The organism is Streptomyces sp. NPDC086549 (genome assembly GCF_044746205.1).
Classification (GTDB): domain Bacteria; phylum Actinomycetota; class Actinomycetes; order Streptomycetales; family Streptomycetaceae; genus Streptomyces.
Genome location: NZ_JBIVBS010000004.1, coordinates 570,601 through 673,297 on the forward strand (window position 1 = coordinate 570,601; position 102,697 = coordinate 673,297).

Below are 102,697 nucleotides of genomic sequence, written 5' to 3' on the forward strand. Positions count from 1 at the left end.
AACTGGAGCTGCTCCCCGCCTCCTACGACCTGCCGGGCGCCCGTCTCCTCGACCTCGTCCAGGTCATGGACCGCATCCGCGCCGAGTGCCCCTGGTCGTCCCGCCAGACCCACATGGGCCTGGCGAAGTACGGCATCGAGGAGGCGTACGAACTGGTCGAGGCGATCGAGGCCGGTGACCGCGACGAACTGCGCGAGGAACTCGGCGACGTACTGCTCCAGGTCGTCTTCCACTCCCGCATAGCCGAGGAGGACCCGGACGCCCCGTTCTCCATCGACGACGTGGCCGGTGGCATCGTCGCCAAGCTGATCCACCGCCACCCGCACGTCTTCGGCGACGAGACGGCCCACACTCCCGAGGAGGTCAAGGAGCACTGGCTGCGCACCAAGGCCGAGGAGAAGCGGCGCACCTCCGTGACCGAGGGCGTCCCGCTCGGCCAGCCCGGCCTCGCCCTCGCCGCGAAGCTCGCTTCCCGCGTGCGCACGGCGGGACTGGAGGTGCCGCTGCCGCACGGCGAGGGCATCGGCTACGAGCTGCTCGCGCTCGCCGTGCGGGCGGAGGCGGACGGGGTGGACCCGGAGGCGGCGCTGCGGGCGGCGGCACGGGCCTACCGGGACGCGGTGCGGACGGCAGAGGGCGTGCACGAGGGCTAGCCGCCTTCCGGGGCGGGTGCGGGGGCTTACAGGGGCTTGCGGGGAGCGGGAGGCGAGAGAGCCGGCGGGCACCGGCGGCCGCCGCCCGCACTGCCCTCCGCGCGGCACCCGCCGAGAAGCCGGATACCGTCGAGGAGTGACCAACCAGCCCCACCCACCCCACGCCGCCCCTCCCGCCCCCGACCTGTTCACCTGGGAGTTCGCCGCCGACCCCTACCCGGCCTACGCCTGGCTCCGCGAGCACGCCCCGGTGCGCCGGACGGAACTTCCGAGCGGTGTGGAGGCCTGGCTGGTCACCCGTTACGCCGATGCCAAGGAGGCCCTGGCCGACCAGCGGCTGTCGAAGAACCCGGCGCATCACGATGAGCCCGCGCACGCCAAGGGCAAGACCGGCATCCCCGGCGAGCGCAAGGCCGAGCTGATGACGCATCTGCTCAACATCGACCCGCCGGACCACACCCGGCTGCGCCGGCTGGTCAGCAAGGCGTTCACGCCCCGCCGGGTCGCCGAGTTCGGCTCGCGCGTGCAGGAACTGACCGACCAGCTCATCGACCGGTTCGCGGGTGAAGGGTCCGCGGACCTCATCCACGAGTTCGCCTTCCCCCTTCCCATCTACGCCATCTGCGACATGCTCGGCGTTCCGCGCGAGGACCAGGACGACTTCCGGGACTGGGCGGGGATGATGATCCGGCACGGGGGAGGACCGCGGGGCGGGGTCGCGCGCTCCGTCAAGAAGATGCGGGGCTATCTCGCCGAGCTCATCCACAAGAAGCGCGAGGCCCTGCCCGACAGCCCCGCCCCCGGCGAGGACCTCATCTCCGGGCTCATCCGCTCCTCCGACCACGGTGAGCACCTCACCGAGAACGAGGCCGCGGCCATGGCCTTCATCCTGCTGTTCGCCGGGTTCGAGACGACCGTCAACCTCATCGGCAACGGCACCTATGCCCTCCTCACCCATCCCGAGCAGCGACACCGCCTCCAGGCGTCCCTCGCCCGCCACGAACGGGACCTCCTGGAGACCGGCGTGGAGGAACTCCTGCGCTACGACGGCCCGGTCGAGCTGGCCACCTGGCGGTTCGCCACCGAGCCGCTCACCATCGGCGGGCAGGACATCGCACCTGGCGACCCCGTCCTCGTCGTCCTCGCGGCCGCCGACCGGGACCCGGAGAGATTCGCCGACCCGGACGTCCTCGACCTGGGACGGCGTGACAACCAACACCTCGGATACGGCCACGGCATCCACTACTGCCTCGGTGCTCCGCTCGCCCGCCTTGAGGGCCAGACCGCGCTCGCCACCCTCCTCACCCGCCTGCCCGACCTCCGACTCGCGGTGGATCCGGCCGATTTGCGGTGGCGCGGCGGGCTCATCATGCGTGGACTGCGCACCTTGCCCGTGGAGTTCACACCCGTCCGGTAATCGACCGGAGTGGGATATTCCGCGGACCGGCCGCATATCACCCGAGGTGCCCGCCCGGGGCAGGAAGATGACAGACGCTCAACACCGTGATCTTCACGTGATCTGCGCGGCATTAACTTGTGACAAGTGATCGTCTGCCGATACGTTCACTGATCAGCGCGGCACGTCGGCTTCATGTACCGCGCGGGTCACCGCTGTCGCACGAAAGGCTTCCGCATGATTTCCGGGAACGGTCGTCACCGTCGCCCCCGTCAGGCTCCGGCCCTCCTCGTCGCGGCCGGAGTGGCCGGCTCCGCCATCGCCATCCCGCTGCTCGGCGCGGCGAGCGCCAACGCGGCCGACGGCACCACATGGGACAAGGTGGCCGAGTGCGAGAGCGGCGGCTCCTGGAGTGCCGACACCGGAAACGGGTACTACGGCGGCCTGCAGATGTCCCAGGACGACTGGGACAAGTACGGCGGCCTCGACTACGCCTCCAGCCCCGACGAGGCCAGTCGCTCGCAGCAGATAGCCGTCGCCGAGAAGATCCTGGACGACCAGGGCACCACCCCCTGGGCCACCTGCGCACTGCTCTCCGGGCTCACCTCGGACTCCGGGTCGGTCGACGTCGACCCGGGTGTCGGGTCATCCGGATCGTCCGACTCCGGTGACTCGTCCGGCTCCTCCGATTCGTCGGATTCCTCCGGCTCGTCCGACTCGTCTCACTCGTCCTCGGGGTCGGACTCCTCGTCGAAGGGCTCCTCCTCGTCGAAGGCCGGTGCGGGCAAGGGTGCCGACGCGAAGCACGGGTCCAAGGGCTCTGCCGATTCCAGCAAGTCGGACAAGTCGGAATCTTCCGGTTCGAACGGCTCGCAGGGAAGCGGCAGCTCGCCCACAGAAACGGTCAAATCCGACGACTCGGACAACTCGTGGCAGGACGGGGGGTCTTGGAGCCTGGTCGACACCGGCGCGATCGGCGGTGGCCGCCACCGTGGTGTCAGTGCGGACGAAAGCGAAGCAAACGGACAGGGTGCCGAGTCGTCGGGCCGTCACGCCTCGCAGGGCTACACGGTTCGCGACGGCGACACCCTCGCGTCCATCGCCGACTCCCTTGGCCTCGACGGCGGATGGCGCGCGCTCTACGCCGCCAACAAGGCGGCCATCGGGGCCGACCCGAATGACATCACTCCCGGTCAGACCCTGGAACTCGGCGCCGAAAAGGGTGGAAAATAGCGGGAGTTGACGTCCCACTTCGCGCCGAATGTCTGATTTGGTGAAAGTGTGGGATGAGTCTCAGAAGCCCTGATCGTCTTTGAAATTCCCCGGATCGCGTGTCTACGGTCATGACGCTCGTCACCACGAGCCCCGGCTGTCGCAACGCCGAATCCTGCCAGCGGCTGCCCGGGAACAGTCGACGCGTAAAGCGCCGCAGGCAGGAGCGGGGGACCCAAGGTAAGTGCCGCGCCGGACAGTTGAGCCGGGGCGGCTAGGGGTGGAGCCACGCCTCCCAGCGGAGGTGTGGCCGGGCAACTCAACCGGCCCGAACCCGACAGCTCACCTCGCAGGCGTCGGTGAGGGGATCCATTCATGCTGTTTTCCGCCAAGGGCAAGCACCGTCGTCCCTCCAAGGCCAAGGCCACCCGCGCCATCGCGCTCGCCGGTGTCACCGGCGCCGCCATCGCCGCCCCGCTGATGGCCTCCGGTACCGCCTCCGCGGCCACCGCCTCCGAGTGGGACGCCGTCGCCCAGTGCGAGTCCGGCGGTAACTGGGCCATCAACACCGGAAACGGCTACTACGGCGGACTGCAGTTCTCCGCCTCGACGTGGGCCGCGTACGGCGGCGCGAAGTACGCCGGCACCGCCGACAAGGCCACCAAGGCGCAGCAGATCGAGATCGCCGAGAAGGTTCTCGCCGCGCAGGGCAAGGGTGCCTGGCCGGTCTGCGGCAAGGGCCTGTCCGGCGCTGCTTACACTGGCGGCAGCTCCTCGAACGCCTCCTCGAGCCCCTCCACGAGCAGCGGCTCCTCCGCGAGCACCGCCACCCGTTCGACCGAGCAGCAGGCCGCCACCCGCTCCGCGAAGCGCCCGGCCGCGAGCAAGACCGTCACCACCCCGACCGGCAAGAAGGTCAAGAAGGGCGACGGCGAGTACAAGGTCGTCAAGGGTGACACCCTGAGCACGATCGCCGCGAAGCACAAGGTCAAGGGCGGCTGGCAGAAGCTGTTCAAGCTGAACAAGGACATCGTCCAGGACGCGGACCTCATCTACCCGGGTCAGCAGCTGCATCTGAAGTAATACGCGGCGGGCAGCTGAACCACAGCCCCCTCACAACCGTGTCCCCCACAGTGGGGGACACGTGGGGGTCGCCCCCCGTCCCCACGGTCTCCCCGTTCCGGTGCGTTTTCCCCCGTACGCACCGGAGCGGGGTTTCTCTTTGCACCAGTGGTGCTCCACCCGTTTTCGTCCGCCCCTTTGTTCCGACCGGAAACAATGTGTACCGTCTCCCTGTCCGCGGGACGGTCGGTCGGTGGCCGATGGCCCGGGGACGGCTAGGCTCTAGTCGCAAGGCACACCAGCCCCGCACTTCCAGCGTCACATCCCAAGAAGGAGATGCTCGTGCCGTCCATCGACGTCGTCGTAGCCCGGGAAATCCTGGACTCCCGAGGCAACCCCACGGTCGAGGTCGAGGTAGGCCTCGACGACGGCAGCACGGGTCGTGCCGCCGTTCCGTCCGGCGCCTCCACCGGTGCCTTCGAGGCCATCGAGCTCCGCGACGGTGACCCGAACCGCTACCTGGGCAAGGGCGTCGAGAAGGCCGTCCTCGCCGTGATCGAGCAGATCGGCCCGGAGCTGGTCGGCTACGACGCCACCGAGCAGCGCCTGATCGACCAGGCGATGTTCGACCTGGACGCCACCGACAACAAGGGCTCGCTCGGCGCCAACGCCATCCTCGGCGTCTCCCTCGCCGTCGCCCACGCCGCCTCCGAGGCCAGCGACCTCCCCCTCTTCCGCTACCTGGGCGGCCCGAACGCGCACCTGCTGCCGGTGCCGATGATGAACATCCTGAACGGCGGCTCGCACGCCGACTCCAACGTGGACATCCAGGAGTTCATGATCGCCCCGATCGGCGCGGAGTCCTTCTCCGAGGCCCTGCGCTGGGGCGCCGAGGTCTACCACACCCTGAAGAAGGTCCTGAAGAGCAAGGGCCTGTCCACCGGTCTCGGCGACGAGGGCGGCTTCGCCCCGAACCTCGAGTCCAACCGCGCCGCCCTCGACCTCATCCTCGAGGCCATCAAGCAGGCCGGCTACATCCCCGGCGAGCAGATCGCGCTCGCCCTCGACGTCGCCGCGTCCGAGTTCTACAAGGACGGCAAGTACGAGTTCGAGGGCAAGTCCCGCTCGGCCGCCGAGATGACCGAGTACTACGAGGAGCTCGTGGCGGCCTACCCGCTCGTCTCCATCGAGGACCCGCTGTTCGAGGACGACTGGGCCGGCTGGAAGGTCATCACCGACAAGCTGGGCGACAAGGTCCAGATCGTCGGCGACGACCTGTTCGTCACCAACCCGGAGCGCCTGGCCCGTGGCATCGAGGAGGGCTCCGCCAACGCCCTGCTCGTCAAGGTGAACCAGATCGGCTCGCTGACCGAGACCCTGGACGCCGTCGAGATGGCCCAGCGCAACGGCTTCAAGTGCATGATGTCCCACCGCTCCGGCGAGACCGAGGACGTCACCATCGCCGACCTCGCCGTCGCCGTGAACTGCGGCCAGATCAAGACCGGCGCCCCGGCCCGCTCGGACCGCGTCGCCAAGTACAACCAGCTGCTGCGCATCGAGGAGATCCTCGACGACGCGGCGGTGTACGCCGGCCGCAGCGCCTTCCCGCGCTTCAAGGGCTGACCCTTCCTGGGGTAAGGCTTAGCCAGTCGTACGTACGTCCCCGTACCCGGTCCCGTACCGTGTGCGGGGACGTACGCGCGTGTGAAGGGGAGGCGGGAGACATGGCCGTGAAGGACCGTGACCGGTTCTCCACCGCGACCAGGCTGCGGCTGATCGGCGAGCAGACGGCGGCCCGGGTCTACCGCTCCCAGACCAAACGTCAGGCCCGCCGCTCCCGGCTCACCGGCCGGGCCGCGCTGCTTGTCCTCGTCCTGTGCACGATGGTGGTGGCCCTGGCCTACCCGATGCGGCAGTACGTCTCCCAGCGCGCCGAGATCGCCGATCTGGAGCGCCAGAAACAGCAGGCCCAGGAACGGGTCGAGCAGCTGCGCGACCTCAAGGCGCGATGGCAGGACGACTCCTACGCCGAGCAGCAGATCCGGCAGCGGCTGCACTACGTGATGCCGGGGGAGACCGGTTACATCGTGATCGACCCCGGTACGGCCAAGCAGGCGCACGCCTATCCGGGGGCGGCCGACCGCCCCTGGTACTCCAACGTCTGGGACGGGGTCGACAAGTCCGACGCCTCCGACCAGTGAGCCGGTGGCCGCGGGACCGCCCCGGCCAGTGAAACCACAGCCAGAGAAAGACAGCCTGAAGACAGTCATGGAAACGCCTCCGCCGCCCACTCCGCGCACCGAGCCCACCGACGCGGACGTCGAGGCCTTCAAGCAGCAGCTCGGGCGTCCGCCGCGCGGGCTGCGGGCCATCGCGCACCGGTGCCCCTGCGGTCAGCCGGACGTCGTGGAGACGGCACCGCGCCTGCCCGACGGCACACCTTTCCCGACGACGTACTACCTGACGTGCCCGCGCGCCGCTTCCGCGATCGGCACGCTGGAAGCCAACGGCGTGATGAAGGAGATGACGGAGCGGCTCGCGACCGACCCCGAGCTGGCCGCCGCCTACCGCGCCGCCCACGAGGACTACATCGCGCGCCGTGACGCCATCGAGGTCCTGGAGGGCTTCCCGAGCGCGGGCGGCATGCCGGACCGGGTGAAGTGCCTGCACGTGCTGGTGGGCCACTCGCTGGCGGCGGGACCGGGCGTGAACCCCCTCGGCGACGAGGCGATCGCGATGCTGCCGGAGTGGTGGCTCAAGGGGCCGTGCGTACAGCCGCTGGAGGCACCCGACCCGGCCGACGAGCACCCCGGTGAGGAGGGTGCCGTCGTCGACGACCCCACCGCGGTCCGCAGTGGTTTCTTCGCGTACCGGCCGATGGTCCCGCCCGGCTTCTCCCGGGTCGCCGCCGTCGACTGCGGTACGAACTCCATCCGGCTGCTCGTCGCCGACGTCAACCCGGCCACCGGTGAGCTCCTGGAGCTCGACCGGCGCATGACGATCGTGCGGCTCGGACAGGACGTGGACCGCACCGGCCGGCTGGCCCCCGAGGCGCTGGAGCGGACCTTCGCGGCCTGCCGGGAGTACGCGGACGTGATCCGTGAACTGGGCGCCACGAAGGTGCGGTTCGTGGCGACATCCGCCTCCCGGGACGCCGAGAACCGGGACGACTTCGTGCGGGGCGTCCTCGACATCCTCGGGGTCGAGCCGGAGGTCATCTCCGGCGACCGGGAGGCCGAGTTCTCCTTCACGGGCGCCACGAAGGAGCTGACGGGCCGGGACGACCTCACCAAGCCCTACCTCGTCGTGGACATCGGCGGCGGTTCGACGGAGTTCGTGGTGGGGGACGAGCGCGTGCGGGCCGCCCGGTCCGTGGACGTGGGCTGCGTGCGGATGACCGAGCGGCACCTGGTGCGCGAGGGCGTCGTGAGCGATCCGCCCACCGAGGAGCAGATCGCGGCCATGCGGGCCGACATCGAGGCCGCCCTCGACCTCGCCGAGGAGACGGTCCCGCTGCGCGAGGCGCACACGCTCGTCGGGCTCGCCGGGTCGGTCACGACCGTGTCCGCGATCGGCCAGGAGCTGCCCGAGTACGACTCCGCCCGCATCCACCACTCGCGCGTCTCCCGCGACCGCGTCCGTGAGATCACAAGTGAGCTGCTCCGCTCCACCCACGCCGAGCGGGCGGCGATCCCCTCCATGCACCCGGGGCGCGTCGACGTGATCGGCGCCGGTGCCCTCGTGCTGCTCGCGATCATGGAGCGGATCGGGGCGGAGGAGGTCGTGGTGAGCGAGCACGACATCCTCGACGGCATCGCGTGGTCGGTGGCGTAGGAAACGCCGGCCGCCGGTCCACGCAACGTGCCCGCAGGCCCGGCTCCCCTTGTGCGGGGCCGGGCCTGCGGTTGCTTCCGGCACGCAGGGCGCGGTGGTCCGAGCCACCCGGCGCGGGTGGTCTGAGTCTCCTTTGCTACTGGGCAGTAGCCGCCGGGTGAGCAGGATGGATAACGTATGAGCGCGTTCCGGGGGTGGCAACGCGCCCCTGGGTGACGCGCTCCCGGAAAACTTCGTGAAGTTCTTCACAAGGAATTCGGCCCTATTCGGGGGCCGAAGGTCCCTTGTTGGTCCGTTCGGGGGCTCAACGGCCCCGAGGGCGCGCTCGGGAGGGCGTGACCGGGGTGTTGCGCGAGGGCGTCGGGCGAGGGTTTTCCGGGGGTCTCACAGACCCTCCGAGCGGCCGGAGAGGCAGCTCACGCGCCGTTGACAACGGGTCGCGGTACACCACGGTTCCCGTCCGCCGCCATGACCTGCGTCACGCGGGCCGCGGAGTGTAGCACGGGCCCTCAAGAAGCTTGTGAAGGGGCGCACGAGCGACCCTCAGGGGGCGGGTGGATACTCGATGCCATGAGCACCACGGAGCGTCCCAGGATCCTCGTAGTAGGCGGTGGGTACGTAGGCCTGTACGCAGCTCGGCGCATCCTCAAGACGATGCGCTACGGCGAGGCGACCGTCACGGTCGTCGACCCCCGGTCGTACATGACCTACCAGCCCTTCCTCCCCGAAGCCGCCGCCGGCAGCATCTCCCCTCGCCACGTCGTCGTTCCGCTGCGACGCGTGCTGCCGAAGGCGGAGGTCCTCACTGGCCGGGTCACCACCATCGACCAGGACCGCAAGGTCGCCACGGTCGCCCCGCTGGTCGGCGAGGCGTACGAGCTGCCCTTCGACTACCTGGTGATCGCGCTCGGCGCGGTCTCCCGCACCTTCCCGATCCCCGGCCTCGCCGAGCAGGGCATCGGCATGAAGGGCATCGAGGAGTCCATCGGCCTGCGCAACCACGTCCTCGAGCAGCTCGACAAGGCCGACTCCACGACCGACGAGGAGATCCGCCGCAAGGCGCTCACCTTCGTCTTCATCGGCGGCGGCTTCGCCGGTGCGGAGACCATCGGTGAGGTCGAGGACATGGCCCGGGACGCGGCCAAGTACTACAAGAACGTGTCCCGCGAGGACATGCGCTTCGTCCTCGTCGACGCCGCCGACAAGATCCTTCCCGAGGTCGGCCCCAAGCTCGGCCAGTACGGCAAGGAGCACCTGGAGAGCCGGGGCGTGGAGATCTACCTCTCCACCTCCATGGACTCCTGCGTCGACGGTCACGTGGTGCTGAAGAACGGCCTGGAGGTCGACTCCAACACCATCGTGTGGACCGCGGGCGTCAAGCCGAACCCGGCACTGTCCCGCTTCGGCCTGCCCCTCGGCCCCCGCGGCCACGTCGACTGCGAGCCCACGCTCCAGGTCGCCGGCACCGACTACATCTGGGCCGCGGGCGACAACGCCCAGGTGCCGGACATGGCCGCCCGCAAGGCCGGCGTGGAGAACGCCTGGTGCCCGCCGAACGCCCAGCACGCGCTGCGCCAGGCCAAGGTGCTCGGCGACAACGTGGTCTCCGGCATGCGGGGCTTCCCGCAGAAGGAGTACAGCCACGCCAACAAGGGCGCCGTCGCCGGTCTGGGCCTGCACAAGGGCGTCGCGATGATCGTCCTGGGCAAGACCAAGATCAAGCTCAAGGGCCGTCTCGCCTGGTACATGCACCGTGGCTACCACGGTCTGGCCATGCCGACCTGGAACCGCAAGATCCGCATCTTCGCCGACTGGACCCTCGGCATGTTCCTCAAGCGCGAGGTCGTGTCGCTCGGCGCCATGGAGAACCCGCGCGAGGAGTTCTACGAGGCCGCCAAGCCGGCGCCGGTGGCTGCCGCCGCGAAGACCGAGGAGAAGGCCAAGGCCTCCTGACCTCCCCGGTCGCCGAACCATCCGAAGGACCTCCCGCCATCCGTGGTGCGGGAGGTCCTTCGGCGTTCCGGCGGGGCTGAGAGACGGTGTTTCCCTGGGTTTCCCCAGGTTTCCCGAAGTTTCCCCGGCTGTAACTCCTTTGCGGGACTGCGCCGGGCGCCGTCCGGTGTTTACGTGGTGTACCTACGTCCGGGATCCGTCGTCACGGAGGTGTGCGCCATGACCGAGGCCGCGTCGCGGCTGACGAGTGCTGCCGAGCAACTGCTGGGAGCGCCGCTCTCCCTGCGGGTTCGTGCCTGGGACGGTTCGCGGTCCGGTCCGCCGGGCGCGCCGACCCTGGTCGTCCGCAACCGCCGAGCCCTGCGCCGTCTGCTCTGGAGGCCCGGCGAACTGGGCCTGGCCCGGGCCTGGGTGGCCGGCGACCTGGAGATCGAGGGCGACCTCTACGCCGCCCTCGACGTGTTGTCCGGACTGGTGTGGGAGCGCGGGGACGGCGCCAGGAGCCTCGTACAGGCCCTGCGCGACCCGGGCGTACGGGCGGCCGTCCGTGAGCTGCTGAAGCTCGCCCGGCACCCGCTGCCGCCCGCCCCGCCCCCCGAGGAGGTCCGCCGGACCGGCCATCTGCACACCCGGCACAGCGACAAGCGGGCCATCAGCCACCACTACGACGTCGGCAATGACTTCTACGAGATCGTCCTCGGCCCGTCCATGGTGTACTCGTGCGCCTACTGGGAGGAGTCCGGGACCCTGGAGTCGGCCCAGCGCGACAAGCTCGGACTCGTCGCCCGCAAGCTCGGCCTGACGCCCGGTCAACGGCTCCTCGACGTCGGCTGCGGCTGGGGCTCGATGGCGATCCACGCGGCCCGCGAGCACGGCGTGAGCGTCGTCGGCGTCACTCTGTCGCACGAGCAGGCCGCGTACGCCCGCAAGCGCGTCGCCGAAGAGGGACTCGCCGACCGGGTCGAGATCCGCGTGCGGGACTACCGGGACGTCACCGACGGCCCGTACGACGCGATCTCCTCCATCGGCATGGCCGAACACGTCGGCGCGGAGCGGTACCTCGAGTACGCCACCGCGCTGTACAGCCTGCTGAAACCGGGCGGGCGGCTCCTCAACCACCAGATCGCCCGCCGCCCGCAGCACGACGAGTCGACGTACCGGGTCGACGAGTTCATCGACGCCTATGTCTTCCCCGACGGCGAGCTCGCCCCCCTCGGTACCACCGTCACCCAATTGGAGCGCGCCGGATTCGAGGTGCGCGACGTGGAGTCGATCCGCGAGCACTACGCCCTCACCCTGCGCCGCTGGGTCGACCGTCTGGAGGCCGACTGGCCCCGCGCGGTACGGCTCACCGGTCCCGGCCGCGCCCGCGTCTGGCGGCTCTACATGGCCGCCTGCGCCCTCGCCTTCGAGCGCAACCGCATCGGCGTCAACCAGGTGCTGGCGGTGCGCGCACCGGAGTCCGGGGAGTCCGGGATGCCGTTGCGTTCCCGTACCTGGAACTGAACGCGCGAGGCCCCGTTCCCCGGCGTGTCCGGAGGGGAACGGGGCCTCGACGTCCGTACGGCTACTCCGACTTGATGGCGGCCAGCATGTTCAGCCGGGCCGCCCGCCGGGCCGGCCACAGCGCGGCCAGGACGCCGACCGTGCCGGCCAGCAGCAGGAAGACGGCTATCCGGGCCCAGGGCAGGACCAGTTCGTAGGTCGCCATCTTCGTGCCGAGCAGCTCACCGGCCGCCCAGCCGAAGAACACGCCCAGGCCGATGCCCAGCACGCCGCCGAACAGGGAGATCACCAGGGACTCCAGGCGGACCATCCGCTTGACGGACCTGCGGTCCAGGCCGATCGCGCGGAGCATGCCGATCTCCTGGGAGCGCTCGAAGACCGACATCGCCAGGGTGTTGATGACCCCGAGGACCGCGACGATCACCGCCATGCCGAGCAGGCCGTAGACCATGTTCAGCATCAGCGTGAACATCTTCGCGATGTCGTTGGAGATGTCCTGCTTGTCCTGGACCTTGATCGCCGGGTTGACGCCGAGGACCTTCTCCAGCCTGTCCTTGGCCGTGTCGGAAGCGCCGTCCGCCGTCTTGACCCAGACCTGCATGTCGGCCGGGTCGCTCAGGTGGGGGGTGAGGACCTTGTTGTCGAGGATGATCCCGTTGAGCATGTCGTTGCCCTCGTAGATCCCGGCGACGGTCAGCTTCTGCGCCTTGCCGTCCTCGTAGTGCACGGTGAAGCCGGAACCCGCCTTCCAGCCGTGTTCCTTGGCCTTGTCCTTGTCCACTACGACCTGGGTGCCGCCCACCTCGAAGGTGCCGTCGTCCACCTTCAGGTCCATCAGCCGGGCGATGGCGGAGCCGTTCACGCCGGTCAGGAACTCGGTCCCGCCGTCGACGCGGGATTCGCCGTTGCGCAGCGGGCTGCTGGCGGTGACGCCGTCCGCGGTGGCGATCTTCTTCGCCACGTCCGGGGAGAGCGGGCCGCGATTGGCCATCGAGACGACGTAGTCCGCGCGGATGGCCGAGCTGGCCATCTTGTCGATCGACGTCTGCAGGCTGCCCGCCATCACCGTCATGCCGGTGATCAGCGTCAGGCCGATCATCAGCGCGGACGCCGTGGCCGCCGTACGGCGCGGGTTGCGCACCGAGTTCTGGCGGGCCAGCTTGCCCGAGACACCGAACACGCGCAGCACCGGGGCCGCGGCCGCGATCAGCGGGCGGGACAGCAGCGGGGTCAGGATGAACACGCCGATGATGAGCAGGACCGCGCCGATACCCATCGGGCCCTGGGCGGCGTCGGCGTCCATCGACGTGGCCGCGAGCACCACCGCGACGCCGGCCGCCGAGAACAGCGCACCGAGCGTGTTGCGCAGCACCAGCGACTTGGTGGTCGCCTTGGCGTGCAGGCTGCTCATCGCCGCCACCGGCGGGATCTTCGCCGCCCGGCGGCCCGGCAGCCAGGCGGCCAGCACGGTGATCACGATGCCGACCGTGAGCGCAGCCACCACGGTGCCCGGCGTGATCACCAGCGGCCCGTCCGGCATGCTCGCGCCGAGGGAGCTCAGCAGGCTCCGCAGCCCCGCGCCGATGCCGATGCCGGCGACCAGACCGGTCGCACCGGCGACCGCGCCCACCACGAGCGCCTCGATCAGCACTGAGCGGGTGACCTGTCGGCGGGAGGCGCCGACCGCCCGCAGCAGGGCCAGTTCCCTGGTGCGCTGGGCGACCAGCATGGTGAAGGTGTTGGCGATGATGAACGTGCCGACGAACAGCGCGATGCCGGCGAACACCAGCAGACCCTGCTTCAGACCGCTCATCGAGGAGGAGATCATCTCGGCCTGGTCGTCGGCCAGCTTCTTGCCGGTGGTGGTCTCCACCAGGCGCGAGGGCAGCGCCTTGTCCAGCCCGGCCTTGAGCGCGCTCTGACTGGTTCCCGTCGCCGCCTTCACGTCGATCTCGTCGTACGTGCCCTTCTTGCCGAACAGGCTCTGCGCGGTCGGCGTGTCGAACAGGGCGAGGCTGCCGCCCGCGGCCACGTTGCCGTCGTCGGTGGTGAAGATGCCGCTGATACGCGGGGTGAGGACCGGGCCGTCGACGGAGATGCGCACGGTGTCGCCGACCTTGTAGCCGGCGCGCCCGGCGGTCTTGGAGTCGATCAGCACCTCGCCCTTGCCGCGCGGGGCGTGACCGCTGACCAGCGGGTAGCGGGCGTCCTTGGTGCCCCAGTAGTTCCCGCCCGCGGACTGCCAGCCGTTGCCGAGCAGCTTGCCGTCCTTGCCGGCGATCGCGGTGAAGCCGCTGACGACCCCGGTCGCCGAGGCGGCGCCCGGGGTCTTCGCCGCCCGGTCGAGCAGTGCCTGGGTCAGCTCGGGGGTCTTGCCGACCTTGTTGCCCCTGGAGTCCTGGTACTTGGGCTGTACGGCGACGTCGACCTGGTCGAAGCCCTTGGCGGAGCTCTTCTGGTAGGCGTCCGAGACGGTGTTGGTGAAGACCAGCGTCCCCGACACGAACGCGACGCCGAGCATTACGGCGAGCACGGTCATGAGGAGCCGGGCCTTGTGCGCGAGTACGTTGCGCAAGGCGGTTCGGAACATGGGTTCTCTTCGGTCCGTGGTGTGGTCGGCGGTCAGCTGGTGCGGCCCTTGGCGTCGAACCGCTTCATGCGGTCCAGCACCGATTCCGCCGTGGGCGCGTGCATCTCGTCGACGATCCGGCCGTCCGCGAGGAACACCACCCGGTCCGCGTAGGCCGCGGCCACCGGGTCGTGTGTCACCATCACCACCGTCTGGCCCATCTCCCGAACGGAGTTGCGCAGGAAGCCGAGCACTTCGGCGCCGGAGCGCGAGTCGAGGTTTCCGGTCGGTTCGTCGCCGAAGATGATGTCGGGCCGGGAGGCGAGGGCACGGGCGACGGCGACGCGCTGCTGCTGGCCGCCGGACAGCTGGGACGGGCGGTGGCCGAGCCGGTCCGCCAGACCGACCATCCGGATCACCTGGTCGAGCCACTGCTGGTCGGGTTTACGGCCCGCGATGTCCATCGGCAGGGTGATGTTCTCCAGGGCCGTCAACGTGGGCAGCAGGTTGAACGCCTGGAAGATGAACCCGATCTTGTCCCGGCGCAGCTTGGTCAGCTGCTTGTCCTTCAGGGAGCCCAGCTCGGTGTCGCCGATGCGCACGGACCCGGAGGAGAACGTGTCCAGACCGGCCACACAGTGCATCAGCGTGGACTTGCCGGATCCGGACGGCCCCATGATGGCGGTGAACTCGGCCTGCCGGAACTCGACGGAGACCCGGTCGAGGGCGACCACCTGGGTCTCGCCCTGTCCGTAGATCTTCGACAGATCCGTGGCGCGCGCGGCCACTGTGGTGGTCCGGTCGGCGATGGGTGTGGTGGTCACGGAAGGGCGCTCCTGTCGGGACGACGGCGTTCGGCGGTACTGATCCATCGTCCCGGCCGCCCACCGCCGTGTAGTCACCCGCTGTTCCGGTTCCCGGGGCAGACTCCGGTCGGACCGGAGCCCGTCGTGTCATACCTGGGGATGACGGCGAACCCCGAGGAGGAGCGGGGAAGACGTCGAGAACAGGTGGAGCCCCCTTGTTCGGACGGTGAAATTCCGTCATTCCGCGTACGCGCGTACCCACCGCGCGTAACGCTATTGGCAAGTGCGGATGGCGCGTACCGGGGGCTGATGCTCCCTCAGACGTCAATAAAATAAGACAACATCGGTCCGCCCGTCCGCTGTTCGGGGGACGTATCCCGATAGGCTCGGAACCTCGAAGCGGAGCCCATGGCCTGCCCGGATGGTGGAATGCAGACACGGCGAGCTTAAACCTCGCTGCCCCTCGCGGGCGTACCGGTTCAAGTCCGGTTCCGGGCACTTCCCGCGCCTGTCCACGGCGCCACGGGATCGCTGTTCCCCAGCTGTAGCCACCAGATGGCGAGCGCCGCTCCTGACTCGGGTGTCAGTAGTACCCCTTGATCTTCATGGTCCCGACCGTTGACACGGGGCGGAGGCGGTCGGAGACTCATGCGCGGAGATTCGTGAAGGAAACTTCACTATGCGAACAGGTGTGAACAGTCTGAAGGGAGCGGCCGGTGCGCACCACTGTCGGCATCATCGGAGCCGGCCCCGCCGGTCTTCTCCTCGCGCGGCTGCTGCACACCGCGGGGATCGACTCGGTCGTCCTGGAGAGCCGCGACCGCGCCTATGTCGAGCAGCGGCAGCGGGCCGGGATCCTGGAGCAGGGGACCGTGGACGTGCTGCGGGCTGCCGGCGCCGGGGAGCGGATGGACCGGGAGGGGCTGCGGCACGACGGGATCGAGCTGAGGTTCGCGAAGAGGCGTCATCGCGTCGACTTCCCCGCCCTCACCGGCGGCCGGTCGGTGATGGTCTACGCCCAGACCGAGGTCTGCAAGGACCTCATCGCCCTCCAGTCGAAGGAGGGCGGCCCACTGCTGTTCGAGGCGGAGGCGCTGGCCGTGGAGGGGGCCGACGGCGACCGTCCGCGGGTGCGGTTCCGGCACGAGGGCCGCGAGGACGTCCTGGAGTGCGACTACGTCGTCGGCTGCGACGGGTTCTGGGGAGTGGGCCGGAAGGCCGTACCCGTGTCCCTCTCCCGGGTGTTCGAGCGGACGTACCCCTACGCCTGGCTCGGCATACTCGCCGACGTCGCCCCCTCCCACGACGAGCTCGTCTACGCCCGCCACGACCGCGGTTTCGCCCTGCTGTCCATGCGCCCGCCCGTCACCCGCCACCACCCTTCCGAGGAAGTCGCTTCGCTCCCTGTTGAATCCTTCGTCTCCCGCCTCTACCTCCAAGTGCCCGCGGACACGCGGGCCGAGGAGTGGAGCGACGAGGACATCTGGGACGAGCTGGAGCGGCGCTTCGAGACCGCCGACGGGTGGCGGCTGGAGCGCGGGCCGATCACCCAGAAGTCGGTCACTCCGATGCGCTCGTACGTCCACGAGCCCATGCGGTACGGCCGCCTCTTCCTCGCCGGGGACGCCGCCCACATCGTGCCGCCGACCGGCGCCAAGGGGCTCAACCTGGCCGTCGGGGACGTCGTCACCCTCGCACGGGCGCTGGCGCACGAGAAGGAGACCGGGTCGCCGGAGCTCCTGGACGCCTACTCCGCGACCTGCCTGCGCCGTGTCTGGCAGGCCGAGCGGTTCTCGTACGACATGACGGCCCTGCTGCACCGCGCCCCCGACGCCACCCCCTTCGACGACCGGCTCCGGCTGGCCCGTCTTGAGCGGATCGCCGCCTCCCGCGCGGCCGAGACCGACCTGGCGGAGGCGTACACCGGCTTCCCGTTCGAGTGACTGGTTTCCGGCCGGTTCCGGGCAGGTAGCAGGTTGGTCATGGAATGGAGCCCTCCATGGCCGGGAATCAGGCCTCCGCGTAGCGTGTTGGGCAGCACGGCAGGGGAAAGATCCTCCCCAAGAACGAGGGTCGATCCTTTGCCAATCTATTACTCTTGAGGCCAAGGCCGCGCAGAGTGGTCATGGAGGAGTGAAATGAGGAGCAGTAACCCGGTCTTCTCGCGACGGGGGTTCAGCCGTGACAACGGCTACGCGGGCTTCAACACCGCGCCGCAGGCCGGGTACGCACAGGGCAACCCGTACGCCCAGAGCGGCAACCCCTACGCGCAGAACCCGTACGCGCAGAACCCTTACGCCCAGCAGGACCAGCAGTACGGCGCCCCGCCGCAGGCCCCGGTCACCACCGGCCGGATGACGATGGACGACGTCGTCATGCGCTCGGCCATGACGCTCGGCACTGTCGCCGTCGGCGCCGTCCTCGCGTGGGCGCTGCTGCCGGTGTCGACCACCAGCTACGGCCTGGCGTTCGGTTCCGCCATCATCGCGATGGTCCTGGCGCTCGTGCAGAGCTTCAAGCGCACCCCCTCGCCCGCGCTGATCCTGGGATACGCCGCCTTCGAGGGCGTCTTCCTCGGCGTCATCAGCGAGATGTACAACAGCCGGTGGAGCGGTGCCCCGTTCCAGGCGGTGCTCGGCACCATGGCGGTCTCGGGCGCGACCCTGCTGGTCTACAAGGCCGGCTGGATCCGCGTCACCGCCCGCTACGCCCGGATCGGCATGGCCATCGCCATCGCCTTCGTGGTGGTCATGGCGGTCAACCTGCTGCTGGTCGCGTTCGGCGTCGCCGAGGACGGCGGTCTGCGCAGCTTCGGTCCGCTGGGTGTGCTCGTGGGCATCATCGCGATCCTGCTCGGCGCGTTCTTCCTGACCCTCGACTTCAAGCAGATCGAGGACGGCATCGCGTACGGCGCCCCGCGCGAGGAGGCCTGGCTGGCCGCGTTCGGCCTGACCATGACCCTCGTGTGGATCTACGTGGAGATGCTGCGACTGGTGGCGATCTTCAGCAGTAACGACTAGCTCACGACCGGCTCGCCTGTCGGCGGGTCCATCTGTCGGAGCTGACGCGAAGGGCCCCGGGTTCCCCCGGGGCCCTTCGTCGTGTGCGCGGTGCGCGTCCAGGGCTGTCCTAGAGCAGCTTGCGCGCGGCCCTCCTCAGGTCATATTCATGAACGATCGCCTTGGCGTGGCCGTACGCGAGATTGTGCTCGTGGCGGAGCCAGCTGACCTTCTCCTCGAAGCGGAAGAGAGCGGGGCCTTCTTCGACGGCGCGAAGCCAGTCGGAGACTTCACGGCCTGTGCAATGGGGGATGCGGGCGAGCAGATTGCGATGGGTCTCCTCGGAGAAGACTTGGGACATCGGCGCCTCCGGACGCATTCGATGAAGCCGGTCCTTCACGTCACCGTGCCTGAGCGTTGGCGTATTGGCAACAGTCCAGGTGCGACGCGTAGTCTCGCGGCGTGGTTGACACGACACCTCTGACCCGAGCTGTGGATCACTTCGCCGACCGGCTGAGGGCCGCGCCCCAGAGCCGCCTCCAGCGCAGCGCCGCCGCGGAGGCGCTCGCGCTGGCCAGGGAGTTGGCGCTGCGCGCCCAGCGGATCGAGGATCCCTCGGGGGAGCCTCGGGAGATGCCGGACGCGGGCATGTTCGCGGTCGCCGACCAGATCACCGTGGCCGTACACGACTTGGCGGTTGTGCTGAAAACCGACGCCGAGGTCGAAGAGGCGGTGAGGCTGGTGGAGGAGGCACAGAAACGCGCCGGGGTCTGAGGGACCGCCGACGCGTGAGTGGCTGGTGTGCTGCTGGGTGTTGGGCTACAGGGACGCGATGACCCGGTCCGCCAGGATGTACACGTTCTCCGCGCCGCACGCGAACGTCAGCGTGTACGCGCCCGAGATTCCCGAGCCGCCGAGGAGATACGGGGCCTCGCCCGCGCGCAGCGCGGCCGCGAGGCGTTCCGCGGTCTCACGGTGGCCCGGGGTCATGCACAGGGTCGTGCCGTCGGCGAAGACGTAGACGTCGAGGGTGCCCAGCGGGCCCGGGCGGACGTCGGTGAGTTCGACACGGGACTCGGCCAGCTCCTCCAGGGTGCCGGCCGTGCGCTCGTGGTCGTTCACGACGGGCGACTGCGCCGGTACGAAGTCGGGGTGCGAGGGGTGGCGCCGGCGGGCCGCGGCCAGCTCGGGGGACTCCGTGGGGGTACCTCCCTGGACGAAGTCCTTGGGGGAGAACTCGTCGGCGTCCGCGCTCGGCTCGGTCACCGGCTCCAGCGACTCCATGCCCACGAAGTCGGTCTGGCGGGGCAGGAACATCTCGCCCTCGGCCAGGCCGAGCAGCGAGGGCGTGTCGGAGGCGTCACGGGACTCCTGGGCGGCCCAGAACGCGCGCGCCTCGGCGAGTTCCCGCTCGCGCTCCTCGGCGAGCGCCGCGGCGACGGCTGCGCGTATGTCCTCGGCGTCGGCGGTGGTGCGGGCCGCGGGCAGCAGGGCGCGCATCGCGGCCGCCTGGTTCTCGGCGAGCTGGGCGTGCAGGGCCGCGACCTGGCGGCGCAGTACCAGCACGCTGCGCAGGACGGCGACGCCCACGGCGCCGGTGGCTGCCGTGGTGAGCAGCAGGGCGATGGGCATGGCGCTCACTGACGTACTCCCTGGTTCAAAGTCGACCCCCGACTTCCTACATCAGCTTGAAGGGCGGACTAACCAGCTGTCAGTGCGTAACATCACGAAACGGACAGGAGCTCGGTCCTGAGGTCCACCTGTGCAACCACTCTGACCTGCGTGTATACCTCCCCGGAGGGAGATAGGTCACATCCTGGGGGAGATTGGATCACAAATCGACCCGGTGTTCGAGATTCGTCGAACGCCGGGTCGAAAGGGTCACGTTGGGTCCCGCCCCGGTCACGGTGCGGGACCCTTGCGGGGATCAGCTCAGGCGCTCGATGACCATCGCCATGCCCTGGCCGCCGCCGACGCACATCGTCTCCAGACCGAACTGCTTGTCGTGGAACTGGAGGGAGTTGATGAGTGTGCCGGTGATCCGGGCGCCGGTCATGCCGAAGGGGTGGCCGACGGCGATGGCGCCGCCGTTGACGTTCAGCTTGTCGATGTCGATGCCGAGGTCCCGGTAGGAGGGGATCACCTGGGCGGCGAAGGCCTCGTTGATCTCGACCAGGTCGATGTCGTCGATGGTCAGCCCGGCGCGGCGCAGAGCCTGCTGGGAGGCCTCGACCGGGCCGAGGCCCATGATCTCGGGGGACAGGCCGGAGACACCGGTCGACACGATGCGGGCGAGCGGGGTCAGGCCGAGCTCGCGCGCCTTGGTGTCCGACATGATGACGAGCGCGGCCGCGCCGTCGTTCAGCGGGCAGCAGTTGCCCGCGGTGACCAGGCCGTCCGGACGGAAGGCCGGCTTGAGGCCTGCCACGCCCTCCAGGGTGACGCCGGCGCGCGGGCCGTCGTCCTTGCTGACGACCGTGCCGTCGGGGAGGGTCACCGGGGTGATCTCGCGCTCCCAGAAGCCGTTCTTGATGGCCTCTTCGGCGAGGTTCTGCGAGCGGACGGCGAACTCGTCCATGTCCTGGCGGGTGACGCCCTTCAGACGGGCGAGGTTCTCCGCGGTCTGGCCCATGGCGATGTAGGCGTCGGGGGCGAGGCCGTCCTCGCGTGGGTCGTGCCAGGTCGTGCCCTCCTGCTCGGCGACCGCGGCGGTACGGGCCTCGGCCTCGGCGAAGAACGGGTTGCGCGTGTCCGGCAGGCTGTCGGAGTTGCCCTTCACGAACCGCGAGACCGTCTCGACACCGGCCGAGATGAAGACGTCGCCCTCGCCGGCCTTGATGGCGTGCAGGGCCATGCGGGAGGTCTGCAGGGACGAGGAACAGTACCGGGTGATCGTGCAGCCCGGCAGGTGGTCCATGCCCATCTGTACGGCGACTACGCGGCCGAGGTTGTTGCCCTGCTCGCCGCCGGGAAGGCCGCAACCGAGCATCAGGTCCTCGATGTCCCGCGGGTCCAGCTCGGGGACCTTCGCGAGGGCGGCCTGGATGATCGTGGCGGTGAGGTCGTCCGGGCGCAGGTCCTTGAGGGAGCCCTTGAAAGCGCGGCCGATCGGCGAGCGGGCGGTCGAGACGATGACGGCTTCGGGCATCACGGCTCCAGTCAAAAGGGGGCGGCGCGCAGCGCCTCATACGGGGGTTGGCGGGGCTGGTTGGGAAGTTACCCGTACGTATGGCCCGGGTCACGCGTGTGGCGGTGTGACCCTGACCGCAATTGTCTAAGCGCTTGCTTGGCGCTCACCTCGGAGCGCTCACAGAGCTCACAGCGCTCACACTCCGCCTATACCCACCCGCCCCCCGACTCGGTCGGCTGGGAGGCCGGTTCCGACGCGGAGGGTTCCGCCGGGGCGGGCGTCGCCTCGGGCACCTGGCGGCGCCTGCGGCGCTTGAGCAGTGCCCACGGCCCGCGCGACCCGGTCGGCATCGCCGCCGTGACCTCCGTGCCCGCCTCGGACGCGGCCTCCGCGGCGGCCCTCGCCACCGGCAGGAAGCCCTCCCGCCGCGACACGTCCGGCCGCTCCTCCTCCGCCGGCCACAGGCCCAGGGCCGCACAGACGGTCGGCAGGACCGCCATCGCCGCCGTGGCGTAGCCCTCCGCGGAGGGGTGGTAGTTGTCCGGGCCGAAGAGCTCGCGCGGGTTCGCCGCGAACTCGGGGCCCAGCAGGTCGCCGAGGGACACCGTGCGGCCCCCCTGCTCCACCGCGCCGATCGTCTGGGCCGCCGCGAGCTGCCGCGAGGCCCGGCGGGCCAGCCAGCGCAACGGCTGCTGGACCGGCTCGATCGTGCCCAGGTCGGGACAGGTGCCGACGACGACCTCGGCACCGGCCGTGCGCAGCCGACGTACCGCCGCCGACAGATGGCGGACGGAGCGCGTCGGCGGCATCCGGTGCGTCACGTCGTTCGCGCCGATCATGATCACGCAGATGTCCGGGACGGGAAAAGGAGCGGACAGGACCAGGGCCACCTGCCGGTCCAGGTCGTCCGACTGGGCTCCAGGCAGGGCGACGTTGTGGAGCTGCACGGGGCGCTCCGCCACCGCCGCCAGTCCCGACGCCAGCAGCGCGCCCGGCGTCTGGCCGGCCCGGTGCACGCCCTGGCCCGCCGCCGTGGAGTCGCCCAGAATGGTCAGACGGAGGGGCGGTTCGCCCGGGGCGTCATAGGCATTGCCGTACAGGCCGTCCGCCACGGGGACGTGCCGGTCCGTGCCGTTGCCCACCCGGCTCCTGGCCATCCGCACCTCGGCCAGCACCAGACCGACGGCCGCCGCGCCGACCAGCCCGGCCCCGCCGCCGCCGTACGCCGCACCGGCCGCGATCCGCCGGGCCACCCTCGCCCTCGACATGCTCGTCATGCGTCGCCGCCACCTCCTCGTTGCCGTACATCCACTCATTGCCCCGTACCGACCGTCGGCCAATCTCAACAGGGAGTGAACGCACATCTCGGGCCGTAGGCTGGCGGAACAATCACGACCATTTTTTGCAGCGACCGGAGACAACGGTGCGATTCCACGACTCGATGATCAGCCTCGTCGGCAACACCCCGCTGGTGAAGCTCAACAGCGTGACCCAGGGCATCCAGGCGACCGTCCTGGCCAAGGTGGAGTACTTCAACCCGGGCGGTTCCGTGAAGGACCGCATCGCCCTGCGCATGATCGAGGCCGCCGAGCAGAGCGGGGAGCTCAAGCCGGGTGGCACGATCGTGGAGCCCACCAGCGGAAACACCGGTGTCGGCCTTGCCATCGTGGCCCAGCAGAAGGGCTACAAGTGCATCTTCGTGTGCCCCGACAAGGTGAGCACCGACAAGATCAACGTGCTGCGGGCCTACGGGGCCGAGGTCGTCGTCTGCCCGACCGCCGTCGACCCCGAGCACCCGGACTCGTACTACAACGTGTCGGACCGGCTGGTGCGCGAGACGCCCGGCGCCTGGAAGCCCGACCAGTACTCCAACCCCAACAACCCCCTTTCGCACTATCACTCGACCGGCCCCGAGCTCTGGGAGCAGACGGAGGGGAAGATCACCCACTTCGTGGCGGGCGTCGGCACCGGCGGCACCATCTCCGGCACCGGCCGGTACCTGAAGGACGCCAGCGACGGCAAGGTCCAGGTCGTCGGCGCCGACCCGGAGGGGTCCGTCTACTCCGGCGGCTCGGGGCGGCCGTACCTGGTCGAGGGCGTCGGTGAGGACTTCTGGCCCACCGCGTACGACCGGACCGTCGCGGACGAGATCGTCGCCGTGTCCGACAAGGACTCCTTCCAGATGACGCGCCGGCTCGCCAAGGAGGAGGGCCTCCTGGTCGGCGGCTCCTGCGGCATGGCCGTCGTCGCCGCGCTGCGTGTCGCCGAGCGGCTGGGCCCGGACGACGTGGTGGTCGTCCTCCTCCCGGACAGCGGGCGCGGCTACCTCAGCAAGATCTTCAACGACGAGTGGATGGCCGACTACGGCTTCCTGGAGGACGAGGGCCCCAGCGCCCGCGTCGCCGACGTGCTGAGCGACAAGGCGGGCGGCTCCATCCCGTCCCTCGTCCACATGCACCCGGAGGAGACGGTCGGCCAGGCCATCGAGGTGCTGCGCGAGTACGGCGTCTCGCAGATGCCGGTCGTGAAGCCGGGCGCCGGTCACCCGGACGTGATGGCCGCCGAGGTCGTCGGGTCGGTCGTGGAGCGGGAACTGCTCGACGCCCTGTTCAACAAGCGGGCCTCGCTCGACGACCCGCTGGAGAAGCACATGGGCGCCCCGCTGCCGCAGGTCGGCTCCGGCGAGCCGGTCGGCGACCTGATGTCCGTGCTCGGTACGGCGGACGCGGCGATCGTCCTCGTCGAGGGCAAGCCGACCGGTGTGGTCAGCCGGCAGGACCTGCTGGCCTTCCTCGCCAAGGGCGGAAAGCAGTAGCGAACGTCCGGTGAACCGCCCGTGTCGGCACCGGACTTGCCGTGCCCCGTCCACGTCGTGGACTTCGCGGAAGTGGTACGAGCGTGTCACGTGCGCGCAGCACCCGCTTAACACGGGTCCGGCACATTAGTGGGTGTCGGCAGGGCGGGAGCGGCTCCCCGCCCAGGCCGGCGCCGAACGGCGCCAAGGACCTCCGGAGCGGCTCCCGGACCTCCATGGACGCCACGGACGCGCAAGCCCGGCCCTGACCCGGCACGCGTCCCTCGCGGGGACCGCCGTCGTCCCGCCCCCCGGCAACGGGGGTGCGGCGGTCCCCGCGCATTACCTTTCCCCGTTACGGCTCGACTTCTCCTCGTTACAACTCGGTGGACCGGTCCGGCCGGTGCCGCCGCGCGGCGAAGAGCTCGGGGTTGAGGCGAACGGCCTGGACCGCGTTGACGCCGACGATCCCGACCCAGGCGGCCACGAGACCGGGCAGGTGCGCGATCCCGCCACCGATCGCGGACAGCGGGATCGCCAGCACCAGCGAGACGATGGCGAAGCCGAACCGCTCACCCCAGGAGTCGGTTCCCCTCGGGGACCGGGCACCGCGGGCGACCTGCATCTGCTGCTCGGCGAACTGCCTGCGCAGCCGGCGCTCGACCGCGGCGTCGATCCGCTGGTCGACCTTCTCCAGGAAGGAGTCGACCAGCGCCGGCTCGTACTCCTCGCCCAGTTCCCTGCGGGCCTGCAGAGTGGCGTCGAGTTCCTTCTTCAGGTCGGCGTCCTGCGCTTCCATTCCCGTCATACGGGCCACGTTAGGGAGCCGGGGACCTCGCCGCACTGGGGATAGCCCCCCAGTCGGCCTGGGGCTGTCAGGGCAGCAGGGAGACGAGTCCGGTGTCGAGGTCGAAGCGTGCCGCGGTGATGTGCGCCGATGTGAACGCGGGGTCCGCGCGGATCGCGTCCCGGACCCAGGCTGTGTGGGCACGCATGGTGAGTTCGGCCCAGTCGCCGGGGACCGCCCGGGTCCGCAGCGCGGCGGGTGCGATCTCGCTCACCAGCAGTTCCAGGTGGCCCGGCACGGGCTCCCCGGAGCGCAGATGGTCCAGGGTGGCGGTGACCGCCCCGCACCGCTCGTGCCCGAGCACCAGCACCAGCGGAATGCCCAGTTCCTCGACGCCGTACTGGATGGACCCGAGCACCGCCTCGTCCAGGACCTCGCCGGCCGTCCTGGTGCACAGCAGGTCCCCCAGCCCCTGGTCGAAGACCAGCTCCGGCGGTACGCGCGAGTCGATGCAGCCGACGATCACGGCGAAGGGGTGCTGCCCGGCCGCCAGCGCCTCGCGCAGCCCGCGTGCCTGGTGCGGGTGCAGGGGGCGGCCGGAGGCATAGCGCCGGTTGCCGGTGAGCAGCTGGTCGAGCGCGGCGCGGGCGGTGACGGGGCGTGGTCGGGGGGCGGTGGCCGGGCGGGGTCGGGGGGCGGTGGCCGTCGGTGACGGGGCGGCGGCCAGCGCGCCGGCGGCGGCCGTCAGGAAGGTCCTGCGGTCGGTAGAGGCCATGACGCCTCCTCAGGTGTCGTGCCAATAGCGCACGATCACCGTAAGCACCCGGCAGGTCACGTTGCGTGGCTGTTTAACGACTCTTGGTGTCCCTTGCTCCGCTGCATAACATCATGCAGAGTTCTTGGAGGGTGAATAGAGAGGGGCATGGGGAGGGCATGGAGAGGGGCATGGTGGACGCATCCGCATCCGCATCCGCGCACTCCGGACTCGTGGTCCTCGACGGGATCGGTCTCGGCGTCGATGACGTCGTGCGTCTCGCCGACGGGGTCGTGCGGCCGGTTCCCGGGACCGACGCGATGAAGCGGGTGACGGAGTCCTGGGACGCGGCCCGGCAGATCGCCGCCACCGGACGCGTCTACGGCCGCTCCACCGGTGTCGGCGCCAACCGGAACGTGGACGTGCCCTCCGAAGCGGCCGCCGAGCACGGGCTGCGTCTGCTGCGCAGCCACGCCGGCGCCATAGGGGACGAGCTGCCGGCCCGGCAGGTGCGGGCGATGCTCGCCGTCCGCGCCAACCAGCTGCTGGCCGGGGGTGCCGGGCTGCGGCCCACCGTCGTCACGGCGCTGTGCGAGGCGCTGGAGAGCGGGGCGCATCCGGTCGTCAACGAGTTCGGTTCGGTCGGCACCGGCGACATCGCGGCGCTGGCGCAGGCGGGCCTGGCGCTGGCGGGGGAGCATCCGTGGCGGGGAGCCGGCGCCCCCGATCCGCAGCCGCTCGACAACAACGACGCCCTGGCCTTCATCAGCAGCAACGCCCTCACCCTCGGCCAGTCCGCGCTCGCGCTGCACGAACTGCGCGGGCTCATCGAGGCCACCCAGGTCGTGGCCGCCCTCTCCTTCCTGGCCGTCGACGGGTCGCACGAGGCGTACGCCGCTCCCGTGCACGCCGCCCGCCCGCACCGGGGCAGCACCGAAGTCGCCCGCCGGATGCGGCGGCTGATCGGGGCCGCCGACCGGCCCACCCCGCCGCTCGGCCGGATCCAGGACCCGTACGGCTTCCGCTGCCTGCCCCAGATACACGGCCCCGCCCACGACGCGGCGGACGCGCTGGAGCAGGTGCTCACCGTCGAGATCAACGCGGCCGCCGAGAACCCGCTCATCTCCCCCGAGGACCTGGCCGCCTATCACCACGGCGGCTTCTACCAGGCGCAACTCGCCCTCGCCCTGGACCACTTCAGGCTCGCCCTGATGCAGGTCGCACGCCTGTCGACGTCCCGCCTGTCCACCCTCAACGAGCCCGCCTACACCCGGCTGCGCCCCTTCCTCGCCGACCACGAGCCCGCGTCCTCCGGCGTGATGATCCTGGAGTACGCCGCCGGGGCCGCCCTCGGCGACCTGCGGGCCTTCGCGGCCCCCGCGTCGCTCGGCCACGCTGTACTCTCCCGGGGCGTCGAGGAACAGGCCAGTTTCGCCTCGCTGGCCGCCCGTCAAACGCTGCGTGCCTGCGATGCGTACCGTCTGGTGGTCGGCTGCGAACTCGTCGCCGCCGTACGGGCGCTGCGCCAGCGCGATCTGAGGCCCGGCCCGAAGCTCCCGGCCGGGCGGGCGCTGGCGCTCGCCGAGTCGGTGCTCGACGAGGACCTGGCCGACCGGCCGCTCACGGACGACGTGACGTCGGCGGCCGCACTGCTCGACCGGTTCACGGACATCTGGAGGGGGAGCACGTCATGAGCGTGACCGACAGCCCGGCCACACGGTTGCAGGCGCTCTTCGAGGGGCACCGGCTCACGCCGACCCAGCGGCGCATCGCGCACAGCATGGTGCGGCGGGCCGCCGACGTGCCGTTCCTGTCCAGCGTGGAGCTGGCCGAACTGGCCGGGGTCAGCCAGCCGTCCGTGACCCGCTTCGCGGTCGCCCTCGGCTTCGACGGCTACCCGGCCCTGCGCAGACACCTGCGCGAGGTCGTGCCCGCCGAACCCGCCGCGGGCCCGGGCTCGTACAACGAGTACCAGCAGGCCGTCGAGGCCGAGATCGAGAATCTGCGGCACCTGGCCGAGGTGCTGGCCGACCCGCGGCCGGTGCAGAAGGCGGGCCGGATCCTGGCGGCCTCTCGACCCCTGCCCGTGCTCGGGCTGCGGGCCGCGGCCTCCCAGGCGTACGGCTTCGCGTACTTCGCCGCCAAGGTCCACCCGGACGTCCGGCTGCTCGACCAGGGCGGCACGATGGTCCACGACCGCATCGACGCGGCCGTCCGCGCGGGCGCCTCGGCCCTGCTGTGCTTCGCGCTGCCGCGGCATCCGCGCGAGGTCGTCGACACCCTGGCGTACGCCAAGGAGTCCGGCCTGACGGTCGTCTCGGTCGCCGACTCGGCGTTCGCGCCGGTCGCAAGGCACTCCGACCTGCTGCTGCCCGCCGCCGTTGGCACCGGGCTCGCCTTCGACACCGCGTGCGCGCCCATGTTGCTGGGACGGGTTCTGCTGGAAGCCATGGTCGACGACCTGCCGGACGCGCAGGCCCGGCTGGAGGAGTTCGACGCACGGGCGGCGGCACGGGGGCTGTTCGTGGAGTGACCCGGCCGCTCCTCCCGTGCCGCTCTCAGACTCGTCTCACCTTGGCTCGTTAGCGTGCCCGGCCGACGGGACTTTCGCAGCAGGCCCCAGGAGGCGGAGCATGGCGCGCGGAGAACGCGGAGTACGCGGAGGACACAGCCTGGCCCGGGTGGCCGTCGTCGTACGGGCCGGGGCGGCGCCGCTGTGGTGGTGCGGGGTGTTCGCGGCGGGCATCGGCGTCCTGCCGCCTGGGGTGACCGGGCGCCGGATCGGCGTCCTGGCCGGGGCCGCACTGTTCATCGTCGGCGCCGCCGTCGTGGCGTACTCGGGCCGCGGGCGGTACGCCGCCCTGGCCCGGAGCACCGCCCGCGCGGGCAGGCACGACGTGCTCCAGGACCGCGCGGCGACCGTGCACAACTGGCGCCGGGGCCACCGCTGGTGGCTGCTGCTCGCCTTCGCCGTCGCGCTGGGCAGCTCGTTCACCGTGCCCGCGGCCGGCGGCATGCTGCTGGCCGGGACCGGCGCGGGGCTGCGGCTGAAGGCCGCCTGGCTCGGCCGCCGCGAGCGGGCCGAGGACACGCTGCTGTGGCTGCGCGTCGACTGGCTCGACAAGCGCGGCGGGCGCCCCGCGGGCAAGGCGGTCAGGGCCTACCGCGGTACGGGCGTCGCCGCGGGCGACGCGGCCCCGGGCGGGGCCCGCCGCCGCACCGCGGCGCTCGTCTGAGCTCAGACCTCGAGCTCCTCCTCGATCCGCTTCAGCTGGTGCCTGGCCATCGCCAGGTTGGCCCGGGACTGGTCGAGGACCAGGTAGAGGAACAGACCGTTGCCGCCGCGGCCCTTGAGCAGCCGGATCAGGTGGTACTGGCTGGACAGTGTGATCAGGACGTCCTCGATCTCACCCTTCAGGCCGAGGTGCTCCATGGTGCGCATTTTGGCGCGGATCACGTCCGTATTGCCGGCGGCGGCCACGTTCAGGTCGAAGCTCTTACTGCCTCCCATCGTGCCCAGCGCCATACCGCTGGTGTAGTCGACGAGCGCGACTCCGGTCGCGCCCTCGATCGAGGTGAGTGCTTCCTTCAGCGCGGTCTCGGCGTTGGCCATCGTGCTGCCTCTTTTCCTTTGATGCTTCTCAACTGTCGGTCGCGGTGCGCGCGTCGGTTGCCGTGCGCCCGTCGGTGGCGGTGGTTCGTGGGGTGCGGGTGGGTCTGGTGCGTTGGCCGGCGGACCTGGCCGCCGGTCCCGGCTTCACCTGCTTCTTGGCCGCGGCGGCCTCGGCTGCGTCGACCAGCTCCCCGATGCGGGCGCCGGCCCGGCGCCCCTCCAGGTGCAGCCGGCCGACGTTGACCCGGTCCTGGGCGAGCAGCGTCAGGACGGCGTGACGGCCCGCCGCGTACGTGGCGATGTAGCCGTCCGCGCCGCGCACCAGCAGCTCCCGGAAGTCGCCCTGCCCGGTGGTGTCGGCCATCCGGACGGCGACGCCGAGCGCGGCCGCGGTCAGCGCCGCCAGGCTCTCGGGGTCGACGCCCGGGGCGTCGTGTGCGACGACGAGTCCGTCGACGCCCGCCGCGAGGGCGCCGGTGAGCTGGGGTACGCGGCTGCGTAGTCGGCGTAGTTCGTCCACGATGTCGGGCTCGGCCGCCATCAGATCTCCCCTCTCGGCGGGTCGGTTCCGTTCAAAGGGACTCCAGCGCATTCCTGAGCCTCTTCAGCAGCGCGATGTCGGGGTCGGTGACCTGGGGAAAGAGCGGGGGCGCCGGTCCGGGCGCCGTCGTGCCCGGCGACACGAGTCCCGCCGCGGCCAGCCGGCGTACGTCCACCAGCGTGTGGAACGCCTTCCTGCCCAGCTCCCGCGCTATGTCCGACGCGGTGCGGACGCCGTCCAGCCGCTCCAGGACCGCCCGCTGTCGGGGTGTGACCGGTGGGGCCGCGACCGGGTCGGCCCGGATCAGCGGCGCGCTGTCGGTGACCGGGTCCGGCCAGATGCGGTGCAGAAGGGCACGGCGGCGGAGGGTCTCCCGCTCCAGGGCGGTGACCGGCACCGGCCGCAGGGGAGAGGGGGGGACCGCGGCGCCGTACCGGAAACGGCCCGGGGTGCTGCTGGGAGCCAGGGCGAAGTACCCGGCGTCGTACAGCGCCTCCAGGTGGCACAGCTCCAGCGCCCCCGTGGCCAGGCGGCCGACGGTGAGCAGCAGACGGACGGCGCCGAGTGGGCTGCCGGCCTGGTCCGTGGCCTGTCTCCAGTCGGCCGGGGCGAGCGCGCCGCGGGCCGTGAGGAGCACGTCGAGGCCGGGGGAGAGGGGGCTCTCGGCGTGCACCACGCGGCCCGCGGTGAGGTGCAGGGTGCCGTGCTCCCGGACGAGGACACCGGTGGCCCGCTCGTCGGCGAGCCTGGTCAGCATCGGCGAGAGGCCGCTCTGGCCCTGGCCCTGGCTCCGCTCCCGTGCGCCCGCCTTGCCCCGTACGGGCAGGGGCGGAGGAGTCCCGACCACGGTCATGCCAGCACCAGCCGATCGGCCATGTCGCCGAGCCGGATGCGGGCGAGCGCGAGATTGCCCTCCTCGCGGGCCAGCCACAGATGCAGGAACACGGTGCTGTCGAAGGACGTGACCACGAACCGCAGCAGGTGGTAGCTGTCCCGGTTGCTGACGATCAGGTCCTCGACCGGAGGCCGCTCGTCGTCCGGGTCCCTGGCCGCGAACGCGCCGTGCTCGGCGGCCAGCCGTGCCAGTTCGGCGGCCTCGGCCGCGGTCGTCTCGTGGTCACCGCCGGGGGCTTCCCCGACGGTGCCCAGGGCCAGCCCGCTTGTCCAGTCCACCAGCGCCGCACCCCGGGCACCGGGCAGACGCATCGCTTCGAGCAGGCACTCGTCGATTCCGGGCACCGCGGTTTCCCTCCCACGTGGGACTCCGGCTGAGTGACGGAGACACTACGCAACGTGTGCGGGGGGAGTGACTCTTATGGCATTTTCCGGTGGAACATGCGTCCGTAGGACTAGGGTGGGTCAACTTGCCTGCTTTTCACTCCAGTTGATCGTCGTAGCAGCCGGTGCGTGTCAACGGCCTCCAGTCGTCCGAAGGGTGGTGAGGGCGGACACGTGCGCCCCTCCCGAGTCGGCCACGATCTCGTCGAGCGTCTGCGGCTCGCGCACCGTCGCGAAGGCCACGCCGCCCGACCCGTCCGGCGCGAAGCCGTAAATCCCCGGCCGCACAAGGGAGTTGTAGGCGTAGTGGTGGGCGAAGTAGTACGCGCCCGTGTCCAGCGCCGCGGCGTGGTCGCCGGGCTCCAGGAGCGGGAGCGCGCGCCCCTGGGCGAGCAGGTCGCCCGAGAAACAGGCCGGACCCGCGACGTCCTGCACCACCTCGGGACCCGGCTTGGGCCGCCCTTTCGCGTCGTACGCGGCGATCCTGAGCGGCCACGCCCCCGGCACGTACACCGTCCGTGTCGCCACCTGCACGCCCGCGTGCGTTACGGCGATCCGGCGCCCGCCGGCGCTCTTGGTGTACTCCACCCGTGCCACCACGGTCCCGTGCTTGGCCAGCAGCGACCGCCCGAACTCGGTCACCAGCCCGTACCGCCCGTCGAACAGCCCCGGCACCGCCTCGCTCAGCAGTCGCGCGTACTGCGCGTACGTCGGTGTCGTCACGTCCGAGGCGAAGTTCACCGGCAGCCCGCCGCCGATGTCGAGCGTGTCGATCTGCCGCCGCCCCAAGCGCGTGTTGATCTCCTCGGCGAGCGCGTACGTCTCCGCCACGCCCTGCGCCATCAGCGGCAGCGGAATGCCCTGCGAGCCGGTGTGTGCGTGCAGCCGGGTCAGCCACGGCCGGTCGGCGTACGCCTGTACGACCCACTCCCGGGCCCCCTCGTCGCGCAGCGCCACACCGAACTTCGAGGTCGGCGTCGCCGTGGAGGTCGCCTCGATGGAGCCGCCGCCGACCTGCGGATTCACCCGGATCCCGAGTGGGGAGCGGCTGGGGGCCGACCCCATCAGGGCGTCGAGGCGATCCAGCTCCTGCGGGCTGTCCGCGTTGACGGCGATCCCCAGCGCCAGCGCCTCGCGCAGCTCGGCCGGGGTCTTGGCGGGCGAGTCGAGGACGGTGCGGGCCGGTGGAATCCCGGCCGTGCGCGCCAGCGCCAGCTCGCCCGGACTGGCCACCTCCGCGCCCACGCCCTCCTGGTGCAGCAGCCGCAGCACCGGCACCAGCGGGGTCGCCTTCACCGCGAAGGCGTGCAGCACGGGCGTCCCCGGCGCCACCACCGCGTCGAACGCCGCCCGCAGCGCCGCCGCCGATTTCCGGATGCCGGTGACGTCCAGCAGTCCGATGACTGGCGCGCCGGGCGCCCCGGGCCCGACCAGCCCCCGCTCCACCGCGGCCCGCACCGCCTGGTCGCGCCGGGCGACCCGCTCGCCGTCGTCCCCGTAGTCGCCGCTGCTGTCCACCGAGGCCCCCGTCCTGTCGTTGTCCGCGCCCATGCGTCCAGCCAAACACCGACGACACGCCGACGCCGCCGCGCCGATGTATTGACTAGTTCTATTCAGAGAGTCAGGATGTGAATAACAAGAGCAACACTCCACTGGGAGCAATCCGCTAGGAGGCAGACCATGTCAGGACCCCGCCCCGTACGAGCACCGCGCGGTACGGAACTGAGCGCCCTGGGATGGCAGCAGGAAGCCGCCCTGCGGATGCTGCAGAACAACCTCGACCCCGAGGTCGCCGAGCACCCCGACAAGCTCGTCGTCTACGGCGGCACCGGCAAGGCCGCCCGCGACTGGCGCTCCTTCGACGCGATGGTGCGGACCCTTCGCACCCTCAAGCAGGACGAGACCATGCTGGTCCAGTCCGGCCGGCCGGTCGGCGTCATGCAGACCCATGAGTGGGCCCCGCGCGTCCTGATCGCCAACTCCAATCTCGTCGGCGACTGGGCCAACTGGGAGGAGTTCCGCCGTCTGGAGGCCCTCGGCCTGACCATGTACGGCCAGATGACGGCCGGCTCCTGGATCTACATCGGCACCCAGGGCATCCTCCAGGGCACCTACGAGACCTTCGCCGCCGTCGCCGCGAAGAAGTTCAACGGCACCCTCGCCGGCACCATCACCCTGACCGCCGGCCTCGGCGGCATGGGCGGCGCCCAGCCGCTCGCGGTCACGATGAACGACGGCGTCGCGATCTGCATCGACTGCGACCCGCGCGCCATCGAGCGCCGCATCGAGCACCGCTACCTGGACGTGAAGGCCGACTCCGTGGAGCACGCCCTCCAGCTCGCCGTCGAGGCCCGCGACGCCCGCCGTCCGCTCTCCATCGGCCTGCTCGGCAACGCCGCCGAGCTGCTGCCGCGCATGCTCGCCGAGGGCGCCCCGATCGACATCGTCACCGACCAGACCTCCGCCCACGACCCGCTCGCCTACCTGCCGGTGGGCGTGGAGTTCGAGGACATGGCCTCCGCCGCCGCCAAGGACCCGGCCGGCTTCACCACCCGCGCCCGTGAGTCGATGGCCAAGCACGTCGAGGCGATGGTCGGCTTCATGGACGCCGGCGCCGAGGTCTTCGACTACGGCAACTCCATCCGCGGCGAGGCCCAGCTCGCCGGGTACGACCGTGCGTTCGCCTTCCCCGGCTTCGTCCCCGCCTACATCCGCCCGCTGTTCTGCGAGGGCAAGGGCCCCTTCCGCTGGGCCGCCCTGTCCGGCGAGGCCTCGGACATCGCCAAGACCGACAAGGCGATCCTGGAGCTCTTCCCGGAGAACGAGTCCCTGCACCGCTGGATCAAGATGGCCGGCGAACGCGTCCACTTCCAGGGCCTGCCCGCCCGTATCTGCTGGCTCGGCTACGGCGAGCGCGACAAGGCCGGCGAGCGCTTCAACGACATGGTGGCCTCGGGCGAGCTGGCGGCCCCGCTGGCCATCGGCCGCGACCACCTCGACTGCGGCTCCGTCGCCTCCCCGTACCGCGAGACCGAGGCGATGCTCGACGGTTCCGACGCGATCGCCGACTGGCCGCTGCTCAACGCCATGGTCAACGTGGCCTCCGGCGCCTCCTGGGTCTCCATCCACCACGGCGGCGGCGTCGGCATGGGCCGCTCCATCCACGCCGGCCAGGTGACGGTGGCCGACGGCACGAAGCTCGGCGGTGAGAAGATCCGCCGGGTCCTCACCAACGACCCCGGTATGGGTGTCATCCGGCACGTGGACGCGGGGTACGACATCGCGGAGTCGGTCGCGGCCGAGCGGGGCGTGCGGGTGCCCATGCGCGAGGGTGACGAGGCGTGAGCCAGCGTTCTGCTGAGCCGAGCGGCAGCGGTCCGGTGGGGGCTGAGCTCTCGTCGCCGTCTGCCGCTTCGGCTGTGCCCACCCGTTCCGCCCTGCGGAACGACTGCCCACAGCCTGTGATGACTGCGGGCTCGTTCCATGACATGTGGCGTGAGCTGTTGCCCATCGGACGGCACCCCGATTCCGGCGGCTACCGGCGCTACGCCTGGACCGGTGCCGACGGTGACTGCCGGGCCTGGTTCAAGGAGCAGGCCGAGGTGCGCGGGCTCGCGTACGAGGTCGACCGGAACGGCAACCAGTGGGCCTGGCTCGGCGACCCGACCGCGGGCGACGCCGTCGTCACCGGGTCGCATCTGGACTCCGTGCCGGACGGCGGGGCCTTCGACGGGCCCCTCGGGGTCGTGTCCTCCTTCGCCGCTCTCGATGAACTGCGGTCGAGGGGAGCACAGTTCACCAGGCCCCTCGCCATCGTGAACTTCGGCGACGAAGAAGGCGCCCGGTTCGGGCTCGCCTGTGTCGGGTCGCGGCTCACCGCGGGACAGCTCACCGTCGAGCAGGCCCACCGGCTCACCGACGGCGACGGGATCAGCCTCCCGAAGGCCATGGAGGCCGCCGGTCACGACCCCGACGCCATCGGGCCGGACCAGGAGCGGCTCGCCCGCATCGGCGCCTTCGTCGAACTCCACGTCGAGCAGGGCCGGGCACTGGACCTGTCCGGCGACCGGGTCGGCATCGCCAGCGCCATCTGGCCGCACGGCCGCTGGCGGTTCGACTTCCGGGGCGAGGCCAACCACGCCGGCACGACCCGGCTCGTGGACCGCCGCGACCCCATGCTGTCGTACGCCGAGACCGTCCTCGCCGCCCGCCGCGAGGCCGAACTCGCCGGTGCCGTCGCCACCTTCGGCAAGATCGCCGTCGAGCCGAACGGCGTCAACGCCATCCCCTCCCTGGTGCGCGGATGGCTCGACTCCCGCGCCGCCGACCAGGAGACCCTCGACACCGTCGTCACGGGTGTGGAGAAGGCGGCCCGCGAGTACGCCGCCGCACACGGCATCGACCTCGACGTCGTCCGCGAGTCCTTCACGCCGGTCGTCGAGTTCGACCACGCCCTGCGCGACGAACTGGCCCGCATCCTCGGCACGGACACCGGCCTCACGGTGCCCGTCCTGGGAACCGGTGCCGGACACGACGCCGGAATCCTCTCCGGGAGCATTCCGACCGCCATGCTGTTCGTGCGCAACCCCACCGGTGTCTCGCACTCCCCGGCCGAGTTCGCGGCCGAGGACGACTGCGAGGCCGGGGTGACCGCGCTCGCCGACGTACTGGAAGGGCTGGCCTGCAGGTGACCACACGGACCTATTGGCTGGAGCACGCCTGGCTCGACACCCACGTCGAGCCGGGCGTGGCCGTCACGGTGTCGATCAGCGGCTCCGCCGCGGGTGCGGACGGCCGCATCACCGCCGTGCGCACCGATGTGCCCACCCCGCCCCCCGGCGCCGAGATCCTCCGCGGCCTCACCCTGCCCGGGCTCGCCAACGCCCACAGCCACGCCTTCCACCGCGCGCTGCGCGGCACCGTCCAGGTCGGTTCCGGCACCTTCTGGACCTGGCGCGAGGTCATGTACTCGTTCGCCGACAGGCTGACCCCGGACACGTACCACGCGCTCGCCCGCGCCGTGTACGCGGAGATGGCGCTGGCCGGTGTCACCTCGGTCGGCGAGTTCCACTACGTGCACCACGCGCCCGGCGGCACCCCGTACGCCGACCCGAACGCGATGGGCGAGGCGCTCATCGCGGCCGCCGCCGAAGCCGGAATCCGCATCACCCTCCTCGACACCGCCTACCTGTCCTCCGGCTTCGGACAGCCGCCCAACACCCACCAGCTGCGCTTCTCCGACGGAAGCGCGGAGGCCTGGGCCGAACGCTGTTCAGTTCTCAAGGAACGCGATCACGCACGGATCGGAGCGGCGATCCACTCCGTACGGGCCGTGCCCGCGCGGGAGCTGGCGACGGTGGCGCGGTGGGCCGAGGAGCGGCGGGCCCCGCTCCATGTGCACCTGTCCGAGCAGACCGCCGAGAACGACGCCTGCATGGAGACGCACGGCTGCACGCCCACCCGGCTCCTCGCCGACCACGGTGTCCTCGGCCCGCGCACCACGGGCGTCCACAACACGCACCTCACGGACGAGGACATCGCGCTGCTCGGCGGCTCGGGGACCGGCACCTGCATGTGCCCGACGACGGAACGCGACCTGGCGGACGGCATCGGACCCGCGGTCGCCCTCCAGCGCGCGGGCTCCCCGCTCTCCCTCGGCTCAGACAGCCACGCCGTCATCGACCTGCTCGAAGAGGCACGCGCGATGGAGCTCAACGAGCGGCTGCGCACCCGCGCCCGGGGCCACTGGACAGCAGCGGCACTGCTGCGCGCGGCTTCGGCCGACGGTCACGCCGCCCTGGGCTGGGACGAGGCCGGCACGATCGGGACCGGTGCGCTCGCCGATCTGACGACGATCTCCCTCGACTCGGTCAGGACGGCCGGGCCGCTGCCCAGACTGGGCGCCGAGACGGCCGTATTCGCTGCGACCGCGGCGGACGTGCGTCACACGATCGTGGGCGGCCGTCATGTCGTGCGGGACGGCGCCCACACGCTCGTACCGGACGTGCCGTCAGCGCTGGCAGGCGCCGTCGAAGCCCTGCGCGGCTGAATCCCACCGTCATCCCTGAGGACACCATGAGCAGCAGCACCGTCATCACCAACATCGCCACGCTGGTCACCAACGATCCCTCCCTCGGCGACGGCTCTCCCCTCGGTCTGATCCAGGACGCGGCCGTCGTCATCGACGGCGACCGCATCGCGTGGACCGGTGAATCCAGCAAAGCACCCGCCACTGACAATCGGGTCGACGCCGGCGGCCGCGCGGTCCTCCCGGGCTTCGTCGACTCCCACTCCCACCTGGTCTTCGCGGGCGACCGCACGCAGGAGTTCAACGCCCGCATGTCGGGGCGGGCGTACAGCGCGGGCGGCATCCGCACGACGGTCGCGGCGACGCGGGCGGCGACGGACGAGGCCCTGGAGGCGAACCTCACCCGTTACCTGAGCGAGGCCCTTCGCCAGGGCACGACGACCTTCGAGACGAAGTCCGGCTACGGCCTGACGGTCGCCGACGAGTCCCGCGCCCTGCGCATCGCCTCCGCCCACACGGACGAGGTCACCTACCTCGGCGCCCACATCGTCTCGCCCGACTACGCCGAGGACCCGGCCGCGTACGTGGCCCTGGTCACCGGTGAGATGCTCGACGCCTGCGCGCCGTACGCCCGCTGGATCGACGTCTTCTGCGAGAAGGGCGCCTTCGACGGCGACCAGGCGAGGGCGATCCTCACCGCGGGCAGGGCCAAGGGCCTCCACCCCCGCATCCACGCCAACCAGCTCTCCTACGGCCCCGGCGTGCAGCTGGCCGTCGAACTGGACGCGGCCAGCGCCGACCACTGCACCCACCTCACGGACGCGGACGTGGACGCCCTGGCGAGCGGCCGTACGGTCGCCACGCTGCTCCCCGGCGCCGAGTTCTCCACCCGCGCCGAGTGGCCGAACGCCCGCCGCCTCCTGGACGCGGGCGTCACGGTCGCCCTGTCGACGGACTGCAACCCGGGCTCGTCCTTCACCTCCTCGGTCCCCTTCTGCGTCGCGCTGGCGGTACGGGACATGGGGATGACGCCGGACGAGGCGGTGTGGTCGGCCACGGCGGGCGGGGCGGCGGCGCTGCGCCGCGACGACATCGGCCGCCTCACCCAGGGCGCCCGCGCCGACCTGATCCTTCTCGACGCCCCGAGCCACGTGCACTTGGCCTACCGGCCGGGCGTGCCGCTGGTCGAGGCGGTCTGGCGGCGAGGGGCGCGGGTGGTCTGAGCCGGCCCGGTCAGGCGATGAGCGGTGCCTGGGCGAGCGGCAGGACGCCGGTGGTGTCCTGATCCGCTGCCACGCGGACCGGGCACACCGCCGACAGCCGTGACACACGCAGGCTCTCGCCGAGCACGCCGCCGCCCGAGCCGAGCAGGTGCGCCGAGCGGGCCCTGACGTCCGCGGCCAGACGCGGCCCCCGCAGGGCCGGTGCCCGCGTCAGGGCGTCGGCCAGCGCGATCACGGCCACCCGGGCTCGGCGCACCAGGCACAGCTCCGCGTGCACGGCCCACACCGGCAGCCCCCGTGCCGCCACGGCCAGTGTGGCGAAGGACGTCAGCCCGCAGTCGGCCGCGACCAGCACCGCCCGGTACCCGCCGCCCTCACCCGCACCGGCCACCCGCGACAGCGCCCGCAGCAGCGGGGGCAGCCGGTCCTGCGGCGCGAGTACGGCGAGCACGGCGCCGGGGACGACTGCTCCGGCGAGGTGCGCGTCCACGGGCGGCATGGCCTCCGCCGTCACCGCGAGACCCGCCCCATGGGCCAGCGCCACCAGTCGTTCGGCCCGCCTCGCCTCGCCCTCCGTGTACATCACGGTCAGGGCCGTTGCGCCCAACGCGAGGGTGCTGTCGTGGAGCATGCGGATGAGGCCGCCCTCGGCGGGTGCCCAGGTCACCGCGGGGTTGCGGCCCGGCACGAAGGGCAACAGGCATGCGAGGCCCGCCTGTTCGTAGGTCGGCAGGGCATCGGCGGCCACCGCCGGGTCGGCGTGGCCGACGACCGCCGTGTAGCCGCTTGCGGAGATGGTGTCCCCGATGCCCAGGGTCTCGTGGTGCACGTGCCAGTCGGCCGCCCCCGGAGCCACGGTACGGATCCGGTCCACCTCGGCGAGGAGGACCGCTCCCGCGGTCGTGAGAGCTCCGGTCAGCGGGGCGACGACAGCGACTTCCGGTGTCGGCACGACGGTCAGCCCCAGATGAGGGAGTCGCTCGAGTCGGAGGCGACGGTCGTCGTCCCGGAGTCCGTCGGGCCCGTGGCTGCGGTACCGAACAGCAGCGCGGCCGCCGCCACGGGCAGGAGCACGCGGAGCCGGGCGGTACGGCGGTGCAGGCCGTGCGGGAAGAGATACGCGGGCGTGGCGGACACGGGCTCGGGCGTCATGGCGGGCACGGAAACCTCCGAGTTGTAGGTGGGGTGTGAAGCCAGGATGTGGCGGACCGGTCACCGTCGGCTATGGCTGACGGGGTTCCGGGACCGGTCATGGCCAGGCCCGGACGGCTCGCAGGCGGCGGTCCGCTGTATCCACTGGCTGCCGCATGCGGGGTGCGCGTCCGGATGACGGACCACGTCTGGCCAGGTCAGGCGCGCCTTTCTAAGATCCATCCGGTGGCGGGCCGTGGACGGGTGCGCCAGAGCTGACCGGAATGGGGGGTTCCGTGGATGTGCGGGGGCGTGCCCAGGAGCTGTACCGCATCGCGCTCGACGACGCGGCCTGGTGTCCGGAGGCCGTGACGGGGGAGTACGGCTGGAGCGGCACCGATCTCGCCGAGGCGCTGCAACTCCTCACCCGGCTCAGGCTGTTCGTGCCGGCGCCGGACAACCACAACGGCTGGACGGCCCTGTCGCCCGGCACCGCCCTGCGCGATCTCCTGACGGAGGAGGAACGGAACACCGCCACGCTGCTCGCCGCCATACAGCAGACGCGGTCCGCGGTGGCGCGGGTGCTCGCGGACTTCCAGCCCGTGCACGCGCGCGAACTGCTCACCGTACGGATGGAAGTGGTCACCGGTGCCGCGAACGTCTCCGCCGCGCTGGAGGACGTGGGGCGGCGCGTCGAGGAGGAGGTGCTGTCGCTGCACCCCGGGCGCGCGCTGCCCGCCGAGATGGTGGAGGCGGGTCTGGAACGGGACCTGGCCGCGCTCGGGCGTGGGGTGCGGATGCGGACCGTGCATCTTGAGGCGGCGGCGGCCGTACCGCACATGGCGTCGTATCTGCGCAGGCTGAACGCGGCGGGGGCGCAGGTGCGCACCGCGCACACGCTGCCGCTGCGGCTGATCGTGGTGGACCGGGCGACGGCCATCGTGCCCGCGCCGCCGTCGGACGACGGCGAGATCGCCGCGGTGATCCTGCGGGGCGCGACGCTGGTCGGAGTGTTCCGGGAGATTTTCGAGCACAGCTGGGCGGCGGCGAACGTGCTGACGGACGCGGCGTCCGGCGCCGATGGGGAGTGGCGTCCCGAGGGCCGGCACCGCGAGGTGCTGCGGATGCTGGCGGGCGGACTCACCGACGAGGCGATGGCCCGCAAGCTCGGCATCTCCGAGCGCACGGTCCGCCGCCTCGTCTCCGAACTCACCGAACGCCTGGGCGCGGCAAGCCGCTTCCAGGCCGGTGCGTGCGCGGTACGGCTGGGCTGGCTGGACGACTGACGGGGGATTCCCGGCTCAGGTCCCCGTCGTAGCGGAAGAGGCGGCAGCGGCCTCTGGACTGGCGGAGCCCTGCGCGCCGACCGTCTCCGCACCGGCTGTGTCCGTACGCTCCCCCCGCTCCCGGTCGGCCACCGTCCGCCCCCACGCCGTACCGGCGAGGACCAGCACCGCTCCCACCAGCCCCAGCCACCCCGGCCGGTCTCCGGCCAGGGCGATGCCCGCGACCGCGGCCCACACCGGCTCGGTACCCAGCAGCAGGCTCACCCGGGACGGTGAGGTCCGCCGCACCGCCCACATCTGCACGAAGAAGGCGAACAACGTGCAGAACACCGACAGATACAGCAGCCCCAGCCAGTCCCCGGCCCCGAAGTCGGCCGCGGTGGCCCACGGCGCGGCGCCCGTTCCCGGCACCGCCGCCAGCAGGGCGAACACGACGACCGCGCCGCCGAGTTGGACCGTGGTCAGCGACAGTGCGTCCGCGCCGCGCACGGATTCCATGCGGGCCATGGCGAGGACGTGCACGGTACGGGCGACCGCGGCCCCGAGCATGAGCAGGTCACCGGTGGACGGTGCGGTGAACCCGGCCCCCTGGGTCAGCAGCGCCACGCCGAGCACCGACAGACCCGCGGCCGCCATGAAGGAACCCGGCAGCCGCACCCCCCGCACCCGGCTCTCGGCGAGCGGCGTGAACACCATGGTGAGGCTGATGATCAGCCCGGCGTTCGTCGCCGAGGTGTGCACCACGCCGTATGTCTCCAGCAGGAAGATCCCGGCGAGGATCAGCCCCAGCAGCCCCGCGCCGCGTATCTGTACGGCGCTCAGCGCGCGCAGCCGCCGCCACCCGGCGGCCACAAGCACGGGGAGCGCCACGGCGAAGCGCAGTACCAGTACGGCCAGTACGGTCTGCGCCGTGGTGATCCCCTTGGCGGCGAGGTAGCTGGAGCCCCACACCACCGCGACCAGCAAGACGGGAAGATCGGTCAGCCGGCCACTGCGGGCCGCGGTGACGCTCATGGGTACTCCTCTGGGAAACCTCTGCGAAGGCGTGGGGTGGTGGGCGAGTGGGCTGCGCCGCGTCAGCGCGCGGTGTAGGCGATCACCAGCACGTCGCGGTGGGCGGGCAGCTCCGGGTCCACCGGGCGCACCGGGGTCACCGAGTGCAGCGTGCGGCGGTCGTCGCCCAGCAGCAGGTCGCCGGGCTCGGACAGGGTAGTCGTGAGCAGGCGGGCGCCGGAGTCGGCGTAGACGCCGCTCTCGCCGCCGGTGACGTTGACGCGGTCGATCAGCAGCGAGGTGATGAAGGTGACGCCGTCGCGGTGGCGGCCCTCGGGCGCGGGCTGGCCCTCCTGCTCGGTGGAGGCGCTGATCCGGTACGGGTGCAGCTTGATGTTCCAGCGCCGGGTGCCATGGTCGTCGGCCTCGGTGAAGATCCGGCCGAGCGCTACCAGAACGGAGCGCAGCAGCGGGTCGGCGACGAAGGGCTCCGTCAGCGGATCGAAGAAGCGCTCGATTCCACCGTTGAGCGGATTGACGTCCGTCTCCTGCCGGTACGGAGCGTGCGGCAGCAGCGTCAGTTCGCCGGAGTCCGGGTTCAGATCGAACTGGCCGTAACGGCGGAAGCGGTACGTCCCCCCGTCGGCCATGTAGGTGTCCAGGGCCAGGTCGTTCCAGTGCGCGGCGAACCGGTCCCAGTCACCGGCGCCGACGCCGATCAGCGAGGACAGCGCGGCGGACGGCATCAGGTGCCCACCGGGTCCGGACAGGGCGGCGACGGCGTCGGTGGCGGCGGGGTGGGCGAGAGCAGTGGTCATCGTGGAACTCCGAATCTCCGTGCGTGCATGGGTAGAGGCGGGCGGGACGGTCAGCATCTGGTGGTGGGCAGGCTGGTCACGCGGCTGTGGGGAAGAGCGGACGGGTTACGCTGCCGCGCTGAGGTACGGGCCGGAGCGGAGCGTCGCGAAGGGCGCGGACTCGGCGGCGATCGCGTCCTCCTCCCACTCCTCCCGCGTGCGCAGGTACAGCGGCCGGCCGGCGGTGATGGAGCGGGTGTCGGCGCCTCCGGTGCGCAGCCGCCAGGTGACGCTGCCGCTGGTACGCCGGGCGCTGGTGTCGACGAACGACTGGGCAGCGAGCCGGAGTTCGCCGAACCAGCGACCCTCCAGAGCCTCGCGCACCCACACCTGCTCCAGGTGCCGCTTCTCGCGGATGAGTTCGGCGTCGAGGCAGGCGCTTTCGATGTGCCGGTAGGTGCTCAGCAGCAGCCAGGCGGCCGGCATCTCCCGGATCTCCAGGACCTTCTCGCCGTGGTCGAGGTGTTCGAGCCCCGAGTAGCGCCCCAGGCCGTACGCCCCGACGCGCAGGTTGAGTCGCTCGATGAGCTCGGTGAGCGGCAGGTGCCGGCCATCCAGCGCAACGGGGCGGCCGCGCTCGAAGGCGACGGTGAGGGTGTCCGAAGAGCCCGGTGCGGCGGTGGGCCGGCTCCACGCGTACATCTCCTCCGGCACCTCGTGCCGTTCGGGGTCGTCGAGGATGCCCGACTCGAACTCGCGGCACCACAGGTTGGAGTCGCCGCTCACGATCCGCCCGGCGAGCAGGTCCACTCCGGCGGCGCGCAGGGCGGTGAGCTTGTCGTCACGGGTGACGGGGTCGAGGTCGTACGGACTTCCGTACGCGCCCTCGTAGCCGAGCAGACGCAATGCGCCGTTGAGCCGGCGCAGGGTGTTCTGCGAGCGGTTGGCCGTGTGCAGGACGGCCTGGGCGCCCAGGGAACGCGCCAACTCCACCGCGCTGTGCGCGATGAGCGGACGGCTCAGCGTGGAACTCACCGGATGGATGCCGAGGTAGACGGCCTGTGCGGCGATGGCGGGGGCGACGTATCCCTCGGCGAACTCGGTACGCCGGTCGAGCAGGTGGATCTTCGCCCCGAGCGCCTCGGCCACCTGGCGTTTGTAGGTTGCGGACTCGTCCTCCCCGATGTCCACGCTCACCGCGTGCACGTCACGCAGCCCCATGCTGCGCAGCCTCAGCAGCAGATACGAGCTGTCGAGCCCCCCACTGAACAGGGTCACGACGGGCCGGTCGGGATCGAGCTCCGCGAGTTGGGAGAAGGAACGGACGATCGGCGCCGGAACGGTCTTCACAGCATCAGTTGTGGTCACGACCAGCAGACTTCCGTCCTGCCCGGCGCCGGACAACGGATCCCGTACGTCCGAGCCCGGCCATGTCCGGAGGCGGCCGTCCGGGCCGGGGTCAGCTGATCGTGGGGAACGGAGCTGCTTTCAGGCCGCGTATGAGGTGGGCCAGAGCGGCTGTTGTGGTGGTGAGTTCGGTGGCGGGGTCGTCGCTTTCGCGGAGGTGGAGGGTGGTGGGGGTGGCGGCGAGTTCGACGCAGGTGTTGCCCTCGCCACCGCCGGAGAACGTGGACTTCTGCCAGTGCAGGGCGTGGTCCATGGCGTGTCTCACAGCTCCTTCGTCAAGCGGTGGATGAGGCCCCGTGACGCTGCCGGCGTCAGCGATGCTTCTCCCACCTTATGAAGGAGCGTTCGGAGTCGGCGACAGACCCGACGCGGTCACCCCGCCCCCGCCCGCCACCGCTGCTCCGACCCCCCGCTCAACGACTCCAGTGACACCCCGTCGCCCCAGCTCGGCGTGACCGCCGTCCCGATGTCGATGTTCGGACGGATCACCCCGTCGGTGTCCACGGTGAAGCGGAGGTTCTGGCCGTTGGAGCCCCAGACCGAGTCGCAGGTCCAGATGCCGACGCCGCGGTCGGTGGAGCCGCGGCTGTCCAGGCAGAAGTCGGTGTCGGCGGAGTTCTGGAGGACGCCTCGGTAGGTGTCGACGCGCCAGCGCTGGGTGGGGGAGGACGTGCAGGGGGCCGTGACGACGTCGACGCCGTTGTCGAAGTAGCCGTCGCGGACGTCCAGGCAGCGGCCCGTGGCGACGTTCACCACCTGGGCGTAGGCGCTGCCCGGCGGCTGGGCCGGAGGGGGAGACGGGGTGGGGGTCGGTTTCGGTTTTGGCTTCGGCTTGGGGGACGGGGGCTTTTGGTGGCTTGGACTGGCCTTCGGGGAAGGGGACTTGGTCTTGGCCGGTGACGGGGATGCCGAGACCGTTGTCGTCGTCGTCACCGTGACCGGCGGGGTGGTGGGGGGTACCGTCGCCGCCGCCGAGCGCTGCTCCGGTGATCCCGTCGGGGACAGGAGGAGAACCAGCAGCGGGGTCAGGGCCACGCCCAGGGCGGCCGACGTCAGCAGCACACGGCGGGAGGGGCGCCGGCCCTGGTGGAGGGAGTGGGCGTTCAGGCGAGTGGGGGGCTCCTCGTCGTTCCTCACGTACGGTGTTCCCGCCCACGGCAGCAAGCCCTCCGCCAGCGTCTCCCTCGGCGCGTCCCGGAGGGCCGTCAGGTCCTCGTGGGCCGCCGTGCAGTGGGCGCAGCGCGCCATGTGCGCGTGCAGGTCGGCGCTGTACCGGGGGGTGTCCGGGCGTACCGCCTCCTCTATCAGGCGGCGGAAGTCGGCGCAGCGTGGGTCGTCGGAGGCGTTCAGTCGGGACCGCAGACAGGCCTTGGCCATGGACTGGAGGGCATGGGGGGTGTCGTAGAGGACGTCCTCGGGGCTGAGGCCGAGGTACGCGGCCGTCCTGTCCTCCCGTTCCCCTTCCACGATTCCGTACCAGACCAGGCCCTGGGTGCGGGAGGTGAGGGTGCGGAACGCGGCCAGCATCGGTGGGGTCGGGCCCGTGTTCAGGACCAGGAGGAGTCCGGGGTCCAGGCCGGCCGAGCGCTCGTCCCTCGCCCAGGATTCGGCCAGCCTCGCCGTCAGGAGCAGCAGTTGGTGGCGCAGCGGAACCTGTGGCTCCACGCCGCGTGCCGTCTCCCTGGCCGCCGTGGTGAGCACCTGCGCCGACAGTTGCCTGGCCGACAACTCGCTCGCCGTGCACAGGCGGGCGTAGGCGAGGGCCGAGGGGCCGTGGCGGCGACGGAGTTCCTGCAACGCCGCGTAGGCGGTCGACGTGCCGGCGCGCAGTTGCTCGGTCAGGCGCGCGTCCGGTGTCCTCGCGCCCTCGTCGTCGCCGTCGTCGGCCTGCGCCATTTCCGCGCCTCCTCGTACCCCGTGCACCCCGAGCGGCCGGTACGTCCCTTGCACGTACCAGCCGGTTTGGGGGTTCATAGTGGTGGAGGAGGTTCTCCGGCGAAAGATGTTTCCATGGGTAACCCATGAGGTGCCTGTGAAGCAGGAGGGCTTGCCGCCACGGCCTACGGCTCGCTTGCACGGCTCACTCCTCCAGCGTCAGCCCCTTGCGCAGTCGCACCAACGTCCGTGACAGCAGCCGCGACACATGCATCTGCGAGATGCCGAGCTCGTCGCCGATCTCCGACTGGGTCAGGCCCGCGACGAAGCGCAGGGCGAGGATCTTCCGGTCCCGGGACGGGAGTTCGGCGATCAGCGGCTTCAACGACTCGACGTACTCGATGCCTTCGATCCCGTGGTCCTCGTAGCCGATACGGTCCGCGAGCGCGCCCTCGGAGTCGTCCTCCTCGGGCTGGGCGTCCAGCGAGGAGGCGGTGTAGGCGTTGGACGCGGCCATGCCTTCGAGCACCTCGTCGTTCGAGATGCCGAGCCGCTCCGCCAGTTCCGGCACCGTCGGCGCGCGGTCCAGCCGCTGGGCCAGCTCGTCACCGGCCTTGGCCAGGTCGATCCGCAGTTCCTGCAGCCGGCGCGGGACGCGCACGGACCACGAGGTGTCGCGGAAGAAGCGCTTGATCTCGCCGATGATGGTCGGCATCGCGAAGGTCGGGAACTCGACGCCCCGGGAGAGTTCGAAGCGGTCGATCGCCTTGATCAGGCCGATGGTGCCGACCTGGATGATGTCCTCCATCGGCTCGCTGCGTGAGCGGAAGCGGGAGGCGGCGAACTTGACCAGCGCCAGGTTGAGTTCGACGAGGGTGTTGCGCACGTACGAGTATTCGTGCGTGCCTTCCTCCAGCGATTCGAGTCGCTCGAAGAGGGTCTTGGACAGGGCCCGCGCGTCCACCGGGCCGACCTCGTCGTACGGCGGGATCTCGGGGAGCCCGTCGATGGGATCCAGTTGTTCCGGAGGGGGTGTCGACGTCGCCGTCCGGGTGTGCGATGCGTCGAGCCGGGGTGACATGGGTGTCCTCCATGGTTCTCGGCATAAGGCTGCCGAAGCCGTGCGTGCACTGCGGTGTGCGGCGCCTCCAAAGCCGGCCGTGTCGGTTTGCGTGTCCCTACTAGCCCTACCCGCTTCCCCGAGCCCATCGCAAGTGCGTTTCACGGCGGTATGTCCGATGATGAGAGGTTGTTCGGGTGTCGGAGTGCGTGGCGAAGGCGTAGTGTTCGAGGACGTTGAGTAGGGCAGGCGCGACCTCGGGAGAGACGGCATGGACCGCGGGACGGTCGGCAGTGCACAGTCGGGCCGGCTACGAGTGGAGGTGCGGGAGGAGGGCTCCAGCGCCGTGGTGGCACCGGCGGGTGAGCTCGATCACCACACGGCCGATCTGCTGCGAGAGCCGCTCGACGACCTCCTCGGCAGGGGCTTCTCGCGGCTCGTCGTGGACTGCTCACGGCTTGAGTTCTGCGACTCCACGGGCCTGAACGTGCTGCTCGGGGCCCGCCTGAAGGCGGAGGCCGCCGGGGGTGGGGTGCATCTGGCGGCGATGCTGCCTGTCGTCGCTCGTGTGTTCGAGATCACGGGGGCGGATGCGGTCTTCACCGTGCACGACTCCCTTGAGGCGGCCCTGGCCGACGAGGCCGGCTGAGCCGCGCCGCGATCCGGTTGCGCCGAACAGACGGGTGTTCCGTCGGATCCGCCGGGCAGGAGAGATCCTGAGCCCCGTCGGGCCTCCGGGATGCCAACCCAGGTGCCGGTGCCATGGAACCGGCGAACGTCCCGCGTGCGACGTACGTACTGACCTGTACCGACCGGTACGGACTTCTTAATCGTGTGAATCACGTGAATCGTGTGAATCATGTGATCGTGAACTGGTGAATCGGTGAATCGGTGAGGTGAAGCGCTGATGAGCACCACCCGGCCCTGCTCGCCGGGCGACCGCGGCCCGGAGCCCAGTGGTGCTTCCGGGGCGTCCGAGGGGGAACTCCGGGGCCGTCAGGTCCGCAGGCTGCGTCTGGACGGCGAGAGCGGGGTCGTCCCGCTCGCCCGCGACTTCGCCCGCCAGGCGCTGTACGCGTGGGGCTGGCTGCCGGCCGCCGGCGCCGACCAGCGGGCCGCTGCCGAGGACGTGCTGCTCGTCGTCTCCGAGCTGGTCACCAACGCCTGTCTGCACGCCGAGGGCCCGGAGGAACTGTTCCTCGCCTGCGACAACAAGGTGATCCGCATAGAGGTCACCGACCGCGGCACCGGCCAGCCGGCCCCGCGCACCCCGCACCGCGCCGGGCGCCCCGGCGGCCACGGGATGTTCATAGTCCAGCGGCTGTGCCTGGACTGGGGGGTCGTACGGACACCGGGCGTGTCCGGCAAGACGGTCTGGGCCGAGCTGGCCGCTCCCGTGTAGACCCGCCGCACCCGCCGCACCCCGGGTTACCCAGGGTTACCTTCTCCACCCGAACCCCTTCTCGCGCACGCCGGATCGCCACAACTCCGGCGTGCTCCGTGTCTTCCTTCCTCACGGCCCCCGGCGTACCTTGACGGCCGATCTGATGTACCGTCAGGAATGGGGTGGACCGTGTCGTACCCGAAACGCACCGCCGCGCTCGTGTCCGCCGCGGCCCTGGCCGGGTCGGCGGTCCTGCTGGCCGCCCCGGCGGCCCACGCCGACGTCGTCGACGTCAACTACCACTGCAAGACGCCCATCGGTGACAAGAGCGCCGTCTCGCCCATCGACATCAAGGGCGTCAAGAGCGGCAGCGGCTACAAGATCACCATGTCGTGGCAGAAGGGCGTGTCCTCCAGCCCGGTCGAGCTGGGCAAGGGCGCCATGAACCCGAGCGCCACCATCGTGCTCGGCGGCGCCGACAACGGCACGCTGTCCGTGTCGGGCCCGGCCAACCAGGCCGCGATCCCGGCCAACACGCCCATCAAGATCAATGACTTGAGCGGCACCTACACGCCGAAGAAGTCCGGCAAGGTCACCTTCACGGCGGGGGTGCTCACCATCAAGGCACTCGGCACGACGACGACCTGCACGCCGGCCAACAGCCCCAAGCCGTCCCTGACCCTGGACGTGACGGCGGCCGGCGGCTCCTCCGGCTCCTCGGGTTCCTCGGGTTCCTCCGGTTCCTCGTCCCAGAGCAGCACCGACTCCGGCGGCCGGCTCCCGAAGACCGGCCCCGAGGACTCGGTCGTCGCCCTCGGCACGCTCGGCGGCACGGTCCTCCTCGCGGGCGCGGCGGGCGCGCTGTGGCTGACGCGGAGGAACCAGGCCGTACGCCGCTGAACCCCGGGTACGACCGCTGAACCCCCGGGTCCGACCGCTGGAGCCGCCGATGCCGTCCGCCGCCCGTGTCCTGAGCCTGTCCCTCCTGCCCGTCCTGGCCCTCCTGCCCGTGCTCGGAGCCCCTGGGGGATGGTCCGTCGCGCCCTCCGGCGGCGGACGCCCGTCCTTCTACGCCGAGGGCGCGCCCGGGACGGTCCAGCAGGACACGGTGGCCGTGACCAACCGCGGCGCGAGGCCGGTCACGGTACGGCTGCGCGGCACCGGCGTCCGCGTCACCTTCGCCGAGCCGAGCGTGCGCGTCCCCGCCCGCACCCGCGCCGACGTCCCGTTCACGGTGGCCGTCCCGACGGGGGCCGCGCCCGGCGACCGCACCGGGACCATCACCGCGCGGGACGGTGACGGCCGTACGGCGACGGTCCCGGTCCACCTCCGTGTCGTCGGCCCCGCGCTGTCCGCGCTCACCGTCGAGCACCTGGCCGTGCACGCCGACCGCATCACGTACGAGCTGGTCAACCGGGGCACGACGGTCCTCGTACCGACACTCGCGGTGCGCGCGGACGGGGTCTTCGGCCGGGTCCTGGAGCGCGCCCCGCGCACCCTGCCCGTCCGGCTGTCCCCGGGCCGCCGGCTGCGGCTCAGCGAGCCGTGGCACGACCGTCCGGCGCTGGACGCGGTCGACGTACGGCTGACCGTGACGGCCTCGGGCGGGGCACGGGGCGTGGCGAGCGCCTCGGTGCGGTTCGTGCCCTGGGGCGTGGTGGCAGGGGGGTCCGTCCTGGCGGCCGGGGCGGCCACGGCGGTCGTCGTACGGCGGCGCAGGCGCCGTACGGCCGGGGCCGAGGCCGAACCGCCGTGCGCGGAAGCGGCGGAAGCCGAACCGCCGTGCGCGGAAGCGGCGGAAGCCGAACCGCCGTGCGCGGAAGTCGAGTCGACGGGAGCGGTGACGTGAGCGGCAAGGTGCGGATCCCGGTGCTGGTGGCGGCGCTGGTGGCGGTGCTCGCGCTGCTCCCGCTGCCGCTCGCGGGCCCGGCGACGGCGGCGGACGGACCGACGGTGAAGCTCTCCAGGTCCCAGGCGGGAACCGGTGGTTCGGTCACCGTCAGCGGCAGTGGCTGGCGGCCGCACACGCTGCTGATGATGCTGGTCTGCGGGCAGGCCACCCCGTCCCGGGGAGTGATCGGCGGCACCAACTCCTGTGCCAACGGCGACGGCAGGGCCGTCACCACCGACGCCCGGGGCGGCTTCAGCAAGAAGCTGCCGGTCGCCGAGCCGCCGGTGCCGTGCCCGTGCGTGGTGCACGTCGCCACCGTGACGGGGGCGAGGGCCGATGCCGACGCGGTGCTCCAGGTCGCCGGGCACGCCGTCGAGCCGCTGCCTGCCGAGGCGTCCGGCGGACGGCTGTCCGTCCTGACCGACACCCGGCTGGAGGGAGCGAGCGGTCTGCTGACGTGGTTCGGCGCCCCGCCCTCGCGCACGCTGGTCTTCACCGTCGGCAACGCCGGCTCCTCCGCCATCAAGAACCCCGTCTTCCAGGTCGGTACCTCGCACGGCGTGTTCGCGCCGCAGTGGGACGACCAGCAGTGGCGCGGCACCCTCGGGCCCGGCAAGAAGGCGCGGATCAGGCTGCCCGTCGAGCTCGCGGCCGGGGCCCACGGCGACTACACCGTCTCCCTCAAGTACGGCGGCAAGGTCCTCGCCGAGCAGCCGTGGGGCGTGGGCCGGCCCTGGGGCGTGACCCTGTTCTGGATCCTGGTCTGCCTGGTCGTACCGGCCGCGGTGTTCCGCGCCGGGATGGCGGTGGTGGAGCGGGTACGGCCGCGCAGGGCGGGCGGCGGAGCCCGCGGCCGGGGACGGCGCCTGCCCCGGTTGCCCCGGCGTCTCCCGGGGTTCGGCGCCCCGGGCAGCGAGCCCACCCCGACTTCGACCCTGCCGTGGTTCACCCCGGACTCCGATCCGGGCACGGCGGCCGGTCGGCTCTCCGCACCGCACGACGACAGCCCGACGAGTCCTACGACTCCCACCACGAAGGGACCAACGTGAGCATGCGAAGGAGAGTCACACCGGCCGGCCGGCCCGGCGGCGTACGGAGGGCGGGCGCGGCGGGGGCCGTGCTGGTGCTGGGCGGGGCGGGACTCCTGCTGGGTATGGTCGCCACACCCGCCCAGGCCGCCGAGGTGTCGTTCGCGACGCACTGTGTGCCGCCCGCGGGCATCGACCCCGTCGACGGCACCACCAAGGTCGAGATCACCGCGCCGGCCACGGCGAAGGTGGGCGACACGGTCGACGTGGTGTGGAAGTTCGTGCAGGCCGCGTCGAAGAACCCGAACATCATCGACCTGCCCGCGAACTCCGTCCAGCCGTCCGGCACCCTCAAGGCGGCCGGCGCGCAGACCGCCGACATAGCGATGCAGGGACCGCGGGAGAACCCGGCGATTCCCAAGGGCGGCGCCATGGTGCTGTCCGACATGAAGGGCACCCTGAAGCTCACGGCGCCCGGTGAGGTGGCGCTGACGCCGGACGCGTACACCGTCAATGCCCTGTCGACCGACACCAAGTGCACGCCGACGCAGACCGTGCAGAAGGCGGCGACCATCGAGGTGTCGGCGGGGGGCGGGAGTTCGTCGAGTACGACGCCGACGTCGACCACCTCGGCCACACAGTCGGCGACGCCCACGCAGACGAGCACCTCCAGCGCGTCCGCCTCCGCGTCGTCGAGTGCGAGCGCGAGCCCGAGTGACGGCACCGGCCAGACCGACTTCCCCGGCAAGGAGGTCCAGGTCCCCTACGCCTGCAAGACGCCCATCGGCGACAAGAACGCGACCTCGCCGGTGCAGATCAACGCCAAGAAGGACGGCGGGAGTTTCGACCTCACCGTGCAGTTCAAGAAGTCGGTGATGAACAGCCCGGCCGACATCCCGAAGGACTCCGTGAAGCCGTCGATGGAGGTGGTCCTGGGCGGCGCGGACAAGGGCACGGTGCATGTCGAGGGCCCGACGAACTCCTCCGCCATCAAGTCCGGCGACCCGATCGAGATCCCGGACCTGACCGGCACCTACAAGCCGGGCGCGAGCGGCTCCTCGAGCCTCTCCCCGGGCGTACTGACGATCAAGGCCCTGGGCACGACGACGACGTGCACCCCGACGAAGACGGAGGTCTCGCTCACCCTGGACACCAGCGAACAGGCGAGCGGCGCGTCCGGCGGCTCGTCGACGTCGGGAGGCTCCTCGTCCGGCAGCAGCGGCAGCGGCGGCCTGGCCGAGACCGGTTCGGGCGACCACGGCGCGCTCAAGGCCCTCGGCCTGGTGGCGGGCACGGCGATCCTGCTGGGAGCGGCGGTGTTCACGTTCATGCCGGGACGGCGCACGCGCTGAAACGCCCGGAGGGCCGTCGCATCCGCGAGGATGCGACGGCCCTCCGTAGAGCCCGGGACGTACGTCAGTGAACGTCGCCCATCAGCTTCTTGACCTTGCCGCGGTACATCCACACCGCGACACCGGCGAGGACGGCGAGTATGGCCTCCAGGGCCACGAAGCCCTTCGTGTCGAGGTTGACGCCGCCGACGGCGGGGTTGGACAGCAGGGCCGTGACCGAGTCGCCCGCGGTGACCGCGAGGAACCACACGCCCATCATCTGGGAGGCGTACTTGACCGGTGCCATCTTCGTGGTGACCGACAGACCCACCGGAGACAGCGTCAGCTCACCGATCGTCTGGACGAAGTAGATCGCGACGATCCACATCGCCGCGGCCTTGTGGCCGCCACCGGCGATCGACAGCGGAACGAGGAAGAGGAAGAACGACGCACCGATCAGGACGAGACCGATCGCGAACTTCACGGCCGTGCTCGGCTCCTTGTCACGCCGGTTCAGCCACAGCCACAGCCAGGCGAAGACCGGCGCCGCGGCCATGATCATGACCGGGTTGACCGACTGGTACCAGGAGACCGGGAACTCCCAGCCGAAGACGCTGTTGTCGGCCGACGAGTCGGCGAAGATCGACAGGGTCGTGGCGCCCTGGTCGTAGATCATCCAGAAGACGGCCGCGGCCACGAAGAACCAGATGTACGCCGAAACCCGCGACTGCTCGGCGGAGTCCAGGTCCCGGTCCCGCTTGATGCGGGCGATGACCACTATCGGAACGATCAGACCGATGATGGTGAGCGGGATCATGGCCCAGTTGAGCGTGAAGTGGCCGCTGAAGCCGACGACGCCGTAGAAGACCACGGCGACGGCCAGCCAGACCAGGCCCTTGCGCAGGGTGGCGGACTTCTCCGCGGCGGACATCGGCGTCGGAACGACGCTGCTGCGCTCGCTCAGGTGGCGGGTGCCGAGCAGGTACTGGGCCAGGCCCAGCGCCATGCCGAGCGCGGCCAGCGCGAAGCCCAGGTGCCAGTTGACCTTCTCACCGACGGTGCCGATGATCAGCGGCGCGGCGAAGGCGCCCGTGTTGATGCCGACGTAGAAGACGGTGAAGCCACCGTCGCGGCGCGGGTCGCTCGGGCCGTCGTAGAGGTGGCCGACCATCGTCGAGATGTTGGCCTTCAGCAGGCCCGAACCGAGGGCCACCAGGGCGAGACCGACGTAGAAGATGCCGGGCACCGGCACGGCCAGGGTGATGTGGCCGAGCATGATGATCACACCCGCGACGGCGACCGTCTTGCGGGGGCCGAGCACGCGGTCCGCGAACCAGCCGCCGGGAAGGGCGAGCAGGTACACCAGCGACACGTACACCGAGGCGATCGTGATCGCGGTGCCGTCGCTGAGGTGGAGGCCGTTGTCGGCCACCAGGTACAGCGGGAGCAGAGCCTTCATGCCGTAGTAGGAGAACCGCTCCCACATCTCGGTCATGAAGAGGGTGGCCAGTCCGCGGGGGTGGCCGAAGAAGGTCTTCTCGGAACCGGGGGTGCCCGGATGGACCGAGTCCTTCGTCAGGCTGGACGCCATGTCGTTCCTTGCTGGTCGGGACGCGCTGCTGGAGCGTTGCGCGCCCGGTGGGGGGAGTGCGGCCGGCACCGGCGGGTCGGTCCGTCCACCCCACGCCCAAGGGGAGTCCACCCCGGATCGCGGGGCGGCGGACGGCGACCACCGGGATCCACGCCCCGCGACGCGTAGGTGCGTTCGGAGCCCGGCCAGAGGTCATTCCTTTCAAGGCCGACGGAGAGCCGGCCCGCACACAAAAGAGACCTTCAGCGTCAATGTCCGCCAAAGGTCACCGGTGTACTACAGGCGTTCACGGTCACTTTACGTCAGGACACTGCCGGATATGGAAGGACTTGAGACGCGGATCACAGGTGTCACAGGAACTTCACACCCGGTTTCGAAGGTCTCTCCTACGGTCGCACCTATCGGCCATAGGTTCGTACCACTGTGCCCCAAGGTAAGAATCCCGCCAGCCGATCACACCCCAGCACCGCGCGCGGGCGGACTACCATCACCTCATGACCCGTGTACTGCTCGCCGAGGACGACGCGTCCATCTCGGAGCCGCTGGCCCGTGCCCTGCGCCGGGAAGGTTACGAGGTCGAGGTGCGCGAGGACGGCCCCACCGCGCTCGACGCCGGAATGCAGGGCGGCGTCGACCTGGTCGTGCTGGACCTGGGCCTGCCCGGCATGGACGGCCTGGAGGTCGCCCGCCGGCTGCGTGCCGAAGGCCACACCGTGCCCATCCTCATCCTGACCGCCCGCGCCGACGAGGTGGACACCGTCGTCGGTCTCGACGCGGGCGCCGACGACTACGTCACCAAGCCCTTCCGGCTCGCCGAACTGCTCGCCCGTGTCCGGGCCCTGCTCCGGCGCGGCGCCTCCGAGCCGCAGCAGCCGCCGGCGACGCACGGCGTGCGCATCGACGTCGAGTCGCACCGCGCGTGGATGGGTGACGAGGAACTCCAGCTCACCGCGAAGGAGTTCGACCTCCTGCGGGTCCTGGTGCGCGACGCGGGCCGGGTCGTCACGCGGGACCAGCTCATGCGCGAGGTCTGGGACACGACGTGGTGGTCCTCGACCAAGACGTTGGACATGCACATCTCGTGGCTGCGGAAGAAGCTCGGCGATGACGCGGCCAATCCCCGGTACATCGCGACCGTGCGCGGGGTCGGGTTCCGTTTCGAGAAGAGCTAGACGCTGCCGCTGGGCGTGGCCGACCATGCGCGTCACGCCGTCACGCCGTCACGCCGTTGCGGCTTGTGCGGCGGCGCGGCCGCGGGCCGTCGGGGCTGGTCGCTCCCCCAAGTTCTCGGCTTCGCTCGAACAGGGGGACCCCCATCGCGGCGGAGCCGCATATCGACGCGGCCCCGCGCCCCTCGGGGCGCTGCCCCGGACCGGTGTGTCCGGATGCCCGGGGCACACTGGTCGTCGTAAAGCCATCGCCCGGAGGGCCCCGTGCGTCGTCGTCTCATTCAGTCCACCCTCGCGGTCGTGCTCGTCGTCATCGCCGTCTTCGGCGTCTCCCTCGTCATCGTCGAAACCCGCACCATCAGCAACAGCGCCCAGGAACGGGTGGACTCCGAGGCCGTGCGCCTGGCCAGCATCGTCGACAGCCGGATCCTCGGCGCGGAGAACGTCAACGCCGAGATACTGCGCGACCAGGTCGCCGCGGGCCAGTACGCGGTGATCCGTCTCCCCGGCAAGGCGCCGATCGAGATCGGCACCAAGCCGGAGGGCGACGTCATCCACGCCAGCCAGCAGGGCGAGGAGGGCGATACGGTCACCGTCCAGGAGCCGCGCTCGTCGGTGACCCGCGAGGTCGGCCGGACGCTGCTGATCATCGGGGCGGTGGCGCTGCTCGCGGTGATCGCCGCGGTGCTCCTGGCCGTACGCCAGGCCAACCGCCTCGCCTCCCCCCTCACCGATCTCGCGGAGACCGCCGAGCGCCTCGGCTCCGGCGACCCGCGCCCCCGGTACAAGCGGTACGGCGTCCCCGAGCTCGACCGGGTCGCCGACGTCCTGGACTCCTCGGCCGAGCGCATCGGCCGCATGCTGACGGCGGAGCGGCGACTGGCCGCGGACGCCTCCCACCAGCTGCGTACGCCGCTCACGGCGCTTTCGATGCGCCTGGAGGAGATCACCCTCACCGACGACCCGGACACGGTGAAGGAGGAGGCGAACGTCGCGCTGACGCAGGTGGAGCGGCTGACGGACGTGGTGGAGCGACTGCTGACGAACGCCCGTGACCCGCGCACCGGCTCCGCCGTCTCCTTCGACCTCGACGAGGTCATCCAGCAGCAGCTCGCCGAGTGGCGCCCCGCCTACCGCAGCGCGGGCCGCGCGATCGTCAGCTCCGGCAAGCGGCATCTGCGGGCCGTCGGCACTCCGGGCGCGGTGGCCCAGGTCCTGGCGGCGCTGATCGAGAACTCCCTCATGCACGGTGGCGGCACGGTGGCGCTGCGCACGCGCGTCACCGGGAACCAGGCCGTCGTGGAAGTGACCGACGAAGGCCCCGGAGTCCCGGCCGACCTCGGAGCCCGGATCTTCGAGCGGACCATCAGCGGGCGGAATTCCACGGGCATCGGCCTGGCGGTGGCCCGCGACCTGGCAGAGGCCGACGGCGGCCGCCTGGAGCTGCTCCAGGCCCAGCCGCCGGTGTTCGGCCTGTTCCTGTCCCGCACACCTCCGCTCAGGAAGACGGACGAGGAGCGGCCGACGGTCCGCTGAGACGGGTCCGGTGGGTCCGGCAGTCCGGCAGGCCCTACGGGACCCGCTGGGTGGCCCGTCTCGGAGCGGGACCCTCTTCGAGGAACGCCTCCGCGCTGGCGACGGCCTCCCGGGCCGGGAGCGTCTTGAAGACCCAGGTCCGGTAGGACCAGAAGCGGAAGAGCGTCGCGATGCCGATGCCGAGGAACTTGAAGACGTTGCTCTGCAGCGGGCTGTCCCAGCCGAAGCCGTACGTCGCCGCGTACAGCACGCCGTTCTCGATCACCAGGCCGACCACGCTGAACAGCAGGAACAGGGTGAGTTCCTTGGTGCGGCCGCCCTTGTCACGGTCCCGGTACGTCCAGTAACGGAAGCCGATGTAGTTGAAGACGATCGCGACGACGGTCGCGATCACGCTCGCCCGGACGACCGGCAGGTCGGTGACGTGCCGTACCAGGTTGAACACACCGAGATTGACAAGAAGTCCCGCGCCGCCGACGGCGCCGAACTTCGCGACCTCGCGTACGAGTCTTTGCAGCCCCGAGGAACGATGTTCCATGGTCGTGCAGGCCCCCGTCCGTAGGTTTCTTTCGGCCCAGCCATGCTAACCACCCACGTTCGGACTTTCCTGTGGACGGGCTCACAGGTCGGAAACAGCTTGGAAAGAGCCAGGGAAAAGCCAGGGAAAAGCCGGGCAAGAGCCGGCGAAACCGAGGGCGGGAAGCCCGCCCGGAGGCGTGGAATCCGGCCGTGGTGGCTCGGCCGATACCCTAGGGGCGTGACGTTCCCGGTAGTCGGCATGGTCGGCGGAGGCCAGCTCGCTCGTATGACACACGAGGCGGGCATCCCGTTGGGCATCAGGTTCAAGCTCCTCAGTGACACCCCTCAGGATTCCGCGGCACAGGTCGTGAGCGATGTCGTCATCGGCGACTACCGCGACCTGGAGACGCTGCGTGCCTTCGCGCGGGGCTGCGACGTGATCACCTTCGATCACGAACACGTACCCACCGAGCACCTGCGGGCCCTGGAGGCGGACGGCATCCCCGTGCGCCCCGGCCCGGACGCGCTCGTGCACGCCCAGGACAAGGGCGTGATGCGCGCGAAGCTCGACGCGATCGGTGTGCCGTGCCCGCGGCACCGGATCGTGGCCGATCCCGAGGACGTCGTCCGCTTCGCGGCCGAGGGCGACGGCTTCCCGGTCGTCCTCAAGACCGTCCGCGGCGGCTACGACGGCAAGGGCGTGTGGGTCGTGGAGTCCGCCGAGGAGGCCAACGACCCGTTCCGGGCCGGTGTGCCCGTCCTCGCCGAGGAGAAGGTCGACTACGTTCGCGAGCTCGCCGCCAACGTCGTACGCTCCCCGCACGGCCAGGCCGTCGCCTACCCGGTGGTCGAGTCCCAGCAGGTGAACGGCGTCTGTGACACGGTCATCGCGCCCGCCCCCGACCTCGACCCGGTTCTCGCGCTGCAGGCCGAGGAGATGGCCCTGACCATCGCCAAGGAACTCGGCGTCGTCGGCCACCTCGCCGTGGAGCTGTTCCAGACCCGCGACGGCCGCATCCTCGTCAACGAGCTGGCGATGCGCCCGCACAACTCGGGCCACTGGACCCAGGACGGCGCGATCACCAGCCAGTTCGCCAACCACGTACGGGCCGTGCTCGACCTCCCTCTCGGCGACCCGCGCCCCCGCGCCAAGTGGACCGTCATGGTCAACGTCCTCGGCGGCGACTACCCGGACATGTACTCCGCGTACCTGCACTGCATGGCCCGCGACCCCCAGCTCAAGATCCACATGTACGGCAAGGACGTGAAGCCCGGCCGTAAGGTCGGCCACGTCAACACCTACGGCGACGACCTGGACGACGTGCTGGAGCGCGCCCGTCACGCTGCCGGCTACCTGAGAGGCACCATCACCGAATGAGCCCAGTTGTAGGCATCGTCATGGGGTCGGACTCCGACTGGCCCGTCATGGAAGCCGCCGCCCAGGCCCTCGACGAGTTCGAGATCGAGTACGAGGTCGACGTCGTCTCCGCGCACCGCATGCCCCGCGAGATGATCTCGTACGGCGAGCACGCGGCGGACCGCGGCCTGAAGGTGATCATCGCGGGCGCGGGCGGCGCCGCCCACCTGCCCGGCATGCTCGCCTCGGTCACCCCGCTGCCGGTCATCGGCGTCCCGGTCCCGCTGAAGTACCTCGACGGCATGGACTCCCTGATGTCGATCGTGCAGATGCCGGCCGGTGTCCCCGTCGCCACGGTCTCCGTCGGCGGTGCCCGCAACGCGGGTCTCCTCGCGGCCCGCATCCTCGCCACGCACGACGAGGAACTGCTCGGCCGCATGCGGGAGTTCCAGCAGGAGCTGAACGACCAGGCCACCGAGAAGGGCAAGCGCCTGCGGGCCAAGGTCGAGGGACCGAGCGGCTTCGGCTTCGGCTCGGGGAAGTGACGCGGATGGCTTCGCTGGAGGAAGCCCGGGAACTCCTGCGCGAGTTCCCCGTCGTCGACGGCCACAACGACCTCCCCTGGGCGCTGCGCGAACAGGTCCGCTACGACCTCGACGCCCGCGACATCGCCGCCCACCAGAACGCCCATCTGCACACCGACATCCCGCGGCTGCGCGAGGGTGGGGTCGGGGCGCAGTACTGGTCGGTGTTCGTGCGCTCGGACCTGCCGGACGCGGTGCCGTCCACGCTGGAACAGATCGACTGCGTACGGCAGTTGCTCGCGCGCTACCCGGAGGACCTGGCGCCCGCGCTGACCGCCGCCGACATGGAGGCCGCGCGCGGTGAGGGCCGTATCGCCTCCCTCATGGGCGCGGAGGGCGGCCACTCGATCGCCAACTCCCTGGGCACACTGCGCGGCCTGTACGGCCTCGGCGTCCGCTACATGACCCTCACCCACAACGACAACAACGCGTGGGCGGACTCGGCGACGGACGAGCCGAACGTCGGCGGCCTGTCGGCCTTCGGCCGTGAGGTCGTGCGGGAGATGAACCGCCTCGGCATGCTCGTCGACCTCTCCCACGTGGCGGCGACGACCATGCGGGCCGCGCTGGACACCACGTCGGCGCCGGTGATCTTCTCCCACTCCTCGGCCCGTGCCGTGTGCGACCACCCGCGCAACATCCCGGACGACGTGCTGGAGCGCCTGCCGGCGAACGGCGGCGTCGCGATGGTGACGTTCGTGCCGAAGTTCGTGCTCCAGGCGGCGGTCGACTGGACGCTGGCGGCGGACGACAACATGCGCGCGCACGGCTTCCACCACCTCGACACCACCCCCGAGGCCATGAAGGTGCACCGCGCCTTCGAGGAGAGCAACCCGCGCCCGATCGCCACGGTGTCGACGGTCGCCGACCACCTCGACCACATGCGCGAGGTCGCCGGCATCGACCACCTCGGCATCGGCGGCGACTACGACGGCACGGCCTTCACCCCCGACGGCCTGAACGACGTCTCCGGCTACCCCAACCTCGTGGCCGAACTCCTGGACCGCGGCTGGTCCAGGCCCGACCTCGCCAAGCTGACCTGGCAGAACGCGGTACGGGTCCTGGGCGCGGCGGAGGACGTGGCACGGGACCTCCGGACGACCCGCGCGCCGTCCAACGCGACGATCGAGACGCTCGACGGCTGATCGCCGGGGGTGGGGCGGCCGATGCGACCGGCCGCCCCGCCCCCGCCGCTGTCCCCTACGGCCGCTCGATCCGGCACAGGCAGAAGGGGTGCCCGGCCGGGTCCGCGTACACACGCCAGGTGCGTGAGCGGTCCTCCGCGTCCAGCGGTGTCGCGCCCAGCTCGAGCACCCCCTTCTCCGCCGCGTCCAGGTCCTCCACGACCAGGTCCAGATGGAACTGCTGCGAGTCCTCCGGCGCGGGCCACTTCGGCGGTACGAACCCGGGCGCGGCCTGGAACGCCAGCGCCTGCCCGCCGGGCACCTTCAGGTCGGCCCACTCCCCGTCACCCTCGACGGTGCCGCCCAGCACCCCGGCGTAGAAACCGGCGAGCGCGCGCGGGTCGGGACAGTCAAGGACGACGACGCCCAGTTCGGCGAGAGCCATGACTCCTCCTCGAAATCCGGGTCACCCACAGACGTGTTACCTGTAGAAGCGGGTAACCAGTAACCGTTACCGCATGCTCCCGCATGGGAGGTAACGTCGCAAGGGAATTCCCGGAAGGTAGCGTCGAGGCCATGAGTGAGAGACGGCCATGAGTGAGAGATCGCCCGCCCCCGGGGGCCTGGCCCTGGTCGAGTCCCTGGTGAACACGCTCGACATCGAGTCCGGCGGCGACTCGCTCGACACGCCGGACGGCCGTGCCCGCTTCGGGCTCGCGGAGAACGAACTGCCGGGTGCCCGTGAACTGCGCGAGTCACTGCGTGCCGTGCTGCTCGCGCACGCCGGCCACCCGCCGCACCGCGAGGTCACCCCGCTCGGCGAGCTGCTGGCCCGCGCCCCGCTCCGCGTGGCGGTCGACGAGCGGGACGGCTCGGCCGCCCTCGCCCCCGCCGACGGCGCCACGCTGCTCTCCCGGGTCGCCGGAGCCGTGGCGGAAGCGCTCGTGGCGGGCACCTGGACCCGGCTCAAGGCCTGCGAGACCGTGACCTGTCATTGGGCGTACTACGACCGCAGTCCGGCCGGCCGCGGCCGATGGTGCTCGATGCAGGTGTGCGGGGCGCGCGCGAAGATGCGCCGGTACCGGGCCAAGGAGCGGTAACCCACAGCTGGTTCATCGGTCATCACGCGGTCGCGTGGTGCAGAATGCAACAAGACGCCGGTTCGGCCGACTGAGCCTCGGCCGAACCGGCGTCGCCTGTTTCCGGGATCTCATGCGGTCGGACGCCCCATCGCCCGGTACGTCCATCCGGCCCGCCGCCACAGCTCCGGGTCGAGGGCGTTGCGCCCGTCGAGGATCACCCGGTCCGCCGCGACCTCGCCCAGCGCCGCCGGGTCCAGCTCACGGAACTCCCGCCACTCGGTCAGGTGCAGCACGACGTCGGCGCCCCGGACGGCGGCGAGCGCGGAGTCGGCGTACCCCAGCGTCGGGAAGAGGCGGCGGGCGTTGTCCATGCCCTTCGGGTCGTACACCGTGACCTGGCCGCCCTGGAGGTGAATCTGGCCCGCGACGTTGAGGGCGGGCGAGTCCCGGACGTCGTCCGAGTCGGGCTTGAAGGCGGCGCCGAGGACCGCGACCCGCTTGCCCAGGAACGATCCGCCGCCCAGCGCCTCCCGGGCCATCTCGACCATCTGGCCGCGGCGCCGCATGTTGATGGAGTCGATCTCGCGCAGGAAGGTCAGCGCCTGGTCCGCCCCCAGCTCGCCCGCCCGCGCCATGAAGGCCCGGATGTCCTTGGGCAGACAGCCACCGCCGAAGCCGATCCCGGCGCGCAGGAACTTCTTCCCGATCCGGTCGTCGTACCCGATGGCCTCGGCCAGCTTGGCGACGTCGCCGCCGGCGGCCTCGCACACCTCCGCCATGGCGTTGATGAAGGAGATCTTCGTGGCCAGGAAGGAGTTCGCGGCGGTCTTCACCAGCTCGGCGGTCGGGAAGTCGGTCACCACGAACGGCGTGCCCTCGCCGACCGGCGTCGCGTACACCTCGCGCAGCAGCTTCTCGGCGCGCTCACTGCGCACGCCCACCACGATCCGGTCGGGGTGGAGCGTGTCCTCGACGGCGAAGCCCTCGCGCAGGAACTCCGGGTTCCAGGCCAGCTCGGCATCGGCGCCGGCGGGCGCGTGCTCGGCCAGACAGGCGGCCAGCCGCTCGGCGGACCCGACCGGCACGGTGGACTTGCCGACGACCAGGGCGGGGCCGGTCAGGTGCGGTGCGAGGGAGGCGAAGGCGGCGTCGACGTACGTCATGTCGGCCGCGTACTCCCCGTGCCGCTGCGGGGTGTTGACGCACACGAAGTGGACGTCACCGAATTCCGCGACCTCGGCCCAGTCCATGGTGAACCGGAGCCGCCCCGAGGATCCCTCCAGGCCCGCGACATGCTTCCTCAGCAGCTCTTCGAGGCCGGGCTCGTACATTGGGACCTCGCCCCGCTGCAGCATGGCGATCTTCTCGGGAACGACGTCCAGACCCAGTACTTCGAACCCCAGCTCGGCCATGGCCGCGGCGTGCGTGGCGCCGAGGTAGCCGGTACCGATCACGGTGATCTTGAGGCTCATGGGTGCTCCAGGAGGGGTACGTCATTCGGTGCGCTGCTGCGCGGGCCCGAGCATAGTCGGGGCATGTCCGCGTGCTTCCGGGGGCAACTTCATCGTTGTCGCCAAGGTCACGTAGGCGTGCCGTGAGCGGCCCCCTAAAATTTGAGTTACTTAACGGTAATTAGCGTCAGTATCACTGCGTCTTTGGAGCGTGAGAGACCTTGGCCGGATCGGCTGACTTCGACCTGTACCGCCCCGCCGAGGAGCACGACATGCTCCGCGACGCCGTCCGCTCCCTGTCTGAGGCGAAGATCGCGCCTTACGCCGCGGCGGTGGACGAGGAAGCCCGCTTCCCGCAGGAGGCCCTGGACGCCCTGGTCGCAGGCGACCTGCACGCCGTGCACGTACCCGAGGAGTACGGCGGCGCGGGCGCGGACGCCCTGGCCACGGTGATAGTGATCGAGGAAGTGGCGCGCGTCTGCGTGTCCTCCTCCCTCATCCCCGCGGTGAACAAACTGGGTTCGCTCCCGGTGATCCTCTCCGGTTCCGAGGACCTGAAGAAGAGGTACCTGTCGCCCCTGGCCAAGGGCGACGCGATGTTCTCGTACTGCCTCTCCGAGCCGGAGGCGGGCTCGGACGCGGCCGGCATGACGACGAAGGCGGTCCGCGACGGCGACCACTACGTCCTCAACGGTGTGAAGCGCTGGATCACCAACGCGGGTGTCTCCGAGTACTACACGGTCATGGCCGTGACCGACCCGTCCAAGCGCTCGAAGGGCATCTCGGCCTTCGTCGTCGAGAAGTCGGACGAGGGTGTCTCCTTCGGTGCCCCGGAGAAGAAGCTCGGCATCAAGGGCTCCCCGACCCGCGAGGTCTACTTCGACAACGTCCGCATCCCCGCCGACCGCATCATCGGCGAGGAGGGCACAGGCTTCGCGACCGCGATGAAGACCCTCGACCACACCCGCATCACCATCGCCGCCCAGGCACTCGGTGTCGCCCAGGGCGCCTTCGACTACGCCAAGGGCTACGTCCAGGAGCGCAAGCAGTTCGGCAAGCCGATCGCCGACTTCCAGGGCATCCAGTTCATGCTCGCCGACATGGCCATGAAGATCGAGGCCGCCCGCCAGCTGACCTACGCGGCCGCCGCCAAGTCCGAGCGCGGCGACAGCGACCTCACCTTCGCGGGCGCGGCGGCCAAGTGCTTCGCCTCGGACGTGGCCATGGAGGTCACCACCGACGCGGTCCAGCTCCTCGGCGGCTACGGCTACACGCGGGACTACCCGGTGGAGCGGATGATGCGCGACGCGAAGATCACCCAGATCTATGAGGGAACGAACCAGGTCCAGCGAATCGTCATGGCGCGCAATCTGCCGTAGCACGAATGGCACTACTTGGCGGTCGGGCGTAGGACGGAAGCACACGGGGCCCGCCCAGGGTCCCTCTCCCTCTCAGGAGGAGCCATGAACCAGCCCGGAACCATGAGCGCCATGAGCAAGGAGATGCAGGACTGCGTCGAGGCGTGCATGTCCTGCCACAACATCTGCGAGGAGACCATGAGCTCCTGCATGCAGATGGGCGGCCAGGCCCAGATGCAGGTCATGCGCGCGCTCATGGACTGCTCCGAAATGACCCGGATGTGTGCGGACATGATGATGCGCCGCTCGCCGATGTCCGCCGAGATGTGTGCGATGTGTGCCAAGGCGTGCGACATGTGCGCCGAGGCGTGTATGGCCATGCCGGACGACCCACAGATGATGCGCTGTGCGGAGGCGTGTCGCCGCTGCGCCGAGATGTGCCGGACGATGGCGGGCGCGCGTATGTGACTCCCGCCGGACAACGCTCAAGGGCACCCCACGGGGTGCCCTTGAGTATGTGCGGCCGGTACCGCCTAGTTGCTGGAGACCGTGACCGGGTCGTCGTTCTTCAACTCGTCCACCAGGGTCTTCACCTTCGCCTTGTCCCAGACGAGGTTGCCGCCCGAGGAACCGGAGATCGGCATGTTCATGGACTTGCCCTCACCGCCGCTGACGCTCTTCATCGCCCAGAACATCGACGCCAGGTCCCACAGGCTCATGTCCTTGTCGACGGTCAGGGAGTCCAGGCCGGCGCCCATGGTCGGGTAGAACTTGAAGGGGTTCAGGACCGTCGACGGGGTGGCCACCTGGTGGGCCAGGGCCGACAGGAACTTCTGCTGGTTCTTCGTGCGCTGGAGGTCGCTCGCCGCGAAGGCGTGCCGGGTGCGGACGAAGGCCAGCGCCTCCTCGCCGTTCAGCGTCTGCTTGCCCGCCTTGAAGTTCGCGCCCGAGTACTTGTCCTTGAAGCCCTTGTCGATGTTGATCTCGACGCCGCCGACCGCGTCGACGATGCTCGCGAAACCGGCGAAGCCGATCTCGACGTAGTGGTCTATGTGCAGGCCGGTGTTGTACTCGACCGTGCGCACGAGGAGCGTCGGGCCGTCGAACGCGTACGCCGCGTTCAGCTTGTTCGTACCGAGCGGACCCTTGATCTTGCCGGACTCCGAGCCCTGGAACTTCGGGATCGTGACGTTGGAGTCGCGCGGCAGCGAGATCAGCGTGTCGCCGCTGTCGCCGACGTGCAGGATCATCATCGAGTCGGTGCGCTGGCCCTCGGCGGAACCGGTGTGCAGCTTCTTCTTGTCCGCGGCCGTCATGCCTTTGCGGCTGTCGGAGCCGACGATCAGGTAGTTCGTGCCCTCGCCCGCCTCCGGCCGGTCGATGACCTTCGACAGGTCGACGTCGCGGTGGAGCTTGGAGTCGGCCCAGAAGTAGGTCGCCACGGATGTGACGACCAGCACGGTGGCGAGGGTGATCGCCGTCCACTTGATGCGGCGCCGCCAGTTCGGCCGCGGGCGGTAGCGTCCGACGTCCGGGTCCTGGTCGTTGTCGTTGGGAACGAAGCCGCCGCCCCGGCCGCCACCGCCGCCGCCGTACACCTGGCCGGTGTTGTAGCCGCTGTCGTAGTCGCCGTAGCCGTCGTCCTGTCCCTGGCCGTACGACGGCTGCTGCGGGACGCCGGCGCCGTACGGCGGTGCCGACGGGCCTCCGTTGCCGTACCCGCCCTGCCCGGGCGGAGTCGCCGGGCCGCGCTGTACCTGGCGCATCACGCGGGCGCCCTCAGGCTGCGCGTTGGCGCTTCCGCGTCCGTACCGGTTGCCGCGGTTCTCGTCGGACCATGCCTCGGGCCAATCGTTCATGGGCCCCAGTGTGCAGGGTGCGGCCGTGTCCCTTACAAGGGGCGTTGGGAAATCAGGGCGGCGCTGTTGCGAAGCTGACACAAATTCCGCGAATGTCGCTTCGGCATAAGGTGGGGCTCATGACAGACCAGGCCCCCGCCGCAAAGTCGGGCACAACGGACATACCAGGCAAGCCCACTTCGGCGTCCCGCACCACCCTCAGCCACATCATGACCCACAACGACACCAACCTCCTGGGCACGGTGCACGGCGGCGTGATCATGAAGCTGGTCGACGACGCGGCGGGCGCGGTCGCCGGACGCCACAGCGGAGGCCCCGCCGTCACCGCGTCCATGGACGAGATGGCGTTCCTCGAACCGGTCCGCGTCGGCGATCTGGTCCATGTCAAGGCCCAGGTCAACTGGACCGGCCGGACCTCGATGGAGGTCGGCGTCCGGGTCCTGGCCGAACGCTGGAACGAGTCCACCCCGGCCACTCAGGTCGGCTCCGCGTACCTGGTCTTCGCCGCGGTCGACGCGGACGGCAAGCCCCGCCTGGTCCCGCCGGTCCTCCCGGAGACCGAACGGGACAAGCGCCGCTACCAGGAGGCCGAGATCCGCCGCACCCACCGCCTCGCCCGCCGCCAAGAGATCATGGAACTGCGCGAGAAGCGGGCGGCGGAGGGGTTCGAGGACTGACGAGACCGACGACCAGGACAGGCTCTGGCGGCGAGGCCGTCACGCGCCCCCGGAGCACACCACCTCGTCGCCCCGCACCACCGCGGAGGCGTCCTGGGCCGGGTCGTCCGCCTTCACCTTCCGCACGTCCTTGAAGTCCGCGCCCGCGATCACCTTCAGCATCGCCCCCTGCCCGGGCTTCGCCCGCAGCTCGCTGCCCGGCAGGGCCGCCGCCAGCGACCTGGCCGAGCGGTCCCACCGGGGGTCGTAGACGATCACCGTGCGCCGCACGGAGTGCTTCGCCGAGGTCACCGGATGCCGGGTGGTGGCGAAGCCGGTCGCGGCCAGTGCCGCGTCGACGCGCCTGGCCAGTCCGTCGGTTCCGGTGCCGTTCTCCACCTGGACGCGGATCTGCTGCGGGGCCACCCCCACCGGTACGGCCCGGCTGCCGCCGCGCGGCGGACGGTTCACCGTGAGCGGCTTGTCGTCGCGCAGCGACTGGAACAGCTTCTCCGCCCCGGCCCGGTCCCACTGCAGCGTCGAGCCGATGCCCGGCACGAGGTATCCCATCCGGCCGATCGGGACCGTCGTGAACTCGGAGGAGGAAGGGGAGAAGTGCCGCATCGCGCGGCCCAGGTCCAGCAACTCGTCCGTGCCGAAGCCCTCGTCCGCCCGCACCGAGCCCAGCACGGCCCGCGTCACGTCACGGAACCTCAGCGGGTTCAGCAGCACCCCGGAAGAGGTCGCCCGGTCGATCAGCGCCGCGAGGAAACGCTGCTGCCGCTTCATCCGGCCCAGATCGCTCGCCCCGTCGACGTGCCGGGAGCGGACGTACTGCAGGGCCTCCCCGCCCATCAGGGTGTGGGTGCCGGCCGGGAGGTCGAGGCCGGTGTACGAGTCCTTCAGCGGCTCCGGCGTGCAGATCCGGACCCCGCCGAGCACATCCACGGTCTTCATGAAAGAGGTGAAGTCGACCTCCAGATAGTGGTCGATCTTCACATGCGTCATGTTCTCGACCGTGCGCACGGTCAGCTGCGGCCCGCCCTCCGCATACGCCGCGTTGATCCTGATGGGATGCGGTCCGTGGTGCTCGCCGGTCGTCTCGTCGACATGCTCGGGCAGCTGGGCGTACGAGTCGCGCGGCAGGCTCACCACGCTCGCCCGCTCCCGGTCCTCCGAGACGTGCACGATCATGATCGTGTCGGTGCAGTGGCAGGGCGCCCCGCCGAGCCGGTACTTTCGCCGCTCCAGCTCCGTGATCCTGTCGCGCCCGTCGGTGCCGACGAGCAGGACGTTCATTCCGTGGCCCCCCTGCGGCCGGTTCTTCATGTCCTTGAACGGGTCGACCCGGGCGATGCCCGAGTCGAGGCTGGTGACCACCGCGTGTCCGATCCCGGCGGAGGCGAGCACCACCACGGACAGGGTGGTCACCGCCCGCATGGCCCAGCGCGGCCGCTTCCGCCGTCTGGGCCGCGCCTGCGCACGCGGCGGCTGGGGCGACGGTCGCGGGCGGCGCTGCGGCCGTGCCGGGGAGCGTGGCGGCGTGGCGGGCATGAGGAAACCTCCGCGGGGCTCTGGACCCGGGGCCGTACGTGGGATCGTGAGCACCGTAGGCCCGTACGATCTCCGGCCCGCGGCAGCGGACCGGTGGCGCGCACCGGTGTCGCCCGTTCGCGGTAACGTGAGCCCCCTATGAACGCCATGCCCGACGTGCGGCTCCCCGCCGTTTCTGTGATCATGCCCGTCCTCAACGAGGAGCGGCATCTGCGCGGGGCCGTCCAAGCGATCCTCGCGCAGGAGTACGCCGGCGAGATGGAGGTCGTGATCGCCCTCGGTCCGTCCACGGACCGCACGGACGAGATCGCGGCCGAGCTCGTTCGCGAAACTGCGCCTAATAAAAACAAGCGCGTGCACACCGTCCCGAATCCGACCGGCCGCACGCCGGCCGCGCTCAACGCCGCGATCAAGGCCTCCCGCCATCCGGTCGTGGTGCGCGTCGACGGCCACGGCATGCTCTCGCCGAACTACATCGCCACCGCCGTCCGGCTCCTGGAGGAGACCGGCGCGCAGAACGTCGGCGGCATCATGCACGCCGAGGGCGAGAACGACTGGGAGCACGCGGTCGCGGCCGCGATGACCTCGAAGATCGGCGTCGGGAACGCGGCCTTCCACACGGGAGGCGAGGCCGGTCCCGCCGAGACCGTCTACCTCGGTGTCTTCCGGCGCGAGGCCCTTGAGCGGCAGGGCGGCTACAACGAGGAGTTCATCCGCGCCCAGGACTGGGAGCTGAACTTCCGCATCCGCGAGGCCGGCGGGCTGATCTGGTTCTCGCCGGAGCTGAAGGTGTCGTACCGTCCGCGGCCCAGCGTGAAGGCGCTCGCCAAGCAGTACAAGGACTACGGCCGCTGGCGGCACGTCGTCGCGCGCTACCACGAGGGCTCCATCAATCTGCGCTACCTCGCCCCGCCGGCCGCGGTGTGCGCCATCGCCGCGGGCATCGTGATCGGCGCGGCCCTGACCCCGCTGGGCTTCGCGATCCCCGGCGGCTATCTCGCGGCGATCGTCGCCGGGTCGGTCCCGGCCGGCAAGGGGCTGCCGTCGAAGGCCCGGCTGCAGATCCCCGTCGCCCTCGCCACCATGCACATGTCGTGGGGCTGGGGCTTCCTGACCAGCCCGAAGTCGCTGGCCAGGAAGGTCATCGCATCCCGCCGCCCGGCGGTGCTCAGCGCCGAACGAGCTGCGGACTGAGCAGCGCACCGAGCACCGCGCCGAGCAGCGGATCGAGCACCGCACCGAGCACCGTGCCGAGCCTCACCGGACGGCCACCGGCCCGGACTACGACCAGGTGTAGTCCGGGTCGACGTGCATACAGGCCTTGGTGTCCGCGCCGTTGAGGGCGCTGGCCGACTCCGGCGTCTTGTCGTCGTCCTGTGCGGCGGTGTACTTGGTGCCCGAGCGCCAGTCGGCGCCCACCACCAGCGTGACCCCGGACACATCCGTCGACTTCTTCACCTGGCTCGTCGGGATGCCCAGCGCCTTGGCGACCCGCTGCGCGTCCCCCTCCAGGTCCGCGCTCGGGTAACGGACGACCGTCCGCTCCTCGCCGAGCAGCGTGGAGGTGTCCGCGACCGCCTTGTCGAAGCCCTTGCCGACGAGCAGCCGGGCGATCGTGCCCGCCCGGCCGGTGACCGCCGTCCCGCCGCCGCTCTTCGTGCCGTTCTGCACCTGCACCGCGATCTCGTCGTCCGCCGCCGCCGGATCCGTGGACGTCTTGGGCTTGCTGGTCTTCTTCTTGTCCTTGCCGTCCAGCGCGATGTCCTCGCGCACCAGCCGGAACAGCTTCGCCGCGTCGGTGGGCTTGGGCAGCACCCGGTTGCCGTCCGAGGAGTACACCCACGGCATCGTCGTCATGGTGATGCGCTTGGTGGGGACCTTCTTCAGCTCCGTGCTCAGGTCGTAGAGCTTGGCCACGGTCCCGAGGCCGTTGTCCACCGTCAGCGCCTTGGTGGCCGTCTCGGCGAGGCCGCGCAGCTTGCCCGGGTTGCTGAGGGTGGCGTTGGTTCGCAACTGGCGGACCATCGAGTTCATGTACATGTGCTGGGCCTTGGTACGGGCGATGTCGCTGCCGTCCTCGAAGCCGTAGCGCGTACGCAGCCACTGCAGGGCCTGCTTGCCCTTGATGGAGGTGGTGCCCTTCTTCAGCTTCAGACCCGAGCCGTGGCCGGTGGAGGTGTGCGAGTAGATGTTGGCGTCCACGCACACCGGGACGCCGCCGATGGCGTCCGCCATCGACACCACGCCCGAGAAGTCGACCATCATGAAGTGGTCGATGTGGATGTCGGTCAGCTTCTCCCAGGTCGCCACCGTGCAGCCGGGGCCGCCACGGCCCAGGGAGTCGTTCGTCATGGCCAGTGAGGTGCTCGCCGCGTACACCTTGCCGGTGTCGGGGTCCGTGCACTTGGGGATCTGCAGCAGCGTGTCGCGCGGCATGCTGACCACCGACATGTTGGAGCGGTCCGCCGAGAGGTGGAGCAGCATCTGGACGTCGGCGCGGGGCGCGGTGTTGAAGGTGTCCTTGGCGCCGCCGAGTTTCTGGTCCGCGGCGGTGTTCCGTCCGTCGGAGCCGATGAGCAGGATGTTCAGCGGGGTCTGGCCCGCCGCGTTCGCCTTCGGCTTGGCCGCCCGGTCCTTGGCGTCACCGTTGTTGAGGGCGTCCGTCTTTATGTTGGCGTTGAGGTGCTGGTAGTAGAGGTATCCGGCGCAGGCCGTACCGAGTATCGCCACCGTCAGGACCATCGCCGACCAGCGCAGGACCCGCCGTCCGCGCCGCTTGCCGTCGCCGGTCCCGGCTCTGCCTCTGGACCGCCCGTCGCCCAGCCAACTCTCGCCGTCCGGTACGTCATGGCCCTGCTGCCCGAGGGACATCGTGTCCTCGACCGGGGGAACCTCCCCCCGCACACTGCTCCGCACCACTGCCTGCCTCCCGCCCACGCCATCCACCGGTGCCCGGCTACCGGGCCTGGGCACGCCCGCATTGTTCTGCAGACATGTATGAGTCACCTGTGCGCCCGAAAGTTCGCGGTGCCGGCGTCCCGCGGTGCGCGTGGACGCCGGCACCGGGTGCCCGCTACGCGGGTGCTACCACTGGTAGACCTTGTAGACGTCCATGCACTGCGTCTTGTCCGAGCCGTTGATGGCGTCGGAGTTGCTGGGCAGGTCGCCGGCCTTCGGCGCGGACTCCTTCGGGTACGACGTCCCCGTCCGCCAGTCGGCGCCGACGACGACGGTGACGCCCGACACGGCGGTCGACTTCTTCACCGAACTCATCGGGATGCCCAGCGCCTTGGCCACGGCCTGGGCGTCGCCCTCCAGATCCGCGCTCGGGTACTGCACGACCGTCCGGTCCTCGGACAGCGCCGCTGTCGTGTCCGCCGCGGCCCTGGTGAAGCCCTTGCCCGCGAGCACCTGGGTGATCGCGCTCGCCCGCTGGCTGACCGGCAGCTGGCTGGAGGTCCGGGTGGCGTTCTGCACCTGCACGCCGAGCCGGGCCGGGGCGACCGAGGGAGCCTTGGTGGGCGTGCTCGTGGTGGTCTTCTTCTTCGCGCCGGACGCCTTGCCGTTCTTGTCGAGCGGCACGTCGTCGCGGAGCATCTGCCACAGCTTCTCGGCGTTGGCGCCGTCCGGCACGACGTGTTCGGTGTTCCGCGGGTCCGTGACGTTCGGCATCGTCACCGAGGTGATGCGGTCCGTCGGCACCGACTTGAGCTCCATGGCCAGGTCGTACAGCTTCTTGACCGTGCCGATCTCCTCGGAGACCTGAAGGGACTTCGTGGCGGCCTCGGCCAGATCCGTCAGCCGCCCGGTGTCGGTGAAGACGTTCTGCTGCTTCAGCGTGCGGATCATCGAGTTCAGGTACATGTGCTGGGCCCGGGCCCGCATCAGGTCGCTGCCCCAGGCGTGCCGGGTGCGCAGCCACTGCAGGGCCTGCTTGCCCTTGACCTTGTGCGTGCCCGCCGTCAGCTTCAGGCCGGAGCCTCCGGGCACCGCGGCCGTCGGGTGGTCCGACACGTTCTGCTTCACGCAGACGTCGACGCCGCCGATGGCGTCGGCCATCCTCACCACACCGGCGAAGTCGATCGTCATCCAGTGGTCGATGTAGACGCCGGTGAGGTTCTGCCAGGTGGCCAGCGTGCAGCCGGCACCGCCGCGGGCCAGCGACTCGTTGATGATGGTGTTGGTCGCCCCGTACTTCTTGCCGGTGTCGGGGTTCGTGCACTTGGGGATGTCGACCCGGGTGTCACGCGGAATGCTGACCATCGCGGCGCTCTTGCGGTCCGCCGACAGATGGATGAGCATCTGCACGTCGCCGAGCGGCGGGTTGCCCCGGCTGTCCTTGCTGCCGCCGAGCTTCACGTTCGCGTCGGAGTTACGGCTGTCGGAGCCGATCAGCAGGATGTTCAGCGGCGTCTGGCCGGCCGCGTTCGGCGCGGTCTTCTGCGCCTTGGAGTCGCCGATGTCGCGCCGGCCCTTGCGGATGTTGTCGTTGAGATGCTGGTAATACAGGTATCCGGCGCCGGCCGTCCCGAGTATCACCACCGCCAGCACGGTCGCCGACCAGCGCAACGCGCGCCGTCTGCGCCGCGGCTGCCCGTCCTGCGGGCCACCTCTGCGCCGTCCGCCGCCCTGCCTGCCGCTGCCGTCCGCGCCCGGTTCCTGCGGTGTGAGCGACATGGTGTCCTCCACCGCGGGAACCTCCCCCCGCACACTGCTCCGCGCCAATTTCCTGCCCTCCCCACCCTGCGCCTGCACAACGGGCCCCGCCCGCGTCCGGTTAGACGCACGAGGGGCCCGTAGGGTTACCTACTTGGCGCATGTCACCTTGTCTGCCGTGGACTTATCAACATCCGGCGCCTTTGTCGGAGTGGTGAGGGACACCCCCGCACCCTTGAAGTCCTTGCCCAGGGTCAGCGTCATCGCCGGCAGCCCCTGGGAGTTGATCACGCTCTTGCCGGGCTTCATCGCGGATCCGGACAGCCCCATGATGGCGGCCAGCCTGCGCGCCTGCGCCGCCTGGTCGGGAGCGTACTCGAGCGTGGTCTTGCTCAGCTCCGCCGGAGCGTTGCCCGCGTTCTCCGACTTGGCCACGCCCGCGTCGTTCTGCAGCCACTGGAGCGTCTCCTGCGCGCTGCCGGCCACCGCCCCGCCGTTGAGGATCCGCACCCGCACCTCGGAGGCGGCGGACTTGGTGCCCTTCAGAAGGGCGGCCTGTGCGTCCTTGGCGGCCTTCTGCTTCTTCTTCACGTCACTGAAGGAGACGTCGCCCTTGATCGCCTGGAAGACCGCGGGAGCCTTCGCCTCGTTGAGGACGACGGTCACCTTGACCTTCTCGGCCGGGTTGTCCAGGACGGGCACGGTCGTGAAGGTCAGGTTCTTCGGATTGAGCTTGCCCAGCTCCAGACCGAGGTCCTTCAGCTTGCCGATGCTGTCCAGCTGGGAGTCGACGGTCAGTGCCTTGGTGCCGGTCTCGGCGAGCTTCAGCATCTTCGTCGGGCTGCTGAGTGTCGAGTTGGAGCTGAGCTTGCGCATCAGCGCGCTGAGGAACTGCTGCTGCAGCCCGATCCGGCTCAGGTCACCGCCGAAGCCGACGGCGTGCCGGGTCCGTACGAAGGCCAGCGCCTGCTCACCCGAGATGTTGTGGGTGCCCTTCGACAGCTTCAGGTGCGAGTCCGGGTCGTCGATGTTCTTGCCCAGGCAGACCTCGACCCCGCCGACCGCCTCGGTCAGCGTCTTGACCGCGTTGAAGTCGGCGACCATGAAGTTGTCCGGCCTGATCCCGGTCAGCGCCGTCACCGTGCGCACGGTGCAGCTGGGCGTCCGCCCGTCCTGCCCGAGGCTGGTGTTGAAGCGGACGTTGTCCGTGCCCGGGATGACCTTCTCGGAGCCGTCGGCCTGCTTCGTCGGGCAGTCCGGGATGTTCACGATCAGGTCGCGCGGGATGCTCAGCGCGGTGGCGTTCGACCGGTCCTTGGACAGGTGCAGCAGGATGTTGGTGTCGGCGTGCCCGACGCTGCCCGCATCGCCGTAGCCCTCGTTGCCCTTGCCGGTGCGCTTGTCGGTGCCGATCAGCAGGATGTTGATCGCCTTGTCCTTGCTGAAGCCACCGGTGCTCGCGCCGTCGTCGGAGACGGACGTGATGTTGTCGTTGAGGTGCTGGATGTAGAGGTAGGCGGCGGCCGAGACGGCCACCAGGATGAAGGCCATCGACCCGCCGGTCCACAGCAGTATCTTCTTCGCCTTCGACTTCTTCTTCACCGGCCGCCTGTTGCGCCGGCCCGGCAGCGGCTCAGGCTCGCCCCGGCGCCTGCGCGGAGACGGAATGTCCCGGCTCGCGGTCTCGGGCTCCTCACGCCTCGGCGCGGTCGCGCGGTCGCGCGGCGCACCACTGCGGGCGTCGGCGCCACCGCGACTGCCACCGCCGGCACGGGGGCCGGATCTCCGGGGTCGCGGAACCGACGATTGCGGTGCGGAAGGAGTCAGTCGCAGTTCGTATTCGCCGGTGCTCGGATTGAGTACCCACTGGTCTGCGGGATCGATGTTTTCCGCCCGCCCACGTCCTTGCGCGTCCACGGTTGTCCGAATCCTCCGTTGGGGCCACGCGGCGCCTTTCCCCCCACGAGGCGCTCGGGTCTCGGTCACTCAGTGCACGACTCCAGGACGGACATCGCGGCGTGGTGCACCGGGTCGCTCACACTATCCGCCCTGTTCAGGGTTGAGTGACGGCGGTGACAAATTCCACGTCCCTACAACCGGGCAATCCGGCTCATTCCCCTGAACAAAAGTTCGCCTCCTTGGCGCATGCTTTACCCGCAGGTGTTCTCGGCGGCCGTGCTCCCGCGAAATGTGGGTGCGGGGGAGGCGTTCGAATCGCCACTCTTCGTAGCCGAATCCGGGGACACGGAGCCGGCGACCGCCACCGGCTCGTCCGCGCGCAACCTCGCGAACAGCCTCTCGGCCTCGGGCTCCACGAGCTGGTCGCGATTGGAGTCGTAGACATACGACTCCCGTGGCACGGTCAGGAAGCGCACATGTTCGGTGGGGATGTCCCGCAGACCCCGCACCAGTTGGTACAAACCGCGCAGACTGGCCAGATCCGGGTCGGTGGTGAGGGACGAGGTCGCCGCGTCCAGCACGGGATAGAGCTTCACGGGATTCAGCAGGACGTCATTGCCGCGCACCTTGTTCACGAGCGCCCCGAGGAACCGCTGCTGCCGGTCCATCCGGTCGGTGTCGCTCCCGTCGCCGAGCGACTTGCGGGCCCGCACATAGCCCAGCGCCTGCTCACCGTCGAGCGTGACCTTGCCCGCGGGCAGCTTCAGCTTGGCGGCCTTGTCGTCGATCGGCTTCTTCAGGCACACCTCGACGCCGTCGACGGCGTCGACCATGTCCTTGAACCCGCTGAAGTCGACGACGACGTGGTGGTCGATCCGGATGTTCGTCAGCTTCTCGACGGTCCGGATGGTGCAGGCCGACCCGCCCGCCGCGAAGGCGTAGTTGAACATAGTGAACGCGGGCTCGGTGCGGTGGCCGTCCGCCCCCCGGCAGCCGGGCACCTTCACCATCAGGTCGCGGGGGAGGGACACGACCGTGGCGCTGCGCCGGTCAGCGGCCAGGTGCAGCAGGATCGTGGTGTCGGACCGCTCGGTCCCCAGGTCCTTCCCGTACTTGCGGTTACCGGCCCCCGAGCGGGTGTCGGACCCGATGAGCAGGATGTTCTGCGCGCCGCGCACCAGCGCGGTGGGCCGCTCCCGCTCGTACCGGGCGAGCTCCGCCGCGGCGGCGTCGTCGGCCGTGATGTTGGCGCTGAGCTTCGCGTACACGGCCCAGCTGCCCCCGGCCCCCGCGAGCACCAGGAAGCCCAGCCCCAGGGCGGCACGCCGCGTCCAGCGCCGCCGGTGCCGGCGTATCAGCCCGTCACCGGTGGCGGAGGCACCCGCACCGGGACCGAGGGTGCCCGAGGGGGGCGAACCTGCGCTGTCGGTCACGGGCGGCCACCCCCTCATGACGTACGAGCGTGTCGTCCTGCTCCTACGACCATGGCGCGGAAGGGGCTGCGGGGTCGGCCGGTACTGCTCCGATCGGGTGAACGTCAGTGACGCGAGGCGGTCACCCGTTCGCTCTCGATCCGCTGGGCCAGAGCGTCCTCGCCCAGCCGCCCCAGATGCCGGCACAGCACCACGGACCCCCCGACGGACATCGGTGAGTACAGCCCCGCGCTGAGCCCTTCCCAGGTGTCGTACGACAGCCCGGACAGCAGCCGGGAACCGGGCCCCGTCAGATCCAGCGACGGCGCGTCGGCCCGCGCCCGCTCGACGACCTCGGCCCCCGTGTACTCCGCACCCGCCACGATCAGCGCCGGCTCCTCCGGATCGACCGGCGCGAACGGAGCGAACCGGTCCCCCTGGCCCGGCACCTCCACGGCGTAGTCCATGAAGCCCTCCGGCGGCTGCGGAAAGCGCCCGCCGAGCGGCCGCAGCGCGAGGGCGACCCGCTCCCCGCGACACGCCCGGGCCGCCTCCAGCGAGTCCGGGCCGCTCACGACGACATCGGCCGCCACCGGGTCGCCCGCCACGTCCGCGATCGCGCCCACCGACGAGCATGCCAGCAGCCACACCGCCGTCTGCCAGTGTGCGGGCAGCAGCAGCGCGACCCGGTCGCCGGGCTCGGCGGCGAGGTCGCCCTGGAGCAGGTTCGCCGTCTTGGCCACCCAATTGGCGAAGGTGGCCACGGACAGTTCGACGCGTTCGCCCGTGGCGTCGTCGTAGAAGGTCACCAGTGGGCGTCCGGGATCCGCGGCGAGCGCGGAACGCAGCAGGTCGGCGGGGGTGCGATCGGTGGCGTTCACCCGCGCAAGCGTACGCGGCGCGGGGGTCGGGCACCGGTCGGCGGGGCCACCGGTTCGGAGGAACGGCAGCCGACGGTCCGTCAGTTCCTCAATGGACATGTATGTATGAATATGTCCAAGATCAGGGGCATGCCTGGATTCCTTGCCTCCTCGATCGGTGCCTCCTCGATCGGTGTCACGTGCGCGGCCGCCCTCGCCGTCCCGCTGACCCTGCCCGCGGCCGTCCCGCCCGCGCGAGCGGAGCCGACCTCGGAAAGGGCCACGAGCGCCGCACGCACCGCCGTGCCGGCCGTCCCCGGAAGCACCCGGTCGCTCCCTCTCCGCCCCCTCGGCCCCCTCGCCCGCGACCGCGTCCTCGGTGCGGTTCCCGAGCGGGGGCTGTACCGCCGGGACGTACGCCGTTTCTCCCTGGTCGGTGTCGTCTGGGACGACCCGGACGCCGAACTCCAGGGCCAGGTCCGGGTCCGCACCCGCGCCGCCGGCACCGGCGCCTGGTCCGACTGGCAGGACATCGAGACGCACAACGCCGACGACGGAGCCGACCCCGGCACGGCGGAGCGCGTCTCGGGCCGGGTGCGCGGCGCGACGGCGCCGCTGTGGGTGGGGGACTCGGACGGTGTGCAGGTACGCGTCCGCGCGGCCGCCGGAGCGGACGAGGCCACCGGCGGTCACCGAGACGCCGGCGAACCGCCCCCGCTCCCCTCGGGCCTGCGTCTGGAACTCGTCGACCCCGGCACCGAATCCCCGCCCGCCGACCCCTCTGCCGACCTCGTCCGCGCCGACACCATGGGTGATGCCGACACCATGGGTGATGTCGCCGCCTCCGCCGTCAACACGGACCTGGCTCCCCTCGGAGCCACCGGGATCCCCGCGCTGAACAAGCGGGACACCGAACTCGAACTGCTGGCCCTGCGCGGCGACGAACTGACCCCGGACCAGCGCGCGAAGCCGTACATCGGACCGCGCCCGCGGATCGTGACGCGGCGCGGCTGGGGCGCGGACGAGAGTCTGCGCGAACGGGGTTTCGTCTACACGAAGAAGGTCGAGGCGGCCTTCGTGCACCACAGTGCCTCCAGCAACAAGTACAGCTGCTCGCAGGCCCCGTCCGTCATTCGCGGTATCTACCGCTACCACGTCAAGAGCATGGGCTGGAGGGACATCGGCTACAACTTCCTCGTCGACAAGTGCGGAAACATCTACGAGGGCCGCGCCGGGGGCGTGACGAAGGCCGTCATGGGCGCCCACACCCGCGGTTTCAACACCGACACCATGGGAATCGCGGTCCTCGGCACATTCGACTCGGCCGAGCCGTCCTCCGCCGCGGTGACGGCCATCGCCGGACTCACCGCGTGGAAACTCGGTCTCTATGGGGCCAATCCGCGAGGAAAGACATATCTGAAGTCCGGAGGTGGCAATCTCTACCCAAAGGGGAAGAACGTACGACTGAACGTGATCTCCGGCCATCGGGACGGGTTCGCCACGCAGTGCCCGGGCAAGCGCCTCTACGCCAAGCTCGGCACCGCCCGATCCACCGCGGCGCGCTACCAGGGGCGCTGAGGCCGGGGCGAGAGTTCATCGCCGTCGGGGACATTCGGGGGCGGGGGAAACCGCATGCCGATGTCGCGGGACACCGCGCGGCCATCGAGGGCGCCGTCGCACGGTCTGCATAGACTGGCCGGTCGGAACACAGTTCGGCCGGTCCCGGCAGGAAGCAGAGACGACAGGTGACAGAAGCGATCCTCCTGGTCGGCGGCAAGGGCACCCGGCTCCGCCCGCTCACGGTGCACACTCCCAAGCCCATGGTCCCGGCGGCCGGAGTCCCGTTCCTCACGCACCAGTTGGCGCGGGCGAGAGCGGCGGGCGTCGAGCACATCGTGCTCGCGACCAGCTATCTCGCCGAGGTGTTCGAGCCGTACTTCGGCGACGGCGCCGCGCTGGGCCTCCACATCGAGTACGTCACGGAGGAGGAGCCCCTCGGCACCGGCGGCGCGATCCGCAACGCGGCCGCGCATCTCCACTCGGGCCCCGACGACCCGGTACTGGTCTTCAACGGCGACATCCTCACGGGCCTGGACATCAGGGCGCTGGTGCGCACGCACGAGTCGACCGGCGCGGACGTCTCCCTGCACCTGACGAAGGTGACGGACCCCCGTGCCTACGGTCTGGTCCCCACGGACGAGACCGGCAGGGTCCTCGCCTTCCTGGAGAAGCCGCAGACGCCGGAGGAGATCGTCACCGACCAGATCAACGCGGGGGCGTACGTCTTCCGCCGCTCGGTCATCGACACGATCCCGGCGGGCCGCCCGGTGTCGGTGGAACGGGAGACCTTCCCGGACCTCCTGTCGGCCGGAGCCCACCTGCAGGGACTGGTGGACTCCACCTACTGGCTCGACCTGGGCACCCCCGCCGCCTTCGTCCGCGGCTCGGCGGACCTGGTCCTCGGCCGGGCGCCGTCCCCCGCGGTCCCCGGCCGCTGCGGCGACCGCCTGATCCTGCCGACGGCGAGGGTGGCGCCGGACGCGAAGCTGACGGGCGGCACGGTGGTCGGCGAAGGCGCCTTCGTCGCGGAGGGAGCCCGGGTCTTCGGCAGCACGATCCTGCCCGGCGCCGTCATCGAACCCGGCGCCGTCATCACCGACTCCCTCATCGGCACCCGTGCCCGCGTCGGCGAACGCTCCGTCCTCACCGGCACGGTCATCGGCGACGGCGCGGTCGTCGGCCCCGACAACGAACTCCGCGAGGGCGTACGGGTGTGGTGCGACGCCCGTATCCCGGCGGGAGCGCTCCGCTTCTCGTCCGACCAGTAGGCGTAAGGGCGTAGCTGCGGGCAGTCGTGCCTCCCCCCAGTGCCTTAAGGGCCTGGGGGGACCCCCAGGCGGCACGGGTGTGCGCAGCGGCACCCCGTAAGCGCCGGGCTGCGCGGCCCACCCCCGCCCAGCACCGGCACCGGGCACCCGGCCGACGCCGGTCAGCAGAACAACCGCGCACCTACAACTTGCCGATGTCGCCGCGCGGCATCCGCGGAGCGCGCCGCGCCGGCACCTTCCCGCTCAGCAGAATCAACCGGGCCGCCCGATGCCGCTGTCCCGCGTACGGCTCCAGCAGCTCCAGCATCACGGAGTCGTCCGCATACCGGTCCCCGGCAAGGGCCCACCCCACGATCCCGGGCAGATGCAGGTCCCCCACCGTCACCGCGTCCGGCGCCCCATGACTGCGCTGCACCGTCTCCGCCGACGTCCAGGGACCGATCCCCGGTACGACCTCCAACCGCGCCTGCGCGGCCGAAGGCTCCATCCCGACCGCCTCCTCAAGCCGCGCAGCGACCCGCACGGCCCGCAGAATCGTCGACGCCCGCTTGTTGTCGACCCCGGCGCGATGCCACTCCCAGGACGGAATCAGCGCCCACGTCCGAGGCTCCGGCATCACCCACAGCCGTGAGCCCGCCGCGGGCCCCGGCGCCGGCTCCCCGAACTTCCGCACCAGCAACCGCCACGCCCGATACGCCTCATCGGTCGTGACCTTCTGCTCCAGAATCGACGGAATCAACGACTCCAGCACCAGCCCGGTCCGCATCAGCCTGAGCCCTGGCCGCCGGTGCCGGGCCAGCGCCAGCAGCCGGTGCCGCGGCGCGAACGCGTCGGGATCGTCGGCGGCGCCCAGCAACTCCGGCAACCCGTCCAGCAGCCACTCGGCCCCCGGCCCCCACGCCTCTCCGCGCACCTCACCGCCGTGGACCGCCACCCGAAGCGTCCCCGGCCCGGCGGGCGTACGGCTGGCCCGCCACACGGACCCGTCCGGCATGGCCCGGAACGTCGGGTCGGCGGGTCCGCGCCGCAGCGGCCCGAGCACCAGCCCGAGGTCCAGCGCCCCGTCCGGCACCCATCTGCGCACCCGCCCCGCCGTGCCGGCCTGCCGAGGCATCCCCGCCCCGGCGGGCACGGGGACATGCCCACCGCGCACAGTCGTACGCGTGGGGCGCGGAGCGAAACGTCCTGCCACGAGTGGGATCCCCTGAGATACCTGAGACACCTGAGATGTCGGAGCCGTCCTACGAGAGTAGCGGTCGTACGGCACCGTCACCGGACCTCGATGAACGCCCCCGCCTCCCGCTCGGGCCGCGGCCGCGGAGCCTCCGCCGGATGCCCGACCGCCACCGCCCCCATGGGATCCCAGTCCCCGGGAAGGCCGAGCACCTCGCGGACCACGTCCCGGCAGAACATCGTCGACGACACCCACGCCGAACCCAGCCGCTCCCCGGCCAGCGCGACCAGGAAGTTCTGCACGCCGGCGCCCGTGGCGACCACGAACATCTCCCGCTCGGCCGCGTCCCGCCGCGCGTCCCCGTACGTGTGCGAGCCGTCCATGACCAGACAGGGCACGACCAGATACGGCGCGCCTCGCAGCACGTCCCCGCGCCGCACCCGCTTGGCGATCGACTCCTCGCTCTTGCCGTCCCGCCGCAGGTCCGCGATCCAGGCGTCGCGCATGGCGTCGAGCAGCCGGATCCGTGACTCCGCCGACTCCAGCAGCACGAACCGCCACGGCGTCGTGTGGTGCGGCGCGGGCGCGGTCACCGCCGCTGCCACCGCCCGCCGCACCGCCCCGGGATCGACGGGCTCGTCGGTGAAGGCCCGTACGGTACGCCGCTGGGTCACCGCCTCCCGAACCGCCTCGGAGGTCCCGAGCCGGAACATGTCGTCGCGTGCGTCGCGCACCATCGCCCGTGCCCCCTCCCCGTCCTCGGCGGCCACCACGTGCGGCAGCCCGCGCACCACGGCGACGGGCAGACCCGCCGACTTGCCCTTGACCAGGTCGCCCGCGGCGGCGAGTTCGTCCGCCGTCGCCACGACGGTCGCGCTGAGCGGATTGCCGTGCGCGTCCGTGCCCCCACGCAGATCGTCCAGCACGCGCACGCCAGCGGCGCCGATCGCGACGTCGGTGAGCCCCGCGCGCCAGGGCCGCCCGAAGGTGTCGGTGACGACGACCCCGATCTCGACGCCGAGCGCGTCGCGCAGCCCGTCCCGGATCGCCCGCGCGGACGCGTCCGGATCCTCGGGCAGCAACAGCACTGTCCCCGAGGGGGTGTTGGAGGCGTCGACCCCGGCGGCCGCCATGACCAGGCCCTGCCGGTTCTCGACGATCCGCAGCAGCCCGCGCCGGGCCACGACCCGTACGGTCTCCGCGTCGATCGCCGCCTCCCGGTCGGCCGCCTCGACGATCCGGCCCTCCGCCTTGGACACGATCTTGGACGTGACGAGGAGCACGTCCCCGTCGGCCAGCCCCGGCTCGGCGGCCGCGATCAGCTTGCCGAGGTCGTCGCCCCGCTGGACCTCGGGAATCCCGTCGACCGCCCAGACCCGGTACTCGGGCGCCGTGTCGCTCACGCCCCTCGCACCTCCTCCGCCAGCGCCAGCGCCTCCCGGGCCATCTGCGCGGTCGCGTCCAGGTCGGTCATCATCAGCGGTACGGCCCTGCAGCGGATGCCGGCCGCCTCGATCCGCTCCACCGCTCCCGCGTCCACGGAGTCGACGAGCCAGCCGTCGAGCAGCCCCGAGCCGTAGTGCTCGGCCACCGCCGCGGCCGAGGACTCCACGCCGACCGCCGCGAGCACCTTGTCGGCCATCCCGCGCACGGGCGCGTCCCCGATGATGGGGGAGAGGCCCACCACCGGCACCCCGGCCTCGGCGATCGCCTCCCGGACACCGGGCACGGCGAGGATCGTGCCGATGGAGACGACGGGGTTGGAGGGCGGGAAGAGGATCACGTCCGCCTCCGCGATCGCCTCCACGACGCCCGGTGCCGGCTTCGACTGCTCCGCGCCGACCGGCACGACGGCCTCGGCCGGGACGGAGGCCCGCAGCCGCACCCAGTACTCCTGGAAGTGGACCGCCTTGCGCTCACCGGAACCCGCGGCGGAGCCGCTGTCGGGCAGCGTCACGGCGACGTGCGTCTCGACCCGGTCGTCGGTCATCGGGATCAGCCGCACGCCCGGCTTCCAGCGGTCGCACAGCGCCTCGGTCACCGCGCTCAGCGGATAACCGGCGCTCAGCATCTGCGTCCGCACGATGTGCGTGGCGAAGTCCCGGTCGCCGAGCCCGAACCACTCGGGCCCGGCCCCGTACGCCGCGAGTTCCTCCTTGAGGTGGAAGGTCTCGTCGGCCCGCCCCCAGCCCTGCTCCTCGTTGATGCCGCCACCGAGCGTGTACATCACCGTGTCGAGGTCCGGGCAGACCTTCAGCCCGAAGAGGTGGATGTCGTCGCCGGTGTTGCCGATGACCGTGACGTCCGCGTCCGGTACGGCCTTCTTCAGACCGCGCAGGAACCGGGCACCACCGATGCCGCCTGCCAGAACCACAATGCGCATGGGCCAAGTGTTGCAGGCGGGTACGACAACGTGTCAGGCAGTCACCGGACGCGCTTCGCAGTGCGGGGCCGTGGCCGTGTGCATCGGCATCTCCGTCAGCCCCGGGTAGTAGACGTGCAGACTGACCGCCGGCTCCAGCGCGTCGTTGACGACCTCGTGCACGTACCCCGGCGCGAACACCCGCTGCGCGCCCGCCTCCAACGCGCGCGTGCCCCGCTCGGTCCGCTCCGACAGCGTGCCCTCCAGAACGGTCAGCACACCGGAGGAACGGCCGTGGTCGTGCAGCCCGCTGCCCTGCCCCGGCACCCAGGACAGCAGCCACACCTCGTAGCCCGGGCCGGTGCGCAGCCGGTGGTACCAGCGCGTCGTGGCGTCGTACTGGACGAGGTGCTCCCACTGCGAGCGGTCGGCGGCGATGGCGCGGGCCAGACCGACGAACTCGGCGACGGTGGCCGGGTGCTCGCGCGGGGGCTGCAGGAGGTGCGGGACTTCGAGGATGTCGCCGGCGATCTGGAGGTCGTTGTCGCTGTTCATGGGGTGCGGTGGGTCCTCGGCAGAAGATGTGGGGGCTGGGGTCTCGCGTACCGTCCGCCCGGGTCGCGAGCGGGAGGGGTGGCCCTGGATCAGGGTCGGGAAAGGGGACAGCAGCCGAGTCGGGGTGGACTCAATGACAGCCGGAGCGAGCTGGGCTCAACAGCTGGAACAGCAACAACAGCTACAGCGAGCGTGGGCAGCACCGTGGGACCCGGCGGCGCGGGTCGAGGTGAGTGCCAAGTTCGCGAGCATGCCCCCAAGGACACCGGTTCACACCCGCACTGTCAACTCGGCACCCGGAATGTGGGACATGTTTCACCTCATCTGATGCATCTCTGTGGCGAAAGGTTTGTTCTGGAGCCCACCGGGACACATGGCGCACAACCGGGCGCACAGGGTCTCGCCGGAACGCGATCGAACGCCTGGGCGTCCTTCTCCGTACAGGTTCTGTGTGGGGTCGGCGTCCCCCATGGGCCTCGTCTGCGTGTCAAGGTTTATGGCGATTTGAACACTTTCTGCGCGGGCTTGGTTCCGCAGAGTGAATAACGGGCCCAATAGCAGATCCCGGCTTGACTCGCCCGGAGCAGCACACTTGTAATTTCACTCGTGTCGTTCAGCCGGAATCGGTAACGGCTACATCACGGGGACGCGAAAGACAGACGAGGGGCGCAGCATGACCGAGCTGGTGCAGCAACTGCTGGTCGACGACGCGGACGAGGAACTCGGCTGGCAGGAGCGCGCGCTGTGCGCCCAGACCGACCCCGAGTCCTTCTTCCCCGAGAAGGGCGGCTCGACCAGAGAGGCCAAGAAGGTTTGCCTCGCCTGCGAGGTGCGCTCCGAGTGTCTCGAGTACGCCCTCGCCAACGACGAGCGCTTCGGCATCTGGGGCGGCCTGTCCGAGCGCGAGCGGCGCCGGCTGAAGAAGGCCGCCGTCTGAAGACCGAACAAAGGCCTGCCGTCCGACCGAGCGGCACACGACCTTCACAGGGGCACGTCACGAACGGCCCGTCGCCAGTGGGTTATCCACAGGCGGCGGGCCGTTCTCATGGCCAGCCGATAGTGTGGTCGCTCGTCCGAGACGTCCCGCTGCCCCCTCGGGGCACAGGCGTCCACCGCAGTCCATCGAACCGGGGCCCGTACCTCGATGTCCGTGCACAGCCATACGGCAGCCCATCAAGAGGCCGCTGCCACTCCTGAGTTTCCGCGTCATGTGGTGACCGCGGTGCTCGTCTCCCACGACGGCGCCCGCTGGCTGCCCGACGCGCTCGCCGGGCTGCTCGGCCAGGAGCGCCCCGTTCAGTACGCCGTCGCCGCCGACACCGGCAGTGCGGACGACTCGGCCCAGCTGGTCACCGACGCGCTCGGCGCCGACCGCGTGCTGCACCTCGCCCGGCGCACCGGCTTCGGCCAGGCCGTCGAGGAGGCCAACCGCAGCGCACCCGTCCTCACTCCGGACGAGCTGCCGTACCTCAAGCGCCCCAGCGGCTGGGACCCCGTCACGCGCTCGTGGCGCGACGACGCCTACGACCTGCCCGAGCTCCCGCACGGGGAGCCGGTCCAGTGGCTGTGGCTGCTGCACGACGACTGCGCCCCCGAGCCCGACGCCCTCGCCCAGCTGCTGCGGATCGTCGACAACGAACTGGAGCTGGGCCGCGACGACGTGGCCGTCGTGGGCCCCAAGCTGCGCGGCTGGTACGACCGCAGGCAGCTCCTGGAGGTCGGCGTCACCATCGCCAGCTCCGGCCGCCGCTGGACCGGCCTCGACCGCCGCGAACAGGACCAGGGCCAGCACGACCACGTACGGCCCGTGCTGTCCGTGTCCACCGCCGGCATGCTGATCCGGCGCGACGTGTACGAGGAGCTCGGCGGCTTCGACCGGCGACTGCCCCTGATGCGCGACGACGTCGACCTGTGCTGGCGCGCCAACGCGGCCGGCCACCGTGTCCTCGTCGCCCCCGAGGCCGTCGTACGGCACGCCGAGGCCGCCTCCCGCGAGCGTCGCACCGTCGACTGCGGAGGGCGCACCGCCGCCTCGCCGCACAAGGTCGACAAGGCGGGCGCGATCTACACCCTCCTCGTCAACACCCGTACGGCCGCGCTGCCCTGGGTCCTGCTGCGGCTCGTGCTCGGCACGCTCCTGAGGACCGTCGCCTACCTCGTCGGCAAGGTCCCCGGACAGGCCGTCGACGAGATCCGCGGTCTGCTCGGCACCCTGCTGCGGCCCGAGCGGATCATCGCCGGACGGCGCAGGCGCGGCCGCCCACAGGTCGACAAGGACGAGCTGCGGCCGCTGTTCCCGCCGCCCGGCGCGACCGTGCGGGCCACCGTGGAACAGGTCGCCGGCAACTTCTTCGGCGGCTCCGACGCCGAGGTCTCCTCGGCCGGACGGCACGGCGGCGCGGTCGAGTCCGGGCCCGGCGGCGACGACGCCGACTTCCTGGAGCTCGAGCAGTTCGCCCGGCTCAAGCGCATCGCGCGCAAGCCCGGCCCGGTGCTCTTCCTGGTGCTGCTGCTCGTCTCGCTGGCTGCCTGCCGCGGGCTCCTCGGCGGCGGCGCGCTCGCGGGCGGGGCCCTGCTGCCCACCCCGGCCGACGCCGGCGAGCTGTGGTCGCGCTACCTGGACGCCTGGCACCCGGTGGGCGCCGGCGGCACCCCGGCCGCGCCGCCCTACCTCGCGATCGTCGCGATGCTGGCCTCCATGCTGTTCGGCTCGGCCGGCCTCGCGGTCACGGTCCTGCTGATCGGCTCGGTGCCGCTGGCCGGGTTCACCGCCTACTTCGCCTCCCGCCCGCTCGTCGAGTCCCGTCTCCTGCGCGCGTGGGTGGCCGTCGCCTACGCCTTCCTGCCCGCCGCCACCGGCGCCCTGGCCGGCGGCCGCATCGGCACCGCCGTCCTCGCCGTCCTGCTGCCGCTCCTCGCGCGGGCCGGTACCGCCGCCGCAGGACTGGCGAACTCCTCGGGCGCGCGTGGCAGTTGGCGGGCCACCTGGGCGTACGCGCTGCTGCTGACCGTCACCACCGCCTTCACGCCGATCGTGTGGCCCATCGCGCTGATCCTGGGGATCGGTGTGCTGGCCCTGCGCCGCCGCGACATCGTCGCCCACGGCCTGCGTTTCCTGGCCCAGCTGGGCACTCCGCTGCTGGTCCTCGCGCCCTGGTCGCTGACGCTGCTGCCGTTCGGCTTCTTCCGGGAGGCCGGACTGGTGTACGGCTCCTCGGCCGCCTCCGCCGTCGATCTGCTCGGCGCGAGCCCCGGCGGCCCCGGCACCGTGCAAGGGCTGATGCTCATCGGCATCGTCCTGGCCGCGCTGGCCGCCCTGCTGCGCTCCGAGCGTCAGCTGGGCATCCGGACGGCCTGGGCGGTCGCCCTGGTGGGCCTCGTCTTCGCGGCCCTGTCCAACAGCTCCACCTGGGCCGGTCCCGCGACCCTGGTGTACGGCATCGCGCTCCTTGCCGCCGCCGCGCTCGGCGCCGACGGGGCACGCGCGCGCGTGGCCGAGCAGAGCTTCGGCTGGCGTCAGCCGGTGGCCGCGCTGATCGCGTTCGCCTCGGCCGCGGGCCCGCTGCTCGTCGCCGCCGGCTGGATGATCCGCGGTGCCGACGGGCCGGTGGAGCGGCGCGACCCGGCGCAGGTGCCCGCGTTCGTCGCCGAGGAGAGCGGCACCCGCGACCAGGCCCGCACCCTGGTCCTCGACAGCGACTCCACCGCCCGCGTCCGCTACACCCTCGTCCGCGGCTCCGGCGCTCGCATGGGCGACGCCGAACTGGCCGCGACCGACGGTGAGAGCGGCAAGCTGGACAAGGTCGTCGCCAACCTCGTCGCCGGCTCCGGCGCCGACCAGGCGAACCAGCTCGGCGGCTTCGCCGTGCGCTACGTCCTGGTCCACAAGGGCGCGCCCCGCGAGGTCACCCGCGTCCTGGACGCGACGCCGGGCCTGTCCCGGCTCAGCCAGCAGAACGGCAGCGCGCTGTGGCGCGTCGACCAGCAGGTCTCGCGCGCGGCGATCGTGTCCGCCGCGGGATCGGGCACCCCGGAGCCGGTCGCCGCTGGACCCGTCGAGATCCACACCACGATCCCGACCGGTTCCGACGGCCGCGTCCTGCGTCTGGCCGACTCCACCGCCGAGGGCTGGACCGCCACCCTGGACGGCAGGCCGCTCACCCGCACCACGGTCGACGGCTGGGCCCAGGGCTTCGAACTGCCTTCCACCGGCGGCAGGCTGGACGTCACCTACGACGCCCCGGTCGGCCACACCGCCTGGCTGTGGGCCCAGGGCGCCCTCGCCGTAGTGCTCGTCGTGCTCGCCCTGCCCGGCCGGCGCCGCGATGTCGACGACGACCTCCCCGAGGAGGAGCTCGTTCCCGCCCAGGCCGTCGCCGGCGAGGGCCGCCGGGCCCGCCGCCTGCGCGCCCAGGCGGAGGCCGAGGAGACCGACGGCACGGACGAGTCCGACCCCGGCAGCGGGCCTCCTCCTGGGGAGGAGGCCCCGGCCGTCGCCGTACCCCACCAGCCGTCCTACGGCGACTGGGACGCGGCCGGCTACGCGGGCGACGGGTACGGCGCCTACGGCGACCAGTACCAGGGCACCGGGCAGTACCCGGCGGACGCGTACGACCCGCAGGCGTACCAGGCCGACCCGTACCAGAGCGGTCAGTACGACCCGTACGCGTACGGCGGGCAGGGCGGCGGGCAGATGTCGTACGACCAGACGTACCAGCAGGGCTACGACCCGGAGTACGACCCGGCGCAGTCCCACCCCCACGGCACCGGCAGTGAGCGCCCCGACGGGAGCCAGCAGTGAAGCGCACCACCCTGTCCCTGATCGCCGGTACGGCCGCGCTGGCCGCCGTCACCGGATTCGCCGTGCTCAAGACGCCGGAGGCGTCCGGCGCGGACTCCGCCAGGGCGGCCGCCCAACTGCCCGTGGAACGCACGAGTCTGCTGTGCCCGGCGCCGAGCATCTCCGACATAGCCGAGACGACGTACACGTCCTTCACGCCCGTCACGAAGGGCACGGCCGGCAGTGGCAAGGCGGCGCTCGCGGCGGCCACGGAGGAGTCGGCGGACGCGGCGAGCGGCACCACGAAGGGCACGAAGAAGAAGAAGAGCGTCAAGCCCGTCCTGACCCCCAAGGAGCCCGGCACCCCGGCCACCGGCGACGCCTCCGGTGCCGACTCGCCCGCGCTGGTCGGCATCGCCGAGGGGAAGTTCGCGCCGGGCTGGACCGTCCAGGAGACCACCGAGGTCGCCGCGGGCACCGGCCGTGGCCTCCAGGGCGTCAACTGCACCGCTCCGGACACCGAGTTCTGGTTCCCCGGCGCCAGCACCGCCGCCGACCGCACCGACTACGTGCATCTCACCAATCCCGACGACGGCCCCGCCGTCGTCGACATCGAGCTCTACGGCAAGGACGGCGCGATCAAGTCCCCCGTGGCGGAGGGCATCACCGTCAAGCCGCACTCCAGCGAGCCGGTGCTGCTGTCCACGCTCACCGACGAGCGGCAGACGGACCTGACGGTGCACGTCAGCGTGCGCAGCGGACGGGTCGGCGCGGCCGTGCAGGCCCTGGACGACAAGATCGGCGGCGACTGGCTGGCAGCGTCCACCGACCCGGCGGGCACCCTGATCCTGCCCGGCATCCCCAAGGACGCCACCTCCGTGCGTCTGATCGCCTTCACCCCCGGCGACGCCGACGCCGATCTGAAGGTGCGTCTGGCCTCTCCCGACGGTCTGATCACCCCCGCCGGGAGCGAGACGCTGCACGTGAAGTCGGGCATGACGACGGCGATCGACCTGGGTAACGTCACACGTGGCGAGGCGGGCTCCCTGGTCCTGACCTCGACGGACAGGGCCGTTCCGGTGGTGGCGGCCCTGCGGGTGACCCGGGGCAAGGGCGACAAGCAGGAGACGGCGTTCATCCCCGCCACCGGCCCGGTCGGCACGCGCGCGACGTCCGCCGACAACAGCGGCAAGGGCACGACCCTGTCCCTCACCGCCCCCACCGCCACCGCGACCGTCAAGGTCACGGCGTCGGCGGGCAGCGGCGGCGGCACGGTGTCGACGAAGACCTACACGATCAAGCAGGGCACGACCCAGGACATCGACGCCCCGGCCCCGGCCGGCCTGAAGGGCACGTACGCCCTGACGGTGGAGCCCGTGTCCGGCGGCCCGGTCTATGCCGCCCGCACTCTGGCCGCCACGGAGGAGGGCGTCCCCGGCTTCACCGTCCAGACCCTCCCGGACGACCGGGGAACGGTGTCGGTGCCGGAGGCCGACCAGGACTTGTCGGTGCTGCAGAAGTAGAGGTCCGACCGGGGTGCGCCGGGCCGCCGGCGCACCCCGGCTCAGTCCTCGCCGTAGCGGGGATCCACCGTCTCCGGAGTCAGCCCCAGCAGCTCCGCCACCTGCTCGACGACCACCTCGTGCACCAGCGCGGCCCGCTCGTCGCGCCCCTTCGTCCGGATCTCGACCGGCCGCCGGTACACCACGATGCGGGCCCGTCGCCCGTCACTCGCGGAGATCGTCCCGCCGAGCGGAACCGCCTCGTCGCTCCAGCCCTCGTCGGGCCGCCGCTCCAGTCGCGGCACTTCCAGCACCAGGAAATCGATGTCGGCCAGCTGCGGCCATCGCCGCTCAAGACGCTCCACGGAGTCCTGCACCAGGTCCGCGAACGCCTCGGCACGGCTCGCCGAGAGCGGCACCTGGGGCGGCGCTATCGGCCCGCGCATGCCCCGCCCGTGGCGATCACGACGTCGAGGCCCGGGGCCGGCGGCACGGGGCGGTACAGGGTTGTCCATCACTGGTGAAGCGTAGTCCCCGCACGGTCAGCGTGCCCGGCCCCCACGCTGCACGGCGTCGGCCGACCGGTCGGCAACCGGCCACCCGTACGGCTTGTCGCCACATGACCATTCCAGCCAAGGTTGGGCACGTTTCCGTATCTCTCCGAGACCGTCGAACTCAAGGCATTTGACGGTGTTTATGACGACTGATGACCGGATGCGGGTCTGCCCGGGGTGTCCGAAGGGCCCGTCCACGCAGGTCAGCAGGGCGTGTCCAGAGGGGCGTGTGGGGCGTTTCACAGCACGACACGGTGGAGTGACCTGGTGGAGAGTCGTCGCGGCCCGCTCAAGAGTGCGGTACCGTCCAACGTCGTGAGCCTTGTACGTCGCTGTTCGCGCACCGCTTGCGGCCGACCCGCCGTCGCGACGCTGACGTACGTCTACGCCGACTCGACCGCGGTCCTCGGCCCGCTCGCCACCTACGCCGAACCCCACTGCTACGACCTGTGCGCCGAGCACTCCGAGCGCCTCACCGCCCCTCGTGGCTGGGAGGTCGTCCGCCTCCTGGACGGCTCCGCCCCCGCGCGGCCCACCGGGGACGACCTGGAAGCGCTCGCCAACGCCGTGCGCGAGGCCGCCCGCCCCCAGGAGCGCGCCGCCGAGGCCGGTGGCGGCGGGGCTCGCACGGCGGACCCCATGGAGGTCGCCCGCCGCGGTCACCTGAGGGTGCTGCGCTCACCCGACAACTGAGCCCCCACCCCAGCCCCCACCCTCGGGGTGAACTCCGGCCACGGGCCTGGACTTTCGTCGGCCCTCGCCCGCCCGCCGCCCTGACCTGAGGTCACGGCTCGAAGCCCACCGGGCGTTCGCACATCGGACCCTTACCCGGAACGGGTAGTTTGGGGCGACCGATAGGACTTCAGGAGGGTTGGCCGTGGCTGCTGATCTGTCGCAGATCGTGAAGGCGTACGACGTACGCGGGGTGGTCCCGGACCAGTGGGACGAGACGCTGGCCGAGCTCTTCGGCGCCGCCTTCGTGCAGGTGACCGCCGCGGACGCGATCGTGATCGGCCACGACATGCGACCGTCGTCCCCCGGGCTGTCCCGTGCCTTCGCGCGCGGCGCGGCCGCCCGCGGCGTGGACGTCACGGAGATCGGTCTCTGCTCGACGGACCAGCTGTACTACGCCTCGGGCGCCCTCGGCCTCCCGGGCGCCATGTTCACGGCCTCGCACAACCCGGCGCAGTACAACGGCATCAAGATGTGCCGCGCGGGCGCGGCCCCGGTCGGCCAGGACACCGGCCTCGCCGAGATCCGCGAACTGGCCGAGCGCTGGAGCGAGTCGGGCGCGCCGGAACCGGCCGCGACGCCGGGAACGATCACCCGGCACGACACGTTGGAGGACTACGCGGCCTACCTCCGATCTCTCGTCGACCTCACCTCCATCCGCCCCCTGAAGGTCGTCGTCGACGCGGGCAACGGCATGGGCGGTCACACGGTCCCCACGGTCTTCGCCGGCCTGCCCCTGACCCTCGTCCCGATGTACTTCGAGCTGGACGGCACGTTCCCCAACCACGAGGCCAACCCCCTCGACCCCGCCAACATCGTCGACCTCCAGAAGCGCGTCCGTGAGGAGGGCGCCGACCTCGGCATCGCCTTCGACGGCGACGCCGACCGGTGCTTCGTCGTCGACGAGAGCGGCGACCCCGTGTCCCCCTCGGTGATCACCGCGCTGGTGGCCGAACGCGAGCTGGCCAGGAACGGTGGCAAGGGCACGATCATCCACAACCTGATCACGTCCCGGTCGGTCCCCGAGGTGGTCCGGGAGAACGGCGGCGCACCCGTCCGCACCCGCGTCGGCCACTCCTTCATCAAGGCCGAGATGGCGAAGACGGGCGCGATCTTCGGCGGCGAGCACTCTGCCCACTACTACTTCAAGGACTTCTGGAACGCCGACACGGGCATGCTCGCGGCCCTCCACGTCCTCGCCGCCCTCGGCGGCCAGGACGGCCCCCTGTCCGCCCTGGTCTCCCGGTACGACGGCTACGTCGGCTCCGGCGAGATCAACTCCACGGTCGGCGACCAGGCCTCCCGCATCGCCGCGATCCGCGCCGCGTACGAGGGCCGCGACGACATCACCCTCGACGACCTCGACGGCCTCACCGTCTCCGCCGCCGACTGGTGGTTCAACGTCCGCCCCTCCAACACGGAGCCGCTCCTGCGCCTGAACGCCGAGGCCCGCGACGAGGCCACGATGACCAAGGTGCGGGACGAGGCCCTGGCGATCATCAGGGGCTGACCCCGACCGGGTCGAGGTAGGGACGGCGCAGGAGTGGGAAGCCCCTGCGCCGTCCGCCGTACTCACGCCACCGCAGCCCTCACGGCGGTACGCTGACCAGGCACATCACTGCACGCCCGCACCTGCCCCGAAGGGACACCCCATGCCGCTCGAAGCCGGCCTCCTGGAGATCCTCGCCTGCCCGGCCTGCCACGCACCGCTGCAGGAGCAGGACACCGAGCTGATCTGCACCGGTCAGGACTGCGGCCTGGCGTACCCCGTCCGTGACGGCATCCCCGTCCTCCTCGTGGACGAGGCCCGCCGCCCGGCGTAACGACGAGGGCCCGCCGTCATCGCGGGCCCCGCCACCGACAACCAGGGCCCACGAACGCAGGCGTACGCGCACGGGCCCCACACAGACGAGCCGCCCCCAAGGACCCCGGCGAAGCGGAGGCTGCCGCCCATGCTCGACGAATCGCTGCTCGACACCCCGGAAGGCCTCGCAGAGGCCGACCAACGAGGCCTCCTGCGCGGCGCCGCGGAGGCAGGCGCCCGTGTCCGCACCGCGGCCCGGCACGCCATCGAGGCCGGCGTCGGCGACCTCAAACCGGACGGCAGGCCCCGCGCCGTCCTGATCGCCGGGCCCGGCGCCGCCGCCACCCACGCCGCCGACCTGCTCGGCACACTCGCCGGCGCCGGCAGCCCCGTCACCCGTCTGGCCCCCACCGGCGTCGCTCCCGCGGCCGGCGCCCTGCGCTGGGAGCTCCCGGGCTGGGCCGGCTCCGTGGACCTGCTCCTGATCGCCACCCCGGACGGCACCGAACCCAGCCTCTCCCTGCTCGTCGACCAGGCCTACCGCCGCGGCTGCTCGGTCGCCGCCGTCGCCCCCGCCCGCACCCCGCTCCACGAAGCGGTCGACGGCGCCCACGGCCTCTTCGTACCGATGGCGACCGCACCGTACGACCACGACGAGCCCCTCGCAGCGTCCTCCCCGGGCGTCCTGTGGGCGCTGCTCACCCCGCTGCTCGCGCTTCTCGACCGCATCGGCCTGCTCAACGCGCCGCCGGAGGCCCTGGAGAAGGCCGCCGACCGGCTCGACCACATCGCCGAGCGCTGCGGCCCGGCCATCGTTACCTATAGCAACCCCGCCAAGACCCTCGCCGCCGAGCTCGCCGACGCGCTCCCCGTCATCTGGACGGAGGGCGCATCGGCCGGTCCCGCGGGCCGCCGTTTCTCCGCCGTCCTCGCCGAACTCGCCGGACGTCCCGCCCTCGTCGAGGAACTCCCCGAGGCGCTCGCCGCACACAGTGCCCTGCTCGCCGGCGCCCTGGCAGCCAAGGCCGACTCCGAGGACTTCTTCCGGGACCGGGTGGAGGAGCGCCCCGCGCTGCACGCGCGCGTGGTGCTGCTCCGCAACCGCCCGATCGGCGGACTCACCGCCGCCCCGGCCGCCCGTGATCTGGCCCTCAGCCACGACACGCCGATCAGCGAGCTGGAACCCGAGCCGGGCGACGAGATCGAGACCCTCGCGGAGCTGATCGCCATCACGGATTTCGCCGCCGTTTACCTGTCGCTCGCCTCGAGAGCCTGATCTTGACCTCGACGCCCTGACCGCCGTACGCGCGACGCTCCGGAACGAGAGCGGCGCGCCGGAAGCAGAGAAGCAGAGAAGTTGATGGATCGCCTCGACAACACCGTCCGCCCCTACGCCTGGGGTTCCCCCACCGCCATCCCGAAGCTCCTCGGCGTCGAGCCGACGGGCGAACCGCAGGCGGAGATGTGGATGGGCGCACACCCGGGCGCACCCTCGCGCACCGCGCGCGGCACGCTCGTCGAGGTCATCGACGCGGACCCGGAGAAGGAACTCGGACCGGCCTCGGTCGCGAAGTTCGGCCCCCGCCTGCCCTTCCTGCTGAAGATCCTCGCGGCCGGCGCCCCGCTCTCCCTCCAGGTGCACCCCGACCTGGAGCAGGCCAAGGAGGGGTACGCCGACGAGGAGCGCCGTGGCGTCCCGATGGACGCCCCGCACCGCAACTACAAGGACGCCAACCACAAGCCCGAACTGATATGCGCGCTCACCGAGTTCGATGGCCTGTGCGGTTTCCGTGACCCGCTCCGGACCGCCGAACTGCTCGACGGCCTCGGCGTCGACTCCCTCAAGCCGTACGTCGACCTGCTGCACGCCCACCCGGAGGACGCGGCCCTGCGCGAGGTGCTCACCGCGGTCCTCACCGCCGACCCCGAGGAGATGGCTCACACGGTCGCCCAGGTGACGGCCGACTGCACCCGTCTCGGCGGTGACTACGCGCCCTACGCCGACCTCGCCCACCACTACCCGGGCGACCCGGGCGTCATCGCCGCGATGCTGCTCAACCACGTCCGTCTCCAGCCCGGCGAGGCCCTCTTCCTCGGCGCCGGCATCCCGCACGCCTACCTGAGCGGCCTCGGCGTCGAGATCATGGCCAACTCCGACAACGTCCTGCGCTGCGGCCTGACCCCCAAGCACGTCGACGTCCCCGAACTGCTCCGCATCGTCCGCTTCGAGCCGAGCGACCCCGGCGTCCTGCGTCCCGAGGCGTCCCCCGACGGCGAGGAGGTCTACGAGACCCCCGTCGACGAGTTCCGGCTGTCCCGTTACGTCCTCCCCGAGGGCGGCGCCGCCCACGACCTCACCCTCCCGACCCCGCAGATCCTGCTCTGCACGGCGGGTTCCGTGCAGGTCGGCGAGCACGAGCTGGGTCCCGGCCAGTCCGTCTTCGTCCCGGCGGACGAAAAGGCCGAGGCGTCCGGGGCCGGCACGGTCTTCCGGGCAAGTGTGATCATCTGATCGGGCTTGTGGATGCCTGACGCACCGCCGCCGGGCAGGGCTGCAAGAATGGCCCACCGGCAAAGGGCGGGCAAAGGCAACGGGAAGGCCTGCCCGGCGGCGTAGACGGACGAAGGCGAAGGGACAACGCGGACACATGAGCGCGTCAGGCGGCACCAGGGCGATCGTGGCGGCACTCGGCGCCAACCTCGCGATCGCGGCATCGAAGTTCGTGGCGTTCGCGTTCAGCGGCTCGTCGTCGATGCTCGCCGAGGGCGTGCACTCGCTCGCGGACTCCGGCAACCAGTTCCTGCTGCTCATCGGCGGTAAGAAGGCCCAGCGCGAGGCGACCCCGCAGCACCCCTTCGGCTACGGCCGCGAGCGCTACATCTACGCCTTCCTGGTCTCCATCGTCCTGTTCTCGGTCGGCGGCATGTTCGCCATCTACGAGGGCGTCGACAAGATCGAGCACCCGCACGACATCGAGCACTGGTACTGGCCGGTGGGCGTCCTCGTCTTCGCGATCATCGCCGAGGGCTTCTCCTTCAAGACGGCCATCAAGGAGTCCAACGAACTGCGCGGCAAGCTCTCCTGGGCGCAGTTCATCCGCCGCGCCAAGGCCCCCGAGCTGCCGGTCGTCCTCCTGGAGGACTTCGGCGCGCTGATCGGTCTGGTCCTCGCCCTCGGCGGCGTCGGCCTCGCGCTGCTCACCGGTGACGGCGTCTGGGACGGCATCGGTACCGTCTGCATCGGCGTCCTGCTCGTCCTGATCGCCCTCGTCCTGGCCGCCGAGACCAAGTCCCTGCTGCTCGGCGAGGCCGCGGGCCTCGACGTGATCAAGGAGATCGAGGCCGCGATCGTCGACGGCGACACGGTCACCGGCATCATCCACATGCGCACGCTCCACCTCGGCCCGGAGGAACTGCTGGTCGCCGCCAAGATCGCCGTCCAGCACGACGACACGGCCGCCGAGGTCGCCGACGCGATCAACGCCGCCGAGGCCCGTATCCGCGCCGCCGTCCCGATCGCCCGCGTGATCTACCTCGAACCCGACATCTACAGCGAGGTCGAGGCCGCCAAGGGCCCGGACCCCGAGGCGACCCCGGGCGGGCCGACGCCACATGCGGACGGCCACTGAGCTCCGCCACGACCACTGAGTTTCCCTACGACCACGGGGCCCGCCGGCACTTCGGCGGGCCCCGTCGGCTGTCGTCACCGTCACCCAGTCACCATCGGACCGGCTGCGCCGGCCAGGGCGAAGGCGGCACCTGCGCCGCTTTCCGCCGCCGTACCGCCCAGGGACGAGGACGTCCCCGAGGAGCAGGGCCGTACCGAACAGGGCGGGGCCCGTACGGTCGTCCGTCACCCGGCCCCGGACCGCCCACAGGGGCACCGTCCCACCGTGATCCGAGTCGAAGAAGCGCGAGTCCATCGAATCCGCCCGGTGGTCGATCGGCTTCCCGTTCACGGTCACCCGCGCCTGAGACCCCACCCGAGTGCAGCACGTCACGCGGTCGCCGCCCACACCGATGAGCCGCTGCATCAGGATCCCGTCGGACCTGTACCGCTCCGGCGCCGAGAACACCACGACGTCACCGCGCCGGACCTCGTCCCTGTGCGTGCCCGGCCGCGCCCCGGAGACCACGAAACGACCCTCGGCGGCCCGTCCGGCCGCCGTTCGCGCCCCGTGATCGGCGCGATCTGTTCGACGGTGGACTGGGGACGTCCGGCTCCTCCGGTGTAGCTTGGGACGGAGCCAGACGTCGCTGCTGATGGCGGTCGGGCGGTCCCACAGCGGACCGACCGAGGGAGAGAGGGCCTCCGACGGACTGCGCTGCGCGCACGTGGGCATGCCTGTGTCCTCTTTTCGGGCACCCCTGTGTCCGCCGCCGCGCAGACCAGCCGTACCCACCTCGACCCAACCCCGAGGAGCAGCTCGCAATGACGACTGTCGACAACCGACAGGACTTCAAGGTCGCCGACCTCTCCCTGGCCGAGTTCGGCCGCAAGGAGATCACCCTCGCCGAGCACGAGATGCCGGGCCTGATGGCGATCCGCAAGGAATACGCCGAGGCCCAGCCCCTCGCCGGCGCCCGTGTCACCGGCTCCCTGCACATGACCGTGCAGACCGCGGTCCTCATCGAGACCCTGGCCGCCCTGGGCGCCCAGGTCCGCTGGGCCTCCTGCAACATCTTCTCCACCCAGGACCACGCCGCGGCCGCCATCGCCGTCGGCCCGAACGGCACGCCCGACAACCCGCAGGGCATCCCGGTCTTCGCCTGGAAGGGCGAGACCCTGGAGGAGTACTGGTGGTGCACGGAGCAGGCGCTGACCTGGCCGGACAGCCCCACCGGCGGCCCGAACATGATCCTGGACGACGGCGGTGACGCCACCCTCCTCGTCCACAAGGGCGTCGAGTACGAGAAGGACGGCAAGGTCCCCGCCCTGGAGACCGCCGAGTCCGACGAGCACCGCGTCATCCTCCAGCTGCTCCACCGCACCCTGGGCGAGAACCCCCAGAAGTGGACCCAGCTGGCCTCGGAGATCCGTGGTGTGACCGAGGAGACCACGACGGGCGTGCACCGCCTGTACGAGATGCAGCGCGACGGCGTCCTGCTGTTCCCGGCGATCAACGTGAACGACGCGGTCACCAAGTCGAAGTTCGACAACAAGTACGGCTGCCGCCACTCCCTCATCGACGGCATCAACCGCGCCACCGACGTCCTGATCGGTGGCAAGACGGCGGTCGTCTGCGGCTACGGCGACGTGGGCAAGGGCTGCGCGGAGTCCCTGCGCGGCCAGGGCGCCCGCGTGATCGTCACCGAGATCGACCCGATCTGCGCGCTGCAGGCGGCGATGGACGGCTACCAGGTCACGACCCTGGACGAGGTCATCGACAAGGCCGACATCTTCATCACCACGACCGGCAACAAGGACATCATCATGGCCGCGGACATGGCCAAGATGAAGCACCAGGCCATCGTGGGCAACATCGGCCACTTCGACAACGAGATCGACATGGCCGGTCTGGCGAAGGTGCCGGGCATCGTCAAGGACGAGGTCAAGCCGCAGGTCCACACCTGGACCTTCCCGGACGGCAAGGTGATCATCGTGCTGTCCGAGGGCCGCCTGCTGAACCTGGGCAACGCCACCGGTCACCCCTCGTTCGTGATGTCCAACTCCTTCGCGGACCAGACCCTGGCCCAGATCGAGCTGTTCACGAAGCAGTCCGAGTACCCGATCGGCGTGTACACGCTGCCCAAGTACCTCGACGAGAAGGTCGCCCGCCTCCACCTCGACGCGCTCGGCGTGAAGCTGACCACGCTGCGCCCGGAGCAGGCCGCGTACATCGGCGTGGAGGTCGAGGGCCCGTACAAGGCGGACCACTACCGCTACTGAGTCCGCAGCCCCGCTCTCCGTGGGAGCACGTCCGTGCACTGACGCGCTCCTCCCGGCGGCAGGTCCTCCGAGGCAGGCCCCCGCACCCCCGTGCCGGGGGCCTGCCCCTTTTGGCCGACCGGCCGTCACACCGGCCGGAGCGGCCCGTCGAGGTGACCGGACCACCAGCCCGTCAAGACCCAGGACCCCCATGCCCCGCGGCCGTTATTCGCTCCACGATCCGCACGATCACACCCCCCTCGCGGAAGAGCACTTCCAGTGCGCCCCCGGCCCGTCCGGCTGGCGCTACGTCTCCCAGCTGACCACCCCCTCGGGCGACCACACCGGCTCCGTCGACCTCGCCCTCGACGACCTCGGCCGCCCGATCCGCCTCGAACTTCACGCGGGCGGCTGGCAGGTGCGCGGCGCCGCTCTCGACGGCGTCACCTGGGTCCGTACCGACCCCACCGGCACTCGTGCCACCGAAGGCAATGTGCGCGCTCACGCCTTCACCGGCACGTCCCCCGCGTTCCTCGTCGCCACCGCCCGTCTCCTGCGCCTCACCCCTTCCGCCGCCGCTACCCGCGTACGCCTCGTGGCCTTCACGGACCCGGTCCTCGCCCCACGCACCGTCGACCAGTCCTGGGCTCTGGTGAACAGCGAAACACACGCCACTGACAACGGCCCCCTGACCGTGGACGAATACCAGGTCACAGCCCTGGACACCGGCGAGCGGCACACGGTGCACATCGCGGGCGACGTGGTCCTCGCGGCGCCCGGTATCGAGCTGGAGGACCTGCAGTCGCCCCCGTCGGTCTTCGGCTGACGCGACCGGAGCGAGCGCGGCCGTGTGCGCTCCGGGCACCGAAGCCGCCGCGCAAGCTATACGGGTGGCACGAACCCGGTGGTCGGGCGGTCGGCAAGCGGCTCGTCCTGCGGGAACACGGGCCGGTCGACAGGGGCCGGAGCGCCGGCCGGGCTTCCGGGGGGAGACCCCATCGGGACGCCACCGGTGACCGGCGCGTGCCCGGGAACCGGGACACTCGACATGACCGGTGCGGTCCCGGCAACCGGCACGGCTCCCGCAAACGGCACGCCCGCGGCCGGGCCTCCGCCGAACGCCCGCCGGGCCTCACGTGCCTGCCGCTCGTTCACCACCGCCGCCAGATACGCCGCCGGTGGCACGCCCTGCGGTGCCGGAGCACCGGTGCGAGCCGCCAGTTCCGACGCGAGCCGCTCCGCCATCGCCGAGGAGACCTGCGGATCAAGCTGCTGCATGCGCGTCAGGTACTGACGGACGGCAAGCCACAGACCGTCGGGGACCGCCGACAGATCGAGCCCCGAAAAGCGCCCCACCAGCCAGGGCGGCGGCGGAGGAACGAAGCCGGTCTGCCCGACGGGCACCCGCTCCCGTACGACCAACGTCCCCGCGAACACGTCCCCGAGCCGCCGCCCGCGCGCCGACACGAGCGACGCGATACAGGCGACGACCCCGAAGGTCAGCAGAATCTCGACCACGCCGATCGCACCCCGCACCAACGCATGCCGGAAGCGGATGGGCCCGCCGTCGTCCCGCACCACGCGCAGCCCGCATGCCATCTTCCCCAGCGAACGGCCGTGACTGAGCGTCTCCACCGCGATCGGCCCGCCCACCAGCACCAGCAGGAACGTCGCGATCGAGAGCGCGAGCTGAGCCGCCTCGTCCAAGGACGCCGTCGACACCGCCACCGCGGTGGCCACGGCGATGTACGCCGCCATCGCCACGAGCAGGTCGAGCAACACCGCCAGTGCCCTGCTGGGCAGCCTCGCGGGGCGCAACTCGAGCGCCACCGCCTCGCCCGTCACCAGCTCACTCACGCCCGCCGTCCTTCCCCTGGTCTGCCCCGTGAACCGCAAGTCTGCCAAGCTGTGGGCGCATCGCGCCCCAGTACGACAAGCTGACAGCCTCGACCAGCAGTCGATGAGCAGCCGAGGAGCAGGCAGACCCGATGGACCTGGACGTCTTCGTCTCCGCCCACCGAGCCGAGTGGGACCGCCTCGACGCCCTGCTCCACCGCCAGCGCCGACTCACCGGCGCGGAGGCCGACGAACTCGTCGCCCTGTACCAGCGCACCGCCACCCATCTCTCCCTGATCCAGTCCAGCGCCCCCGACCCACAGCTGACGGGACGGCTCAGCCAGCTCGTGGCACGCGCGCGCAGTGCCGTGACCGGCACCCGCCGTGCCTCTTGGCGTGACGTCACGCGTTTCCTGGGGCAGGGCTTTCCCGCGGCGGTCTACCGGTCGCGCCACTGGTGGGTACCCACCGCGCTGGTGTCCACCACCATCGCGGTCCTCCTGGGCTGGTGGATCGGTACGCACCCCGAGGTGCAGTCGTCCATCGCGGCTCCGAACCAACTGCGCGAGCTCACCCGCCCGGGCGGCGAGTACGAGACGTACTACTCAAGCCATCCGGCCGTCTCCTTCGCGGCCCAGGTGTGGACGAACAATGCGCAGGCCGCCGCGATGTGCCTGGTCCTGGGAGTCTTCCTCGGCCTTCCGGTCCTCTGGATCCTCTTCGAGAACATGCTGAACCTGGGCGTCGGCCTCGGTCTCATGTCGTCGGCCGGCCGTCTCGACACCTTCCTGGGCCTGGTACTCCCGCACGGCCTGCTCGAACTGACCGCGGTGTTCGTGGCGGCCGGTACGGGACTGCGCCTCGGCTGGACCGTCATCGACCCGGGTCCCCGCACCCGCCGCATCGCCCTCGCGGAAGAGGGCCGCGCCGCGGTGGGCATGGCGATCGGCCTCGCCCTGGTCCTCTTCGTCTCCGGCGCCATCGAAGGGTTCGTCACCCCGTCGGGCCTGCCCACGTGGGCCCGCATAGGCATCGGAGTCGTCGCTGAGCTGGCCTTCCTCGCCTATGTTTATGTCCTGGGCGGCCGTGCCGCACGCGCCGGTGACACGGGCGACCTCGTGGCCGCCGAGCGCAGCGACACACTCCCGATGGCCGCCTGATGTGCGTGCACGCCTCTTGAGCTGCTAGTCTCCTCTTCGCCCCACGAGAGCCGTTGACACGGAGCGAGCGGGGAGGTAGATTCAAACAGTTGCCTAGAGAGCTGGACAGCTCCAGGGTAGTTGCTTGAATCTATCTGCTTCTTGTGGAGTCACAACTCCGAGAAGCACCTCCGAATTACTCAGAAATGAGCGGCTGGTCAGACCGGCCAAGAACTTCTGATAAAGTCGGAACCGCCGGAAAGGGAAACGCGAGAGCGGAAACCTGGAAAGCGCCGAGGAAATCGGATCGCGAAAAGGTCTGATAGAGTCGGAAACGCAAAAACGAAGGGAAGCGCCCGGAGGAAAGCCCGCGAGGGTGAGTACAAAGGAAGCGTCCGTTCCTTGAGAACTCAACAGCGTGCCAAAAGTCAACGCCAGATATGTTGATACCCCGTCTCCGGTCATCATGACTGGGACGTGGTTCCTTTGAAATAACACAGCGAGGACGCTGTGTGCGAGGGGACTATTCCTCCTCTCGCACCGCTCTCGTGGTGTTCATCCCGCAGTTTTTAAT

Annotated in this window: 89 protein-coding genes, 1 tRNA gene, 2 pseudogenes and 1 riboswitch (1 of these 93 cut by a window edge); of the genes and pseudogenes, 53 read left to right on the top strand and 39 right to left on the bottom strand. The window is 71.0% G+C overall.

The window, feature by feature from the left end; all coding sequences use genetic code 11:
• From ACIPSA_RS17485 to ACIPSA_RS17530, 10 genes and pseudogenes are all read left to right on the top strand, one after another.
• Nucleotides 1–653, top strand: the 3' portion of a protein-coding gene (locus ACIPSA_RS17485; RefSeq protein ID WP_402635151.1) for a nucleoside triphosphate pyrophosphohydrolase. It extends 352 nt beyond the left edge of the window; 653 of the gene's 1,005 nt are visible here — the last part of the coding sequence; its start codon lies off the left edge, out of view; its stop codon occupies nucleotides 651–653.
• A 136-nt stretch (nucleotides 654–789) separates the two neighbouring features.
• A complete protein-coding gene (locus tag ACIPSA_RS17490; protein ID WP_402635154.1) occupies nucleotides 790–2,070 on the top strand; it encodes a cytochrome P450 in 1,281 nt (426 codons plus the stop codon).
• A 216-nt stretch (nucleotides 2,071–2,286) separates the two neighbouring features.
• Nucleotides 2,287–3,282: a transglycosylase family protein gene (locus tag ACIPSA_RS17495; RefSeq protein WP_402635157.1), complete on the top strand. Its 996-nt coding sequence runs from the start codon at nucleotides 2,287–2,289 to the stop codon at nucleotides 3,280–3,282.
• Nucleotides 3,283–3,463: 181 nt separating this feature from the next.
• A riboswitch (cyclic di-AMP (ydaO/yuaA leader) is annotated at nucleotides 3,464–3,632 on the top strand.
• Nucleotides 3,633–3,636: 4 nt separating this feature from the next.
• Nucleotides 3,637–4,344 carry a transglycosylase family protein gene (locus tag ACIPSA_RS17500; protein ID WP_402635160.1) on the top strand — a complete coding sequence of 236 codons (708 nt, stop codon included), beginning with the start codon at nucleotides 3,637–3,639 and terminating at the stop codon, nucleotides 4,342–4,344.
• A 315-nt stretch (nucleotides 4,345–4,659) separates the two neighbouring features.
• Entirely contained in the window at nucleotides 4,660–5,946 is a 1,287-nt protein-coding gene (gene eno / locus ACIPSA_RS17505; RefSeq protein WP_402635163.1) for a phosphopyruvate hydratase, read from the top strand.
• Nucleotides 5,947–6,047: 101 nt separating this feature from the next.
• Nucleotides 6,048–6,524: a septum formation initiator family protein gene (locus ACIPSA_RS17510; RefSeq protein ID WP_402635166.1), complete on the top strand. Its 477-nt coding sequence runs from the start codon at nucleotides 6,048–6,050 to the stop codon at nucleotides 6,522–6,524.
• A gap of 67 nt (nucleotides 6,525–6,591) precedes the next feature.
• Nucleotides 6,592–6,993 (top strand): annotated as a pseudogene (locus ACIPSA_RS17515) (DUF501 domain-containing protein); the annotation flags it as partial.
• 207 nt (nucleotides 6,994–7,200) lie between these two features.
• Entirely contained in the window at nucleotides 7,201–8,157 is a 957-nt protein-coding gene (locus ACIPSA_RS17520) for an exopolyphosphatase (RefSeq protein WP_402635467.1), read from the top strand.
• Between the two features lie 570 nt (nucleotides 8,158–8,727).
• Entirely contained in the window at nucleotides 8,728–10,110 is a 1,383-nt protein-coding gene (locus ACIPSA_RS17525; protein WP_402635168.1) for an NAD(P)/FAD-dependent oxidoreductase, read from the top strand.
• Between the two features lie 219 nt (nucleotides 10,111–10,329).
• Nucleotides 10,330–11,616 (top strand): class I SAM-dependent methyltransferase, encoded by a 1,287-nt coding sequence (locus ACIPSA_RS17530; RefSeq protein WP_402635171.1) that lies wholly within the window; start codon nucleotides 10,330–10,332, stop codon nucleotides 11,614–11,616.
• A gap of 61 nt (nucleotides 11,617–11,677) precedes the next feature.
• Here the strand turns inward: ACIPSA_RS17530 and ACIPSA_RS17535 are convergent, their stop codons facing one another.
• Together ACIPSA_RS17535 and ACIPSA_RS17540 are read right to left on the bottom strand one after the other, a co-directional pair.
• A complete protein-coding gene (locus ACIPSA_RS17535; protein ID WP_402635173.1) occupies nucleotides 11,678–14,206 on the bottom strand; it encodes an ABC transporter permease in 2,529 nt (842 codons plus the stop codon).
• A 32-nt stretch (nucleotides 14,207–14,238) separates the two neighbouring features.
• Nucleotides 14,239–15,009, bottom strand: coding sequence for an ABC transporter ATP-binding protein (locus tag ACIPSA_RS17540; RefSeq protein ID WP_402635176.1), 771 nt, complete (start codon nucleotides 15,007–15,009; stop codon nucleotides 14,239–14,241).
• 397 nt (nucleotides 15,010–15,406) lie between these two features.
• Here ACIPSA_RS17540 and ACIPSA_RS17545 point away from each other — a divergent pair.
• The 3 genes from ACIPSA_RS17545 (at nucleotide 15,407) to ACIPSA_RS17555 (ending at nucleotide 18,011) form a co-directional block, all read left to right on the top strand.
• Nucleotides 15,407–15,489, top strand: a tRNA-Leu gene (locus tag ACIPSA_RS17545).
• A 218-nt stretch (nucleotides 15,490–15,707) separates the two neighbouring features.
• Nucleotides 15,708–16,934, top strand: coding sequence for a 4-hydroxybenzoate 3-monooxygenase (locus tag ACIPSA_RS17550; protein ID WP_402635178.1), 1,227 nt, complete (start codon nucleotides 15,708–15,710; stop codon nucleotides 16,932–16,934).
• Between the two features lie 195 nt (nucleotides 16,935–17,129).
• Complete coding sequence (locus tag ACIPSA_RS17555) at nucleotides 17,130–18,011, top strand: Bax inhibitor-1/YccA family protein (protein WP_402635181.1); 882 nt, start codon at nucleotides 17,130–17,132, stop codon at nucleotides 18,009–18,011.
• A 109-nt stretch (nucleotides 18,012–18,120) separates the two neighbouring features.
• Here the strand turns inward: ACIPSA_RS17555 and ACIPSA_RS17560 are convergent, their stop codons facing one another.
• Entirely contained in the window at nucleotides 18,121–18,351 is a 231-nt protein-coding gene (locus tag ACIPSA_RS17560) for a DUF4287 domain-containing protein (protein WP_316748890.1), read from the bottom strand.
• 101 nt (nucleotides 18,352–18,452) lie between these two features.
• Here ACIPSA_RS17560 and ACIPSA_RS17565 point away from each other — a divergent pair, with 101 nt between their 5' ends.
• Nucleotides 18,453–18,764, top strand: coding sequence for a hypothetical protein (locus ACIPSA_RS17565; RefSeq protein ID WP_402635185.1), 312 nt, complete (start codon nucleotides 18,453–18,455; stop codon nucleotides 18,762–18,764).
• Between the two features lie 45 nt (nucleotides 18,765–18,809).
• On the opposite strand, the gene ACIPSA_RS17570 is transcribed toward ACIPSA_RS17565, so the two are convergent.
• The 3 genes from ACIPSA_RS17570 to ACIPSA_RS17580 form a co-directional block, all read right to left on the bottom strand.
• Nucleotides 18,810–19,631: a hypothetical protein gene (locus tag ACIPSA_RS17570; protein WP_402635188.1), complete on the bottom strand. Its 822-nt coding sequence runs from the start codon at nucleotides 19,629–19,631 to the stop codon at nucleotides 18,810–18,812.
• A gap of 286 nt (nucleotides 19,632–19,917) precedes the next feature.
• The gene (locus ACIPSA_RS17575) at nucleotides 19,918–21,138 is read right to left on the bottom strand and encodes an acetyl-CoA C-acetyltransferase (RefSeq protein WP_402635191.1); all 1,221 of its coding nucleotides are present in this window, start codon (nucleotides 21,136–21,138) and stop codon (nucleotides 19,918–19,920) included.
• 188 nt (nucleotides 21,139–21,326) lie between these two features.
• Complete coding sequence (locus ACIPSA_RS17580) at nucleotides 21,327–22,397, bottom strand: SGNH/GDSL hydrolase family protein (RefSeq protein WP_402635193.1); 1,071 nt, start codon at nucleotides 22,395–22,397, stop codon at nucleotides 21,327–21,329.
• Nucleotides 22,398–22,543: 146 nt separating this feature from the next.
• On the opposite strand from ACIPSA_RS17580, the gene ACIPSA_RS17585 reads away from it, so the two are divergent.
• The gene (locus ACIPSA_RS17585) at nucleotides 22,544–23,935 is read left to right on the top strand and encodes a cystathionine beta-synthase (RefSeq protein ID WP_402635196.1); all 1,392 of its coding nucleotides are present in this window, start codon (nucleotides 22,544–22,546) and stop codon (nucleotides 23,933–23,935) included.
• Nucleotides 23,936–24,290: 355 nt separating this feature from the next.
• Here ACIPSA_RS17585 and ACIPSA_RS17590 read toward each other — a convergent pair whose 3' ends face one another.
• The gene (locus ACIPSA_RS17590; protein WP_402635470.1) at nucleotides 24,291–24,713 is read right to left on the bottom strand and encodes a hypothetical protein; all 423 of its coding nucleotides are present in this window, start codon (nucleotides 24,711–24,713) and stop codon (nucleotides 24,291–24,293) included.
• Nucleotides 24,714–24,789: 76 nt separating this feature from the next.
• On the bottom strand, nucleotides 24,790–25,476 hold the full coding sequence (locus tag ACIPSA_RS17595; protein ID WP_402635199.1) for a carbonic anhydrase: 687 nt from the start codon (nucleotides 25,474–25,476) through the stop codon (nucleotides 24,790–24,792).
• A gap of 158 nt (nucleotides 25,477–25,634) precedes the next feature.
• On the opposite strand from ACIPSA_RS17595, the gene ACIPSA_RS17600 reads away from it, so the two are divergent.
• The 3 genes from ACIPSA_RS17600 (at nucleotide 25,635) to ACIPSA_RS17610 (ending at nucleotide 28,691) form a co-directional block, all read left to right on the top strand.
• The gene (locus ACIPSA_RS17600) at nucleotides 25,635–27,149 is read left to right on the top strand and encodes an aromatic amino acid ammonia-lyase (RefSeq protein WP_402635202.1); all 1,515 of its coding nucleotides are present in this window, start codon (nucleotides 25,635–25,637) and stop codon (nucleotides 27,147–27,149) included.
• Nucleotides 27,146–27,988: a MurR/RpiR family transcriptional regulator gene (locus ACIPSA_RS17605; protein ID WP_402635205.1), complete on the top strand. Its 843-nt coding sequence runs from the start codon at nucleotides 27,146–27,148 to the stop codon at nucleotides 27,986–27,988. Before ACIPSA_RS17600 ends, ACIPSA_RS17605 begins: the two co-directional genes overlap by 4 nt.
• Nucleotides 27,989–28,088: 100 nt before the next feature.
• A complete protein-coding gene (locus ACIPSA_RS17610; protein ID WP_402635208.1) occupies nucleotides 28,089–28,691 on the top strand; it encodes a hypothetical protein in 603 nt (200 codons plus the stop codon).
• Between the two features lie 2 nt (nucleotides 28,692–28,693).
• Here ACIPSA_RS17610 and ACIPSA_RS17615 read toward each other — a convergent pair whose 3' ends face one another.
• The 5 genes from ACIPSA_RS17615 to ACIPSA_RS17635 all read right to left on the bottom strand — a co-directional run bounded on the left by ACIPSA_RS17615 (nucleotide 28,694) and on the right by ACIPSA_RS17635 (nucleotide 32,438).
• Nucleotides 28,694–29,068, bottom strand: a complete 375-nt coding sequence (locus ACIPSA_RS17615; protein WP_402635211.1) for a hypothetical protein — start codon at nucleotides 29,066–29,068, stop codon at nucleotides 28,694–28,696.
• A 28-nt stretch (nucleotides 29,069–29,096) separates the two neighbouring features.
• Nucleotides 29,097–29,609, bottom strand: coding sequence for a roadblock/LC7 domain-containing protein (locus ACIPSA_RS17620; protein ID WP_402635214.1), 513 nt, complete (start codon nucleotides 29,607–29,609; stop codon nucleotides 29,097–29,099).
• 31 nt (nucleotides 29,610–29,640) lie between these two features.
• The gene (locus tag ACIPSA_RS17625; protein WP_402635217.1) at nucleotides 29,641–30,462 is read right to left on the bottom strand and encodes a transcriptional regulator; all 822 of its coding nucleotides are present in this window, start codon (nucleotides 30,460–30,462) and stop codon (nucleotides 29,641–29,643) included.
• Nucleotides 30,459–30,848, bottom strand: coding sequence for a hypothetical protein (locus tag ACIPSA_RS17630; RefSeq protein WP_402635220.1), 390 nt, complete (start codon nucleotides 30,846–30,848; stop codon nucleotides 30,459–30,461). The genes ACIPSA_RS17625 and ACIPSA_RS17630 overlap by 4 nt, the downstream gene beginning before the upstream one ends.
• 171 nt (nucleotides 30,849–31,019) lie before the next feature.
• Nucleotides 31,020–32,438, bottom strand: a complete 1,419-nt coding sequence (locus ACIPSA_RS17635) for a diaminopimelate decarboxylase (protein WP_402635223.1) — start codon at nucleotides 32,436–32,438, stop codon at nucleotides 31,020–31,022.
• A 129-nt stretch (nucleotides 32,439–32,567) separates the two neighbouring features.
• Here ACIPSA_RS17635 and hutU point away from each other — a divergent pair, with 129 nt between their 5' ends.
• From hutU to hutI, 4 genes are all read left to right on the top strand, one after another.
• The gene (gene hutU / locus ACIPSA_RS17640) at nucleotides 32,568–34,232 is read left to right on the top strand and encodes a urocanate hydratase (protein WP_402635225.1); all 1,665 of its coding nucleotides are present in this window, start codon (nucleotides 32,568–32,570) and stop codon (nucleotides 34,230–34,232) included.
• 119 nt (nucleotides 34,233–34,351) lie between these two features.
• Nucleotides 34,352–35,578 (top strand): allantoate amidohydrolase, encoded by a 1,227-nt coding sequence (locus tag ACIPSA_RS17645; RefSeq protein WP_402635228.1) that lies wholly within the window; start codon nucleotides 34,352–34,354, stop codon nucleotides 35,576–35,578.
• Nucleotides 35,575–36,936: a formimidoylglutamate deiminase gene (locus ACIPSA_RS17650; protein WP_402635231.1), complete on the top strand. Its 1,362-nt coding sequence runs from the start codon at nucleotides 35,575–35,577 to the stop codon at nucleotides 36,934–36,936. Before ACIPSA_RS17645 ends, ACIPSA_RS17650 begins: the two co-directional genes overlap by 4 nt.
• Before the next feature lie 26 nt (nucleotides 36,937–36,962).
• Nucleotides 36,963–38,138, top strand: a complete 1,176-nt coding sequence (gene hutI / locus ACIPSA_RS17655; RefSeq protein WP_402635234.1) for an imidazolonepropionase — start codon at nucleotides 36,963–36,965, stop codon at nucleotides 38,136–38,138.
• Between the two features lie 10 nt (nucleotides 38,139–38,148).
• On the opposite strand, the gene ACIPSA_RS17660 is transcribed toward hutI, so the two are convergent.
• Together ACIPSA_RS17660 and ACIPSA_RS17665 are read right to left on the bottom strand one after the other, a co-directional pair.
• Nucleotides 38,149–39,090: a hypothetical protein gene (locus ACIPSA_RS17660; protein WP_402635236.1), complete on the bottom strand. Its 942-nt coding sequence runs from the start codon at nucleotides 39,088–39,090 to the stop codon at nucleotides 38,149–38,151.
• 5 nt (nucleotides 39,091–39,095) lie between these two features.
• Nucleotides 39,096–39,290 (bottom strand): hypothetical protein, encoded by a 195-nt coding sequence (locus ACIPSA_RS17665; RefSeq protein WP_402635239.1) that lies wholly within the window; start codon nucleotides 39,288–39,290, stop codon nucleotides 39,096–39,098.
• 275 nt (nucleotides 39,291–39,565) lie between these two features.
• Here ACIPSA_RS17665 and ACIPSA_RS17670 point away from each other — a divergent pair, with 275 nt between their 5' ends.
• On the top strand, nucleotides 39,566–40,555 hold the full coding sequence (locus tag ACIPSA_RS17670; protein ID WP_402635242.1) for a LuxR C-terminal-related transcriptional regulator: 990 nt from the start codon (nucleotides 39,566–39,568) through the stop codon (nucleotides 40,553–40,555).
• 15 nt (nucleotides 40,556–40,570) lie between these two features.
• On the opposite strand, the gene ACIPSA_RS17675 is transcribed toward ACIPSA_RS17670, so the two are convergent.
• The 6 genes from ACIPSA_RS17675 to ACIPSA_RS17700 form a co-directional block, all read right to left on the bottom strand.
• Nucleotides 40,571–41,569 (bottom strand): DMT family transporter, encoded by a 999-nt coding sequence (locus ACIPSA_RS17675; RefSeq protein WP_402635245.1) that lies wholly within the window; start codon nucleotides 41,567–41,569, stop codon nucleotides 40,571–40,573.
• Nucleotides 41,570–41,631: 62 nt separating this feature from the next.
• On the bottom strand, nucleotides 41,632–42,366 hold the full coding sequence (locus ACIPSA_RS17680; protein ID WP_402635248.1) for a 2OG-Fe dioxygenase family protein: 735 nt from the start codon (nucleotides 42,364–42,366) through the stop codon (nucleotides 41,632–41,634).
• A gap of 105 nt (nucleotides 42,367–42,471) precedes the next feature.
• The gene (locus tag ACIPSA_RS17685; protein WP_402635251.1) at nucleotides 42,472–43,695 is read right to left on the bottom strand and encodes an argininosuccinate synthase-related protein; all 1,224 of its coding nucleotides are present in this window, start codon (nucleotides 43,693–43,695) and stop codon (nucleotides 42,472–42,474) included.
• A 109-nt stretch (nucleotides 43,696–43,804) separates the two neighbouring features.
• Complete coding sequence (locus ACIPSA_RS17690) at nucleotides 43,805–44,005, bottom strand: DUF397 domain-containing protein (protein WP_402635254.1); 201 nt, start codon at nucleotides 44,003–44,005, stop codon at nucleotides 43,805–43,807.
• Nucleotides 44,006–44,124: 119 nt separating this feature from the next.
• A complete protein-coding gene (locus tag ACIPSA_RS17695) occupies nucleotides 44,125–45,648 on the bottom strand; it encodes a ricin-type beta-trefoil lectin domain protein (RefSeq protein WP_402635257.1) in 1,524 nt (507 codons plus the stop codon).
• A gap of 184 nt (nucleotides 45,649–45,832) precedes the next feature.
• Nucleotides 45,833–46,708 carry an RNA polymerase sigma factor SigF gene (locus tag ACIPSA_RS17700; RefSeq protein WP_402635260.1) on the bottom strand — a complete coding sequence of 292 codons (876 nt, stop codon included), beginning with the start codon at nucleotides 46,706–46,708 and terminating at the stop codon, nucleotides 45,833–45,835.
• Between the two features lie 250 nt (nucleotides 46,709–46,958).
• On the opposite strand from ACIPSA_RS17700, the gene ACIPSA_RS17705 reads away from it, so the two are divergent.
• The 6 genes from ACIPSA_RS17705 to ACIPSA_RS17730 all read left to right on the top strand — a co-directional run bounded on the left by ACIPSA_RS17705 (nucleotide 46,959) and on the right by ACIPSA_RS17730 (nucleotide 52,342).
• Complete coding sequence (locus ACIPSA_RS17705) at nucleotides 46,959–47,336, top strand: STAS domain-containing protein (protein WP_402635263.1); 378 nt, start codon at nucleotides 46,959–46,961, stop codon at nucleotides 47,334–47,336.
• Between the two features lie 258 nt (nucleotides 47,337–47,594).
• A complete protein-coding gene (locus ACIPSA_RS17710; RefSeq protein WP_402635266.1) occupies nucleotides 47,595–48,089 on the top strand; it encodes an ATP-binding protein in 495 nt (164 codons plus the stop codon).
• 171 nt (nucleotides 48,090–48,260) lie between these two features.
• Entirely contained in the window at nucleotides 48,261–48,971 is a 711-nt protein-coding gene (locus ACIPSA_RS17715; protein WP_402635269.1) for an LPXTG cell wall anchor domain-containing protein, read from the top strand.
• A 49-nt stretch (nucleotides 48,972–49,020) separates the two neighbouring features.
• Nucleotides 49,021–49,920, top strand: coding sequence for a hypothetical protein (locus tag ACIPSA_RS17720; RefSeq protein ID WP_402635272.1), 900 nt, complete (start codon nucleotides 49,021–49,023; stop codon nucleotides 49,918–49,920).
• Nucleotides 49,917–51,011: a hypothetical protein gene (locus tag ACIPSA_RS17725; RefSeq protein WP_402635275.1), complete on the top strand. Its 1,095-nt coding sequence runs from the start codon at nucleotides 49,917–49,919 to the stop codon at nucleotides 51,009–51,011. Before ACIPSA_RS17720 ends, ACIPSA_RS17725 begins: the two co-directional genes overlap by 4 nt.
• Before the next feature lie 74 nt (nucleotides 51,012–51,085).
• Entirely contained in the window at nucleotides 51,086–52,342 is a 1,257-nt protein-coding gene (locus ACIPSA_RS17730; RefSeq protein ID WP_402635473.1) for a hypothetical protein, read from the top strand.
• Nucleotides 52,343–52,406: 64 nt separating this feature from the next.
• Here ACIPSA_RS17730 and ACIPSA_RS17735 read toward each other — a convergent pair whose 3' ends face one another.
• On the bottom strand, nucleotides 52,407–53,912 hold the full coding sequence (locus ACIPSA_RS17735; protein WP_402635278.1) for a peptide MFS transporter: 1,506 nt from the start codon (nucleotides 53,910–53,912) through the stop codon (nucleotides 52,407–52,409).
• A gap of 494 nt (nucleotides 53,913–54,406) precedes the next feature.
• On the opposite strand from ACIPSA_RS17735, the gene ACIPSA_RS17740 reads away from it, so the two are divergent.
• Together ACIPSA_RS17740 and ACIPSA_RS17745 are read left to right on the top strand one after the other, a co-directional pair.
• Nucleotides 54,407–55,084, top strand: coding sequence for a response regulator transcription factor (locus ACIPSA_RS17740; RefSeq protein WP_402635280.1), 678 nt, complete (start codon nucleotides 54,407–54,409; stop codon nucleotides 55,082–55,084).
• Between the two features lie 261 nt (nucleotides 55,085–55,345).
• Nucleotides 55,346–56,617 carry an ATP-binding protein gene (locus ACIPSA_RS17745; RefSeq protein ID WP_402635283.1) on the top strand — a complete coding sequence of 424 codons (1,272 nt, stop codon included), beginning with the start codon at nucleotides 55,346–55,348 and terminating at the stop codon, nucleotides 56,615–56,617.
• A 34-nt stretch (nucleotides 56,618–56,651) separates the two neighbouring features.
• Here the strand turns inward: ACIPSA_RS17745 and ACIPSA_RS17750 are convergent, their stop codons facing one another.
• Entirely contained in the window at nucleotides 56,652–57,155 is a 504-nt protein-coding gene (locus tag ACIPSA_RS17750) for a GtrA family protein (protein WP_402635286.1), read from the bottom strand.
• 219 nt (nucleotides 57,156–57,374) lie between these two features.
• Here ACIPSA_RS17750 and ACIPSA_RS17755 point away from each other — a divergent pair, with 219 nt between their 5' ends.
• From ACIPSA_RS17755 to ACIPSA_RS17765, 3 genes are read left to right on the top strand one after another with little or no spacing between them, the layout of a single operon-like run.
• Nucleotides 57,375–58,514, top strand: a complete 1,140-nt coding sequence (locus ACIPSA_RS17755) for a 5-(carboxyamino)imidazole ribonucleotide synthase (RefSeq protein WP_402635289.1) — start codon at nucleotides 57,375–57,377, stop codon at nucleotides 58,512–58,514.
• On the top strand, nucleotides 58,511–59,038 hold the full coding sequence (gene purE, locus ACIPSA_RS17760; protein WP_402635292.1) for a 5-(carboxyamino)imidazole ribonucleotide mutase: 528 nt from the start codon (nucleotides 58,511–58,513) through the stop codon (nucleotides 59,036–59,038). Before ACIPSA_RS17755 ends, purE begins: the two co-directional genes overlap by 4 nt.
• A gap of 5 nt (nucleotides 59,039–59,043) precedes the next feature.
• On the top strand, nucleotides 59,044–60,222 hold the full coding sequence (locus tag ACIPSA_RS17765) for a dipeptidase (RefSeq protein WP_402635295.1): 1,179 nt from the start codon (nucleotides 59,044–59,046) through the stop codon (nucleotides 60,220–60,222).
• 55 nt (nucleotides 60,223–60,277) lie between these two features.
• Here ACIPSA_RS17765 and ACIPSA_RS17770 read toward each other — a convergent pair whose 3' ends face one another.
• Nucleotides 60,278–60,646: a VOC family protein gene (locus ACIPSA_RS17770; protein ID WP_402635298.1), complete on the bottom strand. Its 369-nt coding sequence runs from the start codon at nucleotides 60,644–60,646 to the stop codon at nucleotides 60,278–60,280.
• Nucleotides 60,647–60,794: 148 nt separating this feature from the next.
• Between ACIPSA_RS17770 and ACIPSA_RS17775 the strand changes: the two genes are divergently transcribed.
• Complete coding sequence (locus ACIPSA_RS17775) at nucleotides 60,795–61,301, top strand: CGNR zinc finger domain-containing protein (protein ID WP_402635301.1); 507 nt, start codon at nucleotides 60,795–60,797, stop codon at nucleotides 61,299–61,301.
• A gap of 110 nt (nucleotides 61,302–61,411) precedes the next feature.
• Here ACIPSA_RS17775 and ACIPSA_RS17780 read toward each other — a convergent pair whose 3' ends face one another.
• Nucleotides 61,412–62,755, bottom strand: a complete 1,344-nt coding sequence (locus tag ACIPSA_RS17780) for a UDP-glucose dehydrogenase family protein (protein WP_402635304.1) — start codon at nucleotides 62,753–62,755, stop codon at nucleotides 61,412–61,414.
• Between the two features lie 200 nt (nucleotides 62,756–62,955).
• Here ACIPSA_RS17780 and ACIPSA_RS17785 point away from each other — a divergent pair, with 200 nt between their 5' ends.
• A complete protein-coding gene (locus tag ACIPSA_RS17785; RefSeq protein WP_402635307.1) occupies nucleotides 62,956–64,113 on the top strand; it encodes an acyl-CoA dehydrogenase in 1,158 nt (385 codons plus the stop codon).
• 84 nt (nucleotides 64,114–64,197) lie between these two features.
• Entirely contained in the window at nucleotides 64,198–64,560 is a 363-nt protein-coding gene (locus ACIPSA_RS17790; RefSeq protein WP_402635310.1) for a four-helix bundle copper-binding protein, read from the top strand.
• Between the two features lie 65 nt (nucleotides 64,561–64,625).
• Here ACIPSA_RS17790 and ACIPSA_RS17795 read toward each other — a convergent pair whose 3' ends face one another.
• Complete coding sequence (locus ACIPSA_RS17795) at nucleotides 64,626–65,951, bottom strand: LCP family protein (RefSeq protein WP_402635313.1); 1,326 nt, start codon at nucleotides 65,949–65,951, stop codon at nucleotides 64,626–64,628.
• A 119-nt stretch (nucleotides 65,952–66,070) separates the two neighbouring features.
• Between ACIPSA_RS17795 and ACIPSA_RS17800 the strand changes: the two genes are divergently transcribed.
• Nucleotides 66,071–66,628 (top strand): acyl-CoA thioesterase, encoded by a 558-nt coding sequence (locus ACIPSA_RS17800; RefSeq protein WP_402635316.1) that lies wholly within the window; start codon nucleotides 66,071–66,073, stop codon nucleotides 66,626–66,628.
• A gap of 39 nt (nucleotides 66,629–66,667) precedes the next feature.
• On the opposite strand, the gene ACIPSA_RS17805 is transcribed toward ACIPSA_RS17800, so the two are convergent.
• On the bottom strand, nucleotides 66,668–68,161 hold the full coding sequence (locus ACIPSA_RS17805; RefSeq protein WP_402635319.1) for an LCP family protein: 1,494 nt from the start codon (nucleotides 68,159–68,161) through the stop codon (nucleotides 66,668–66,670).
• A gap of 138 nt (nucleotides 68,162–68,299) precedes the next feature.
• On the opposite strand from ACIPSA_RS17805, the gene ACIPSA_RS17810 reads away from it, so the two are divergent.
• A complete protein-coding gene (locus ACIPSA_RS17810) occupies nucleotides 68,300–69,355 on the top strand; it encodes a glycosyltransferase family 2 protein (protein WP_402635322.1) in 1,056 nt (351 codons plus the stop codon).
• A gap of 87 nt (nucleotides 69,356–69,442) precedes the next feature.
• On the opposite strand, the gene ACIPSA_RS17815 is transcribed toward ACIPSA_RS17810, so the two are convergent.
• From ACIPSA_RS17815 to ACIPSA_RS17835, 5 genes are all read right to left on the bottom strand, one after another.
• Nucleotides 69,443–70,903, bottom strand: a complete 1,461-nt coding sequence (locus ACIPSA_RS17815; protein WP_402635476.1) for an LCP family protein — start codon at nucleotides 70,901–70,903, stop codon at nucleotides 69,443–69,445.
• Nucleotides 70,904–71,245: 342 nt separating this feature from the next.
• Complete coding sequence (locus tag ACIPSA_RS17820) at nucleotides 71,246–72,838, bottom strand: LCP family protein (protein WP_402635325.1); 1,593 nt, start codon at nucleotides 72,836–72,838, stop codon at nucleotides 71,246–71,248.
• 129 nt (nucleotides 72,839–72,967) lie between these two features.
• Entirely contained in the window at nucleotides 72,968–74,734 is a 1,767-nt protein-coding gene (locus tag ACIPSA_RS17825; protein WP_402635328.1) for an LCP family protein, read from the bottom strand.
• A 233-nt stretch (nucleotides 74,735–74,967) separates the two neighbouring features.
• On the bottom strand, nucleotides 74,968–76,149 hold the full coding sequence (locus tag ACIPSA_RS17830; protein ID WP_402635331.1) for an LCP family protein: 1,182 nt from the start codon (nucleotides 76,147–76,149) through the stop codon (nucleotides 74,968–74,970).
• Nucleotides 76,150–76,253: 104 nt separating this feature from the next.
• The gene (locus ACIPSA_RS17835; protein WP_402635334.1) at nucleotides 76,254–77,009 is read right to left on the bottom strand and encodes a TIGR03089 family protein; all 756 of its coding nucleotides are present in this window, start codon (nucleotides 77,007–77,009) and stop codon (nucleotides 76,254–76,256) included.
• A 129-nt stretch (nucleotides 77,010–77,138) separates the two neighbouring features.
• On the opposite strand from ACIPSA_RS17835, the gene ACIPSA_RS17840 reads away from it, so the two are divergent.
• Nucleotides 77,139–78,566: an N-acetylmuramoyl-L-alanine amidase gene (locus tag ACIPSA_RS17840; protein ID WP_402635337.1), complete on the top strand. Its 1,428-nt coding sequence runs from the start codon at nucleotides 77,139–77,141 to the stop codon at nucleotides 78,564–78,566.
• 167 nt (nucleotides 78,567–78,733) lie between these two features.
• The gene (locus tag ACIPSA_RS17845; protein ID WP_402635340.1) at nucleotides 78,734–79,816 is read left to right on the top strand and encodes a sugar phosphate nucleotidyltransferase; all 1,083 of its coding nucleotides are present in this window, start codon (nucleotides 78,734–78,736) and stop codon (nucleotides 79,814–79,816) included.
• A gap of 181 nt (nucleotides 79,817–79,997) precedes the next feature.
• On the opposite strand, the gene ACIPSA_RS17850 is transcribed toward ACIPSA_RS17845, so the two are convergent.
• The 4 genes from ACIPSA_RS17850 to ACIPSA_RS17865 all read right to left on the bottom strand — a co-directional run bounded on the left by ACIPSA_RS17850 (nucleotide 79,998) and on the right by ACIPSA_RS17865 (nucleotide 83,907).
• Entirely contained in the window at nucleotides 79,998–81,008 is a 1,011-nt protein-coding gene (locus tag ACIPSA_RS17850) for a DNA-3-methyladenine glycosylase family protein (protein WP_402635343.1), read from the bottom strand.
• 77 nt (nucleotides 81,009–81,085) lie between these two features.
• On the bottom strand, nucleotides 81,086–82,393 hold the full coding sequence (locus ACIPSA_RS17855; protein WP_402635346.1) for a coenzyme F420-0:L-glutamate ligase: 1,308 nt from the start codon (nucleotides 82,391–82,393) through the stop codon (nucleotides 81,086–81,088).
• Complete coding sequence (gene cofD / locus ACIPSA_RS17860) at nucleotides 82,390–83,373, bottom strand: 2-phospho-L-lactate transferase (protein ID WP_402635349.1); 984 nt, start codon at nucleotides 83,371–83,373, stop codon at nucleotides 82,390–82,392. Before cofD ends, ACIPSA_RS17855 begins: the two co-directional genes overlap by 4 nt.
• Nucleotides 83,374–83,406: 33 nt before the next feature.
• Nucleotides 83,407–83,907: a cysteine dioxygenase gene (locus ACIPSA_RS17865; RefSeq protein WP_402635352.1), complete on the bottom strand. Its 501-nt coding sequence runs from the start codon at nucleotides 83,905–83,907 to the stop codon at nucleotides 83,407–83,409.
• A gap of 673 nt (nucleotides 83,908–84,580) precedes the next feature.
• On the opposite strand from ACIPSA_RS17865, the gene ACIPSA_RS17870 reads away from it, so the two are divergent.
• The 3 genes from ACIPSA_RS17870 to ACIPSA_RS17880 all read left to right on the top strand — a co-directional run bounded on the left by ACIPSA_RS17870 (nucleotide 84,581) and on the right by ACIPSA_RS17880 (nucleotide 90,210).
• Nucleotides 84,581–84,844: a WhiB family transcriptional regulator gene (locus tag ACIPSA_RS17870; RefSeq protein WP_003975777.1), complete on the top strand. Its 264-nt coding sequence runs from the start codon at nucleotides 84,581–84,583 to the stop codon at nucleotides 84,842–84,844.
• A 207-nt stretch (nucleotides 84,845–85,051) separates the two neighbouring features.
• On the top strand, nucleotides 85,052–88,708 hold the full coding sequence (locus ACIPSA_RS17875; protein ID WP_402635355.1) for a glycosyltransferase family 2 protein: 3,657 nt from the start codon (nucleotides 85,052–85,054) through the stop codon (nucleotides 88,706–88,708).
• The gene (locus ACIPSA_RS17880) at nucleotides 88,705–90,210 is read left to right on the top strand and encodes a DUF5719 family protein (RefSeq protein WP_402635358.1); all 1,506 of its coding nucleotides are present in this window, start codon (nucleotides 88,705–88,707) and stop codon (nucleotides 90,208–90,210) included. The genes ACIPSA_RS17875 and ACIPSA_RS17880 overlap by 4 nt, the downstream gene beginning before the upstream one ends.
• Before the next feature lie 41 nt (nucleotides 90,211–90,251).
• Here the strand turns inward: ACIPSA_RS17880 and ACIPSA_RS17885 are convergent, their stop codons facing one another.
• Nucleotides 90,252–90,704, bottom strand: coding sequence for a metallopeptidase family protein (locus ACIPSA_RS17885; RefSeq protein WP_402635360.1), 453 nt, complete (start codon nucleotides 90,702–90,704; stop codon nucleotides 90,252–90,254).
• 306 nt (nucleotides 90,705–91,010) lie between these two features.
• Here ACIPSA_RS17885 and ACIPSA_RS17890 point away from each other — a divergent pair, with 306 nt between their 5' ends.
• The 6 genes from ACIPSA_RS17890 (at nucleotide 91,011) to ACIPSA_RS17915 (ending at nucleotide 96,908) form a co-directional block, all read left to right on the top strand.
• A complete protein-coding gene (locus tag ACIPSA_RS17890) occupies nucleotides 91,011–91,436 on the top strand; it encodes a DUF3499 domain-containing protein (protein WP_384470396.1) in 426 nt (141 codons plus the stop codon).
• Nucleotides 91,437–91,620: 184 nt separating this feature from the next.
• Nucleotides 91,621–92,985: a phosphomannomutase/phosphoglucomutase gene (locus ACIPSA_RS17895; RefSeq protein ID WP_402635364.1), complete on the top strand. Its 1,365-nt coding sequence runs from the start codon at nucleotides 91,621–91,623 to the stop codon at nucleotides 92,983–92,985.
• 142 nt (nucleotides 92,986–93,127) lie between these two features.
• Nucleotides 93,128–93,298, top strand: a complete 171-nt coding sequence (locus ACIPSA_RS17900; RefSeq protein ID WP_316748785.1) for a Trm112 family protein — start codon at nucleotides 93,128–93,130, stop codon at nucleotides 93,296–93,298.
• Nucleotides 93,299–93,427: 129 nt separating this feature from the next.
• Nucleotides 93,428–94,555 (top strand): SIS domain-containing protein, encoded by a 1,128-nt coding sequence (locus tag ACIPSA_RS17905; RefSeq protein WP_402635368.1) that lies wholly within the window; start codon nucleotides 93,428–93,430, stop codon nucleotides 94,553–94,555.
• An 84-nt stretch (nucleotides 94,556–94,639) separates the two neighbouring features.
• On the top strand, nucleotides 94,640–95,791 hold the full coding sequence (gene manA, locus ACIPSA_RS17910; RefSeq protein WP_402635371.1) for a mannose-6-phosphate isomerase, class I: 1,152 nt from the start codon (nucleotides 94,640–94,642) through the stop codon (nucleotides 95,789–95,791).
• 136 nt (nucleotides 95,792–95,927) lie between these two features.
• Nucleotides 95,928–96,908 carry a cation diffusion facilitator family transporter gene (locus ACIPSA_RS17915; protein ID WP_402635374.1) on the top strand — a complete coding sequence of 327 codons (981 nt, stop codon included), beginning with the start codon at nucleotides 95,928–95,930 and terminating at the stop codon, nucleotides 96,906–96,908.
• Between the two features lie 369 nt (nucleotides 96,909–97,277).
• On the opposite strand, the pseudogene ACIPSA_RS17920 reads toward ACIPSA_RS17915, so the two are convergent.
• Nucleotides 97,278–97,622, bottom strand: a pseudogene (locus ACIPSA_RS17920) (S26 family signal peptidase); the annotation flags it as partial.
• Between the two features lie 89 nt (nucleotides 97,623–97,711).
• Here ACIPSA_RS17920 and ahcY point away from each other — a divergent pair.
• Nucleotides 97,712–99,169, top strand: a complete 1,458-nt coding sequence (gene ahcY, locus ACIPSA_RS17925) for an adenosylhomocysteinase (protein ID WP_402635377.1) — start codon at nucleotides 97,712–97,714, stop codon at nucleotides 99,167–99,169.
• A 190-nt stretch (nucleotides 99,170–99,359) separates the two neighbouring features.
• Nucleotides 99,360–99,974 (top strand): hypothetical protein, encoded by a 615-nt coding sequence (locus ACIPSA_RS17930; protein ID WP_402635380.1) that lies wholly within the window; start codon nucleotides 99,360–99,362, stop codon nucleotides 99,972–99,974.
• A gap of 56 nt (nucleotides 99,975–100,030) precedes the next feature.
• Here the strand turns inward: ACIPSA_RS17930 and ACIPSA_RS17935 are convergent, their stop codons facing one another.
• A complete protein-coding gene (locus ACIPSA_RS17935) occupies nucleotides 100,031–101,005 on the bottom strand; it encodes an RDD family protein (RefSeq protein WP_402635383.1) in 975 nt (324 codons plus the stop codon).
• Nucleotides 101,006–101,136: 131 nt separating this feature from the next.
• On the opposite strand from ACIPSA_RS17935, the gene ACIPSA_RS17940 reads away from it, so the two are divergent.
• Entirely contained in the window at nucleotides 101,137–102,144 is a 1,008-nt protein-coding gene (locus ACIPSA_RS17940; protein WP_402635386.1) for a stage II sporulation protein M, read from the top strand.
• Nucleotides 102,145–102,697 lie beyond the last annotated feature (553 nt).

Excerpts from the sequence above, each read along its gene's own strand:
- ACIPSA_RS17495 (WP_402635157.1), top strand. The coding sequence starts at position 2,287 with ATGATTTCCGGGAACGGTCGTCACCGTCGCCCCCGTCAGGCTCCGGCC.
- ACIPSA_RS17500 (WP_402635160.1), top strand. The coding sequence starts at position 3,637 with ATGCTGTTTTCCGCCAAGGGCAAGCACCGTCGTCCCTCCAAGGCCAAG.
- eno (WP_402635163.1), top strand. The coding sequence starts at position 4,660 with ATGCTCGTGCCGTCCATCGACGTCGTCGTAGCCCGGGAAATCCTGGAC.
- ACIPSA_RS17510 (WP_402635166.1), top strand. The coding sequence starts at position 6,048 with ATGGCCGTGAAGGACCGTGACCGGTTCTCCACCGCGACCAGGCTGCGG.
- ACIPSA_RS17520 (WP_402635467.1), top strand. The coding sequence starts at position 7,201 with ATGGTCCCGCCCGGCTTCTCCCGGGTCGCCGCCGTCGACTGCGGTACG.
- ACIPSA_RS17525 (WP_402635168.1), top strand. The coding sequence starts at position 8,728 with ATGAGCACCACGGAGCGTCCCAGGATCCTCGTAGTAGGCGGTGGGTAC.
- ACIPSA_RS17530 (WP_402635171.1), top strand. The coding sequence starts at position 10,330 with ATGACCGAGGCCGCGTCGCGGCTGACGAGTGCTGCCGAGCAACTGCTG.
- ACIPSA_RS17535 (WP_402635173.1), bottom strand. The coding sequence starts at position 14,206 with ATGTTCCGAACCGCCTTGCGCAACGTACTCGCGCACAAGGCCCGGCTC.
- ACIPSA_RS17555 (WP_402635181.1), top strand. The coding sequence starts at position 17,130 with ATGAGGAGCAGTAACCCGGTCTTCTCGCGACGGGGGTTCAGCCGTGAC.
- ACIPSA_RS17560 (WP_316748890.1), bottom strand. The coding sequence starts at position 18,351 with ATGTCCCAAGTCTTCTCCGAGGAGACCCATCGCAATCTGCTCGCCCGC.
- ACIPSA_RS17575 (WP_402635191.1), bottom strand. The coding sequence starts at position 21,138 with ATGCCCGAAGCCGTCATCGTCTCGACCGCCCGCTCGCCGATCGGCCGC.
- ACIPSA_RS17580 (WP_402635193.1), bottom strand. The coding sequence starts at position 22,397 with ATGACGAGCATGTCGAGGGCGAGGGTGGCCCGGCGGATCGCGGCCGGT.
- ACIPSA_RS17590 (WP_402635470.1), bottom strand. The coding sequence starts at position 24,713 with ATGGAAGCGCAGGACGCCGACCTGAAGAAGGAACTCGACGCCACTCTG.
- ACIPSA_RS17595 (WP_402635199.1), bottom strand. The coding sequence starts at position 25,476 with ATGGCCTCTACCGACCGCAGGACCTTCCTGACGGCCGCCGCCGGCGCG.
- ACIPSA_RS17600 (WP_402635202.1), top strand. The coding sequence starts at position 25,635 with ATGGAGAGGGGCATGGTGGACGCATCCGCATCCGCATCCGCGCACTCC.
- ACIPSA_RS17605 (WP_402635205.1), top strand. The coding sequence starts at position 27,146 with ATGAGCGTGACCGACAGCCCGGCCACACGGTTGCAGGCGCTCTTCGAG.
- ACIPSA_RS17610 (WP_402635208.1), top strand. The coding sequence starts at position 28,089 with ATGGCGCGCGGAGAACGCGGAGTACGCGGAGGACACAGCCTGGCCCGG.
- ACIPSA_RS17615 (WP_402635211.1), bottom strand. The coding sequence starts at position 29,068 with ATGGCCAACGCCGAGACCGCGCTGAAGGAAGCACTCACCTCGATCGAG.
- ACIPSA_RS17620 (WP_402635214.1), bottom strand. The coding sequence starts at position 29,609 with ATGGCGGCCGAGCCCGACATCGTGGACGAACTACGCCGACTACGCAGC.
- ACIPSA_RS17625 (WP_402635217.1), bottom strand. The coding sequence starts at position 30,462 with ATGACCGTGGTCGGGACTCCTCCGCCCCTGCCCGTACGGGGCAAGGCG.
- ACIPSA_RS17635 (WP_402635223.1), bottom strand. The coding sequence starts at position 32,438 with ATGGGCGCGGACAACGACAGGACGGGGGCCTCGGTGGACAGCAGCGGC.
- hutU (WP_402635225.1), top strand. The coding sequence starts at position 32,568 with ATGTCAGGACCCCGCCCCGTACGAGCACCGCGCGGTACGGAACTGAGC.
- ACIPSA_RS17645 (WP_402635228.1), top strand. The coding sequence starts at position 34,352 with ATGACTGCGGGCTCGTTCCATGACATGTGGCGTGAGCTGTTGCCCATC.
- hutI (WP_402635234.1), top strand. The coding sequence starts at position 36,963 with ATGAGCAGCAGCACCGTCATCACCAACATCGCCACGCTGGTCACCAAC.
- ACIPSA_RS17665 (WP_402635239.1), bottom strand. The coding sequence starts at position 39,290 with ATGACGCCCGAGCCCGTGTCCGCCACGCCCGCGTATCTCTTCCCGCAC.
- ACIPSA_RS17675 (WP_402635245.1), bottom strand. The coding sequence starts at position 41,569 with ATGAGCGTCACCGCGGCCCGCAGTGGCCGGCTGACCGATCTTCCCGTC.
- ACIPSA_RS17680 (WP_402635248.1), bottom strand. The coding sequence starts at position 42,366 with ATGACCACTGCTCTCGCCCACCCCGCCGCCACCGACGCCGTCGCCGCC.
- ACIPSA_RS17690 (WP_402635254.1), bottom strand. The coding sequence starts at position 44,005 with ATGGACCACGCCCTGCACTGGCAGAAGTCCACGTTCTCCGGCGGTGGC.
- ACIPSA_RS17695 (WP_402635257.1), bottom strand. The coding sequence starts at position 45,648 with ATGGCGCAGGCCGACGACGGCGACGACGAGGGCGCGAGGACACCGGAC.
- ACIPSA_RS17700 (WP_402635260.1), bottom strand. The coding sequence starts at position 46,708 with ATGTCACCCCGGCTCGACGCATCGCACACCCGGACGGCGACGTCGACA.
- ACIPSA_RS17705 (WP_402635263.1), top strand. The coding sequence starts at position 46,959 with ATGGACCGCGGGACGGTCGGCAGTGCACAGTCGGGCCGGCTACGAGTG.
- ACIPSA_RS17710 (WP_402635266.1), top strand. The coding sequence starts at position 47,595 with ATGAGCACCACCCGGCCCTGCTCGCCGGGCGACCGCGGCCCGGAGCCC.
- ACIPSA_RS17720 (WP_402635272.1), top strand. The coding sequence starts at position 49,021 with ATGCCGTCCGCCGCCCGTGTCCTGAGCCTGTCCCTCCTGCCCGTCCTG.
- ACIPSA_RS17735 (WP_402635278.1), bottom strand. The coding sequence starts at position 53,912 with ATGGCGTCCAGCCTGACGAAGGACTCGGTCCATCCGGGCACCCCCGGT.
- ACIPSA_RS17740 (WP_402635280.1), top strand. The coding sequence starts at position 54,407 with ATGACCCGTGTACTGCTCGCCGAGGACGACGCGTCCATCTCGGAGCCG.
- ACIPSA_RS17750 (WP_402635286.1), bottom strand. The coding sequence starts at position 57,155 with ATGGAACATCGTTCCTCGGGGCTGCAAAGACTCGTACGCGAGGTCGCG.
- purE (WP_402635292.1), top strand. The coding sequence starts at position 58,511 with ATGAGCCCAGTTGTAGGCATCGTCATGGGGTCGGACTCCGACTGGCCC.
- ACIPSA_RS17765 (WP_402635295.1), top strand. The coding sequence starts at position 59,044 with ATGGCTTCGCTGGAGGAAGCCCGGGAACTCCTGCGCGAGTTCCCCGTC.
- ACIPSA_RS17770 (WP_402635298.1), bottom strand. The coding sequence starts at position 60,646 with ATGGCTCTCGCCGAACTGGGCGTCGTCGTCCTTGACTGTCCCGACCCG.
- ACIPSA_RS17775 (WP_402635301.1), top strand. The coding sequence starts at position 60,795 with ATGAGTGAGAGATCGCCCGCCCCCGGGGGCCTGGCCCTGGTCGAGTCC.
- ACIPSA_RS17780 (WP_402635304.1), bottom strand. The coding sequence starts at position 62,755 with ATGAGCCTCAAGATCACCGTGATCGGTACCGGCTACCTCGGCGCCACG.
- ACIPSA_RS17790 (WP_402635310.1), top strand. The coding sequence starts at position 64,198 with ATGAACCAGCCCGGAACCATGAGCGCCATGAGCAAGGAGATGCAGGAC.
- ACIPSA_RS17795 (WP_402635313.1), bottom strand. The coding sequence starts at position 65,951 with ATGAACGATTGGCCCGAGGCATGGTCCGACGAGAACCGCGGCAACCGG.
- ACIPSA_RS17800 (WP_402635316.1), top strand. The coding sequence starts at position 66,071 with ATGACAGACCAGGCCCCCGCCGCAAAGTCGGGCACAACGGACATACCA.
- ACIPSA_RS17805 (WP_402635319.1), bottom strand. The coding sequence starts at position 68,161 with ATGCCCGCCACGCCGCCACGCTCCCCGGCACGGCCGCAGCGCCGCCCG.
- ACIPSA_RS17810 (WP_402635322.1), top strand. The coding sequence starts at position 68,300 with ATGAACGCCATGCCCGACGTGCGGCTCCCCGCCGTTTCTGTGATCATG.
- ACIPSA_RS17815 (WP_402635476.1), bottom strand. The coding sequence starts at position 70,903 with ATGGTCCTGACGGTGGCGATACTCGGTACGGCCTGCGCCGGATACCTC.
- ACIPSA_RS17820 (WP_402635325.1), bottom strand. The coding sequence starts at position 72,838 with ATGTCGCTCACACCGCAGGAACCGGGCGCGGACGGCAGCGGCAGGCAG.
- ACIPSA_RS17840 (WP_402635337.1), top strand. The coding sequence starts at position 77,139 with ATGCCTGGATTCCTTGCCTCCTCGATCGGTGCCTCCTCGATCGGTGTC.
- cofD (WP_402635349.1), bottom strand. The coding sequence starts at position 83,373 with ATGCGCATTGTGGTTCTGGCAGGCGGCATCGGTGGTGCCCGGTTCCTG.
- ACIPSA_RS17865 (WP_402635352.1), bottom strand. The coding sequence starts at position 83,907 with ATGAACAGCGACAACGACCTCCAGATCGCCGGCGACATCCTCGAAGTC.
- ACIPSA_RS17870 (WP_003975777.1), top strand. The coding sequence starts at position 84,581 with ATGACCGAGCTGGTGCAGCAACTGCTGGTCGACGACGCGGACGAGGAA.
- ACIPSA_RS17875 (WP_402635355.1), top strand. The coding sequence starts at position 85,052 with ATGTCCGTGCACAGCCATACGGCAGCCCATCAAGAGGCCGCTGCCACT.
- ACIPSA_RS17885 (WP_402635360.1), bottom strand. The coding sequence starts at position 90,704 with ATGGACAACCCTGTACCGCCCCGTGCCGCCGGCCCCGGGCCTCGACGT.
- ACIPSA_RS17900 (WP_316748785.1), top strand. The coding sequence starts at position 93,128 with ATGCCGCTCGAAGCCGGCCTCCTGGAGATCCTCGCCTGCCCGGCCTGC.
- ACIPSA_RS17905 (WP_402635368.1), top strand. The coding sequence starts at position 93,428 with ATGCTCGACGAATCGCTGCTCGACACCCCGGAAGGCCTCGCAGAGGCC.
- manA (WP_402635371.1), top strand. The coding sequence starts at position 94,640 with ATGGATCGCCTCGACAACACCGTCCGCCCCTACGCCTGGGGTTCCCCC.
- ACIPSA_RS17915 (WP_402635374.1), top strand. The coding sequence starts at position 95,928 with ATGAGCGCGTCAGGCGGCACCAGGGCGATCGTGGCGGCACTCGGCGCC.
- ahcY (WP_402635377.1), top strand. The coding sequence starts at position 97,712 with ATGACGACTGTCGACAACCGACAGGACTTCAAGGTCGCCGACCTCTCC.
- ACIPSA_RS17930 (WP_402635380.1), top strand. The coding sequence starts at position 99,360 with ATGCCCCGCGGCCGTTATTCGCTCCACGATCCGCACGATCACACCCCC.
- ACIPSA_RS17940 (WP_402635386.1), top strand. The coding sequence starts at position 101,137 with ATGGACCTGGACGTCTTCGTCTCCGCCCACCGAGCCGAGTGGGACCGC.